Source organism: Actinomadura xylanilytica, assembly GCF_030283145.1.
Taxonomy (GTDB): domain Bacteria; phylum Actinomycetota; class Actinomycetes; order Streptosporangiales; family Streptosporangiaceae; genus Spirillospora; species Spirillospora xylanilytica.
Window position 1 is genome coordinate 678,977 of sequence record NZ_JASNWE010000004.1, and the last position, 112,622, is coordinate 791,598.

Sequence of the window (112,622 nt, forward strand, 5' to 3'; positions counted from 1 at the left end):
CAGCAGCGCCGCCAGCGCGGCGGCCACCGTCGCGGCGGAGAACGCGACCGTCCGGCCCGCGGTGTGCACGGTGTGCCGGACGGCGTCGTTCACCTCCGCCCGGCCGCGAGCTGCTCCCGGAACCGGTTGATCATCAGCAGCGCGTAGTCGATGCCGAGGCCGAGGCCGAGGGCCGTGGTCAGGTTGGTCGCGAAGACCGAGACGTCGGTGAACCCGCCGAGCAGGGCGAGTTCGGCGAACGTCCCGACGATCGCGATGGTGCCGATGATCAGCGGCAGCACGGCCGCGACCACGCTGCCGAAGACGACCAGGAGCAGCACCAGCGTCAGCGGGACGGCGATGCTCTCGGCCAGGACGAGGTCGCTCACCACCTGCGTCGACAGTTCGCCGGCCACCGCGGTGGCCCCTCCGGCCTGGACGGAGAGCCCGCCCTTGTCGGGTCCGGTGTAGGCGTCGAGGATGCCCTGGAGGTTCTCCTCCTGCTCCTTGTCCTCCCCCTTCATCGTGGCGAGCACCATGGCCTGGCGGCCGTCCTTGGAACGGAGATCAGGGCTGCCCGTGTCCCAATAGGAGATCACGTTCTCAAGGTCGTGTTCCTTCTTGAGGTCGGCCGCCAAGGCCTGGCCGCTCTGCTTGGCGGCAGCGGCGTCGACGCCCCCTTCGGGCGCGCGGACCAGCAGGACCAGGTTCGTCTCCCCGCCGAACTTCTCGTCGATGACCCGCCCGGCACGGGTGGACTCGGAGGCCGGGTCGTCGAAGCCTCCCCCCACCAGCTTGGCGAACGCCCCGGCGCCCACGACGCCCATCAGGGCCACGGCCAGGGTGGCGACCACCAGGACCAGCCGGGACCGGCGAATCGCCAGCTCGGCTATGCGGTCAAACATGCACGATCTCCTTGCGTCCTACGGTGAAAACGACGTGCGGCAGCCACGGTCGGCCTGAAGGAATGGGAACCACGCGCCCGTGGCGACGGTTCCCCTGCCCGACGAGGAGCCGGCGCCGCGCCGCGGCTGCCCTTCGCCCGTCAGGGGCGTGCGGGCTCGGACTCGGGACGGGACGCGAAAACGCACTCCTCGTCGCCGTTGACGACGTTAGTGACGCAGAAGAAGATTTGGCAGTGTTAGATTTTTCTGACAGCCCGCGTATACGCCGGTGGAAGGCGGGCAGGCGCCCCAGAGCCTGCGGTCCGGGACCCCGTCGCAGGACCCTCCCGACCAGGCGCCACCCGCACATCTCGGCGGCGCGCTGAGGCGTCAGGGCGACCGGTGGGGCGGCCACGGAGGGCCGCCCCGGTTCACGGCGCTCAGCCGATCAGGAACTTGCCTCCCCTGCTGATGGACGACCAGGACTTCGACAACGACGCCTTGTGGCGCGAGTTGTCGATCGGGTCCCACCAGTAGATGTACTTACCGCCGGTCGTCGAGTAGCCGTAGGCGACGATGTAGTGGCCGGCCTTGTCGCTGTTCGTGGGGCCGTAGGGACGGTGGCCGAACTCGACCCGGCCCGTCATCGTCCAGCCCTTGTTGGTGGCGTTGGTGACGTACGTCCACAGCTTCCCGGAATTGGCCGGCTGGGTGTTGATGAACTCGTGCTTATTGCGGATGCCCGTGTTGTTCAGGCCCTTGATGAGGTTGCTGTTGCTGGTGCCGGACTTCTTCGTCGACATCTTGCCCGCGAGATACTTCTGCGAGGGAAGCTTCGACTTGCTGAAGAACCGGGACAACATCACCCGGCCGCTGGCGGGCCCGCAGTAGTAGTTGTTCGGCTGCGTCTGCGTGACGATCGAGAGCGTCTTGGTGGCCTGGATCGAGATGCCGCCGGACGCGGGCGCGACCGGGGCGGTGACGGGCGCGCGCACGGGCGCCGCGGGTGCCGCGGCGTGCGCGGCCGTCGGGCTTGAGACGAGCAGGACGGCAGGGGTGAGGGCAAGCGCGCCGACAAATGCGCGCATGCCCGGAGGCTTGGCCATGGCGGGAATTCTGCTCGAATCGATCACCTGAGAAATAGGGCCCCTGGGCCCTAAGGTCTACGCCTGGAAAAGGACCCCGTTTACGCACGGTCGCAGAATGTGAGCGCCGCCAAGGGCTCGTCGGCCGTTGAGAACGAGGCCGGCGAAGGCGCTCTCCTCCTCGGGCGGGCGCGGGGCCTGTCTCAAAGTGCCCAGCCGTTGCGCGAGCGCGCTACCTGGCCGGTGGGGCGAAGCCGGAGGCGAGCCTCACCGGCCAGATCGCGAAGCGATGTCGCGCTCGCCCGAGCACGGTCGGCGTCCGAGCCGCCAGGCGAGGACGCCGGGCCGGGCGAGCAAGAAACTACGCATCGCCGAACACGCGGGTGTAGAGGTCGCGGGCGTGGGCGGTGGGCGAGGGCTCGCCGGGGACGATCCGGAAGGTGGGCTCGCCTCCGGCGTCCCGCTCGGTGGTGAGGAACAGCCGGCCGGGGTCCGCGTCGGCGTGCATGCGGCGAGCCAGGTCGTACAGGTGCGTCACGAACACCACGCGCACGCCGAGGCCGGTCAGCGCACGGATGATCTCGGCCGCGATGTCGGAGCCCTCGCGCTCGTTGGTGGAGGCGAACGACTCGTTGCACAGCAGCAGCGCGCCGGGGCTCAGCCGGTCGACGACCGCGCTCATCCTGGCCAGCTCCTCGTCCAGCTTGCCGCTGGACATCGAGCGGTCCTCCTCGCGCCTGAAGTGGGTGAAGATCCCGTGGGCGACGGGGGCCGCGAAGCGCCGCGCGGGGACGAACATCCCGCACTGCATCATGAGCTGCGCCGTCCCGACGCTGCGCAGGAAGGTCGACTTCCCGCCCCGGTTCGTGCCGGTGACCATGATCAGCGCGGCCCCGGCCGCGTCGAGGTCGTTGCCGACCGCCCCGCCGCGCAGCAGCGCCAGGCACGGCTCGTAGAGGTTCCGCGCGGACGGGGCCGGGTCCCCCACCTGCGGCATGCAGATCGGGAGGCCCAGGCCGGTGAGGGACTCGGCGAGGTTGAGGCAGCCGACGTAGAAGCCCAGCTCGTCGCGCAGGGCGAGGAAGAAGTCGCGGACGTGCGCGGCCGAGTCGGCCGCCGCCCGCGAGACGTCGGCCAGGACGTGGTTGCGGAAGGCGGGCAGCGCGCGCCAGCTCTCCTCGTTGTCGGCCGGGGCGGTGAAGGTCAGCCCGGACTTGCGGAACCGCCGGACGGACGGGTCGCGCCCCTTGCCTGGCGGCTCGTGCAGGCGGAAGCCGGTACTGCTGTTGCCCGGTCCGAGGCGCGCCTCGGCGAGGATGCCGTGCTCGAACTGGAGCTGGTCGAGCAGTGCCTCCGCGCCGCGGAGGTAGTCCTCGTCCAGCTCGGTCCGCAGGGAGGCGAACAGCCGGGTGAAGCCGGGCGAGCGGAAGGCGCGCGCGTGTCCGGACGCGAGGTCGCGGAGCCGCCGGAGCTGCCCGCAGGACTGCTCCAGCATCCGCAGCGACCGGCTGAAGGTCGCGCCGTGGAAGATCCGCTGCTGCTCGGTGACCGCCTCGGTGGCCAGCGCGTGCAGGGACCGGACGGCGGACGGGTTCTCCAGGCAGTCGCCGAGCACCCGCTGCCGGTGGGCGATGGCCGCCGGGTCGGTGAGCGGGGCGAGGGTCACCGTCCGGGACGCGGCGTACAGGCCCTCGTCCCCGCGCGCCATGGCCGCCCACAGGCCGTCGAGCTGAAGGTCGTCGGCGTCGGCGTCGGCGGGCGGCGCAGCGCCGTCGCCCGCGAACAGCAGTCCGGGCCTCATCGGCGCACCCTTCCGATGATCTGCGCGTGGGTGAGGCCGTGCCGCTCGGCGATGGCGAGCGCGTGGGCGCGGCCGTCGGCGGGCCGCCGGACCACCTTGTAGGTGCGGGTCGTGCTGTCTCCGGCCACGGTGCCGACCATGCTCACCGCCGTGGGGCTCATCAGGGACAGCTCGTCGACGAAGCTCACCCACAGGCAGGGCGCGTCCAGTCGGACGATCGAGGCGAGCAGGGCTTCGCTGAGCAGGCGCGCGTCGTCCGGGGTCGTCGAGCTGAGGATCTCGTTGAGGACGATGACGCTCCGCGGGGTCGCGTGCTCAAGGATCGTGCGCATCCGCAGCAGCTCCTCCTCCAGCTTGCTGGCCAGCCCGCCGAAGGTCTCCCTGCGCTCGAAGTGGGTGAAGACGCGGTCCGGCAGGAAGATCCGCACCTCTTGTCCCGGGACGGGGCAGCCCAGCGCGGCGAGGTGGTGCAACTGGCCGAACGCGCGCGCCAGGGTGGTCTTGCCGCCCTGGTTCGGCCCGGAGACGACCAGGACGCGCTCGGCACCGTCCAGGCGCAGGTCGTTGGTCACCGCGCGTCCGCCGTCGGCGGCCAGCTTGGCGGCCAGCGCCAGATCGTAGACGTCGCGGGCGAGCAGCTCCCCGCCGGTGGCCGAGACCGCCGGGTAGCAGGTCGGCATGCCCGCCTCGCGCACGGGCGCGAGGAAGGCCAGGTAGCCGAGGTAGAACCGCAGTTCGCGGTCGGCGCGGACGATCTCCGCGGACACGAAGTCCCGGTGCGCACCGTGGAACGCGGCCAGGTCGCCGAACAAGGCGGGGAACAGCTCGGCGACCAGGTCCAGGATGCCCGCCTCGACGACGTCCAGGCCGAGCGCGGGCGCCGTGTCCTCGTGCTCCTCGGGCGGCGGCTCCTGCCGGAACCGCTCGAACGTCGCCAGGACGCGTTCGGTGTAGTCGAACCGTCCGTCCTCGTCGTGCGGGGCGACGCCGGCCTGGTCGCCGCGCAGGAGGATGTCGTAGCGGACCTCGCCGAGCCGGTCGCGCAACCGCCGCGCCCCCTCGCGCAGAGCGCCGAAGGGCGCGGCCCGGACGTGCTCGGCCACGTCGTCGCGGAGCGCCCGCAGGCCGGGCGAGGTCGCGGCGGACGTGTCGAGTCCTTCGGCGAGCCCGCTCACCGCCGCGGTGTAGTCGAGCACGATCTCCAGGAACCAGCGGTGCGCCTGCGGCGGGTGCTTCCTGCGCGCCAGCGCCTCCAGCCGGGTGCGCGTCCGGGCGACCGACGCGGTGAAGCGCTCGGCGACGCGGCGCACCGCCGGGTCCTCCAGGTCGCGGAAGATGTGCTGGCGGAAGGCGACCAGACCGGGGTCGCGCAGCGGGCGGCGGAAGTACGGGGCGACCGCCTCCGCGCCGGCCGCCTCCGTGGCCGCGCGCACGATCTGGTCGAGGTTCAGGTCGCGGAAGTGCCCGGGTTCCGCGACGCCCGGTTCCCCGGCGTGCTCGAGCGTTTCGAACAGGATGCTGCGAACGCCCATCCGGCCCCCGGTCTCTCGCCTGTACCGAAGATTCCAGCGAACGCCCAAAGTACAACGGAACGTCGACAGCGTGGGTGGGAATGTGGGCGCGTGATCCTCTGCCGGGTCCCGGGAGCGTCGGTGAGTGGGGCAGCCACAGGGGCTGCCCCGGTTCACGGCGCTCAGCCGATCAGGAACTTGCCTCCCCTGCTGATGGACGACCAGGACTTCGACAACGACGCCTTGTGGCGCGAGTTGTCGATCGGGTCCCACCAGTAGATGTACTTACCGCCGGTCGTCGAGTAGCCGTAGGCGACGATGATGTGACCGGTCTTGTCGCTGGTCGTGCGGCCGTAGGGACGGTGGCCGTACTGGACACCCCCCGCCATCACCCAGCCCTTCTTGGTGGAGTTGATGACGAACGTCCACAGGTTCCCGGCGTTGCTCGGGTGGGTGTTGATGAACTCGTGCTTGTTGCGGATGCCCGTGTTGTTCAGGCCCTTGATGTTATTGCTTCTGGTGGTACCTGACGTCTTCGTCGACATCTTGCCCGCGATGTACTTCTGCGAGGGCAGCTTCGACTTGCTGAGGAACCGGGACAGCAGCACCCGTCCAGCGGCGGGCGCGCAGTAGTAGCCGGTCGACTGCGTCTGCGTGACGATCGAGAGCGTCTTGGTGGTCTGGATCGAGATGCCGCCGGACGCGGGCGCGACCGGGGCGGTGACGGGCGCGCGCATGGGCGCGGTGGGCGCGGCGGGCGCCGCGGCGTGCGCGGCCGTCGGAATCGAGACGAGCAGAACGGTGGGGGCGAGGGCGAGCGCGCCGACGAATGCGCGCATGCCCGGAGGCTTGGCCATGGCGGGAATTCTGCTCGAATCGATCACCTGGGAAATAGAGTCCTCGGGCCCTAGATCACGCGCGCGGCGGCCGGTCCGGGATCCCGGAATCGCGTCCAAGCGTGCCGGACTGAGGCTTGTCGCCCGGACGCGCCCTGATCATCACCTCCCGGCCCCGGAGGGAGATTCGATCTACATGTAGATCATGATCAGAACATCCGCCCGGCGGATCGCCGCCGGTCTCGCCGCGTCCCTGTCCGTGACCGCGTGGACGGCCACCGCCGCGTCCGCGCGCGAGCTGCCCGAGCCCTCGTCCGCCGCCAAGGCGCGCACCGAGCTGAGCGGACTCACCGTGGCCGCGCCGCATTCGATGACCGGCTACAGCCGTGCCAAGTTCCCGCACTGGGCCCAGCAGGGCGCCGACTGCGACACCCGCGAGGTCGTGCTGAAGCGCGACGGCAGGAACGTCGCCCAGGACGCCAAGTGCCGCGCGGTGTCGGGCACCTGGCTCAGCGTCTACGACGGGAAGACCTTCACCTCCGCGTCCCAGCTCGACATCGACCATGTCGTCCCGCTCGCCAACGCCTGGAGGTCGGGCGCCGACACCTGGACCACCCCGCACCGCAAGGAGTTCGCCAACGACCTCGTCCACCCGCAGCTCGTCGCGGTCTCCGCCGCGTCCAACCGCTCGAAGGGCGATCAGAGCCCCGACCAGTGGAAGCCGCCGCTACGGTCCTTCTGGTGCACATACAGCCGAGCGTGGATCGACATCAAACACCTCTATCGCCTGAACGTCACCGCGGCGGAGCGGAGCAGCCTGACCGAGATGCTCGACACCTGCCGATGACCCATGAGGATCAGGTGACCGCGGGGCCCGGCGGGGTCATGACCGTCGAAGTCGGAGTGGTCACCGGGGACCTGACCGTCGTGACCACCGTCCGGGACGACAAGGCGCACATCGCCGTCCAGTACACCGGCGCGGACGAGTGGTACACGCTGCAAGGCAGCCCCGTTCCGCTCAGAGGACGCACTGGTGCGGACGTGCACCGGGAGGTCCTGGAGCGCGTCCGGGCCGGTGGCGAGGCCACGGCGCCGGACTGAAGGGCCGGGGTGGAGGGGCCGGGAATTGCTCGGCCCCTCCATCCGAAGCGTTCACGTTCGCGGCGGGTCCCGCTGCCCGCGGACGCTAGGCGAGCCGGAGGACCTCCGGGTTCGCGCAGTGCACCGGGGCGGCGCCGTCCAGGTAGCGGCGGACGTCGGCGGCGATGATGTCGGCGGCGTTCGCCGCGGTCTGCTTGCTCGCCCCGGCCAGGTGCGGCGTCATCACGATGCCGGGAGTGGTGAGCAGGCGCGATCCGGCCGGGATGGGCTCCTCGGGGAACACGTCGAACGCCGCCGCGAACAGGTGGCCGGAGTCGAGCGCGTCGCAGACGGCGGAGTAGTCGAGCAGCGCGCCGCGGGCGCAGTTGACGATGACCGACCCCTCGGGCATCGCGGCGAGCTGCGCGGCGCCGATCAGGCCGGTCGTCTCGGGCGTGACGCGGGCGTGCAGGGTGACGATGCGCGAGCGGCCCAGCGTCTCGTCGAGCGAGGCGAGGCGGGCGGAGCCGGCGAGCGCGTCCTGGGTGACATAGGGGTCGTACACCAGGACCTCGGCGCCGAGGGCCTCCAGCATCCGGGTGACGCGGCGTCCGATCGCGCCGTGGCCGACGAGGCCGACGGTGCTGCCCTCGATCTCGGGGCCGACCTCCTTGTACTGGTAGTAGTCGCTGCGCCAGCGCCCGGCGGCGAGCTCGGCGTGGGTGGCGGGGATCCGCCGCACCGCGGCGAGGATCATCGCCAGGGTGTGCTCGGCGGTGGCGGTCGCGTTGCGGCCCGGCGCGAACGACACCAGGACGCCGTGCTCGGTCGCGGCCTCGACGTTGGCGTTGACCGGCCCGCCGCGGCCGATGCCGAACAGCTTCAGGTCGGGGGACGCCGCCAGGATGCCGCGGGTGAGCGGCGCCATCTGGGTGAGGCAGATCTCGGCGCCCTGGAGGGCCTCGATCAGCTGGGCCTCGGTGCCGGACGCCTCGTCCACCTCGCCGACCCGGCCGAACGGCTCCAGCGGCCACGGCAGGGTCAGCTCGGCGATCTCCAGCCCGCCGTCCGGGACCTCGCGGCGCAGGGCCTCGATGAGCAGGCGGTTCTGGACGAAGTGGTCGCCTGCGGTCAGCACGCGGACGGTCATGAGGTCTCCAGGGCGGAAGCGGCGTGGTCGAGGGGGGTGTTGAACTCCAGCACCGACACCTGGCCGGGCCGGAGCGCGATCTCGCTGATGGCGCAGTTGCCGAGGCTGGGGAACAGCCGGCGGTACTCGCTCAGCGGCACCCCCATCAGGTGGCACAGCGACAGGCGGATCACGGTGGTGTGCGCGACGACCAGCACGCGGCCGTCGCGGTGCGCGGCGGCGATGTCGTCCAGGCAGGCGGTGAAGCGCTTGACGGCGGCGGCCGGGTCCTCGCCGCCCGGGAAGTGGTCGCGGACCGGGTCGCGGCGGAACGCCTCCAGCACCCCGGGGTCCATCTCGCCCACGGTCAGCCCCTCGCCCACGCCGAAGTCGAGCTCGCGCAGCCGCTCGTCGGACCGCAGCTCCAGGCCGGTGGCGTCCGCGCAGGCCCGGCCGGTCACCCGGGCGCGGCCGAGGGTGGAGGACCAGACGGCGTCCAGCCCGGCGGCGGCGGCCCAGACGGCGAGCCGCCCGGCCTGCGCCACGCCGCGCGCCGTGAGGCCGACGTCGCTGACTCCGGCATAGCGGTTCTCCCGGTGCCACTCGGATTCACCGTGGCGGACCAGTACGAGGCGGGTCATTCAGGGTTCCTTTTCCGGACGTGTGCGGCGGACGCGGGCGGGAGCCATCCACGGCGCTCCAGCTCGCCGACCAGCCGCAGGTACGAGTGTGCGTGGCGGGCCGCGGCGCCCGGCCGGGGGTCGATCGTCTCCTTCACCCGGACCATCCGGGCGGCGACCTCGGCCGGGTCCCGCCCCGCAGACGCCGCGAGGACGGCCATGCCGAGGGCGGGCTCCGCGTTCTGCGGGATGGTCAGGGAACGGCCGAGGACGTCGGCCCGGAGCCGGCACCAGTAGGCGCTCTTGGTCGCGCCGCCGGTGAGGACGATCCGGCCGTCCAGGGGCGCGCCGAGGGAGTCCAGGTGGTCGTAGGCGAGCCGCTCGACGTACGCGACGCCCCTCAGGACGGCCGCGTAGCGTTCGCCGTCGTCCGCGGGGGCGCCGAGGACGAACGGGCGGGCGTCGGGGGCGACGAACGGGAACCGCTCACCGTCGGCGCCGAGCGGGTAGGCGACCACATCGGTGTCCTCGTACGCGCGCGCGTCGGCTTCGAGCCGGTCCAGGTCGCGTCCGGCGAAGTCGCGCGCGATGACGCCGGCGCCCGTGCTGGACGCGCCGCCGGGCAGCCAGGTGCCGTTGGGCGCCTTGTGCGAGTAGACGGCGCCCGCCGGGTCGTGCAGCAGGTCGCGGGTCACGCCCTTCAGGACCAGGGTGGTGCCGAGGACGGAGTTCCAGCTCCCCGGCTCGACCACCCCGGCGCCGAGCTGCGCGGCGCAGCCGTCGGTCGCGCCGCCGAACACCGGAGTCCCGGCGGGGATGCCGGTGGCGTCCGCCGCGTCCGCGCCGACGGTGCCGAGCCGCGCGCCGGACCGGACCAGGGGCGGCAGCAGGCCGTCCGGCACGCCGAGGGCGGCCATCACCTCGTGCGGCCAGTCCTCCTCGATGAGGTCGGCGCCGGTCTTGAGGGAGCTGCTGAGGTCGGCCGCGACATCGCGGCCCACCAGGCACCGGTTGACGAAGTCGGTCTGCGACGCCAGCCGCGCGCCCGGGACCAGGGACGGCTCGTTCCGCAGCAGCCACATCAGCTTGGGCAGGCCCCACACGTCCTGCATGCGGCCGTAGCCGAGCCTGGCCCAGACGGCGCGTCCGGCCTCGTTGACGCGGGCGGTCTCGGCGGAGGCGCGCCGGTCGTCGTACATGAGGGCGGGCGTCAGCGGATTTCCGGAACGGTCCATCAGCAGCACCGTGCCGGACGTGCCGTCCACGGCGACGCCGCGCACGGCGCCCGCCGGGACGGTGCTCAGCGCCTGCCGGCAGGCCGTCCGGACCGCCGCCCACCAGGATGCGGGGTCCTGCTCGTGGCGGGGGCCGTCGCGCACACTGGTCAGCGGCTCGGCGCCGCTGCCCGCGATGCGGCCGTCACCGGTCACCGCGAGCGCGCGCACGCTCTGGGTGCCGAGGTCGATCCCCAGCCACACCTCGTCGTCTCCGGGAGTGGTCACGCCACCCCCTTGGCGCGGTCCCGCAGCCCCGCGAGACGGGAGCCGTGGGCGCGGACGTCGTCGCGCAGCACCAGCACGTCGCGGTACAGCTCGCGGTAGAAGCCGGTGTGCGCGGGGTCGGGCTCGAACGCGTCCCGCAGGGTCACGTACCGGTCGACGGCGTCCTCGATCCGGGAGACCCGGCCGGTGGCGGCCAGGCCCATCAGGAACGCGCCGCGGGCGCCCGGCTCGGCGTCCGCCGAGCGCAGCACCCGCAGGCCCGTCACGTCGGCGATGAGCTGCGCCCAGACCGCGCTGGACGCGCCGCCGCCGCAGATCCGCAGTTCGGTCGGCTGGGCGAGCGTCGCTGCCAGGCAGTCCTGGACGACCAGGCTCAGCCCCTCCAGGACGGCCAGCGCGATGTCCTCGCGCCGGTGCTCGAACGACAGGCCGAGGAACCCGCCCCGCACCAGCGGGTCGAGGAACGGCGAGCGCTCCCCGGCGGGCGACAGGTGCGGCAGGAAGACCAGGCCGCCCGCGCCCGGCCGCGCGCGGCTGGCGAGCTCGCCGAGCTCCGCCGGATGCGACAGCCCGAGCAGGTCGCAGGCCCACTGGACGACGTCGCCGCCCGAGAGCGTCGGGAACGCGCGCAGGTAGCGGCCGGGCAGGCCGAGCGCGATGGTGAACCCGGCCGGCTCGGCGTCCGGCGCCACCCCGCCCGCGACCGCCTGCGTGCACAGCGTCGTGCCGAGCACGCTGCACGCCTGCCCCGCCGAGACGGTGCCGCAGCCGATCGAGGTGGCGGCGATGTCGTAGGGCGCCATCACGACCGGCGTCCCGGCGGGCACCCCGAGCCGGTCCGCGGCGGCGCCGGTCAGCTCGCCGGTCCGGCCGTCGTCGGCCGCGATCGGGGGGAGCAGCCGCCGCGCCCACGGCATGCCGTAGAGGGCGAGCAGCTCGTCGGAGTAGGCGCCCCGGCGGATGTCGGTGAAGGGGGCGGAGGCGTCGGAGGTGTCGACGGCGACCCGTCCGGTCATCCGCGCGAAGAGCCAGCCGCCGCAGGTCAGCGCCGCCGCCGACCGCTCCAGCCGGGCCGGCTCGTGTTCGGCGAGCCAGGCCAGGATCGCGCTGGTGACGCCGGGGAACGGCAGCGAGCCGTTCAGCCGGAACGCCTCGCCCGGGACGCCCGCCTCATGCCAGGCGCGCACCACGTCGGCGGCGCGCCCGTCGTTCCACAGGATCGCGGGGCCGGTCGGCTCGGCGGCGCCGTCGACCAGCCAGACGCCGTCGCCCTGCGCGGTCACCGAGATCACCTCGACCGGCGCGTCCAGCCCGCCGGCCACCTGCCGGACGGCGGACGCGACGGTCTCCCAGACCAGGCCCATGTCCTGCTCGGCCCAGCCGGGCCGCGGCCGGTCCAGGTGCAGCGGCCGGCGGGCGACGACCGCCTCCCGGCCGGCGTCGTCGTACCCGACCGCCTTGATCACGGTGGTGCCCGCGTCCACGCACACCATGGCCATGGTTCCCCCTCTGTGCTGCTCGGACGGTGCTGCTCGGACGGTGCTGCTCGGACGGTGCTGCTGGAACGGTGCCGGCCGGTCAGGCGCGGCCGTGCGAGGCCCGCGACTTCCTGGCCACCGAGTCGAGCATGACCGCGAGCAGGAGCACCACGCCGGTCACCGTGAACCGGTAGGCCGAGTCGAGGTTCAGCAGCGTCAGGCCGCTGGAGATCGACTGGATGACCAGGATGCCGAGCAGCGCCGAGAACGCGCTGCCGCGCCCGCCGAACAGGCTCGTCCCGCCGATGACGACCGCGGCGATCGCGTTGAGGTTGACGTCGCCGCCGCCGCTGCTCTGGTTGGCCGCGGCGAGCCGCGCCGCAGCCAGCACGCCGCCGGCCGCCGCGAGCGAGGTGCCGAGCACGAACACCGAGGTGTAGATGGCGTTGACATTGATGCCGGCGCGGCGCGCGGCCTCGACGTTGCCGCCGACCGCGTACACCGACTTGCCCCACCCGGTCCGGGTGAGCGCGTAGTTCAGCAGCAGCGCCAGCACCACGAACAGCACGAACATCCAGCCGATGCCGCGCCCGCGGTCCAGGTACCAGACGACCGCGCCGAACCCGATCAGCACCGCGACGCTGCGCGCCGCGAGCACCGCCGTGGACGTGGCCGACAGCTTGGCCAGCCGCCGCTCGCGGGCGCCGAGCCAGCCGGTGCCGAACAGCCCCGCGGCGATGGCCACCACGAACACATACGACAGCCAGCCGGGCACGAAGTCGAGCTGCGCGAACCTCACCAGCCCCGAGTCGAACGGCAGGTTGATCGAGCCGTCCTTGCCGAGCACCTTGAGCTGGACGCCCATGAACGCCAGCAGCCCGGCGAGGGTGATGACGAAGCTCGGCACCCCGAAGCGGATGAACACCTGGGAGTAGACCAGCCCGATGATCGCGCCGCCCGCGACCGCGGCGGCCACCGCCAGCCACGGCGACATGCCCTGGTTGACGAAGAGCACCGCGGTGATCGCCGAGGACAGCCCGCTGACCGATCCGACCGACAGGTCGATCTGCCCGGTGAGCAGCACGCACACCAGGCCGAGGGAGATCATCCCGACCGGGACGCTCTCCATCAGCAGGTTGCCCAGGTTGGCGCTGGACAGGAAGTTCTGGTTGAGCGACTGGAACACGATCGCGATGACGACCAGGCCCAGGATCACCGGGACGAGCCCGAGGTCGCCGCCGCGGATCCGGTCGAGGCCGCCCGCGAGCGCGCCCTTCACGCCGGTCCTCCGGCGCAGCCGCTCGTCCTGGAGGTCGGTGGCCACCGCGGCGGCGGTGGTGCCGGTGTCGGTATCGGTGTCGGTCATGACGGGTCGTCCTCTCCCGGCGGGGTGTCCCCGCCCGGCACGGTGTCGCTCTTCGTCCCGGGCGCGGCGCCGCCCGAACGCTCCGCGCGGCGCGTCACCACGTTGTCGGTGGCGCCGGTGATGGCGGCGATGATGTCCTCGTTGGACACGTCCCGGACGGGGAAGACCCCGTTGTTGCGGCCGAGCCGCAGCACCGCGACGGTGTCGGCCACGGCGCGCACGTCCGGCATGCTGTGGCTGATCATGATGACGGCGTGCCCGTTGTCGCGGAGCCGCTCGACCAGGTTGAGCACCTCGGCGGTCTGCGCGACGCCGAGCGCGGCGGTCGGCTCGTCCAGCACGACGACCTTGGGGTCGCCCAGCAGCGACCGCGCGATCGCGACCGTCTGCCGCTGCCCGCCCGACAGCGAGGCGATCGGGATCCGCAGGGTCGGCAGCTTGGCCGAGAGCTGCCGCAGCAGCTCCCAGGAGCGGACCTCCATCGCCACCGAGTTCAGCCGGGTCGGGCGGATCTCCTGGCCGAGGAACAGGTTCTCGATGACGTTGAGGTTCTCGCAGAGCGCGAGGTCCTGGTAGACGGTCGCGATGCCGAGGCGCTGCGCCACCGCGGGGCTGGAGATGGTGACCTGCTCGTCCTGGAAGGTGATCGTCCCGGCGGTCGGGGCGTGCACCCCGGACAGGACCTTCACCAGCGTCGACTTGCCGGCGCCGTTGTCGCCGACCAGGGCCAGGACCTCGCCGGCCGAGACGTCCAGGTCGATGTCGGCGAGCGCCGCGACCGCGCCGAACGTCTTGGAGATCCCCCGGAGGCTGAGGACGCCGCGCGTCCCGGCCTCCGGGGCCTCTGCTGCTGGTTGCCGCACGCGCGGTACCTCCTCGGTCAGGGGGGGGACGGGGCGGCGGCGCCGGACCGGCGCCGCCGTCTCGGATGGATCGTCCGGCTACTTGAGGCCGAGCTCGTCGCAGCCGGCCTTGTAGTCGCCGGTGCAGATGTCGGCGACCTTCAGCGCGAAGCCCGGCTCGGTGACGACCTTGGTGAGGTTCTCGCGGCTGACCACCGTCGGGACGAACAGCTGCGACGGGGTGTCGAACAGCGTCGCCTTGGCCTCGGGCTTCTTGCCCTGGGCGAAGGTGGTGGCGACCTCGGCCGCCGCCTCCGCGACGATCTTGATCGGCTTGGAGATGGTGTTGTACTGGTCGCCCTTGACGATCCGCTGGATCGCGGCCAGCTCGGCGTCGTTGCCGGTCACCGGGGGCACCTTGGCCCCGGCGGCCTTGAACGCGGCGATGGTGGCGCCGCCGGTGCCGTCGTTGGCGGCGACCACGCCGGCGATCTGCCCCTTGAACTGGGTGACCTGGCCGGCGACCCAGTTCTGCGCCTTGGCCGGCTCCCAGCCGGGGGTGTCGAACTCGGCCAGCAGCTTGAAGCCGCTGCTGTCCACCGAGGTGTGGATGCCCTTCTTGATCAGCCCGGCGGCGGCGTCGGTCGGCGAGCCGTTGACCTCCAGGATCCCGCCCTCGGCCTTGGTCGACTTGAGCTGGTCGACCAGCGACTGGCCGATCATGGCGCCGATCTTCTCGTTGTCGAAGGAGACGTAGTAGTCGGCCTTGGCCTTGGGGATCGGCCGGTCGTAGGCGATGATCGGCACGTTCTTGGTCCGGGCCGAGTTGACGATGGTCGCCGCCGCGGCGGAGTCGACCGGGTCGATCACGATCGCCTTGACGCCCTGCGCGAGCATCGAGTCGGCCTGCTGCTGCTGCTTGGCCGCGTCGGCGCCGGCGTTCTGGTAGAGCACCTCGCACTTGGCGCAGAGCTGCTTGACCTTCGCCTTGAACAGCGGCGCGTCGAACAGCTCGTAGCGGGTGGAGGCGATGTCGGGCATCAGGAACGCGATCTTCGTGGCGCCATCGTCCGACGATCCGCATGCGCTGACCGTGGTGAGGGCGACGACCGAGGCGGCCAGCACGGCCGACAGGCGACGAGCCTTCATGGGAACACTCCTAGGGGGCACGGGGGAACCTCCCGGTTTCACATGCGGATCACTCATCCGCCCGAACCCGGACGCTTCCAAAGTGTTAAGGAGTTAACATTTGGGACCGTGACAACGTCAAGTTTGCAACATAGATCAACTCATGGATGTGACGAAAACGTGATGAAAACCGGCCATCTTGGCGCTGAGCTGGAGCTTTGATCTCACATCCCAGGTGTTAACTTCTGGTGGGCGCGTGACGCTCCGGCCGGCCGCCGGCGCGATGAGCGGAACCCACCTCAGAGGAACCCGCCTCCGAAGGGAGCACGTTGTCGACCAAGGACGATCCCGGGACCCCGCCGCCCTCCTCCCCCGACGGCCTGGCACTGCGGGTGCGGAGCCGGCGCCAGCGGATCCGGCAGCGGGTCAACCAGGAGGGCTTCGTCAGGATCGACTCCCTCGCCGAGTCGCTCGACGTCAGCATCATGACCATCCACCGCGACCTGGACGCGCTGGAGAGCGAGGGCTGGCTCCGCAAGGTGCGGGGCGGCGCCACCGCCCAGCCCTCCGCGTTCCACCACGGCGACGTCGCCTACCGCGCCGACGTGATGACCGACGCCAAGGGCCGGCTCGCGCAGGCCGCCCTCGAGCTGGTCCGGCCCGGCTCCTCGATCATGATCGACGAGAGCACGACCTGCCTCGCCCTCGCCGCGCGGCTGCCCGAGCGCGAGCCGCTCACCGTCATCACCAACTTCATGGCGATCATGAAGCTGCTGGCCCCCGAGCCGGGCATCGACCTCATCGGCCTCGGCGGCGCCTACTACCCGGCCTACGACGCCTTCCTCGGCATGCGCACCTGCGAGGCCGTCCAGTCGCTGCGCGCCGACGTGCTGTTCATGTCGACCACGGCGGTCACCGAGGGGTTCTGCTACCACCAGTCGCAGGAGACCGTGGCGGTCAAACGGGCCCTGATGCAGGCCGCGACCCTGCGGGTACTGCTCATCGACCACACCAAGTTCGGCAAGCACGGGCTGCACCAGCTCGCGCCGCTGTCGGACTTCGAGGCGGTGATCGTCGACGCGGGCGCGGCCGAGCGCGACCTCGCCCCGCTGCGCGCCCAGGGCGTCCGCCTGCACGTCCTCGGCCGGGACGAGGGTGCGGATCAGTCGCCGGACGTGCCCGCCTCGAGGATCGAGACGATCGAGTAGAGGGTGAAGCAGACCGCGCCGAGCCCGGCCGTCACCCGCGCCGGCACGAAGAAGGCGGGGTCGCCGGACGCCGCCTCGGACAGGAACGCCGAGAAGAACAGGCAGGCGAGCGCGGTCACCACCGGGATGATCGGGATCTGGCCGGCCAGCGCGGACGAGCGCCGCCACACCAGCCCGAGCAGCAGCACCTTGGACAGGATGCTGAAGCAGATCAGCCCGAGCGCGATCAGCACGCAGCCCGGCGCGATCCGGGCCGGGGAGTCCGAGCCCCACAGCACCAGCAGCCCGACCACGACCGCGATCGTCCCCATCGCGACGACGACCCAGCTCCACCGGTAGCGCTCGGCCTCGCCGTACTCGTTGCGGATCTGCCGGACGATGCTCGCCACCAGCGCGATCAGGCTGGTGCACACCAGCGCCAGCCCGAACACCACGTGCGCGGCGACGACGCGGAAGGTGCCGCCGGCGATGTAGAGCCCGATCGCCATCAGGAAGCCGACGACCGCGCAGGCCGCCGGGATGATGATCAGCACGGTGCCGGTCATGGCCGGGTAGGCGCCCTCGGGCGCGCCGGCCCCCGGCCGGGACGCGGCGCTCACCTTGATCAGATCGAACGCCGACGACGCCGTCGCCACCGTGCTCACGCAGGCGGCGACCAGCCCGACGCCGATGACCACGAAGCCCGCCACCTCGTGCGCGGGCGCGTCCCCCCACACCACCATCGTGATGCCCCAGATCACGGTGGCGAGCACCATCAGGTAGCCCGACACCGGCAGCGCCACCCGCCAGCGCGGCCCGTACCGGCCGATGATCTGCCGGATGATCGTCGCGGCGGTGGTGAAGAGCGCGTAGCAGATCGCGGTCAGCGCCACGCAGACCTGCCCGGCGGTGTAATGCGCGGACGTGTCGCCGCCGGTCCTGATGTAAATGCCGAAGGCCAGGCAGATCGCCGCCATCACCAAGGGAACGGCGCGATAGAAGATACTCATCCCGATGTTCACAATTCCTCCTCACGGTCGGGTGGCACGGTCATTCCTCGACGAATTTCGCGTCCGCCCCGACCCTTTGCTCCTCCTCGGTCTCGCGCATCCGAAAAACCTTGTCGATGACCTTTCCGATGATGAAGGTGACGACGAAGGTGTAGAGCGCGACGACCACGATCGCGACCGCCTGCTTGCCGAGCAGCGCCGCCGAGCCGCCGTGGAAGAGGCCCGCCGTCCCGGTCAGCTCGCCGGTGGACAGGAATCCGATCAGCAGGATCCCGACCATTCCGCCGGCGCCGTGGATCCCGGTCACGTCCAGGGTGTCGTCGTAGCCGAGCACCAGTTTGAGCTCCACCGCGAAGGTGCACACGATGGCGGCGACGATCCCGATGATGAAGGCGCCCTCGACGTTCACGTAGGCGCAGGACGGGGTGATCGCGACCAGCCCGGCGAGCGCGCCGCTGGTCGAGCCGAGCTTGGTCAGGTGCCGGGAGCGGATCCACTCCAGCAGCCGCCAGGTCAGCATCCCCGCACAGCCGGCGATCATGGTGCTGACGAAGGCGCGGGCGGCCACCGCCCCGTCGGTCAGCGCCGAGCCGGCGTTGAACCCGAACCAGCCGAACCACAGCAGCCCGAGGCCGAGCAGGACGAACGGGATGTTGCCCGGCCGCGGCCCCTCCTTGCGCCGGAAGCTGATCCCCGGGCCGAGCGCCAGGGCCAGCGCCAGCCCGGCGATGCCCGAGTTGATCTCGACTACCAGCCCGCCGGCGAAGTCCTGCACGCCCCACTTGTTGAGCCAGCCGGAGTCGTCGAAGACCCAGTGCGCGACCGGGGCGTAGACCAGCGTGAACCAGACGACGCCGAACAGGATCCACGGCCCGTACCGGGCCCGCCCGGCGATCGACCCGCTGATCAGCGCGACGGTGATGATGGCGAAGGTGAGCTGGAAGCACGCGAAGATGTAGGTGGGGATCTGCTGGTGGAGGTCCTGCGGCGAGATGTGCGCGAAGCGGAAGTCGCTCCAGCCGATGAGCCCGGCCCCGCCCAGGTCCTTCCCGAACGTCAGCCCGTACCCGTAGATGAACCAGACGACGGTGATCAGAGAAATGCAGGTGAAGCTCATATAGAGCGTCGTCAGCAAATTCTTCCCGCGCACCATTCCGCCATAGAAGAAGGCGAGCCCGGGTGTCATCAGCAACACCATCGCGGTACTCACCAGCATCCAGGCCGAATCGCCGGTGTTGATGCCACTGCCCATTCTCAGCCCCCTTTCCTCAATGGTCGATTCATGGTCTGCCACCCACGTCAGGTGATGCCGCGGCCGATGGCGTAGAAGAGCTCGGCGCACAGCAGGCCGATGACCAGGCTGCCGACGGCGTTCACCCCCGCCTTGGCGTACGAGCCGTCCTCCATCAGCGTCACGGTGTCCTTCTCGAAGGTGCTGAAGGTCGTGAGCGCGCCGCACAGGCCGGTGCCGAACAGGTGGTCCACCGAGTCGGGCGCGGCGGTGCCGACGATGAGGCCGAGAATGGACGTGCCGATCAGGTTGGCGGCCAGGGTGCCCCACGGGAACCCGTCCCCCGCCGCCTTCTTGAAGAACTCGGTGAGCAGGTAGCGGGCGGGCGCGCCGACCGCGCCGCCGATGACCACCAGAACGGCCGCGCCCATCAGCGCACCCCCCGCGCGACCGCGTGTCCGGCCCGCTGGCCGAGCCAGACCGCGAACCAGCCGAGCAGGACGCACAGCACCGTGTAGCCGATGCCGAGCGGCCAGTGCCCGTCCCCGAGCATCGTCCGGACCTGCGTCATGAAGTGCGAGAACGTCGTGAATCCGCCAAGGAACCCGGTGACCAGCAGCGCGTTGGCGTACTTCCCGGACGGCCACAGCTCGCTCAGCGACATCGACAGGAACCCGATGAACAGGCATCCGGAGATGTTGACCAGGAAGGTGCCGAGCAGCGCGGTGTGGTCGGGCTCGGAACCGACCGCCTCCGACACCAGGTAGCGGCACAGGCTGCCGGCCGCGCCGCCGACGGCGACGGCCGCGATCGCGGTGAGCTCCTTGGCGGGGATCATGACCGGCGCCGGTCCGGTGCGGGGACGCCGATGAGCAGCCGCCGCACCGCGTCCCACGCGGCGCGCATGGCGGCGGCGACCTCGGGCGACTCGGCGCCGAGGACGCGCGCCCAGGCGCCGCTGTCCTCCGGCAGGACGCTGGCGCCCGCGGGCAGGCCGGTGTCCGCGAGCGCTGTGTGCAGAGCGGCCGCCACCACGTCGGCCGGGGCCTTCCGGGTGACCACGAACAGCGAGGCCATCACGCCGTGCCCGCCGAGCACGGCGGGCCCCGTCACCCCGTCGCGCCCGCCCACCCCGTCGCGCCCGCTCACGGCGTCGCCGTCCGGCAGCAGGCGGAGCGGGTCGGCGAACAGGGTCCGGCCGTCCGGGGCGCGCACCTCCAGATCGGTGCAGAACGCCGCGTAGTCGTTGCGCTCGCCCCGGGCGAGCCGTCCCAGGATGACCGTCTCGCCCAGCACGACGGTGGCGGACGGGTCGGCGGTCAGGACGGTCCGCTGGTAGAAGCGGGAGTCCTTGAACGGGATCGTGGGATCGGGCAGGTACTCCAGGTAGGCACCGGGGCCGGCGGTGAGGTTGACGAGCTGGGAGGCGTAGTCGGCCTCCATCCGGTAGATCTTGCCGGCCGCCTGCGTGGTCAGGTGGACCGCGGTGTCCGGGCCGCACTCGACGTCGATCCGGTACCGGTCGCCCTGGAGGACGCCGCCACCGGACTGCATGATCAGCAGGAACGGCATGTCCGGGCGCTCGGGGTCGTAGTACAGCGGCTGCATGATCTGCAACGGCGTCTTCTGGTAGTGCCCGGTCAGCTCGGTCCGCGTCGCGCGCCGGGAGAACGCCAGCTCCAGCAGCCCGACCTTCCCGGGGCTGCCGACGGGCAGGGTGTCCGGGACCGACGCGTAGCGGGTCACCGGCTCGGGCGTCCGCTCGATCGTGTAGTGGTCGGGGTGGAGCCTCATGCCGGCGCCATCCGGCGGCTGTCCACGAAGTCGGCGACCTCGGCGACGCCGGCGCCGGTCAGGCAGTCGGTGAGGATCACCGGGCCGTCGCCGCGGACCGCGTGCGCGTCCCGCTCCATCACCGCCACGTCGGTCCGCACGTACCGGGCGATGTCGATCTTGTTGATCACCAGCAGGTCGGAGTCGGTGATGCCGGGCCCGCGCTTGCGCGGCATCTTCTCGCCCTCGGCGGTGTCGAGCACGAACACGTACACATCGGCGAGGGCCGGGCTGAAGGTGAGCGTCAGGTTGTCGCCGCCGCTCTCGAACAGCAGGGTGTCCATGTCGCCGAACCGGTCCCGCATCTCCGCGGCGGCGGCCAGGTTCATCGTCGGGTCGTCCCGGACGGCGGTGTGCGGGCACGCGCCCGTCTCCACGCCGACGACCCGCTCGGGGTCCAGCACCCCGGCCAGCTCGCGCCGGACGTGCTGGGCGTCCTCCTGGGTGTAGATGTCGTTGGTGATCACCCCGACGCTGTGCCCGCGCTCGATCAGCAGCGGCACCAGCGCCTCGATCAGCGCGGTCTTGCCGGAGCCGACCGGGCCGCCGATGCCGATCTTGAACACGTCGTCCATGAAGTCCTCCTAGGTGGTGAACAGGCGCGCGGGCGCGCGCTCGTGCACGGCCGACAGGACGTCGGCCAGCGGCACCGTCCCGCCGATGTCGCCGGGCGACTCGCGCGCCAGCGCGGCGCGGGCGGCCTCCTCGATCACCGGCGCCAGCCCTCGCAGCACGGCCTGCGCCTGCCGGAAGTCGATCCGGCCGAGGCGGACCGCGGCGGTGGTGCAGCTCAGCGCGAAGGCGAACAGGTCGCCGACCACCGCGTCGTCCGCGGGCACCTCCTGGCCCGCGTACACGACGCCGACGACGACCGCGTGGTTGCCGAGCGCCGCGCCCTGCCGGACGAGGGCGGCCAGCGTCTCCAGCTCCGGCCCCCCGAACACCACGGCCGCCGTCTCCAGCACCTGCCGCCCGGTCCGGACGGAGGCGCGGCGCAGCTCGCGGTTCAGCTTGACCGCGTGCAGCCGCCGGTCGACCGCGGCGACGGCCGCCCAGTCGTCCCGCCGGACGGCCCGGTGCGCCTGCGCCAGCGCGGTCGCGTCGCCGGGCCCGGCGGAGTGCCGCAGCAGGTCGGCGACGACCGCCGCGATCTCCTCCGGCCCCGACGCCGCGGACGCCTCCAGGCCGTGCGACAGCGTGTAGAGCCCGCTCGGGAAGGCCGAGTCGGTGAGCTGGAGCTGGGCCAGCAGCGGGCCGTGCCCGTCGGCGCGGCCCGGCCCGCTCACCGGCTCGGCTCCGCCCGTGCGGCCTGGCCCGCTCACGCGATGAAGTAGCGCTGGGTCAGCGGCAGCTCCTGGGCCGGCGCGATGGTGGCCCGCTGGCCGTCGACCGTGACCGCGTAGGTCTCCGGATCGACCTCGATCCTCGGTACGGCGCTGTTGCGGATCATGTGCCGCTTGTCGACGGTGCGGCAGTGCGACACGCCCTCGATCTGGCGGCGCAGCCCGAGGGCCTCGGGCACCCCGGCATCGATCCCGGCCTGCGACATGAACGTGACGCAGGTCGACTGGAGCGCGCCGCCGAACGCGCCGAACATCGGCCGGTAGTAGATCGGCTGCGGGGTGGGCAGCGAGGCGTTCGGGTCGCCCATCGGCGCCCAGTTGATCACGCCGCCCTTGATCACCATGGCCGGCTTGGCAGCGAAGGCGTTGATCGGCCACAGCACGACGTCGGCGAGCCTGCCGTCCTCCAGCGAGCCGACCGTGTCGGCGATGCCGGTGGTGCGCGCCGGGTTGATGGTGCACTTGGCCAGGTAGCGCAGCACCCGCTCGTTGTCGTTGCGCGCCGAGTCCTCGGGCAGCTTGCCGTGCTGGTCCTTGTTGTGGTGCGCGACCTGGAAGGCCCGGGTGAACGACTCGCCCACCCGGCCCATCGCCTGCGAGTCGGACGAGACCATGCTGATCACGCCGAGGTCGTGCAGGACGGTCTCGGCCGCGATCGTCTCGGCCCGCACCCGGCTGTCGGCGAACGCGACGTCCTCGGGGACGTTGTAGTTCAGGTGGTGGCAGACCATCGTCATGTCGAGCAGCTCGTCGACCGAGTTGACCGTGTACGGCAGCGTCGGGTTGGTCGAGGACGGCAGCACGTTCGGCTCGCCCGCGATCCGCATGATGTCGGGGGCGTGCCCGCCGCCCGCGCCCTCGGAGTGGTAGGTGTGGATCGCGCGGCCGTCGATCGCGCTGATGGTGTCCTCGAGGAACCCGCCCTCGTTGAGGGTGTCGGTGTGGATCGCGACCTGGACGTCGTACTCGTCGGCGACGGTCAGCACGCAGTCGATGACGGCCGGGGTCGCGCCCCAGTCCTCGTGCACCTTGAGCGCGCAGGCGCCGGCCTCGAGCTGCTCGTGCAGCGGTCCGGGCAGGCTGCTGTTGCCCTTGCCCATGAGGCCGATGTTGATCGGCAGGCCCTCGCACGCCTGGAGCATGCGGGCGAGGTTCCACGGTCCGGGCGTGCAGGTCGTGCCGCGGGTGCCGTCGGACGGGCCGGTGCCACCGGCGATCAGCGTGGTGATCCCGTTGGTCAGCGCGGCCTGCACCTGCTGCGGCGAAAGGAAGTGCATGTGCGGGTCGATCGCGCCGGCCGTGGCGATCAGGTGCTCACCGGAGACCACCTCGGTGCCCGGCCCGACGATGAGCCGCCGGTCGACCCCGTTCTGCACGTGCGGGTTGCCGGACTTGCCGATCCCGGCGATCCGGCCGTTCTTGATCCCGATGTCGCCCTTGACCACCCCGATCATCGCGTCGATCACCACCACGTTGGTGATCACCATGTCCAGCGCCAGGGTGTGGTTGCGCGACCCGGGGTCGGCGCCCATGCCGTCGCGGGCGGTCTTGCCGCCGCCGTAGAGGATCTCGTCGCCGTACAGCCCCTCGCTGTGGTCCTTCTCCACCTCGACGACCAGGTTGGTGTCGGCGAGCTGGAACCGGTCCCCCACGGTGGGGCCGTACATGTCGGTGTACTGCTTGCGGGTCAGGGTGGCCATCAGGATTTGCCCTTCTTGGTGGTACGGGTGCGTGACGACCGGCTCGGCGCCTTGGCCGTCACGGCCCCCTTGCTCGTTCTGGCGGCGGCCGTCCGCTTCGGCGCGGCCCTGCCCGCGGTCTTGGCCGCGGCCTTCGGCGCCGCCTTGCCCGCCGCCTTCGGCGCCGCCTTGCCCGCCGGCTTCGGTGCGGCCTTGCCCGCCGGCTTCGGTGCGGCCTTGCCCGCCGGCTTCGGTGCGGCCTTGCCCGCCGGCTTCTTGGCGGCCGGCCGCTTCGCCGCCGCCCGCGCCGCCTTCGGCACTTCAAGCTCGGTCTTCGCGGACTTGGGCTTGCGCACCTTGACCGTGGCGTCCCTGACGTTCTGGAAGCCCTGCTCGGCCATCCGGGCCACCGCGTTGCGGTGCGTCTGCTCCGAGCGGAGGCCGCCGTTGACCAGGCCCGCGAAGCCGACCACCCGCATGCCGCCGCCGTACTCCACCAGGTCCACCCGGTGCGAGTCGCCCGCCTCGATCCGGACCGCGGTGCCCGCCGGGATGTCCAGCCGCCGCCCGTAGGCGCGCTCGCGGTCGAAGCTGAGCGCCCGGTTGGCCTCGAAGAAGTGGTAGTGCGAGCCGATCTGGACGGCCCGGTCGCCGGTGTTGCGGACCGTCATCGTGACGACGGACCGGCCGGCGTTGATCTCGATCGAGCCCTCGCCGTAGATGTAGTCGGGCATGACGTCTCCCTTCGGAGTGGTCAGTGGACGTGGTCGTGGTCGTGGTGGTGTGCGGTCCCGGCCGCGGCGAGCCCGTCGCCGCCGCCAAGGTCCCAGTGGCGCTCGGCGACCGCGACCCGCTCGGCGACCAGGCGCCGCAGCGCGGCCGGGGCGAGCAGCGGGCCGCCGTAGCGGACCGCGGGCGCCCGTCCGCGCGCGCTCGTGTCCAGGCCGAGGGCGCGCCGTCCGACGAACGAGGCCGGCACCACGGTGACGCCGTGCGCGCCGAGCCTGCGGCACCGGTCCACGGCCTCGGGGACGTCCGGGTCGCCGCCGCTCAGCGCCACCTCGGCCCACCGCAGGGCGCTGTACTGGCGGACGAGCCGGGCGATCCGGAACAGCTCGGCGTCCTGCTCGGGCGACGACGCCGGGGCGGTGATCAGCGCCGCGTGGCCCTCGGGCGTGCGTCCGGCCGCGGCGCGCAGCCAGCCGACCAGGTGGGTCGGCGTGCCGAGCGGACGGGTCAGCAGCAGTTCGCCCGGCGCCCGGTGGCCGGCGAGCCGGCCCAGGGTCTGCGCGGCGTGGGCCGCCAGGCCCGGGTCGCGGCCGAGCGTCATCGGCACCACGGCGAGCGGCCCCGGCAGCGCGGCGGCGGCGTACAGCTCGCGGCCGGTGCCGATCACGTCCGGTATCGGCCCGTCGGCGGTGCCGTCCGGGCCGCCCGCACCGCCCTCGCCGCCGGCGGCGAGGGTCTCGTGCCCGCCGACCAGCACGACGCGGCGCGCGGTCACGGTCAGCCGCCGACCGGGTCGTGGCAGGAGACCAGCTTGGAGCCGTCCTTGAAGGTCGCCTCGATCTGGATCAGCGGCGCCATCCCCCGCACCCCGGGCATGACGTCCTTCTCGCCGACGACGTGCTTGCCGAGCTCCATGCAGTCGGCGACCGACTTGCCGTCGCGGGCGCCCTCCAGGATGGCGACGCTGATCAGCGCCACCGCCTCGCTGAAGTTGAGCTTCAGGCCGCGGGCCCGGCGTTTCTCCGCCACGTCCGCGACGACGTAGATCAGCAGCTTGTCCAGCTCTCGCGGTGCGAGATTCATCGTTCACCCTCCTCAGAAGCGAGTCCGCCGGGCGCGCGCCCGGCGGCGGGACGGTCCTGGTCATCCGGTTCGGCGCAGCGCGTGGGCGGTGCCCACCGAGGCGAGGAAGATCCAGGTCACCAGCACGAACGGCCACGTCAGGGTGTGGCCGCCGACCGGCGTGAAGAAGTTGGTCAGGGCGGCGGTGAGCCCGGCCGCCGCGGCGGCGCCGACCAGCGCGAACACCCCCGCCGCCGGGGTCAGCACAACGAAGATCCCGGCCAGCGCCATCGCGGTCAGCACGGCGTTGTAGCCGTACAGCCCCTTGCCGATCGACTCGGTCGGGGCGCCGAGACCCCAGCCGACCAGGATCCCGACGATGCTGGCGAGCACCGCGGCGACGGCCGCGATCCGGCTGGCGACCGCGATGCCGACCAGGAAGATCAGCCCGACGTACCACTTGTCCTGGAAGAAGATCTGGCCGATCCCGTTGAACAGGCCGTGCCAGGCGTCGCTCCAGGTCAGCGTCGTGCTCGTGGAGACCGGCGCGGGCAGGGCGGCCGAGGTGTGGCCCCTCCACACCCGCTCGAAGGTCGGGGCGGCGACCACGATCACGGTGGTGATCACGCAGAACGGCGCGGTGAACGTCGGCAGGTTGTACTGCGTGAGGACGGTGACCATGGCGGCGGTGAGGACGCTGCCGGCGATGCAGCCCGCGATGGTCAGCACGACGGTCATCCAGTTGGTGCCCAGGTAGAGCACCAGCGAGACGCCGATCAGCGCCCCGCAGAACCCCTCGAGCCCGATCAGGACCCGCTTGCGGTCGATCCCGAGCGCGACCGCGGTGAGCGTCGCGACGACCGTGCCGAGCAACCCGAACACGCCGAACTGCCAGCCCCCGACGAACAGGGCGATGATGAACAGCACTCCGGTCCACGGGTTGCTGATGAACTCGACCTGCGCGACCCCCCGCAATATGGCGAGTGGATACTCTCTGGCCGCCACCGGGCCCTGCGCCGAAGCCTCTGAAGTATCCGAGGTCATAGCCCGACTTGTTTCCTGCAGATCAAGACCGAACCTCGCACCGCAGGACATCCCGAATGCGTTGCCCTCGCAATAATGGGACTCATAGAAGATTCCTTTGCCGGGGCGGTGAAAATATGCGCGGTCCGGTGACTTGATCTTGGGATGACGAGGTCACAGGGTGGGCAGCATGGTTCGCATATCTTTGCCAAGATGGCAGTCGACGCACACGTCGAAGGCGCTCACCGGCCGAGAGGGACACCAAGTGCGGGGGGTCAGATTTTACTCTGGACAAGCTTTATCAGAATGGATGGAGGGGATCGTAGAGATGCAAAGCGACGGCAAGGCCCGGGCCGGGCCGCCGCAGGTACGGCCGGTTTTGGCCGCGGCCGGGCCGACCGGACCGGACGCCGGCCGCCGGAAATGCGGGACGCGCTCATGCGCCTGAACGGGAGGGCCGGCACGATGCGGGAACGGAATCCGGACGGCACGTCCGTCACCTCGGTCATCGCGCGGCTGGCGGCCGGGGGCGGGCTGCTGATGGTCGGCATCTCCGGCATCGTCACGGGCATCGACGACCTCGCGGGCCATCAGGTCAGGACGTACCTGGAGGTCGGAGAGGGGGGCGATCCGGCGCAGCTCGTGCTGTACCCGGTGCTGCTCGGGCTCGACACGCTGGCCAGCCTGGCGCTGGTGTGGGCGGGCATCCACGGCGTCTGCGCGCTGCCGGTCAACGAGGGCTGGCGGCGGTGCCGCAAGGGCGTGGTCGTCGGCGCGCTGGTCAAGGTGGCGGCGCTGGTCACGGGCCTGCTGGTCCTGCGCGGGAGCTGGCGCGGCCTCTACCTGGACCCGGGCTGGCCCGCCGCCGACCGGATCGTCCTCGCCGGCGCGGCCGTGCTGCTGGTGCTCGGCGTGCTCAGCCTGCCCCGCCCCTGGCCCCGGACGCCCGGCCCGCTCCAGCCGCCGGCGGCGCCGGACGACGACGACCCGCGGCACCGTCCGGGAGGCCGGATGGACGACGACCCGTTCCCCTACACCGGGCCCTACTCCGGCCCGTACACGCTCAGCGAGGGGGACGACGGCCCGCGCACGACCGCACCCACGCGCACGCTGAGCGGCTAGCGAGCGGACGCTAGGCGGACGGCCGAGCGGCGCCGGGCGGACGGCCCGCCGTCGCCGCCTCGACGACCCAGCCGGACGGCACGAGCAGGAACACCTTGCGGTCGACCCGCTCCATCGTCCCGCAGCGCCCGATCACCAGCCCCGCGGCGAAGTCGACGAGGGGCTTGGCCTCGGCGTCGGTCAGGGCCGAGAGGACCATGACGACCGGCACGTCCTCACGGAAGAGGCGACCGACCACGGCGACCTCGCCGTAGTCCTTGGGACGCACCGTCTTGACCACCGCCTCAGTGTGCCGCACGCCGCCCCCGGTGAGAAGCGCGGATCCGGCCGGCGGGCGGCCGGATCCGCGCCGCTCACCGGCGCACGGCCAGCGCGATCCGGGCGGGCAGGTAGGTCGCCGCGAGGGTGAGGGCCCCGGCCGCGCCGAGCACGGCCAGGAAGGTGAGCGGCGGGATGTGCGGGAGCCCGCCGGTCATGCCCGCGGCGAACGCGGTGAGGGTGGCCAGTGCGATCGCGGCACCGAGCACGGCGGAGATCAGCAGCACCGCCAGGGTCTCCCAGCCGAGCATCCCGAGCACCTGCCGCCGGGTGGTGCCGATCAGGCGCAGCACGGCGAACTCGCGGGCCCGGTCCGAGGTGGCCATGGCGAGGGTGTTGACGGCCGCGATGACGGTGAACGCGATGATCAGGCCCATCGCGACGTAGTTGACCTCGGCGTTGGCGGCGGCCTGGTCCGCGGCGAGCGCGGTGCCGTCCAGCAGGGCGGTGCCGGGGTGGGCCAGCGCGGCGGCGGGGGCCGTCCCGGCGATGAGCAGGGAGCCGCGCGGATCGTCCACATGGGCGGCCAGGACCGCGTGCGCGACGGTGAGGTCGCCGAACCCGAGGCCGCGTGCGTAGACGGCGATGACCTGCGGGGCGAACGGGGTGCCGTCGCCGAGCGTGAGGCGGAGCCGGTCGCCGGGCGCGACGCCGAGCCGGTCCGCGGCGGTCGTGCTGACCGCGACGGTGCGGCCGTCCAGGCGGTCGAGGGAGCCCGACCGGACGTCCAGGTCCATCGTGGCGGAGAGCCCGGCGGGGGTGACGCCTTGGATCCCGTAGTTCTCCAGCCCGACGCGGACGGTGCTGCGCACGACCTCGGTGGCGGTGGTGACGCCGGGAGTGCTCCGGACCTTGGCGGCGACCTGGGCCGGGACCTTCGGGCCGAGCACGTGGGCGGCGCGGATGCCGGCGCCGGCCTGTGCGGTGGCGGCATGGCCCATCGTGGTCTGCACGAACAGGATCGTGGCGGTCAGCCCCATCATCAGGCACAGCGGGGTGATCACCGAGGCGAGCCGGCGGGCGCCCGCGCGCAGGTTCGCCGCGGCGAGGTAGCCGCCGGCCGGCGACAGCCGCAGCGGGACGCTGAGCAGTCCGACGGCGGCGCGGGCGATGAGCGGGCCGAGCAGCGCGACGGCGACCGTCCAGACGAGCGCGGTCAGCATCGTGACCGGGCTGGACGCGGCCTCGGTGTGCAGCATCGACAGCAGCACGGTGAGCGCGACCGCGACCGCCGTGACGGCGAGGCCGGCCACGGTCCGGGCCGTGCCGAGCCCGGCGGGACGGAGCGCGGCGTCGCCGAGCGCCTCCACCGGGCGGATCCGCGCGGTCCGGCGGGCCGAGACGCGGGCGGCGGCCCAGGCGGCGACGGCGGCGGCGAGCAGCGCCGCGGCGAACGGGAACGGGCTGAGCACCAGGTCCAGATTGGGCGGCAGCGCGCCGAGTCCGCGGAACCGGTCGCGCAGCCAGAACGCCAGCGGCAGCCCGGCGGCGGCGCCGGGCACGCCCGCGGCGAGCGCGACCAGCAGCGCCTCGCCGCCGATCATCCGGCGGATCTGCCGGGGCGTGGCGGCGACAGCGCGCAGCAGGGCGATCTCCCGTTCGCGCTGCTGGACCGAGAGCGCGAAGGTGCCGGCGACGACCATGATCGCGACCAGCAGCGCGGTGCCGCCGAGCGCGCCGCCCATGCTGATCAGCTTGATCCGGGAGTTCTCCGCGCCGGGGAACTCGGCGGTGCCCCGGGCGTCGCCGGTGTGCACGGTCGCGGTGGTGCCGCGCACCGCCGCCGCGATGGCCGGTCCGGCGGACGCGGGGGACGCGCCGATCGCGGTCACCATGCCGGGACGTCCGGACAGGGCGGCGGCGCGGGCGGTGGTGAAGAAGATCGCGGCCTGGTACTCGGGCGACTCCCGGGTCACTCCGGCGACCCGGTACGTGCCGGGTACGGCGGAGGCGACCGCGACGCGCGCCCCGACAGCGAGCCGCGCCGACCGGGCCGTCCCGGCGTCGATCACGATCTCGTCGTCGGCGGTGGGCGCGCGCCCGGCCGCGAGGGTGAACGGGGTGAGCGCGGCAGACTCCCAGCCGTGCCCCCACGAGGCGCGGTCTCCGCCGCCCGGGATCTCCGCCGGGAAGCTCACCTCGGTCAGCACCGACCTGACGCCCGGCGCCGACCGGACCCGGCCCGCCACCGAGGCGGGCAGCCACGCCCGCTCGGCGATCACCTTGGCCTTGTGCTTGACCTTGCTCTTCCCCTTCTTCTTCTTGATCGTCGTCTGGTGCACGTACTGGTCACCGGACACCACGACCGGGGCGCCCGCGTAGCGTTCCGGCGCGACCGAGCCGCGCAGTCCGGTGTCGAGCAGGACGCCGCAGGCGCAGACGAGCGCCGCGGCGCACAGGAGCGCGGCGAACGCTCCGGCGAAGGCGGCCTTGCGGTGCCGCAGGGTGCTGAGCACGATCCCGGGCATCAGTTCCACGCTCCCAGCCGCGTCATCCGGGCCGCGACCCGCTCGCTGGACGGCGCGTCCATCGTGTCGACCACGCGGCCGTCCGCGAGGAACAGGACCGTGTCGGCGTAGGACGCGGCGACCGGGTCGTGAGTGACCATCACGACGGTCTGCCCGGTCGCGTCGACCGTCTCGCGCAGCAGGGTGAGCACCTCGCGGGCCGTCATGGTGTCGAGCGCGCCGGTCGGCTCGTCCCCGAACACCACGTCGGGACGGGTGACCAGCGCCCGCGCGATCGCCACCCGCTGCTGCTGCCCGCCGGACAGCTCCGCCGGGCGGTGCCCGGTGCGGCCGGTGAGCCCGACCCGGGCGACCACCTCGTCCACCCAGGCCTGGTCGGCGCGGGTCCGGGCCAGGCGCAGCGGGAGCGTGATGTTCTGCATCACGGTCAGCGAGGACACCAGGTTGAACGCCTGGAACACGAACCCGACGCGGTCGCGGCGCAGCTCGGTCAGCTCGGTCTCGCTCATCGCCGACAGCTCGGTGCCGCCGAGCCGCACCGAGCCGGACGTGGGGGTGTCCAGCCCGGCCGCGCAGTGCAGGAACGTGCTCTTGCCCGAGCCGGACGGCCCCATCACCGCGGTGAACCGCCCGCGCGGAATACCCGTCGTCACCTCACGGAGCGCGGCGACCGCGCCGCTGCCCTTCCCGTACACCTTGCTGACCGTGTCCATCCGTACCGCTTCGTCCATGCCTCAATCCTGCTGACCTGCGGCTTCATCGGCCAGAGACGGCATCACCGGCGACCCGTGATCTCGTCATGCCCGGGCGGTGAACGGTCCATGGCGGACATATCACCTGATAGACATAGGGCGTGATCAAAGTGCTGCTGGCGGACGACCACGTCGTGGTGCGCAGCGCGCTGGCCTCGCTGCTGGGGCTGGAGCCCGACCTGACCGTGGTCGCCGAGGTGTCGCGGGGCGACCAGGTGCTGCCCACCGCCCGGACGCACCACCCCGACGTCGCGGTCCTCGACGTCGACATGCCCGGGCTGGACGGGCTGGAGGCGGCGGCGCTGCTCAACGCCGAGTTGCCCGACACCCGGGCGCTGATCCTCACCGGGCACGGCAAGCCCGGCCACCTGCGCCGCGCGCTCGCCGCGAACGTGCGCGGGTTCCTGCTGAAGACCGCGCCGCCGGACGAGCTGGCCGCCGGGATCCGCGCCGTCGCCGCCGGCGGGCGGGTGCTCGACCCCTCGCTCGCCGTGACCGCGTGGGACCTGGCCGACAACCCGCTCACCCCGCGCGAGACCGACGTGCTGCGGCTCGCCGCCGAGGGCGCCGAGGCCCCCGAGATCGCCGAGCGACTGTTCCTGTCGGCCGGAACGGTGCGCAACTACCTGACCGCCGCCGTCGCCAAGCTGAACGCCCGCAACCGCACCGACGCCGCCCGCATCGCCCGCGAGGCCGGCTGGCTGTAACACTAAGTCCCGGCCTGCGGCACTCGCCTGGCGGCTCGCGCCTAACCGGGCCCTGGCGAGCGCGGCATCGCTTCGCGATCCGCCCGGTGAGACTCGCCTTCGGCCTCGCCTCGCCGGGCAGGTCACGCGCTCAGGCGGGCGCTGAGGTCCTCGGAGCAGGAGCCCCGAAAGCCCCGGCCCACGACACTCGCCTGGCGGCTCGCGCCTAACCGGGCCCTGGCGAGCGCGGCATCGCTTCGCGATCCGCCCGGTGAGACTCGCCTTCGGCTTCGCCTCGCCGGGCAGGTCACGCGCTCAGGCGGACACTGAGATCCTCGGGGCAGGAGCCCCGAAAGCCCCGGCCCACGACATTCGCTTTCGGCCTCGCCTCGCCGGGCAGGTCACGCGCTCAGGCGGACACTGAGATCCTCGCGGCAGGGGCCTCTGGAGAGGCGCCGGCGTCCAGCGTCACGGTGGCCTCCAAGCGGAAGCGGCCGTGCCCGTCGGCGCGGGCGGTGAGCGTGCCGCCGAACGACGCGAGCCGGGTGGTGAGGTTGCCGATCCCCGCCCCGGGCGGAGTGCGCGGCGCGCGCGGGTCGAGGCCGTCGTTCTCCACCGTCAGCAGCACCGTGCCGTCCTCGCGGCGCACGGTGGCGATCGCGCAGTGCCGGGCGGCGCTGTGCCGCAGGATGTTGGTCACCGCCTCGCGCAGCACCGTGCCGAGCACCGCCGACGCCGGGGCGGGCAGGTCGCCGTGCCCGAGGTCGAGGACGACCTCCGCGCCCGCCGCCGCCAGCACCGAGCGGGCCGAACGGGCCTCCTCGTCCAGCGACGTCTCCGGGTCGTCGCCGCCGGTGGCGGTGCGCAGGTCGGCGCGGGCGCGTCCGGCCATCTCCACCACCTCGGCGAGCTCGGCCCGCGCCCGGTCCGGGTCCGGCACCGCGAGCCGCCGGGCCAGCTCGCACTTGAGCAGGATCGCGGCGAGGCTGTGGCCGAGCAGGTCGTGCAGGTCGCGGGCGGCGCGGAGCCGTTCCTCGACGGTGGCCGCGCGGGCCAGCCCGGCGCCGGCGTCCTGGAGGTCGCTCACCAGCCGGGCCAGGCGCACCAGCCCGTACACCACCAGCGCGGTCACCAGCGTGCTGATCACGTAGTTGACCAGCCGCGCCGGGTCGGGCGACAGCGCGCCCCCGGCCACCGCCACGCCCGCCAGGACCGCCGCGACCAGCGGTGTCCCGGCCCGGCCCGGCAGCACCACCAGCAGGGTGCCGGCGAAGAAGCCCGGCACGCCGAGCCATCCGGCGCCGAACCACAGGAGCGGCACGAAGGTCAGCAGCGCCTGGACGGTAAGGATCAGCGTCCAGACGCGGGGCCGGAAGGCGCCGCCCGTCCGGTGCAGCCGGAGCGCGGCGACCAGCGGCAGCACCGCCGTCGCCGCCGCCAGCGCCCCAGGGCCCGGCTCGAGCTGGAGCAGGCCCTTGGCGCAGAACCCGGCGAGCACCGCCGCGAGCACTGTGACCGACAGCCAGTACGCGGCCCGGTCGGGCACGTTCACCGGACGGTCGCCGGCCGCGGCGGCGGCCTCCACCGCGAACCACCCGTCCGGCCCGAGCCCGGTGGCGAAGGCGCCGCCGGCCGCCTCGACCCGCGCGGCGGCCTCGGCCAGCCCGTCCGCGCCGCGCGCCGCGGTCGGCTCGCCGTCGTTGGCCACGCGCAGCCGGACGGTCCCGTCCGCCTCGGCGGTCTCGATCACGCAGCGGGCCGCGGTGCCCTGCCGGACGACGTCGGTCACCGCCTCGCGCAGCACCGTCGCCAGCAGCGCCCCGCCCGGCCCGAGCGGCTCGGCGTGCCCGGTGCGGATCTCGGCCTCGATCCCGGCCGCCGCGAGCAGCGCCCGCGCCGCCGCCGCCTCGGGCGCCAGCGACAGGCCGCGGAAGGCAGCGGCGGCCGTCCGCGCGTCGGCGAGGGAGCGCCGCGCCACCTCCAGCACCGCGCCGATCTCGGCGGGCCGGTCCAGCGCGCGCCGGCTCCCCTCGATGATCGTCTCCAGCCCGCGGCCGAGTCCCTCGTTCAGCTCGGCGGCGATCCGCAGCCGCTCCCGCTCGACGGCCGCCACGGTGAGCGGCAGCCGCGCCGCGGCGGTGTCGGCGGCGCGGTCGGCCAGCCGCACCAGCCCGTACACCAGCAGGCCGGTGAGCACCATGGTGATCGTGGCGTCCACGGTGCCGGCCGCCCCGGCCGAGCGGCCCGCCTCGATCACCGCCGCGGTGCCCGCCACCGCGATCGCCGCCGGCCAGGCCGACACCAGCAGCAGGCTGCCCGCGACGAAGCCGAGCAGCCCGACCGACGTCCCGGACGCCAGCACCGACGCGTACGCGAGACCGCCCTGGAGGGCCACAGCCCACGGGCCGCGGAACCGGGCGAGGCCGGGCACGATCCAGACGAGCTGGACGGCGCACGCCGCCACGATGACCACGACCGCGGCGCCGAGCCGGACGCCCCCCTCGGTGCGGGACGGCGCGGCCAGGAGATAGACGGCGGCGCACGACGCCAGCACGGTCACGACGGTCAGCCGCGCCGTCCTCGTCATGGGATCGGTCCTGTGGAACAACCGGTCTACCTCCGCCTTCCCCCGTCCGGCCCGCCCTCGGCGGACGGGCCGGTCACAGCCTAGGCCGCGCCGTCCGTCCCCCGGGCGGGCGGGCCCGCGACGCCGTCGGCCATGCCTCCTCCTCGCCCAGAGAAATGGGATCTCGATACGAGCGATATAGGTAATTAATTTCGCCCTGATATGATAAAGAAAATGGCGAGTAGCCTCCAGTTCTCCCGGGAGACCGATCCCGGGGGAACGGAGGGTCGAGCGATGATCGATGGACGGCCCAGCCGGACCGCGCTGTTCACGGCGGCGGCACGGGCGGCGCACCCAGAGGTCGACGGCGAGCCACTGCTGTTCCGCGACACCCTCGCCGCGCCGCTGCTCGGGGACCTGGCGGCCGAGATGGTCGGCTACCACCGCGCGCAGGGCGACCACCCCATCCTGTCCGGCACTCGGACGCTGACGGTGACACGGTCGCACTACACCGAGCGCCGGCTCGGCGAGCTGGCCGGGCGGGGCCTCGGCCAGTACGTGATCCTCGGCGCCGGGCTGGACACCTACGCCTACCGGGCGGGCGACGGCGCGGGCGACGGCGCGCGGGGCGGCGGCCCGCGGGTCTTCGAGGCCGACCATCCCGCGACGCAGGAATGGAAGCGCGGCCTGCTGGCGGCGGCCGGGATCCCCGTCCCGGACGGGCTCACGTTCGTCCCGGTCGACTTCGAGTCGGACGAGCCCGTGCGGCGCCTGGCGGACGAGGGCTTCGACCCCGGGCGGCCCGCGCTGGTGAGCTGGCTCGGCGTCAGCGTCTACCTCACGCCGGACGCCCTGCACGCGGCGCTCGCCGAGTTCGGCCGGCTCGCCCCCGGCAGCGAGCTGATCATGGAGTACCTCCTGCCGCCGGCCCTGCGCGACGAGGCCGGCGCCGCCTACGCGGACTTCTCCGGCCGGGCGGTGTCCGATCTCGACGAGCCGCACCGGACCTTCCTCGCCCCGGCGGAGGTCGCCGACGCCATGGCGGCCCACGGCCTGAAGGTGGTCGAGGACGTCGGGACGCGGGAGGCCGTCCCCGCCCCGTCCTGGCGGAGATCTGACGCGCTGTGCCCGTTCGACTTCGCTCGATTGGTCAGGGCGACTATCTAGATAGGACCGTTCAGCGGACGGCCGAAATCTTCACATGAAAGGCCCTCCGACCAGACCAGTCCAGCGTGGCAACCGGACCAGAACAGCCCCGCAAAACCCGTCGGTAACGGTTAAGACTCGTGCGGAATGCAGCCCTTGAACTGGTACGGACCAGTTGCCTATCTTCAGGGCCACGCGCGTTCGTGCTCACTGAGCAATCGCACCGCGCACGTTCTTTCATGTGCGATCGCGGGAGCCCGGACGCGCGGACCGAACACGGCACGGACGCCCGGACGCGCCCGTGCGTGCGAGCCGGAGAAGGCGGGGAACGATGAAACGGCACCTCATGGGCGCCATCGCCGCGGGCCTGACAGTGGCCCTCAGCGTGAGCGGCTGCGGCAAGGGGAGCTCGTCGAAGGGCGACGGCTCCGACGGCAAGACGATCAAGTTCGTCGCGGCGATCTACAGCGACAACACCGAGCCGTACTGGCAGGCTCTGATCAAGGACTTCGAGGCCAAGAACGCCGGCTACAAGGTGCAGCTGGAGATGGTCGACTGGGCCCAGATGGACGCCAAGGTCAAGACCTACGTCCAGACCAAGCAGGTCCCCGACCTGCTCAACTACAACGCCTTCTCCGACTTCGCCCGGGACGGCCTGATCTACAAGGCGTCCGAGGTGGTCTCGCCGCAGGTGCTGAGCGACTTCAGCCCGACCTTCGTCGACCAGGCCAAGTACAGCGGCGAGCAGTACGCGCTGCCGTTCATCTCCAGCGCCCGGCTGCTGTTCTACAACAAGGCCCTGTTCAAGAAGGCCGGCATCGCCGACCCGCCCAAGACCTGGGCGGACGTCAAGACCGACGCCGAGAAGGTCAAGAAGTCCGGCCAGATCGGCTACGGCCTGCCGCTCGGACCCGAGGAGGCCCAGGCCGAGTTCTACTCCTGGGCGATGAACAACGGCGGCGACTGGGTGGACGGCTCCGGCAAGTGGGCCATCAACCAGCCGGCCAACATCGAGACGCTGGCCTTCCTCAAGGACCTCAACAAGTCCGGGCTGACCCAGCCCAACCCGGAGACCACCGACCGCAAGACGGTCTTCAACCAGTTCGCCCAGGGCAAGATCGGGATGTCCATCGGCGGCCCCTTCACCAAGGCCAGCTTCATCGACCCGGCCAAGAAGAACATCGACTTCGGCGTCGCGCCGCTGCCGACCAAGGCCGGCGGCGACCCGAGCACGCTCGGCGTGATGGACGTGCTCGCCTCGTTCAAGAAGGACGGCGGCAAGAACAAGGAGGCCGTCACCAAGTTCCTCGACTTCTTCTACCAGAAGGACAACACCGCCAAGTTCCTCACCAAGGAGGGCTTCCTCCCGGTGACCAAGTCGGCGAACGACCTCCTCAGCGCCGACCCGTACATGAAGCAGTTCGTGGACGCGCTGCCGACCTCCAAGTTCGCCCCGACCGGCAACCCGGCGTGGACCGCCGTGGCGGGCGCGGTCAAGCAGAGCCTCGGCACCTCGGTGGCGGACGGCGACCCGAAGAAGGTTCTGGACGAGATCCAGAAGACGGCCGAGAAGAGCGGCTGAGTGCACGACGTCAAGCCCGGGGTGCGGGATCTCGGGGCCCCGGCCCCGAGGTCCCGCCCCTCCGCCGCGCGGCGGGCCGGCCGCGCGCTGGCCCCCTTGCTGTGGCTCGGCCCGGCCCTCGTCCTCATCGCCGTGGTGGTGCTGTGGCCGGTCGTGGAGATGGTCCGCACCTCGCTGCTGAAGATCAGCTCGTCCGGCGTCACCCTCGGCTCCACCGGCTCGCGCAACTACCTCGACCTCTTTGACGAGACCGACCTGATCCCGGTGGTGCTGCGCACCCTGCTGTGGGTGGCCGGCGTCGTGGCGATCACGATGGTGCTCTCGCTGGCGCTCGGCCAGCTCCTGAACGCCCGCTTCCCCGGCCGCCGGCTGGTGCGCTGGACGGTCATCGTGCCGTGGGCGGCGTCGGTGCTGATGACCGCGCTGGTCTGGAAGTGGATGCTCGACAACTACTCCGGGCTGGTCAACCGGCTGCTGCTGGACCTGCACGTGATCGACCACCCGGTGAACTGGCTGGCCCACCCGGACCAGGCGATGCTGTGGATGATGTGGGTGGCGGTGTTCGTCTCGCTGCCGTTCACCTCGTTCGTCATCCTGGCCGGGCTCCAGACGATCCCCGGCGAGGTGTACGAGGCGGCGCGGGTCGACGGCGCCGGGACGCTGCGCACCTACTTCGGCATCACGCTGCCGCTGCTGCGCCCGTCGGTGCTGATCGCCTCCATCGTCAACGTGATCAACGTGTTCAACTCGTTCCCGATCATCTGGACGATGACCCAGGGCGGTCCCGGGCACGCCACCGACACCACCACCACCTTCATGTACAAGATCGCCTTCTTCGACCAGAACGTCGGCGAGTCCGCCGCCATGGCCGTGGTCAACTTCGTGCTGATCCTGGTGATGGTGCTGCTCTACCTGCGCGCCTCGCGCTGGCGGGAGGAGATCCGATGACCCGGACGCCCGCGGGCCGCCGCCCGCCGCGGCTGCGCACCGTCCTGCTGACCGGCGCCGGCTGGCTGGTCGGCCTGGTGTTCCTGCTGCCGTACCTCCAGATGGGCCTGACCGCCCTCAAGTCCGGGGACGAGCTGAACGAGTCGCCGGGCAGCTACCTTCCGCACAGCTGGCAGTGGTCCAACTTCGTCGACGTGTGGTCGGACGCGCCGATCTGGAAGAACATCCAGGTCTCGCTCCTGGTGGCCGCCGTCGCGACACTGGTGACCCTGCTGTGCGCGCTGCCCGCCGCCTACTACACCGCCCGCAACCGGTTCCGCGGCCGGAACGCGTTCCTGCTGCTGGTGCTGGTCACCCAGATGTTCGCGCCGACCGCGCTGGTGATCGGCATCTACCGGGAGATGGTCGCGCTCAACCTGACCGACACGCTGATGGCGCTGATCCTGGTGAACGCGGCGTTCAACCTGCCGTTCTGCGTCTGGATCCTGCACGGCTACTTCTCCAGCATCCCCAAGGAACTGGAGGAGGCCGCGTTCCTCGACGGCGCGGGCCGGATCGGCGCGCTCACCCGGGTGACGCTCCCCATCTCGATGCCGGGCGTGGTGACGGCGGTCGTCTACACCTTCATCTCGGCATGGAACGAGTACATCGTCGCGCTCACCGTGACGGCCTCGCCCGACCGGCGCCCCCTCACGGTGGCGATCCCGTCCTTCGTGACGCAGTACCAGGAGCACTGGCAGTACCTGTTCGCCACCTCGCTGATCGGGATCGTCCCCGTGGTGATCCTGTTCATCTTCATCGAGCGCTTCCTGATCGGCGGCCTCACCGCCGGCTCCATCAAGTGATCCCGTCGCCGTCCCCCACCGGGGGGCGGCGGCACCCACGACCGCCCGACCCCGACCGTCGGTCACACCACGCGAACGGTCGGCGTCCTAGGCATAGAACTCGGGCGGGTCGGCGGCGGCTCTCGGCTCGACCATCGTGACCGTCCTGTGCGACTTGGAGTCTCTGTTCGGTCACGTCCAGTGAAGTCATGACGGATGCCACAACGACAGGGGAGGATCGGAGGAGGAACAGGGGAGGGTATCTCCTCCCCCCTGCGAGGAGGTGCATCGCAGTGTTCACCGCCGACCGCAAGGCCATAGCCGCGACGTCACCCGCCCGGCTCCCCGCGGCGCCCGCGGGCACGACCGACTAGTCCGCCACAACGCCGACGAGCACGACCTCCAGTCCGCCGTCGGGGAGTCCGGAGAGATCGCCGCGTGGTGCCTCAATAACAGTGACCGGCTGGCCGGGTCCCGTGCCATCACACGAGGCGATGCTGATCTCCCGCCTCGCGCGCTGGCGCAGGGCGAGGAGCGCGAGCGCACGGCCCACAACGACCTGGTGCATCTACTGCTGGACCACCAGGGCGACCCGTAGACCCCTTCGGGCGGGCGGCGTTCCCGAGCGAGTCACAACACCCCGCGCCCTGTCCGCCCGGAGGTTCCAAGCGTGGCATCCGGCCGCGCCGGCATCGTGGAGGAGTACGGCAATGGGCAAGCATGGCGACAAGGACAATCCGAAGGACGACCCCAAGGGCGGCGACGGCAGCAGTCCCCAGGGCGGCAAGCGTGGCAGCGGTGGGGACGACGGCGGCAACAAGGGGGACGGGAAGAGTCCCAAGTGATCGAATCTGTTCCTCGGCATCTGTTCGTCCCTGATCGCGCGTTGGCGATGCCGGACAGCGACGAACCGAACCATCCGATCGATCGGGAGGCGCGGCCGGAGGAGTGGCGGGCAGCGGTGGACTCCAACACCGCGATCATCACCCAGTTCGATGACGGGGCTGAGGGCGGCGCCGGCCTGTTCAGCTCGTCGTGCTCTGCTCCGGCCACCGTGCGGGACTTCCTGTCCGCGCTGGACCTGCGAGATCGTGACCGGGTCCTGGAAATCGGGACCGGGACGGGCTGGACGGCCGCTCTGATCTCGCATCGAGTCGGGTCCGAGAACGTGACCAGCATCGAGATCGATCCGGAGGTACTGGCCCAGGCAGAGAAGAACCTGAAACAGGCCGGCTACCTTCCCCGCCTGGTCCAAGGGGACGGGACGGCCGGCCAACCTGACGGAGCCCCCTACGACCGTGTTCATGTGGCCTGCGGAGTCTCCGAAGTTCCCCATGCATGGGTGGAGCAGGCCCGGCCGGGCGGGGTGATCGTGCTTCCGTGGAATCCCCTGTACGGCAACGGTCACCTGGCACGCCTGACCGTGGCCGGAAACGGCACTGCGCTGGGCCGGTTCCCTGAGTTCGCCAACTACATGATGGCCAGAGGGCAGAGGATCACCGGACGGTCCGTCTCCTCCTACACGGAAGGTACCGAGCCGGCCCGCAGCACGACCGAGCTCGATCCCCGCACCGTCGCGTGGGACTCCTACGGAGCGGACATCGCCATCGGGACTCTTGTCCCCGGTGTGGAGAAGCGGATGTGCGCCGCAGATGACGACTCTGGGGAGTGGACGTTGTGGCTCCTGGAGCCCGGCTCCGGTTCCTGGGCATCAGTGGACTACGAACCGGGCCGCGCAGCGTTCACGGTGGAGCAATGGGGAGACCGCCACCTGTGGCACGAGGCAGCGGCGGCTTACCTTCAATGGGTCGACTGGGGAAGCCCGTCCCAGGACCGCTTCGGCATGACCGTGGCCTCAGAAGGCCAAACGATCTGGCTCGACTCCCCGGACAACCCCATCAACCCCTGAAAGGGTGGGACTCTGGCCCCTGTCGCTTCGTGCGGCAGGGGCTTCGTCACCTGGCCCCGACCAGACCGGACTCACCGTCTGTCCAGACGACGGAGCCGGACGCCCCGTCCCGCCGGGCGACTCCGACGACGCCGAGCGTGACGTAGTCGCCGCTCACCGCGCCGACCTGAACGCGGCGGACGAGCCCAGACGTGTCCGGGGGGGCGTCGGCGAGGACCTCGTTCACGTGGTTGACCGCCCGGCCCCGGTCATCGGTCACACCGCCCGCGCGGTCGGCGTCCCAGGCATAGAACTCGGGCGGGTCGGCGGAGGCTCTCGGCTTGAACATCGTGACCGTCCCGTGTGACGTGGAGTTCTGATCTGGTGACGTCCAGTGAACTTGTGGCGCGCGTCACGCCGCCAGGGGAGCATTGCGGGTGACCGGGACGGAGACTTTCGCGTCTCCGCCCCACGGGCGATCAGCGAATGGTGCACGCCGATGACCGACCATCGACCGCTGTGGGCGAAGAGATTGCAGGCCGAGCGCGAGGCGCGCGGGTCTCAGCCGAACGGATGGAGCAAGAGAGAGATGGCCCGGCAGTTGCTGCGTGCAGCCGGACACGAGCACGGATCTGTGGACAACCTCGCCCGGCAGATCCGAGACTGGGAGCGTGGCCTGCACTTCCCGCGCGACTGGGCCGATGCGTACGCCAGAGCGTTCGGCCTGGCCCGAGGTGACCTGTTCCCCGAAAGGGAGGACGATGAAGTGAAACGCCGTACCATGCTCGGCCTCATCGCAGCCGCTGCGGCGGGGCCGCTCGGCCGCGACGCCGAGCCACTGCGCACCACTCTGGACGACGCCGTCCACGCAGAGGCGACCGAACGGGACGCGGACGCTTGGGAACGCGTGGCGTTCGACTACGCCCACGAGGTCGACTCCGTGTCGAACGCGCTGCTCCTGCCGGAACTCCTCACCGACTTCACGGAGATCAGTGCCCTGATCGGCCGCGCGTCGGGGCTGACCCGACAACGCCTCGTGCACGCGGCCGCTCAGATGGCAGCTCTCACCGCGATCACGCTGATGGGCCTCGGTGAGCAGCGCAGCGCGCGCCGCTGGTGGCGAACCGCCGGTCGCGCAGCGGACGAATCCGGCGACCAAGCCGTCGCGTCCCAGGTCCGTGGACGGCAGGCGGTCTTCTCCCTGTACGGAGACGCCCCTACCCTGTCGACCTTGGACATCGCGGACGAGGCGATTCGTCTCAGCCGGGGAATGGCCTGTGCCGGGGCCGCGAGCGGGCACGCGGCCAGAGCCCAGGCCCTCGCCCAACTCGGCCGTCACCAAGAGGCATCGGGAGCCCTCACCGACCTGGAGGACGTGTTCGTGTGCCTGCCCGACCGGACCCGCGACGACCGCGCGTCGCAATGGGGATGGTCTGAACAGCGGCTCCACCATGTCGCCAGCTACGTCCACACCTTCGCCGGCGACGCCGAGAAGGCGGGCCGCGCACAAGACCTCGCCATCGCGCTCTACCCCGAACGCAGCCACCTGGGCCGCGCCCAGGTCGAGCTACATCGGGCGGGCTGCCTGCTCCGCGCCGGAGACGCCGAAGAGGGCGCGCGGCACGTGGTTCGGGTCTTCCAAGAAATCCCGGCCGAACTCAGCGGGAACGTAGTGGTACGCCGTACCGCGTTCACCTCGCTCGGCCTGGCGCCTCCGGCCGACAGCGGACGCACGGCGGTCCGCGACGCACACGAACTTCTCGCGGCGACGACCTCGGGAGACCTATGACTCCGCGCATCACCTTCACCCGGCACGACTCGGGCTCGGCGGAGCAGAGCCTCATGAGCGTGATCGTGCCGCTGTACGAGGCCAGCCACGCCGACGTCATCGCCGATCCCTTCTACTCCAGCGACCGGTTCGCCGAGCGCGTCCGCGGCTACATGAAGGCACCCGGGTTCGAGATCATCGTCGCGTACGTGGACGACGTTCCCGTGGGGCAGGCGTTCGGGTACGCGCTGCCCGTCGGCGCGCGGTGGTGGGAGGGCCTCACCACGGCCGTGCCGAGCGGCTTCACGGCGGAGACCGGGGACCGGACGTTCGCGTTCAACGAGCTCATGATCGTCCCGGCCTGGCAGCGCCGGGGCGTGGCGCACGCGCTCCACGACAAGCTGCTGAACGGCCGGGACGAGGAGCGTGCCACGCTCCTCGTACGCGAGGACAACGACTCCGCGCAGGCCGCGTACGCCCGGTGGGGGTGGAAGAAGATCGGGAAACTCAGGCCCTTCGCCGATGCCCCGGACTTCGACGCGATGATCTTCGACCTCGCGGCGGCGGCCGGGCCCGGGGCTTAGGGCCTGTCTCAGAGTGCCTCGGCCGTCGCGTGAGCGTGTTACCTGGCCGGTGGGGCGAAGCCGGAGGCGAGCCCCACCGGCCAGATCGCGAAGCGATGTCGCGCTCGCCCAAGCCAGGTCGGCGTCCGAGCCGCCAGGCGAGGATGCCGGGCCGGGCGTTTGGAAACACAGCCGGTCAGCCGACGGGCTCCAGCGGGGTCTCCGACGTGGGCCGCTGGTCGAACTGGGTGCGGTGGAGTTCGGCGTAGCGGCCGTTCAGGGCGAGCAGGTCGTCGTGGGTGCCGCGCTCGACGATCCGGCCCGCCTCGATGACCAGGATCAGGTCGGCGGCGCGGACGGTGGACAGCCGGTGCGCGATCACCACGGCGGTGCGGCCTTCGAGGGCCTCGCCGAGGGCCTCCTGGACGGCCGCCTCCGAGGTGGAGTCGAGGTGCGCGGTGGCCTCGTCGAGGATCACCACGCGGGGGCGGTTGAGCAGCAGGCGGGCGATGGTGAGGCGCTGCCGCTCGCCGCCGGACAGCCGGTAACCGCGCTCGCCGACGATGGTCTCCAGGCCGTCCGGCAGGCTCGCGATCAGGGTGTCGAGGCGGGCCCGGCGCAGCACGTCCCACAGGTCGTCCTCGGTGGCCTCGGGACGGGCGAGCAGCAGGTTCTCGCGGATCGACTCGTGGAACAGGTGACCGTCCTGGGTGACCATGCCGAGGGTCTCGCGGATCGACTCGAAGGTCAGGTCGCGCACGTCGACGCCGCCGAGCCGGACGGCGCCCTCGTCGGCGTCGTACAGGCGGGGCAGGAGCTGGGCGATGGTGGACTTGCCCGCGCCGGACGAGCCGACCAGCGCCACCATCTGGCCGGGCTCGGCGCGGAACGAGACCTCGTGCAGTACCTGGACGCCGCCGCGGGTGTCGAGGCTCGCGACCTCTTCGAGCGAGGCCAGCGACACCTTGTCGGCGGACGGGTAGGCGAACGAGACGGCGTCGAACTCGACCGCGGCCGGTCCGTCCGGCACGGTGCCGGCGGTCTCGCGCTCGGCGACCAGCGGCTCGAGGTCGAGCACCTCGAAGACCCGCTCGAAGCTGACCAGCGCGCTCATCACCTCGACGCGGGCGCTGGCGAGCGCGGTGAGCGGCGCGTACAGCCGGGTGAGCAGGAGCGCGAGGGAGACCACCGCGCCCGCGTCGAGCTGGCCGCGCAGGGAGAAGAAGCCGCCCAGGCCGTAGACGAGGGCGAGCGCGAGCGCCGACACGACGGTGAGGGCGGTGACGAAAACGTGCTGCACCATCGCGGCGCGGACGCCGATGTCGCGGACCCGGCCGGCCCGCGCGGCGAACTCGGCGGACTCGCGGGCGGGACGGCCGAACAGCTTGACCAGCGTCGCGCCAGGAGCGGAGAACCGCTCGGTCATCTGGGTGCTCATCGCGGCGTCGTGCGCGGCGGCCTCGCGCTGGAGCCGGGCCAGCTTGCGGCCCATCCGGCGGGCGGGCAGCACGAAGACCGGCAGCAGCACCAGGGCGAGCAGAGTGATCTGCCAGGAGATCCCGACCATCACCGCGAAGGTCAGCAGCAGCGTCACCAGGTTGCTGACCACGCCGGACAGCGTGTCGCTGAACGCGCGCTGCGCGCCGATGACGTCGTTGTTGAGCCGGCTGACCAGGGCCCCGGTGCGGGTGCGGGTGAAGAACGCCACCGGCATCCGCTGCACGTGGTCGAAGACGGTGGTGCGGAGCTGGAGGATCAGGCCCTCGCCGAGCCGGGACGACAGCCAGCGGTTGGCCAGCCCGAGCGCGCCCTCGGCGAGCGCGAGGACCGCGATGACCACGGCGAGCCACACCACCGTGCCGGTGCCGGACCCGTCGACGATCGCGTCGACCACCCGGCCGGCCAGTACCGGGGTCGCGACCGCGAGGACGGCCATCAGCACGCTGAACACCAGGAACGCGGCCAGCATCCGGCGGTGCGGGCGGGCGAACCGGCCGATGCGGCGCAGCGTCGCGCGGGACAAGGGCCTGCGGTCCTGCGCGTTCATCGCGTGGTGCAACGACATCCACGCGGTCACTTCCATGTCCATCGGACCTGCCGCCCCTCGGGTAGGTGTTCCTGCTCTCGTCCGAACATCATCGGACCTCAATGAAGGTTGAGGTCAATCCCCGGTCCAGCCCGAGTGTCCCCCGCGGGTCCGACACTTTTGCCTCCCGGCCGCCCGGCGGCTTGAATGACGGCAGGACCGGCCACCGTCGAAGGGCGTCACGATCACATGGACATCGAGAAGCTGCGCGCGGACACGCCGGGCTGCGCGGGCGTCGCGCACCTCAACAACGCCGGGGCGGCGCTGCCGCCCCAGCCGGTGATCGACGCGGTCGCCGGGCACTTCGCGCTGGAGTCGTCGATCGGCGGCTACGAGGCCGCCGACCGCGGCGCCGCCGCCATCGCGCACTTCTACGACGCGGTGGCCGGGCTGATCGGCGCGCACCGCGACGAGATCGCCTATGTGGAGAACGCGACCCGCGCCTGGGACATGGCCTTCCACTCGATCCCGTTCGCGGCGGGCGACCGCATCGTCACCACCACCAGCGAGTACGCCAGCAACGCCATCGCCTACCGGCAGGTCGCCGGGGCGCGCGGCGTCCGCGTCACCGTGCTCCCCGACGACGAGCACGGCACGCTGTCCCTGGAGGCGCTCGCCGCCGAGCTGGCGCGCGGCGACGTCCGGCTGGTCTCGATCAACCACATCCCGACCTACAACGGCCTGGTCAACCCGGCCGCCGAGGTCGGCCGGCTCTGCCGCGAGACCGGCACCCTCTACCTGCTGGACGCCTGCCAGTCGGTCGGGCAGCTCGGCGTGGACGTCCGCGAGATCGGCTGCGACATGCTGTCGTCCACCGGCCGCAAGTACCTGCGCGGGCCGCGCGGCACCGGGTTCCTCTACGTGCGGCGGCAGATCGTCCAGACACTGGAGCCGCCGTTCCTCGACCTGCACTCGGCCGAGTGGACGGGCCCCGACACCTACGAGATCGCCGCCGGGGCGCGGCGGTTCGAGACCTGGGAGTGGTACGTCGCCGGGCAGATCGGGCTGGGCGTGGCCGCCGAGTACGCGGCCGGCATCGGCGTCGCGGCGATCGAGGAGCGCGTCACCGCGCTCGCCGCGACGCTGCGGGACCGGCTCGCCGAACGCCCCGGCGTACGGCTGCTCGACCGGGGCGCCCGGCGCTCGGGCCTGGTCACGTTCACGGTGGACGGGCACGGGTCCGACGCCGTCAAGGCCGCGCTGCGCGCCGCGGGCGTCAACGTGAGCGTCACCACCGGCTCGCACTCGCGGTTCGACCCGAAGGCCGTCCCCGCCGCCGTGCGCGCGTCCGTGCACTACTACAACACCGGCGACGAACTGGGCCGCCTGCTGGACGCGCTCCCCCGCTGACCCGCCGGCGGCCCCGGCTCAGGAGCAGAGCGCCGGCGCCAGCGAGGACGCGGCGGTCTTGTAGACCTTCTCGCCCTCGTCGAAGGAGAGGTTGCCCGCGACGACGGCCGACTTCGCGCCGTCGCGGGTGCCCGCGACCAGGCTGGAGTAGCCGAACACGATGCCGTCGTGCCCCCAGGCGACGCCGCCGGGCGCGCACGGCGCCTTGATCGGCAGGATGCCGAGGCCGTATCCGAACGCTCCGGTGTCGAGCATCTGGCCCATCGCGCTCGGGGGCAGCAGCCGGCCGGCCATCAGCGCGCGCAGGAACGTCGCCTCGTCCTCGGCGGTCGAGATCACCGCGCCCGCCGTCCAGGCCCAGCTGAAGTTGTAGACCGTGGTGTCGAACCGCGTCGGGTCGGACGAGCCGTCGACCAGCGCGCGCGGCACGTAGCCCGACAGGTGGCGGCCGGCCACGTGCGTGGTGTCGCGCGGGAAGGTGGTGCCGCGCATCCCGAGCGGCCTGAAGATCCGCCGGGTCAGCTCCGCCTCGGCGCTGTGCCGGGTGACCCGCTCGATCAGCATCCCGGCCAGGACGTAGTTGGTGTTGGAGTACTCCCACTTGGTGCCGGGGACGGCGCGCGGCGCGGGGTTGGTGAGCGCCGTGCGCACCACCCGGGCGGGGGTGAACCGCTCGAAGCGGTGGTCCTTGAACGAGGACGTCTCGCGCCAGAGCATCTGGTCCTGGTGCAGTCCGCTGGTCTGCTGGAGCAGGTGCCGGACGGTGATCCGCCCGTCCAGCCCCAGGCCGGGCAGCCGGGCCGCGACCTTGTCGTCCAGGCCGAGCCGCCCCTCGGCGACCAGTTGCAGGACGACGGTCGCGACCATCGTCTTGGTGTTGCTGCCGATGCGGTACCGGTCGCCGGCGCGGGCGGGACGCTTGGTCCGCAGGTCGGCGACGCCCCGCGCGGCCTCCCTCGTCCCCGCGCGCGTCTGCACGGCCACGAGCGCGCCGGGCGCCCCGGCCTTCACGACCTGTTCGGCGAGCGTCCCCGGGGAGACCGGGGCGGGCGCGGGCGCACCGGCGGGCGCGGGGGCCGCGAGCGCGGAGGTGGTGCCGAGGGTGAGCGACGCGGCGGCGAGGGCCGTGGCGATCCACCGTTTCCGCGGGATTCCGGGCAGCACGAAGCACACCTTCCTTCCGAAGGCCGTCGACCTTTTCGCAGGTCGTTGAAAAGGGTTTCGTGAGGGGCGCGGTCAGCCGCGCCGCGACAGGACGATGAGCGCGCCGGCGAAGCTGGCCCCGCCCACGCCGCAGATGACCGCCCAGGGCATCCCGTCGCCGCCCCGGGCGAGGTCGACGACGAAGCCGCCGACGCAGAAGACCGCGAGCACGCTGAACCCGAAGTCGGAGGCGCGCAGCCGCAGCGTCCGCTGGCGCTCGTCGCCCTCGTCGCCGCCCAGCAGGGCGACCGATTCGGACCGCCGGAACAGCAGCAGCACCGCGGCGTACACGACCATGATCCCGAGCAGCAGCGAGCCGAGGACCCAGTCGCCGTTCAGCCCGACGGCCAGGAACATCGCCAGGCCCCCAACCACCGAGGTCACCGGCACCAGCCAGCGACCGCCCTTCCCGTCATTCTTGGTCGACATGGAATACCTCCTCCACCGCACGCTCGAAGAAACGCGCCAAAGTGATCGCCAACGGCAGGGACGGGCTGTACCTGCCCGTCTCGATGGCGTTGACCGTCTGGCGGGAGACGCCGAGCACCTTGCCGAGATCCCCCTGGGAGAGCCCTCTGGTGAGCCGGAGCTCCCTGACGTCGTTCCGCATGTGTCAAGGATGCTTTACATCGGCCGCCCTGTCAAGCGTCCTTTACATAGGCCCGGGCCGCCCGCGCGCTCCCCCGGTGCGCGCGGGCGGCCCCGGCCTGTCCCGCCTGCGGTCAGCCGCCCGCTTCGAACTCCGCGAACAGCCGCGAGGCGGCGGGCTGGTCCCAGGCGAGCAGGAGCGGATCGGCCCGGTCGGGGCGGCTGGGCACCACTCCGATGCGCACGTCGTCGGCGCCCGTACGGCCCAGGCTGTCCGCCAGGGAGCGGAACCCGGCCAGGTCCAGCTTCGGCGACACCTCGATTGCCCCCGCCGCGACCTTGAGGAAGGACGCGAACCGCACCGGGTTCCGGAGCTGCTCCCGCTTCGCCTGCCCGACCAGCGCGGCCATCAGCCGCTGCTGCCGCCCGACCCGGTCCAGGTCGGACCCGTCGCTCCCCGGCAGGTGGCGCGCGCGGGCGTAGGCGAGGGCCTGCGCCCCGCCCAGCAGGAGGTGCCCGGCGTGGACGCGCAGGCCCGAGTTCCGGTCGGCCAGCGCGCGCGGCATCGTGATCTCGACGCCGCCGAGCGCGTCCACCATCCGCCGGAACCCGTCGAACTCGATCACCATCGTCCGATCGACGCGCACCCCCGTCATCGCCTGCACGGTCTTGACCAGGCAAGACGTCCCGCCTGCCGCGTAGACCGCGCCGAGCCGGGCCGTCCCGGCCGCCCTGGGCCCGCCGCCTGCCGGATGGCCGCAGGCGGGGGCCCGCACCTTCGAGTCGCGGGGCAGGCTGACCACGCTCACCTTCGCGCGGTCGGCGGGCAGGTGCGCCAGCACCACGCTGTCCGCCCGCGCGGGCCCCGGACGCCGCGCGTCCGAGCCGACCAGCAGCAGGTTCATCGCCGTGCCCGCGCCCGCCGCGGGGTCCGCGTGCCGGGCCGGGTCCGCACCGCCCCCGGCGCTCAGCAGGACGGAGGGCACCAGGATGAGCGCGGCCGTGCCCGCCGCCACCGCCCCGAACAGGCCCCACCGTCCGGGACGCCGCGCGCCCCGGACGCGCACCGTCCCGGCCGCCGCGTCGGCGAGCCGCCGCCGCTGCCGGGCGAGCGAGGCGGGCGGCTCGTGCTCCAGTTCACCGCCGAGGTCGCGGAGCATTCCAAGGTCGTCCATCGCTACTCCTCCTCGTGCATCGGGTTGGTGTCCCCGAGCGCGGCGCGCACCTTGCGGCGCGCCCGGTTGAGCCGGGACCGGACGGTGCCGACAGGGACGCCGAGCGCCCGCGCGACCTCCTCGTAGGTCAGGTCACCCCACGCCACCAGCAGCAGGACGTCCAGGTCGCGCCGGGGCAGCCGGGCCAGCGCCGCGCTGAGCGCGGGCCGCGACGCCGTCGCGGTCACCCCGTTGGCGACCCGATCGGCCGGGCCCTCCACCGGGCCCTCGACGGGGCTGCGCCGCAGCGCCCGGTACCGCGCGCCCTCGGTGCGGTGGTGCCGGGACACCAGCTTGGTCGCGATCCCGAACAGCCAGGGCCTGGCGTCGCCCTGCGCGACGTCGTAGCGGTCCCTGCGGCTGAACGCGGCGAGGAACGTCTCGCCGACCAGGTCCTCGGCCGCCTCGGGCCCGAGCCTGCGCGAGACGTACCGGTAGAGCATTCCCGAATAGCGGTCGAACAGGGCGCCGAACGCCTCCGGGTCGTCCCGCGACCGTTCGATGAGCTCCGCGTCGCTCCCGGTGGCGGGGGCGTCGATGGAGAGCGCACCGGTGCCGGGCGCGGTCATCGCGGACACCATGGCATGAAGGCTGGCCTTCCCGTGGGGGCATTGTCAGCGGTGTATCTCCACTCGTCCCCGGGAGGGTTCACGCGGATGGGGTTCATGCGGATGGGGTTCACGGGGGTTCGCGGCGCCCGGCCCGTTCGCCGGCACCCCGAATGAGCATTCCCGACATAAACGCTAGATCAACGATTCAGAATGAAGGGACCTTCCCGATAGACTGCGCGTCCTTCAAGGTGCACGGGGGTCACCGGCGAGAGGCCGCACCGTCCACGCGTGGAGGCTGGAGCCGAGGAGGTCGCGCCGTTGAAGGACGCACAGCAGGAACCGGAGACGGCCGACCCGACCGAGCCCGCCGAGGAGCCGGCCGAGAAGTCGGAGAAGGCCGAGGTCCGGGAACCCGCCGAAGCCGGAACCGAGGACGAGGCTGAGGCCGAGGACGGAGCCGAAGCCGAGGACGGAGCTGGAACCGAGGTCGAGGACGAAGCCGAGGACGGAGCCGGAGCTGAGGCCGAGGCCGAGGAGCCGGAGAAGGCCGAGGAGCCGGAGAGGACTCCGGTGCGGACGGCCGCCGGGAAGGGGACGCCCCGCGCGGCCACCGCGGAGTTCCGCGCCGTCACACTCCCGGTCGAGCCTCCTGAAGAGGAGCCGCCTCCCCCCGCGGAAGAGCCGGACCCGTACCTGACACGGCCAGACATCTCCCTCCCCCGCCTTGAGACCCTCCCGCCCGAGCCGGAGGCCGAGCCGGAGCCGGAGGCCGAGCCGGAGCCGGAACCCGAGCCGGAACCTGTACCCGAGCCGGAACCCGCGCCCCAGGTCGACGAGACGGTGACCGAGTTTCCCGCCGAGGCGCTTCCGGAACCGGCGAAGAAGGCCGCCGGGCCGTCGGCGAACTCGTCCGGGCAGTGGACCGTCTCGTGGCAGAACGCCCCCGTACCGAGTGCCAGCCCGACGGTGCAGGAGCCGATCCCGGCCCTGCCCCAGCCCGAGCCGCTCCCCCAGCCTGAGCCGCCCGTCCAACCCGAGCCGCTCCCCCGGCCCCAACCGCTGCCCCAGCCGCAGTCGTACGCTCAGCCCCAGCCGTATGCCCAACCGCAACCGCAACCGCAACCACAGCCGCAGGAGCGGCGGCTTCCTCCGCCGCCGCTGCCGGAGGCTCCACCGGCACCGCCCGTGGTGCCGCCGCAGTATCAGCACCCCATCGCGCCCAAGGCCGCGCCGAAGGGCAGGCGGGGACGGCGGGCGCTGATCACGGTGATCGCCGCGCTCGTGCTCATCGCGGGCCTGGTGACGGGTCAGCTCGTGCGGACGGTGCCCGATCCTGCGCTCGACCTCACGCTGTCCTCGTCCGCCCACACCTTCACGGGGAGCCCTCCGCGGCTGCCGCTGCCGGTGCAGGGCCAGTCCGCGATCTCCGTGGACGGGCTCGGCACGATGGGCTCGTCCGGCGGTTCGTCGCCGACCCCGACGGCCAGCGTCGCCAAGGTGATGACCGCGTACGTGTTCCTGCGCGACCATCCGCTGAAGTCCGGCGAGCCCGGTCCGGTCTTCACCGTTTCGCCCGCGGCGGCGGCCGAGATCCCGGCGCGCAGGCAGCGCGACGAGTCGCTGCTGGGGGTGACCGCGAACCAGCGGCTCACCCAGCGCAAGGCGCTCGAGGCGCTGATGCTCATCTCGGCGAACGACGTCGCGCACGAACTGGCCCGCTGGGACTCGGGCGGCGACCAGGCGTTTGTGCAGAAGATGAACGACGCCGCGCGGTCGCTCGGCATGACCGGCACGACCTACACCGATCCGAGCGGGTACGACTCGGGCACCGTGAGCACCGCGGCCGACCAGGTCAAGCTGCTGAGCGCGGCGATCAAGACCGCCTCGTTCGGCGAGATCGTGAACAACCGCGCCTACGTTCCGAGCGACGGCGGCCCGGCGCGTCCCGGCGGCAACGCCCTGCTCGGCCAGTACGGCGTGATCGGCGGGAAGACCGGCTACACCGACGCGGCGGGCGGCAACTACGTCTTCGCCGCCCGCAAGCGGGTCGCGGGCGTCACGACGCTGGTCGTGGGCGCGGTGATGGGGCAGCGCTCGACCAGCGCCATGGCGGCCATCACGGTGGGGGCGCGTCTGGTCGCCGCCGCCGAGAACGCGCTGACCGCCGCCGAGCTGGCGCCCGCGGGCGCGCGCGTGGCGGTGGTCGACGACGGGCTCGGCGGCCGGACGCCGCTGCGCGCCGCGTCCCCGGTCACCGTGGTCGGCTGGGCGGGGCTCACCGTCCCGGTCGGCGTCACGGACGACCCGCCGCACGAGGCCGGCAAGGGCGAGAAGGTCGGCGCGGTGACCGCCGGAGCGGCCCGTATCCCCCTCACCCTGGACGCCGATCTCGGCGCGCCGTCCCTGCTGCACCGCCTCATCCGCCTCGGCTGAGCCGCCCGCGCCTCCGCCGGGCCGCCCGCGGGCGGCCCGGGGCGGCTACAGGTGGCCGGAGTACAGGACGGACAAGAAGCGGATCAGCAGGGCCTCGCGGAGGTCGGGGGGCAGGGCGTTCAGGACGGCGTTCACCATCGCCATCTCCGGCCCGCCGGCACCGTTCAGGTCGACCCCGACGGTGCCGAGGAGCCCGGCGAACCCGGCGTCGTCGAGGCTGTCGAGATCGAGGCCCGCGAGGGCGTCCACCAGGCCGTCCGGGACACCCGCCGGGCCGGCGGCGCGGGCGGCGGCGGCCGAGTCGGCGAGCGCGGCCAGCAGCGCGTCGACCCCGGCGAGGCTCACCCCGGTCAGGGTGAAGTGCAGGTTGGCCGGGCTGCCCTGGAACGAGAGCTGGGGCTGAAAGAACCAGCCGCGCGATCGGGCCTCGCCCGCGACGACGAAGACGTCCAGCTCGGGATCGGCCGAGGCCACCGCGACCAGCGGGGCGCCCGGCTCGCCGAGGACGCGCAGGCCGGGGATCCGCGCGACGCCGGCGATGAGCCGCTCGGCCGCGCGCATCGCCTCGGCGGCCAGGTCGCGGTAGCCGTTCGCGCCGACGGCGTTCAGCGTCGCCCAGGCGGCGCCGAGCGGGCCCGCGCTCCGGCTGCTCTGCACGGTCGCGTTGATGACGGTGTAGCCGGGCCAGGCGGCCGAGGCGAAGTAGGCGTGCCGGCGGAGCGCCTCGTCGGCGAACAGCACCACCGACGCGCCCTTCGGCGCGTACCCGTACTTGTGCAGGTCGCAGGAGAGCGAGGTCACCCCGGGCACCGACAGGTCGAACGGCGGGACGGGCCGTCCGCCCTCGCGCAGCCAGGGCAGCACCCAGCCGCCGACGCAGGCGTCCACGTGGCACAGGACGCCCGCCTCGGCGGCGAGCGCCGCGATCTCCGCGACCGGGTCGAGGACCCCCTGCGGGTAGGACGGCGCGGACGCCACGACCAGCACCGTCCGGGGGGTCAGCGCCGTGCGGGTCGCGGCGGGGTCGGCGCGGAACGTCGCCGGGTCGACCGGCACCGCGACGACCTCCATCCCCAGGTAGTGCGCGGCCTTGTGGAACGCGGGGTGCGCGGTGGCGGGCAGCACCAGCTGCGGGCGTCCCTCGACGGGACGGGCGTCGCGGGCGGCCTTCACCGCGAGCATGATCGACTCGGTGCCGCCGCTGGTGAAGATCCCGGGCGTGTCCGCGCCGCCGCCGAGCCGCCCGGCGACCGCGCCGACCACCTGCCGCTCCAGCGCGACGATGCTCGGGAACGCGGTCGGGTCCAGGCAGTTGACCTCCAGCATCTCCAGGTAGGCGCGGGCGGCGACGTCGTGCACCTCGGCGCGTCCGGTGTCGTAGACGTAGGCGGTGACCTGCCCGCCGCGCACGGGCAGGTCGGCGGTGCGGTACCGGGCGAGTTCGGCGAGCAGCTCCCCGGCCGGGCGGGAGGTTTCGGGGAGGGACGGTTCAGACGGCATGGCGGTGGGTGTCTCCGGTACGTCGGTGGGCGGCGGCCAGCCGGCGGTAGGCCAGCAGCATCGGGACGCTGAGCGCGAGCAGCAGCGCCGGCAGGAGGGTGAACCCGGCGGTGAGCCCGGTCAGCGCGGACCCGGACTGGTCGGCGGGGGCGTCGAAGCCCGCGGACTTGAACGAGGTCACGGCGAGGATCAGCGCGAACGCGCCGGGGCCGAGGGCGAGCGCACCGGTCTCGGCCGCCGTCCACAGCCCGGTGAACGCGCCCGACTGGGCGTGCCCGGTGCGGCTGGTGTCGGCGTGCACGGTCTCGGGGAGCAGCGTCAGCGGGAACAGTTGCGCCGCGGCGTAGCAGCCGCCCACGAGCACGGTCAGCCCGAGCACGGCGCCGGTGGATCCGGCGGAGACGGCCGGGTAGAGGGCGGCGGCCGTCAGGGCGAACGCGATGAGCGCCGCCGTGTAGCAGGGCACCGGCCCGTACCTGCGGGCCAGCAGCCGCCACAGCGGGACGGCGACGGCGCTCGGCCCGACCATGCAGACGAACATCAGCGAGGTCAGCCCGTAGTCGCCGAGCCGGTAGGTCGCCGCGTACGGGGCGCCCGCCAGCATCACCGCCACCGCGAGCGTCTGCGCGACGTACGCGCCGAGCAGGGCGAAGAACGGCCGGTTGCCACGCGCGGTGCGCAGCGCGTCGACCAGGCGGAGCGGGCGCGGCCCCGGGCTGGACGGGACCCAGCGGGTGGACAGGGCGCTGGCCAGCATCGCGGCGCCCATGAGCAGCCCGATCACCGCGCCCATCAGCGCGTACCCGCCGCGGCCTCCGCCGGCGCCGTCCGCCACCGCGGGCGCGAGGCCGCCGGCGAGCAGGATGCCCGCGGTCAGGCACACCACCCGCCAGGCCATCGCGCGGCCCCGCTGCGCGGGCAGCGGCGAGATCTCGGCGGGCAGCGCCACGTAGGGCACCTGGAAGCAGGCGAACGCGCTGGCCGCCAGCAGGAACGCCAGGCCGACCCAGACGGCGGCGAATCCCGGGGAGTCGACCGGCACGGCGAACATCGCGGCGAACAGCACCGGCAGCGCGACCGCGCCGGTCAGCAGCAGCCGGGTGCGCCGCCCCGTCCGCACGGCCTCGCGGTCGCTCGCGGCGCCGACGACCGGGTTGAGCACCACGTCCCACGCCTTCGGCACCACCAGCACGAACCCGGCGATCACGGCGGACACACCGAGCACGTCGGTCAGGTAGTAGAGCAGCAGCAGTCCGGGGACGGCATTGAACACGCCGGTGCCGACCGACCCGACCCCGTACCCGAGCAGCCGCCCCCGCCCCAGCACACCCCCGTCCACCACGCCGCCTTCCACCGCGCCGCCCGTCCGCACGCCGCCCTCCGCCGCGCCACCCGCCCGCACGCCGTTCCCCCGCGCGTCTTCCTCCGAGGCGGTCATCCCTCGACTCCCGGCAGCCGCAGCGATCCGGCGACCAGCCGGTGCAGATGCGCGCGGAACCGGGCGAGCTCGCGCGGATCGCGCAGCCCGCGGCGCCGTCCGTCGTCGTCGAGGACGCCTCCGCGGCAGAACCCGTGCGTGCACCAGACGACGGTGTAGGCCGTGTACTCCACGTCCACCCCGGGGCCGACGACCGTGCGGACGGCGCCCGCGACCATCTCCATCAGCGGCTTGGCGTAGAGGCCCTCCAAGTGCGCGACGTCGGCGGCGTCCGAGAGCCAGCGGTGCATCCACAGCGCGGGGACCTCGGGGTGCTCGACGCAGAAGTCGAGGTAGCGGTCGAGGATGAGCAGCACCCCGGCCGCGTCCGGGGTGCTCTCGGCGACCGCCGATTCGAGCGCGTCCCGCTCCAGCCGGTGCGCCTGCTCCATCACCGCGAGGTAGAGGTCGCGCTTGCCCCCGACGTGGTAGGCGACGGTGGCGATGTTGAGCCCGGCCGCCTCGGCGATCAGGCGGGTGGACGTGCCGTCGTAGCCGAGCGCGGCGAACAGCCTGGTGGCGGCGCCGAGGATGCGCTCACGGCCGGATTCGCTGGTCATCCGCCCACGGTAGGCACCGACCCGGGCGCCGGTCAATCACTTGATGGAGACTCCTGCGACGTGCCCGGCCAGACCGTCAGCACCATCTCCATCTCCAGCCGGGACTCCGGCCGGCATGTGCTCGGCGCAGCGGATCAGCCGCTCGGACGGGAGGATCCCGCGGCGGGCCAGCGGCAGCGCCTCGCGGGCCCAGCGCAGCGACCGCGCCGTGTCCTCGGTCCGGACCGTCGGGCCCATCGCCGCCCCCCAGTCGCGCAGGGCCGGGTCGAGCAGCCGGCGGCGCCGGTGCTCCAGCTCGCCCGCCTCCTGCGCGCGCCTTGGTGTAGCCCTCGGGGGCCGCGCGGGCGATCTCGTCGAGGAAGGCGAAGATGGCCTCGGCGATGCTGGCCAGGGTACGGCGCGAGACGTTGGTCTGCTCGGACTCGGCGGCCAGCCGGCGCCAGGCGACCCGGGCGCCGAGCCGCAGCAAGGTCTGGAGCACGTCGAGGCTGCGGCCCTCCCAGGCCTCGGCCCGGCCGATCTCCCGGTAGACCCCGGCGACCGCCTCCCAGGACGACTCGGGGGTGCCGATGAGGTCGACGAACTGCTGGAGCGCGCCCTCCACGGCCAGCCGCACCAGCCGCGCGTACTCCCCGTCGTGCGGACGCGAGTACTCGGGGATGCCGGCCAGGATCTCGTCGATCATCTCCTCGGCCAGCGTGTCCAGGTGGGGCCGGAACAGCTCGGACAGTTCGCACGGAACGCCGACCCAGGGCTTCAATGAGAGCCCGCCCTTGTCACCGCATTGACAAAGGGACTCCCCTGACCGCCCGGCCGACCGGGCCCTCCGGAGGACCGCCTCTCGGGTCTCCTCCACGCGTCGCCGGGCGTCCGTCAGACTCCGGCTTGGAGGCGGAGGCCTGCCAGGGTCAGGTCCAGCGCGGCGAGGAACTGCTCCTTGTCGTCGTGCCCGTCGAACTCCTCGACGATCTCGTGCACGAAAGGGAACTCCCCGGCGTCGAGCGCACGCCAGGTCTGGGCGTAGCGGCTGAAGAACTCATCGCGGTCCACGGTGCCGTTGAGCACTTCCGGGGGAGGCTCTTGCCCCATGTCGATGGCGTTGCCGACCACGACGCCGACGATCGCCGACACGGCGTGGAACTGCTGCAGCGGCGTGAGGTCGAGGCGGAGCGTCTGCTGCCCCAACGCCTCGTAGAGCCGCAACGAGTTGCCCTGGACCTCGATGTTGCTCATGAAGTTCCCCCCCAGCCAGGGCCGGTCGACGATCGCGTCGAACAGCGTCACGGCCATCACGCGCAGGTCGTCGATCGCGTCGCTGCTCCCCCTCTGCCTCTCGATGTCGGTCAGCACCCCGCCGAGCACATGATCGATGGCGCGGTCTACAAGATCGTCTTTGCCCGAGACATACCAGTAGATGCTGCCGACGCCGGTGCCGAGCCGGGCCGCGAGGGCCCGGAGCGTCAGCGCCGACTCACCCGCCTCGTCGAGCAGGGCCACGGCCCCGGCCAGCACGGCCTCCATGGAGTGCGAGGCGCGTCGACGTCCCCGTGAAGGACGGTCGGCGGGTCGTGGTCGCGTGCCTGTCATGGCACTCATTCAATCACGATTTGCATCATCATCGAACCGCGTTCTATCATGGAACGTCGTTCGATAGTCGGCGACGTTCTGAGAGGAGGTCGACCGTGACCACCACCGACGATCCAGCTACAGCCTCTGCAACCCGCACCTACCGGTCCCTGCACGCGGCGTGGATTCCCCTGACCGCGCTCTGCCTGGCCTTCTTCGTCGAGATGGTCGACAACACGCTGCTCTCGATCGCGCTGCCCACGATCGGCCGCGACCTGGGCAGCGGCACGACCGCCCTGCAGTGGGTCACCGGCGCGTACTCGCTGACGTTCGGCGGCCTACTGCTGACGGCGGGTTCGATGGCCGACCGTCTTGGGCGCCGGCGTGTGCTCCTGATCGGCCTCGCCGTGTTCGGCCTGCTGAGCCTGTGCGTTGTCGCCGTCACCACCGCAGGGCAGCTCATCGCCTTGCGGGCCGGTCTCGGCATCGCTGCTGCGGCGATGGCGCCCATCACCAACTCGCTGGTCTTCCGGCTGTTCGACGACCAGGCGCTTCGCATGCGCGCGATGACTTTGATGATCGTCGTCGGCATGTCCGGGTTCGTCCTCGGCCCGCTGCTGGGCGGCACCGCCCTGGCCCACGTGCGGTGGGAGTGGCTCCTGGTGGTCAATGCCCCGATCGCCCTGATCGCGGCCATCGGCGTCCGGCTCGGCGTCGCGGCCGACCGGTCCGAGGACCTGACCGACGACAAGCTCGATCTGCCGGGCGCCATCCTGAGCGTCATCGCCATCGGCCTCGCCTGCTACTCGCTGACCAGCGGTGTCGAGCAGGGATGGCTCTCCACGATCACGCTCGGGTCGATCCTCGGCGCCGTGGCCGCGGCCGTCGCGTTCGTGCGACACGAGCGCCGCAGCGCATCGCCCATGCTGGACCTCGGCCTCTTCTCCAACGGCACCGTCCGCGGCGCCGCCATCGCGCAGATCGGGACGTCCATCGCGATGGCCGGCGTGATGTTCGGGCTGATCCTCCACTTCCAGTACGCCTACGGTTGGAGCCCCGTGCGGGCCGGCCTGGCGAACCTGCCGATCATCGTGACCATGATCGCCGCGACCCCGCTGTCCGAATGGCTCGCGAAAAGGTTCGGCCACCGCATCGCCTGCCTGGTCGGCGCGGCCTGCCTGGCCGGATCGCTGGCCGGCCTGGCCTGGGGCGTCGACCATGGGTACACCGCCATCGCGATCTCCATGGTCGTGATGACCATCGGACTGCGCACCGTCATGACGATCTGCGCCATCGCACTCGTCTACGCGATGCCGGACAACCGCACCTCGATCGGCACCGCGCTCAACGACACCGCACAGGAGGTCGGAAGCAGCGTCGGCACCGCCGTGATCGGCACCATGATCGCCGCACTGGTCACCACACAACTGCCCGCAGGCACCTGGAGCAGTGGCCTCGTGGCATCGTTCTTCCGCGGCGAGCGGATCACCTACGCCGTACTGGCGGTGATCGTCGGCCTGATCGCGGCAGGCGGTGCGCTCACCCTCACCGACTCGCACTCCACCGAGGAGCACGGCTGAGCGCGCCGGTCCCGCGTTCGTTCTGATGTGGTCGTCGAGTTGTCGGCTGTTTCTAAGTAGGGTGATCGTCTGAGTCAAATGCTATTTGACTTGCCTCATATCACTACTTTTGCCGGACCTTAATGGGTGATTTCAACTCCCGATGGGAAACGTTCGGCCTAGACTGTTAGCTGTTCAATGATCGGACGACCATTGAACAGCCCGCCGACTGTTGACCTTGGAGGACACGGATGGCCCGAGGGTGGGAGGCCGACCCGACCGCGTCGTTGTCACGACGGCTTGGCCTGTCGGCGAAGGACCTGGACAGTACAGGTGGGCGAGATGGCTGCCCTGACATCTGGGAGCTGGACAACGGCGACATCGCGGTGATCGGGCGCGATCTCACCACCTCCTATCGTGGACGGCTCCCAGCGGATGTGAGTGTTGCCGCTGATGAGCGGCTCGTGGTGATCCCGCGCCGTATGCTGCTGGCCGCCAAGCCGGACATCCCGGATGCCTGATCCCTACGTTCTGGACGACGCCGCGGGGACCCGGCTCCAGCTCCAGGACTACAAGGAGGACTTCAAGGTCAGCCAGTGGGACGTCAAGGGCCAGGCGTCATGGAAGCTCGAACGCGGTCAGCATTTCCGCGAGCCGGGCTTTCCAAGCTGGGAGGCATTCGCCCGCGGCGATTGGGATAAATCCCTCCAACTCATGGACGAGGAAAGAGAGTTCCTTGCCGAGTTCACCGGGAAGGCGAAGGACAAAGGGATAGACCTGTACCGCGTACGCGTGGTGCAGCAGCCCATTGATCCCTACCTGCAATGGGAGCTCCACCTGCTGAGGCTCCGGGCGGAATGCGGCGAGCTGATCCGTGTCGCCAGCATGGAACATGTCACCGAATACGAATCTCAAGGACCACTCCCAGAGCTCGTGACGTTCGGCTCGAAGATCCTCTACCGGGTCGTCTACAACGACCGAGGCGAGCTTGCCGGCGCCGTGAAGTTCTCCTCGCCCGAGACCATCGCCCAGGCCGCGAGTTTGACTCGCGAGCTCTACGAGCACGGCGAGGACCTGGAGTCCTTCTTCCACCGCGAGGTCGCCCCGCTTCCACCACCGCACGGCGAATCGGCCGGAGGTTGATGGACCAGCCCTCGGATGGGAAGACCTCCTCGACATTCTCCGGGAACGCGGGAGAGGTCGTGCAGGCCCGTGACATCAGCGGAGGGGTCCACCTCCACCAGCGGGGGAGCGTACCTCGCACACCGCGGCAACTCCCGGGGAGCGCAGCGGGGTTCGTCAACCGCCGCCAGGAACTCAAGGCGCTCAACACCGCGCTGGCCTCAGGCGGGCATCCACTGACAGTGGTCGTCGGCACGGCCGGAGTCGGCAAGACCTCCCTGGTTCTCCGTTGGGCGCACGACATCCGCGACCGCTTTCCCGACGGGCAGCTGTATGTAAACCTTCGCGGCCACGACCCCGGCCTCCCCATCACACCGAGCAGAGCCCTTGAAAGCTTCCTTTCAGCGCTCGGCATCCCGCGTACCGAGATCCCCAGCGGCACCGACGAACGATCGGCCCTGTACCGCTCGCTTCTGGCCGGACGGCGCATGCTCGTGGTCCTGGACAACGCAGCGACGGTTCCACAGATACGACCGCTGCTCCCCGGCACGCCGGAAAGCCTCGTGCTGGCGACGAGCCGGAACCGGTTGTCAGGCTTGGTCGCCCGGGACGGCGCCCACCGGATCACCCTGGGGCTGCTGAACGAGCCCGACGCGATCGAACTCCTCGGCAAGGTGGCCGGCGGCCACCGCCCGAAGCAGGACGTCACACGGTTCCCCGAACTGGCCCGCCTCTGCGCGCGGCTGCCCCTGGCACTGAGCATCGCCGCCGAGCGCGTCGCAAGCCACCCGTGGATGACACTCGACGATCTCATCAGCGAACTGCACAGCGAGACCGCACGATGGACCGCGCTGACCGCCGAAGAGGGTGAGGAGACCGACGCCGTCCACACCGTGTTCTCGTGGTCCTACCGCGCGCTGCCGACGGCGGCGGCCCGGCTGTTTCGAACCTTGGCGTTGCATCCCGGCCCGGACTTCGGAAGCCGCGCGGCCACCGCGCTGGCCCCGGCCGAGCCGGGAGAGGTCCAGCACTGGCTGGATATCTTGACCGGAGCGCACCTTCTCGAACAACACGCGCGTGACCGATATCAGTTTCACGACCTGCTGTGGAGTTTCGCGATGGACCAGGCCCGGCGGGAGGAGGCTCCAGAGAGCCGGCGGGTGCTCTCTCAGAGGGTCCTCCTCTGGTACCTCCGCACGGCCGATCAGGCACAGAAATGGATCAACCCGAACGAGCCGCGCGTAACTCTCGACCCGCCCGACGACGCCCCTGAGCCGATTGCGTTCGACTCCTACGCCGAGGCTGTCGGCTGGTACGACCTCGAACGCGGAAACCTGGTCACCGCCACCAGATCGGCAGCCGCAGCAGGACTGCTCGACATCGCCTGGAGACTTGCCATCGTGCTACGCGCGATGCACATGCGGTTCAATCAGTTCGACGACTGGATCACCACCGCCGACCTCGGTCTGAAAGCAGCCAGGCGATCCGGGAACCGTCCCGCCGAAGCCGAGCTGCTGGAGAGCCTCGGCATGGCCTACGCGCAAAGCCACGACCTCCCCCGAGGCGCCGAACACCACCAGGCCGCCCTGGAGATCCGCCGCGAGCTCGGCGACCGGACCGGCGAAGCGCTCTCATTGAACGATCTCGGCCTGCTCCACCTGCGCAGCCACCAGCTCAACGAAGCCAAACACATGCTCGAACAGGCCCGCGCCCTCTTCGGCGACCTACAGGACGCCTCCTGGACACCGGTCGTCACAGCCAACCTCGCCGAAGTGCTCGCCGAACTCCAGCAGTACACCACGGCCGAGGACCTGATCCACAGCGCCCTGGCCTCCTTCCGGGCCGCCGCGGACGCCGGCGGAGAAGGCAACGCGCTCCGTCTACTCAGCCTGTCCCGGCGCGGACACGGCGACGCGGCAGGCGCCCTGAACGCCGCCGAGTCAGCGGTGGCGATCTCCCTCCAGCACCGCAACCAGATGTGGGAGGGCTACTGGCTACTCGAACTCGGCCACGCCCAACACCTCGCCGGAAGCCCCGACGATGCGTTGGCCACATACGACCGGGCCGCCCTACTCCAACGACGCATCGGCGACCGAGTCCGCGAAGCACTCGCATGGAAGCACGCCGCCGACGTCCACCACGGCCAAGGCCGGCACGACAGGGCGACCGAGCTCCATACCCGCGCCGCCGAGGTATTCCAGAACCTCGGAACCCACTGGCCGCACGCGACCACACTCGCCTGCCTCGCCGAGGCCCAATACGCCGGCGGCCGTCACGCCTCCGCCCAGGACACCTCAACGGAGGCCCTCCGGCTACTCGCCCCGTTCACCGACCCCACCGCACAAGCCGTGAAAGCGCGCATCCGCGCCCTGGGTTAGCACCCAGGTACGGCATCGCCTCAACCAGCGGTACGACCAGAGTGTGACCCAACTCGGTGAGCGTGTACTCGACCCGTGGCGGCAACTCCGGGTACATCGTCTGGACCCACCACTACCATCGGCCCCACACCGCCTGCGGCGATCAGCCGTCGGCCTCATGACCGACTACCGCTAGCGGCCAGCACTGCCGCGAGGCCTTCTTGTAGATCCTTGACGAAATACTCGGGAATCTCCAGCGACGGGAAATGTCCCCCAGTTTCGGGCGACTTCCATCGGACGATCTGTCGGTACCGCTCCTGTGCCCAGGGGCGCGGACACTTCTCGACGTCGCGCGGATACATACTGATTGCCGACGGGACGTCGACCCGAAGTTCTGGGTCGAGTGAGTTGTGGCTTTCGTAGTAGATGCGGGCCGCCGATGCACCGGTCCTGGTCAGCCAATACAGGGTGACGTTGTCAAGGATGCTGTCCATGGAGATCGTCTCGAACGGGCTGTCTTCGGTGTCTGTCCACTCAGCGAACTTGTCGAGGATCCAGGCGAGAAGACCGACTGGTGAGTCGACGAGCGAGTAGCCGATGGTCTGCGGTCGGGTCGCCTGCTGCTTCGCGTACGCCGCGCGGTGGCGCCAGAAATCGCGGGTTTCCTCGGTCCACTCGCGCTCGACCGCCGTCAGCCCGTCCGTTGTCAACCCGGGTGGCGCCTCCGCGAACGTTGTGTGGATGCCGAGAACGTGCGCCGGGAACCTGCCGCCGAGAACCGTGGTGATATTACCTCCCCAGTCGCCGCCGTGGGCTGCGAACTCGCTGTAGCCGAGCCTTCCCATCAGTTCCACCCATGCGGCCGCGATCTTTTCGGTTCCCCACCCGGTGGTGGCCGGCTTGTCGCTGTAACCAAAGCCTGGTAGCGACGGCAGCACGACGTGGAACGCCGGCGCGTCTGCATCTTTCGGATCTGCCAGCTCGTCTACTACATGGACGAACCGTCCAATGCTGTCTGGCCAGCCGTGTGTCAAGAGCAGAGGAGTGGCATCTGCGCGCGCGGATCGGCGGTGCAGGAAGTGGATTCCCAGATCGTCAATGGTCGTGCGGAACTGGCCGATCCGGTTGAGGCGCTCTTCGAACGACCGCCAGTTGTACCCGGTGCGCCAGTAGTTCACGACGTCCACGAGGTCGGCGAGAGGAACTCCCTGTTCCCATCGGCGCGGGTCGGGTGCGGCGCGGTAGACCGTCTCAGCTTCCGGCAGCCGTGCTGCGGCCAGTCGCGCGCGCAAGTCGTTGAGGTCAGTGTCGGTCGCGTGGGCTTCGAACGCTTGCACGTCGCTGGTTTGACGGTTCACGAGATGCCCCCACCGGGGTGAGCTGACGTGGCGACAACGCCACGACCGATGACGTCCGCGGCGTCGGTGACGCACCGGTGTGTGGACATGAGACCTCCTGGTCATCAGTGGAACCGACTTGGGGCCTACCGGAACCGGCTAAGACGGTTCTAACAGGTCTCGGCGTCGGCGTGCAACCGGCTAAGGTGGTTCCATGAGCGCTCGATTCCCTGACTTCCGTCTCGGTAAGGTGCTGGCGACCAGCTTCACCGGGACCCTGTCGGAGCGTCATGGCGACGCTGTGGAGCGCATCCCCGCGCCGAACCGACTCGTCGACTGGCTGGCGGTGAGCGGCCTGGCCGTGGAGTCCTGCACCACCGTCCAGCTCGAACGCGCCTGGGAGCTGAGGGAGTCAGTTCACGCCGCTGCGACAGCGGCCGCGCGCCGAGACCCTCTCCCCGTAGCTGCCGTCCATGTCATCAATGGCTGCAGCACTCAGGGTCGAGCCGCGGCCATCTTGACGCCCGAGGGCGATCGGCAATGGCGACTTGGCTCGGCTTCCTCCGTGGAGGATGCCCTAGGCGTTATCGCCGCCGACGCGATCAGCATCATCGCAGGCGAACGAGACGGAAAATTGGCCTTGTGCGCATCGCCAACCTGCCAGGCCGCCTTCTTCGACACCAGCCAAAGCCGCACCCGCAAATGGTGCGAGATGAATACGTGCGGGAATCGTCAGAAGAAGGCGCGCTTCAATGCCTACAAGCACGAGAACTCCGAATCAGCAAAGTAGTCGTTGCTCTCGGTGCATCCAGGTGGGCCGCGCCCCGCACCCGACCCACGGAGGATCACCATGCCCCCCGCACTCCCGCTTGTGACGCTCACCGGCGCGCAGGCCAACACCATCGCCCAGCACATGCATTCCGGGATCGCCATCGAACCCCAGCGGGGCGACCCGCGTGGCATCGCGGCCGACTGTCTAGCCATCCAGGAATCCATCGGCTGGCACGATGAGGCCCTGCCACAGGTCCACATAGCACTGACCGCGCGGCAATGGGACATCGCCGTCGCCGAAATCGACCGGGCCACGCTCGCCTGCTTGAGCGCCGGTGAATCCGAAGAAGCCGACGCATGCCTGCACGCCCGCGACACCATCCTTGACCATTTACGGCTACCGGCGCACGACCCGGGACCACCACAGCACGCGGAGCTGCGGTTCGGCCTTGGCGGCGCCGCCGGCTACGTGCTGCGCCAACCCGCATGGCGGGGGAAACACATCGCCATCGACACCATGCCTGCCCACGACGACCCCCGCGCGACACGGATCGGCGGCACCTTTGGCGGAGCGGCCCTCCTCGTCACGACGCGGGTGCGAGAAATTGATCTCGACCTTCACGTCCTGCCGACGGCGCCCGAGCCACCCACCGGGGGAACGGTCGCCGAAACCAGCCAGCAATGGACCAGCTATCCCCACCCGGAACTCGTGTGCGTGGTCCCCGGAGGGCAGCACGAACATGTGGCGACGCTTTCCACCCACATCTGGCCGCATGTCATCTACCGGGTACGACTCACCGTCACCACGACCGCCACCATGGAGAAGCACCTCGTACAGATCTGGCCCGGACACGTCACGACGGGCTGGTAGCGCCGCTGTCCGAGACCCCACCACCTCTCCGGCCATGCCGGCCAGTAGAGCCGAGTAGCCCATCGGGCCGAGCGTGGTCGCTTGCGCAACTCCCTCATGGCTTCGAGCTCCGACGCGAGCCGCCCGAGCATCAGCCGGGCCGTCATGGGGTCGTCCCCACCGTCCGGAGCGCGCTCTTCACCTGAAGCACGGCCACGGTCGGGTTGTCGGCCTCGCACAACCAGACGGGACTGTCGCCCCAGGTGAACCAGCAGCGGTCGCCGTCGCTCGCGCGGCGGCGGCACCCGACCTCCACCCCGCGAGAGCCCGCCCCCGCCGTCACACGCACGAGCCGCTCACCGAGCCTCTCGACCGTGAGCTTGTGCCCTTGCAGCATGACCGCCAACACGGTCGCCAACGCCGCCTCTTCCGATGGGGCCAGCTTGGGGGCATCGTTCTGAGGAGCGTCGGCCGCCGTGTCCTTCGTCATTTTGCGCCGCCCGATCCCTTGCGGCGCTGCACGTAGCGGCGGACGGCGGGTAGGTTCAGCGGCCCGTCCGTCGCCAGCTCGGCGACCGCCTCCATCTCCGGCCTCAGATACTGCCGCGGAGCGTTCTCGACGTTCTGGAAGACCGAGATCACGCACGTCTCCTCCCAGCGCCCCACTGCCTTGGTCGTGATGCCGGTGAGGGCGGACGCCTCACGCCCAGCGATCCATGGGCCCTCAGCGGAGGTCATGCCGTTGGCCTCGGCGACTTGGCCGAGTTGCCTGCGCGGATACTTCGAAATCGTCAAGGTCATGACGCTGCTTCCCCTCCATCTGGGTCCTGATCTGGTGTGCTGCCGCGCTCACGCCGTTCGCCGGCCGGATGGCCTTGCCACTGCGCAGGTAGACGAACCACCACACGCCACGGAAATAGACGAGCCCGATAGTCACCGCCCATTCCGGCGCTTTCACCGGGACCACGTCCAAGGCCACGTAGCTGTTGATCACGGTGAACGCCGTGATCAACCCGGGAGCCCGATCGAGCTCCCGCGCGAGGCCACCGAGGAGCGCGACCCGCTCGCTCTGCGGGATGACCGTCTCGGGCGCGCGCATCCGCACCACTGCGGGCGAAGGCTGCGAGGCGCGGTGTTCTGCCGAACCACGTGTGTGGGTTCCCACGACTCACACTCCCGGCGCGCTGTTGTTGTCTGCGGGCTTGGTGATCGCCGCTATCTCTTCGCCGTGGTCGACGGTGTCGCTGCGGGGCATGTCGGAGTTCATGAAGCGTCCTCTGTTTCGGTGAGGGCACCAAGTGGATCCGGGCGCTCGGGGATGACGGCGTCGTACGGCACCAGTAACAGGCTGTTTGTGAACTTCTAGCGGGCCTGCCGTCGATATGGTTCACTGCTTAAACATTTACTGTGTTGCTCAGCGTCGCCGTCTCTGGACGAACGGTCAACGATCTATACAGAAGGGGTATGAGCTTCAATCAGTTCCTCCACTGAGTGAATGTTTGACCTAACTGATCGGGGAAGCTGCCGTAGTGGAGAAGGGACGCGCATGGCGGGACTGAGCGCCAACGACATCGCGGCGGTTCTGCGAGATCGAATCCTCAGAGCAGACTCGCCGTACCCGCGGGGATCGGACTTCCCGAGCCAGCGGACACTCGCAGCCGAGTTCGGCGTGAGTGACAGCACCATCAACCGCGCGCTACAAGGGCTGCGCAGGCAGGGCTTGATCAGCCTCGGACAAGGACGAAAGACAAGGGTGACGTACATGCCACAGATCACCAGGGACGCACGCGACCGGTACACCGAGCCGAAGCGCGCCGAGGATCGCGGCGGCTTCGCCGCCGAAGCACGCCGTCAGGGGATGACGCCGCGCTCGGAGACCACTGTGCGCCGAGAGGTGCCCCCGCCCAGGGTCGCCGAACTCCTGGGCATCCAGCCGGACAACGAGGTACTCGTCCGCGATCGCGACATGTACGCGGACGACATTCTCGTTCAGAAGGCCCCGTCCTACATCCCGGGCGACATCGCCTTCGGCACGCAACTGGAGGACCTCACCCAGCCCACGGGCGGGATGCTCACCAGGATGAAGGAGCTCGGCTTCGAGGAGATCTACGCGGACGAGTACCTCACGCTGTCCCGGCCCCCCACGGGGAAGGAGCTGGACTACTTCGGCCTCCAGGACGACCAGCCGGTCTTCGAGCTTTACCACGTCGCCTACGACGCCACCGGTCGCGCGGTCGAGGTGTCCTGGCATCGTGGCCCGGTGCACCTCTGGGGCGAGTTCGTCTACCGCGTCCAGATGAAGAAGCCGTAGACCACGCCCACGGCGGGGGACCTGGACCTCTGACCGGCTTGCGGCGGCCCCGGCGGGTACTCCTGCCGGGGCCGCCGTGTGTCCAGGTCGGTCCGCGGGCCGTGAGGACCGGGGCCTGTCCGTGGTGCGGGCCAAGGGCTGCCTGTCACCATCGGGTGACTCACTCTCGCCGGGGCGGGAGCGGGTGGTACAACCGTTGCATGAAACGCAGTGACGCGGCCGATATGCGACAAATGCCGGTCCTGTCGAAACGGCCGAAGAAAATGGCGAAGCACAAGAAAGAAGCGGAATGTTCGCCGTGCAACGGCAAGGGCGGGAAGTGGGAGTCTGACGACGGCAACAAGATCTGGAGGCCGTGTGCTCTGTGCAACGGGACGGGGAAGCAGTGAACGCCCTTGACGTCATCGCAGCCGTTCCCAGGGAACCGTTCATCCCAGATTTGATCTTCGTACGCGACGAGGTGGGCCGGCTGGTGCCGCTGCACCGCTCCGATGATCCGGAGCAGTGGCGGGAGCAGGTAGAGGCGGACGGCCCTATCGTGACTCGGGTCGAGCCTGATCCTTTCCTGCCCGCCGGGGTGTGCGACCCGGCGACCGGGAAGGGGATGATCTCCACCGGTTCCAGCAGCGCCCCGTTCATCATGGCCCGCCTCATCGAGGCCATGGAACTGGAGGCCGGTATGCGGATTTTGGAGATCGGCACTGGCACCGGCTACAACGCCGCCGTCCTCGCCCGGCTCGTCGGGACGGGGAACGTCATCAGCGTCGAGATAGACCCGGTGGCCGCGGCACTGGCCCGGGAGGCTCTGAAGTCTGTGGGCCTCCCGGTGAAGGTGGTCGCCGGGGACGGGGAGGCGGGTTACCCGCCGGGGGCGCCCTATGAACGGATCATCGCCACGGCGTCCGCTCACACCGTGCCTTACGCATGGGTTCGGCAGGTCCGGCCGGGCGGGCTGATCGTTGTTCCGCTGGCGCCGACAGTTCATCCCGACTGGCCCCTTGCGGCACTGCGGGTCCGAGACGACGGCACGGCGCAGGGACGGTGTGTCGGCCCCTCGCCGTTCATGCCGCTCCGTGCCCAGCGCGCGAGCGCGCGGAGCGTCCAGGACGCGGAGGAACGCTGGGAGGCGGCCGGCAGGCCGGAGCCGACCCGGTACGGCATCACCGTGACCCCAGGGGGACAGCACATCTGGCTCGACTCGCCCGGTAACCCGGTCGGCTGAGCCGCTAGGAAGGGGTGGCTGCGGCCAGTGCGCCTGCTAGGACGAGCCGGCCGCCGGTGCGGACCATCGCGGTGACCTCGTCGACCGGGCGGTGCAGCGAGGCCAGGCTGACCAGCGCGGCCAGCAGGATGTGGCCGAGCACGATCTCGACGTCGTCGCGGTCGGGCACCGGGTCGCCGATCGCCGCCGACAGCCGGTCGCGGACGAACAGGAACAGCACCGTGCGGGCGGCGTCGACGCTGGAGTCGTCCGAGGTCACCGCCTGGATGATCGCCGAGGTGAGGGTGCGCTCGGACGCCGCGACCTCGACGATGCGCTCCAGGAGCGCGGTGAGCCGCTCGACCGGGGTCTCGCCGACCGCGAGGGCGTCGATGTCGTGGGTGATGCGGTGCGCCCAGGTCGCGGCGACCTCGGTCAGCAGGTGGTCCTTGGTGGCGAAGTAGCGGTAGACGGTGGCCCGCGCCACACCCGCGCGGTCGGCCACGTCGTGCATGGTGACGGCGGGGTACCCGCCCTCCAGGGCCAGGTCCCTGGCCGCGTCGAGCAGCCGCTCCCTGCGGGCCTGCTGATCCTTGCTCAGCGTCCGCGTGACGGTGATCCGCACATCGCCGCTCAAGGCGTCCTCCTCGTGGTGGCGCTCCCATCCTCTCGCACATTCGATTCTCGCGAGCGAACCTCCATGTTACGGACACACGGCCTATCGCTTGCTTGGGTGCGACGTTAATCTAGACCGGAGTCTCAGACTAGGAGGCCCCCATGACACCCTCCCCTCCCCCCTCTCCCGGCACGGCCCTGCGCGGCACGGGCGCGCTCGTCACCGGCGGCGGCAGCGGCATCGGCCTGGCCTGCGCGCGGCGGCTGGCGGCCGACGGCGCCGACGTCACGCTCTGCGGCCGTACCGAGTCGCGGCTCAAGGAGGCCGCCGCGGAGATCTCCGCCACCACCGGCGCGGCCGGCGTCCGGTACGTCGTCGCCGACGTCACCGACGAGGAGCAGGTCGAGGCGGCGGTACGGGCCGCCGCCGCGCCCGCCCCGCTGCGCGCCGTCGTGCACAGCGCCGGCGGCTCCACCTCGATCGGGCCGCTCCCCCGGCTCGACACCGACGCGTGGCGGGCCACGCTGGAGCTGAACGCGACTGGCACGATGCTGGTGCTCAAGCACGCGTCCCGGCCGATGGCCCGCGCGGGCGGCGGCGCATTCGTCGCGATCTCCTCCATCGCCGCGTCCAACACGCACCGGTGGTTCGGCGCGTACGGGGTGTCGAAGGCGGCGGTCGACCACCTGGTGCGGCTCGGCGCCGACGAGCTCGGCCCCGCCGGGATCCGGGTGAACGGGATCCGCCCCGGCCTGGTCCGCACCGAGCTGGTCGGCGACCTCGCCGAGGCGGGCCCGATCCTGGACGACTACCTGGCCTGCATGCCGCTCGGCCGGATCGGCGAGCCCGACGACGTCGCCGCGGCGGCCCGGTTCCTGGCCGGGCCCGAGTCGTCCTGGATCACCGGGCAGGTGGTGAACGTCGACGGGGGCCACCACCTGCGCCGCGGCCCCGACTACCGGTCGATGTTCGAGCCCATGTTCGGCGCGGACGCGCTGGGCGGGGCCGCCCCCGAGGAGGGATCCACGTGACCGGCCCGGACCTGCCGTCGATCGACCTGCTCGACGGTGAGATGTACGCGACCGACCCGTGGACCGTCTACGCCCGGCTGCGCGCCGACGCCCCCGTCCATCACGACGCGGCGAACGGCCTGTGGGGGATCGCGCGGCACGCCGACGTCTTCGCGATCGAGCGCGACCCGAGGACCTGGACCAACTCGGGCGGCTACCGGCCGCAGCTCCCGTCCGACCCGTCCATGATCGGCCTGGACGATCCCGAGCACATGCGCCGCCGCCGCATGGTCTACCAGCGGTTCACCCCGCGCGGCGTGGCCGGCTACGCCGACCGGATCCGGTCCACCGCGGTCGAGTGCATCGAGACCGCGCTGGAGGCCGGGACGGTCGACGCCGTCCCCGCGCTCGCCGCGCCGCTGCCGGCCCGCGTGATCGGCTGGCTGCTCGGCTTCCCCGAGGAGGCGTGGCCGCAGCTCGTGCACTGGTCGGAGACCGCGGTGTACGCGGGCGGCGGGCGCCGCTACGTCACCGACGAGGCGACCCTGGCGGTCGGCGAGTTCGCGCTCGCGGCGCTGGAGATGGCCAAGGAGCGCCGCGGCTGCCCGGCCGACGACCTGCTGTCGGTGTGGTCGAACGCGGGCGCCGACCCGGCCGGGCCCGGCTACGACAACGAGCAGCTCGCGCACGAGGCGCTACTCCTGCTCGTCGGCGGCGCCGAGACCACCCGCACGGTCATCGCCACCGCGATCGACGCGCTGATCCGGCACCCGGACCAGTGGCGGCTGCTGCGCGAGGACCCCGGCCGCATCCCGGACGCGGTCGAGGAGTTCGTCCGGTGGACGACCCCGATCCTCAACATGTGCCGGGTCGCCGCCCGGGACGCCGAGGTCGCCGGGGTGACGATCCCGGCGGGCGGGCAGGTCCTGCTGATGTACGGCTCGGCCAACCGGGACGGGGCGGTGTTCGACCGGCCGGACGTCTTCGACGTCACCCGCCCGCCCGGCGACCACATCGCGTTCGGGCTCGGCCCGCACTTCTGCCTGGGCGCCTCGCTGGCCCGGCTGGAGCTGCGGATCTTCTTCGAGGAGTTCGTCGCGCGGGTCGGGTCGGCCGAGCGCGCCGACGACGAGGGCCCGCGCATCCTGCGCAACGCGTTCGTGCGCGGGGTCACCGCGTTCCCCGTCGCCCTCACCCCCCGGGGCTGACCCCCGGGCCCCTCCCCCCTTCGCATCGAGGAGGCCGATCGTGCGGTCGTTCAACCTGGCGGACCTGTTCGAGGTGGTCGCCGACGCCTGCCCCGGCCGGACCGCGCTGGTCGCGGCGGGGCCGCCGGGCGCCCCCGCCGCCCGGCTCACCTACGCCGGGCTGGACGCCCGCGCCAACCGGGTGGCGCACCACCTGCGCGGGCAGGGCGTGGGCCCCGGCGACCACGTCGGGATCCTGGCCCGCAACCGGGCCGAGTGGCTGGAGGCGATGATCGGCTGCTTCAAGCTGCGCGCGGCCCCGGTCAACGTCAACCACCGGTACGTGGCCGGGGAGCTCACCCACCTGCTCGGCGACGCGCGGTGCGTCGCGCTGGTCGCCGAGCGGTCCTTCCTGGACGCGGTCGAACGCGACCGGCTGCCGGGGCTGCGGCACGTCCTGGCCATCGACGGCGACTACGAGGACGCGCTCGCGGCGGCGTCGCCGGAACGCGACTTCGGGCCGCGGTCCTCGGACGACCCGTACATCCTCTACACCGGCGGGACGACCGGGCTGCCGAAGGGCGTGCTGTGGCGCTGCGAGGACATCTTCGTGGCGGCGATGGGCGGCGGGAACTTCGGCGGGACGCCGGTCGCCGATCCCGCCGAGCTGGCCGCGTGCGCCGGCCGCGATCCGCTGTGCGCCCAGGTGCACGCGCCGCTGATGCACGGCGGCGGCCAGTGGATCACCTGGATCACGCTCACCACCGGCGGCACCGTGGTGCTGTGGACCGGCCAGCACTTCGACGCGCGCGGCGCGCTGGAACTGGCGGCGCGCGAGCGGTCGCAGATCCTGATGCTGGTCGGCAACGGGATGGCGGCGCCGGTCGCGGCGGAGCTGGCCACCGGCGCGCACCGCGACCTGGCGGTCTTCGCGTTCGGGTCGGGCGGAGCGCCGCTCTCGGCGGCGGTCCGCGACCGGCTCACCGCCGCCGTCCCGGGCGCGTACGTGTCCGACAACCTCGGCGGCTCGGAGACCGGCGCGATGGGCACCGCCGAGGGCGACGGCCGGTTCCGGCTCGGCCCCGAGTTCGCGGTGCTGGACGGCGACCTCGGCCCGGTCGGCCCCGGCGAGGAGGGCGTCGTGGCCAGAACCGGCCACATCCCGTCCGCCTACTGGGGCGATCCGGAGAAGACGGCGGCCACCTTCGTCACCGGCCCGGACGGGCGGCGCTGGGCCCTGCAAGGCGACCACGCCCGCGTCGTCGGCGACGGGACGGTCGTGCTGCTCGGCCGCGGTTCACTGGTCGTCAACACCGGCGGCGAGAAGGTCTTCGCCGAGGAGGTCGAGACCGTGCTCCGCGCCCATCCGGCGGTCGCCGACGCGATCGTGGTGGGCACGCCGGACGACCGGCTCGGCCACCGCGTCACCGCCGTCGTCCAGCGGGACGACGGGCCGGACGCCCCGGCGGCGGACGCCGAGAGGCTCGCCGCGCACTGCCGGGAGACGCTGGCGGGATACAAGGTGCCGCGGACATTCCACTTCGTCGGCGCCGTGCAGCGCACGCCGGTCGGCAAGCCCGACTACGCCTGGGCCCGATCGGTCGCCGAACCGGCCGCCCGGTCCTGACGCCGGCCCCGCGCCCCCGGCCCCGCCCTCGCCGTCGCACCCGTCCGCGTGCCCGCCCTCGCCCTCGGACCGACGGCCCGGCCGCCCGCCCCTGACACGGGCGGCCCGGTCGTCCGGCCCTGGGCGCGGGCCCGCCCGTTCGGTCCTCCCGGACTGGCTGTGCCGGGAGGACCGGACGGGCCCGTGCGGGCGGGTCCTGGGGTGCTCGCCCGCGTCGTCCCGGTCAGACGACGTCGAGCTCGCGGCGGCGGGCCGACCACTGGAGGGAGTGCCGGATCGCGTCCTCGATCGTGTACTCGGGCTTCCACCCGAGCAGCTCGTGCGCCTTGGCCGGGTCGACGTAGGCGCCGACGACGTCGCCCGGCCGGGCGGGCGCCTCCTCCGCCTGGAACCGGTCGCCGACCACGCCGCGGAAGGCGTCGGCCAGCTCGCGGACGGTGGTCCCGTCGCCGGTGCCGAGGTTGATGACCTGGTAGCCGCCGGGCCCCCCGGGCCGCGCCGGCGGCGGGACGATCGCGTCGAAGCGGGCCGCGGCCTCGGCGAAGGCGCGGGCGATGTCCCACACGTGGATGTAGTCGCGGATCGCGGTGCCGTCCCGGGTCGGCCAGTCCACCCCGGTGATCTTGAACGGCACGCCCAGCTCGTACGACTCGATCATCTTGCCGAGCGCGTGCGTGGGCTTGCTGCTCTGGAGCCCGGTGCGCATCCGCGGGTCGGCGCCGATCGGGTTGAGGTAGCGCAGCGACACCACCCGCAGCCCGTAGGCCGCGCACAGGTCGGCCAGCAGCAGCTCGGCCATCATCTTCGAGCGGGTGTAGGGGTTCTGCGGTTCGAGCCCGGACTCCTCGGTGACCGACAGGTCCGGGCCGGGGCGGTACATCCCGGCGGTGGACGCGAAGATCATCCGATCCGCGCCGTTGCGCACCAGGTGCCCGGCCAGCTCCAGCGTCTTGGCCAGGTTGACCTGGTAGTACCGGTGCGGGTCGGTCATCGAGTCGGGCACCACGATGAGCGCGGCGCAGTGCACCGTCACCCCGATGTCGGGATGGTCGCGGAAGATCTGGTCGAGCAGCGCGCCGTCGCCGATGTCCCCCGTGTAGAAGATCTTCCCGGCGGCGAACGCCGCCCTGCCGGTGACCAGGCTGTCGAGCACCACGGGGGTCACCCCCCGCTCGGCGAACGCCGAGGCGATCGTGCTGCCGATGAACCCGGCTCCCCCAGTGATCAGGACTTTCATGTGGCATCCCCTGAGCCGTCGCGTCCCCTGTAGTCGTCCCGCACAGCTTCGGCAGGCCCCGTCGGGCGGTCAACGGCGCGTCCGGCCGCTGACCGGGACCGGACGCGCGACAACCGGGACGGCCCCCCGGGCGTCCGCGCCCGGCTCTTCCGCCGGCCCCGCCCGCGCGGCCATCGGCGCGCCCTGGGGCCGCGACGGGCGGGTCCGGAACCGAAGTACAGCGTTTGCGGGATCCGCCGGGGCCGTCCGGCGGTCATCGTCGGGGGCATGCGGCACATCCGGGTCCTCATCGTGGACGATCACGCACTCTTCGCCGAGGCACTGTCCGCCCGGCTCGCCAGGGAGCCCGACCTCGTGCTCCTGCCGGTGGCCGCCGACGTCCGGCGCGCGCTCGCGCTCACCGCCACCGAGCGGCCGGACGTGCTGGTCCTGGACCTGACGCTCGGCGCCGAGAACGGGCTGGACGTGCTGGACCGGGTCCGCGAGCGGCATCCCGAGGTGCGGGTGGTCGTGCTGACCGCGACGGACGGCGTGGACGCGATGGTGCGGGCGGTGCGGCGCGGCGCGGTCGGCTGGCTGCCCAAGACCGAGAGCGCCGAGCTGGTCGCGCGGGTGATCCGCTCGTCCGCCCGGCGCGGCGGCTGGATCCCCCCGGACCTGCTCGGCGAGGTGCTGCGCCGGCTGCTGGCCGCGGGCCCGGAGCCGAGCGGCGGCGCCCGGCTGCTCGCCGAGCTCACCCCGCGCGAACGCGAGGTGCTCCAGTGCATGGTGGACGGGCTGAACCGCGCGGAGATCGCCGACCGGCTCGGGCTGTCGGCCAACACCGTCCGCACCCACACCCAGAACCTGCTGGCCAAGCTCGACCTGCACTCGGCGCTGGAGGCGATCACCCTGGCGATGCGCGCCGGGATGCGGCCCGGCCGCCAGGACTGATCCCCTCCCGGCCGGGGCGCCGCGCGGGCCGTCCTGATGCAAACGACGTAGCGGGCCATCGTCTCGTTGGGCGATTCGCAGGTGAGTCGCACGTTCTTACGCTCGGCCTGACGAAGCCGGAGGGAAGATCGTGGAGATCGACGAAGTGGCCGCCCGCGTGGTCCGCACCTACTGGGCGCTCCTGCTGATCATGACGGTCCTGCCGCTGCTGGTCGTGGGGTTCGCGCTGAACGGGCAGGATCCGCCCGCGGCGGCCGGGACCCGGATCCAGGCGAGCAGCAAGGCCACCGACGCCGCCCCCGGCGACGCGGGCGTCAGCATCGTGGTGAGCCAGGTGAAGGCGTTCGCCACCAGCCGCAACCTGATGGACCGGGTGCTGTCGGAGCAGCGGCTGACCCGGTCGCCGGCGAAGCTGGCCAAGGCGATCTCGGTCACCGGCCTCGGCACCTCCACGGTGGTGGAGCTGACGGTCAAGGACACCGACCCGGACGCGGCGCGGCGGCTCGCCGACGCGCTCGCCGCCGCGGTGGTCAAGGAGATCAACGACTCCAACCAGGGCTCGATCACCAAGCAGATCGACGCCATCGACAAGCGCGTCCGCGACCTGGAGGGCCGGCTCGGCCCGCTGTCGCGCCGGGCGGGCGCGGTGCCGAACCCCGACATCGCCGCGGGCAACGAGCGGGAGCGGGTGCAGGCCGAGCTGACCGACCTGCGCAGCAGCCGCAGCGAGCTGCGCACCGAGCTGTCGGCGACGGGCACGGCGACGGTCGTGCAGCCCGCGGTGCTGGCGCCCAAGGACGACCCGGTCGTGATGATGGCGGCGATCGCCGGGCTGGTCGGGCTGGTCGCGGGCATCCTCATCGCGGTGGTGCGGGAGGTGTTCCGGCCGACGATCCCCGGGCAGCAGCGGGTCGCCCGGCGGCTCGGCGTGCCGCTGCTCGGCTGGGCCGACCGCGGGCCCGTCGAGATGGCCGCGCTCGGCCGCCGGGTGCGGCTGGCCGCCAAGCGGGAGGGCGTCGCGCAGGTCACGCTGGTTGGCGCGGGCGGCGGCCCGCTGCCCGCCGAGCTGGTCTCGGCGGTCGCGGCGGCCGTGTACGGGGACGAGACCAAGGTCGTCCCGTCCCGTCCCGCCCGGCGCGCGGACCCGTCCGGCGGCGGCGTCCCCGGCGGGAAGTCCGGGACGGGACGGGGCGGTGGCGGCGCGACCGGCGACGGCGCCGCCCCCCGGACCGCCAGGGTCAAGGACGAGGACACGGACGCGGACGCGGGCACGGACGCCGGCGCGGGGGCCGCGTCGGTCAACAGCGACGGGCCGAGCACCGGGAGGAGCACCTCGGTGGTGCGGTCCGGCGCCCGCACCGCGGTGATCCCGAACAAGCCCGGCGGGGTCACCGCTCCCGCCGGGACGGCGCGGGCGGTCCCGTTCCGCACCGCGTGCCACGTGCACGCCTTCGAGGACATCGACCCGGGTGCCGACGACGAGGTCGGCGTGGTCGCGGTGGTCGGGCCGGTGACCACCGTCGCGGGCCTGGAGTCGGTCCGCGACCTGGTCGCCGCGTCCGGCTGGCCGCTGCTCGGGGTCATCGCCACATCGCGACGGATCAAGGGGTAGCCGCATGAGCCAGAACACCGTTCCGTTCACCGTCCCGTCGTTCGCGGGCGAGGTCTCGGACGCCGTGGTCAAGGTGCTGGACTCCGGGTGGGTCACCACCGGGCCGCAGACCGCCGCGTTCGAGCAGGACTTCGCCGACCACCTCGGCGCCGCGCACGTGGTCGCGGTCGCCTCCTGCACCACCGCGCTCGAGCTGTGCCTGCGCGGCATGGCGCTCCCGCCGGGGTCGGCGGTGCTGACGCCGAGCCTGACGTTCTGCGGGGCGATCAACGCGATCCTGCATGCGGGGCACCGGCCGGTGCTGGTCGACATCGACGCCGGCACCCTGGTCCCGAGCCCCGGGACCGTCGCCGCCGCGGCGGCGCGGGTCGCGCCCGCCGCGATGATCGTGCAGAACCAGGGCGGCTACCCGGTGGACGTGCCGGCGCTCGCCGCCGCCGCCGGGCTGCCCGCCGACCGGGTGGTGGAGGACGCGGCGCACGGCCCCGGCGCGGGCCGCGGCGGCGCGCCGGTCGGGTCGGCGTCGTACGCGGCCTGCTTCAGCTTCTACGCCACCAAGAACATGCCGATCGGCGAGGGCGGCGCGGTCGCGACCTGCGACCAGGAGCTGGCCGACCGGATCCGCGCGATGCGGCTGCACGGGATGAGCAAGGACTCCTGGCGCCGCTACCTGCCGGGCGGGAGCTGGCGGTACGACGTCAAGGACATCGGGCTCAAGGCCAACATGACCGACATCCAGGCGTCCATCGGCCGGGCGCAGCTCGCCGCGCTGCCCGGCTGGCAGGTGCGGCGGGCCGAGCTGGTCGCCCGCTACGACGAGGCGCTGCGCGACCTGCCCGGCCTCGTCCTCCCGCAGCGGGAGCTGGACGGGATCCAGCACGCCTGGCACCTCTACCAGGTGCGGGTCCCGGACCGGGACGCGATCATCGGGGAGCTGGACGCGGCGGGGGTGGCGACCTCGGTGCACTTCATCCCGGCCAACCAGATGACCTCCTACCGGGAGATCCTGGGCGCGGCCGAGTGCGCGTCCGTCCCGGTCACCGACCGCGTCGGCGAGGAGCTGCTGTCACTCCCGCTGTACCCCGGGCTGTCGGCGAGCGGGCAGGACCGGGTCGTGGCCGCGCTCACCGAGGCCCTGCGGACCCGGGGCTGACCGTGCGATGGCTCCCGCGGCGCCGCGCCACCCGCGTCCCCGCTCCCACCCCCGCCCAGGCCCCGGCACCGGCCAGCCCGCTGGCCCTGCTGATGGGCCGCGACGAGGTCGCCCTCTCCGGGCAGCGCGGGCGGCGGCTGGTCCGGGGCCGGCGGGTGCTGGTCACCGGCGCCTGCGGGACGATCGGCTCGGCGCTGTGCCACCAGGTCCAGCGGCTCGACCCGGCCGCGCTGTGCCTGGTCGACAAGGACGGCGTCGGGCTGGCCCGGCTCGGGCACGAGCTGGCCGCCCGGATGGACGGCGACCTGGTGAGCTCCGCCGAGGCGGACGTGCGCGACCCCGCCCGGGTCGACCGGGTCGTCCGGGAGGCCCGGCCCGACCTGGTGTTCCACACCGCGGGGCAGAACGAGCTGGCCAAGGTGGAGCAGGACCCGTGCCGGGGCGTGGCCGACAACGTGTTCGGCACCCGGCACGTGGTCGACAGCGCGGTGCGGCACGACGTGCAGCGGCTGGTGCTGGTCTCGTCCGACAAGGCGGCCGACCCGACGTCGGTGCTCGGCGCGACGATGCGGCTCGGCGAGCTGCTGCTCCAGACCGCGACCGGCGGCCCGACCTGCTTCGCGGCGGTCCGGGTCGGCAACGTCATCGGCGGGCCGGGGTCGCTGCTGAGCGTGCTGGCGCACCGGATCTCCTCCGGCGAGGTCGTCGTGATCACCCATCCGGAGGTGACCCGGCACTTCATGACGATGGAGGAGGCGGCCGGGCTGCTGCTGGAGGCGGCCTCGCTCACCGAGGAGGCCGAGACGTTCGTGCTCGACATGGGCAGCCCGGTGCCGGTGATCGAGCTGGTGCACCGGTACGCCGAGCAGCTCCGGCTGCCCGAGGTGACGATCCGGTTCTGCGGCCTCGGGCCCGGCGAGAAGCTGGCCGAGAAGCCGTTCTCCGACTCCGAGCGGCGGATCCGCACCGCCCATCCGAAGATCTGGGCGACCCGCCCGGCGCCGCCGCCCGCGGGGCTGCCGCAGCTCCTGGACGCGCTGTCGGCCGCGGCCGGCTCGGGCGACGCGGGCCGGGTGCGACTGCTGCTGCGCCGGCTGCTGCCCGAGTACCACCCCGTCCGCCGCCCGCCCCCGCAGGGCGACCCGCCCGCCGGGTCGTCCCCGCTGTGCGAGGCGGGCTGCTCCCCCGATCCGCCCGGCCTGTGAGGTGCTCATGACGACAAGCCGCAAGCTGAGAGTGGCCACGGTGATCACCCGCTTCAACGGCGGCGCCGGACAGGTCGCGCTGAACGGCGCCCTGGCCCTGCCGCCGGACGGCTACGAGCGCGCCGTCGTCACCGGCGGCGTCGGCATCGACAGCAAGGCCGCCGCGTCCGGCGCGGACGTGCTGCGCGGCGAGGAGGCGGTCGCCAACGCCGCCGCCGGCGACCTGACGCCCGCCGCGCACGCCGCCGGGATGGAGATCGTCCAGGTGCGGTCGCTGGTCCCGCAGATCTCCCCGCGCGATGACCGCGCCGCGCTGCGCGTCCTCACCCAGGTCCTCGCCGAGGGCCGCTACGACGTCGTGCACACGCACAGCGCCAAGGGCGGCGTGATCGGGCGGATCGCCGCGGCCCGCGCGGGCGTGCCGCGGATCGTGCACACCTGGCACGGCTTCCCGTTCAACGAGTTCCAGTCGTGGGCGCGGCGCCGCGTCTACATCAGGCTGGAACGGGCCGCCGCCAAGCACACCGACGCGTTCCTGGCGATCGGGTCGGAGACGGTCACCACCGCGCTGCGGCTCGGCCTCGCCACGCCCGAGCGGGTCCGACTGTCGTGGCCCGCGGTGGACGTGGCCGCCTACGCCACCGCGCCCGGCTCGCGCGCGCAGGCGCGGCGCCGCCTCGACCTGCCGCTCGGGGTGAAGGTCGTCGGCTCGGTCGGGCGGCTCACCCACCAGAAGGGCCCGGAGGTCTTCGCGCGGGCGCTGGCCCGGCTCCCGGGCGACGTGTTCGGGCTGTGGGTCGGCGGCGGGCCGATGGCGGCCGAGCTGGAGGCGCTGACCGCACGGCTCGGCATCGGCGAGCGGATGCGGTGGCTCGGGCACCGCGACGACGTCGCGAGCGTGCTGCCCGCCTTCGACCTGATGGCGATGGCCAGCCGCTGGGAGGGCCTGCCGTGCGTGCTGGTCGAGGCGATCGGCGCCGGGATTCCGCTGGTGGCGACCGCCGTCCCGTCCAACCAGGACCTGGTGCTGGCGGGCGAGACCGGGCTGCTCGTCCGGCCGGAGGACCCCGAGCAGCTCGCCGGCGCGATCGGCCACCTCCTGGACGACCCGGCCGCCGCCGCCCGGATGGCCCGCCGCGCCCGGGACCGGGTCGGCGACTGGTTCACCCCGGCCCATCTCGGCGAGCAGCTCGACGACGTCTACCGCGGCGACACCGAACGGCCGTACCAGCGATGACCGCCACCAGGGCCGCCCCGCCGAAGCCCGCCACCGGGGCGGCGGACCGGGCCGCCGCCGGACGGGCGTCCGCGCCGCCCGGCCCCGCCGCGCCGCCGCCGCTGCGGCGCCGGCTGCCGGTGACGGTGGTGGCGCTGGTCGCGGGCATCGCCTCGCTGCCGATGCTGATGCCGTTCGGGCTGGCCCCCGGCCCCGGCAACACGGGGCTGCCCGATCTCGCGCTCGTCGGCGTCACCGCGGTCACCCTGCTGTGGGCGGCGACCCACCGGCTGCCGGTGCGGTGGCCGTTCCTGATCCCCACGCTGCTGACCATCATCGCCGGCGGGATCGCCGCGCTGGTCAACGACGCGGGCGCGCTCACCCTGGTCAAGGACCTGTTCGTGCTGCTGTGGGCGGTGAGCGTCGCCAATCTCGGCCGCGACCCGCGGCTGCTGCGCGTCGCGCTGCGCTCCTGGGTGGTCATCGGCACCTGCTACGCGCTGGTGATGATCTTCGGGTTCGTGATCGGGAACGACCTGCTGTCGGGCAAGCAGGTCGACGGCGAGCGCGCGATGTTCACCTTCGGCGACGCCAACTACGCCTCCAACTGGTTCATCTGCGTGTTCTTCATCGCCCGCGCCGCCCGCTTCCCCGCCACGCCCGCCCGGCGGTACGCGGTGTGCGGCGTGCTGCTCGCCGCCGAGGTGCTGACCGGTTCCAACGGCGGCTCGCTCGCGCTCGGCGCCGCGATCCTGCTCGGCTACCTCTTCCGGCTGTTCCGCGAGGGCAAGGCGCACCACGCGATCGCGGTCGGGGCGCTCGCGGCGGTGCTCGGCGGCGGGGGCGTCGCGGCGCTCGGCCAGATCGACGTCCAGCCCTGGCTCGACCGGGCCGGCCAGGCGTCCCCCATCCTGCGCGACTCGATCGGCCGGACCACCGGCGAGAGCACCAACTCGCGCAGCACCGTGCTGGCCACCACGATCAAGATGATCGACCGGCAGACCCATCCGTGGGGCATCGGGCCCGGCCAGACCGAGACCGCGATGCGGGTCGGCCAGGAGACCTACGTCCGCGAGGCGCACAACGACTACATCGCCGCCGTCCTGGAGCGCGGCTTCCTCGGCGGCGTCGCGCTGATCGCACTGCTGTCCACGCTGCTGCTCAGGTGCCTGCGGATCGCCCGCCGGGACGCGCTGACCGGCGAGTACGCGCGGCTGGTGCCCCGGCCCGAGCTGTTCGCCGCGCTGGTCGCGGTGTTCCTGATCTCCGGGCTGTTCTACGAGACCCTGCACTACCGGCACGGCTGGGCGTTCTTCGGCCTGATCGCCGCACTGGACCTCTTCGGACGGCGCGACACCGCCCCCGCGGCGGGCACCGGGGAGGCCGCATGACCGACACGCAGCGTCCCGCCGGACCCATCTCGGGCGGCGTGGGGGACGGCGGGGACACCGCCGAGGCCGGACGGCTCAAGAGGCGGCTGCTCGCGCTCGTCGCGGGCAACATGGCCGGACGGATCGGCGCGCTCGCCTCGCTCGGCGTCGCCACCATCCTGGTGGCGCGGATCGGCGGGCCCGAACTGGTCGGCGCGTTCACCCTGGTGCGGATCCTCCCCGGGCTGCTCTGCCAGCTCTCCAACGCCGGGCTGCCCGCCGCCGCGCCCTACTTCCTCATCCGCGGCGACCACGACCAGGCGCGGGTGCGGCCCACCCTGGCCTGGCTGACCGTCGCCGGCGCCGTCCTCGGCGGCACCGGCTGGCTGGCCCTCAGCCCGCTGCTCCACCCGGTGTTCTTCGAGTCGTTCGGGATCTGGTTCACGCTCGCCGCCGCCGTCCCGTCCTTCACCCAGGGCTTCGTCTCGGTCGGCAAGGGCCTGCTCCAGGGCACCGACGACCAGAACGGCGCCAGCCTCGCGATCGCCGTCGAGGAGTTCGTCTTCCTGCCCATCTACCTGGTCATCCTGATCGGCTGGTACGGGCCGGGCGCGCTGATCACCGGGCTGGTGCTGGCCGACGTCGCCGCCGCCGCGTGGATCGCGCGGCGGCTGGCGCGGCGCGGGTTCTTCGCCGGCTGGGGCCGCCCGGACCGGCTGCTCGGCCGCACCATCGCCGGGTACGGCCTGCGCGGCTACCTCGGCCAGCTCATCGACCTGCTCCAGCTCCGCTTCGACATGGCGCTGCTCGGCGCGCTCGCCGGGCCGAAGGTCCTCGGCGTCTACACCGTCGCGAGCAAGTTCGCCGAGCTGGTGCAGCTCCCGGGCCTGGCCGTCAACTACGTGCTGTACCCCGACTTCGCCAAGGAGGACCGCGGCACCGCGACCCGGCGGACCGCGCGGCTGATCCTGCCCGCGCTGGCGGTGTCGGCCGCCGCCGCGCTGCCGCTCGCGCTGATCGCCGGGACCGCGCTGCCCTGGGTGTTCGGCGACGTCTTCGACGACGCGGTGGTCCCCACCTACATCCGGCTGGCCGGGGTGGTCACCTTCGGCGTCACCGGCCTGGTCATGGCCTACCTGTACGGCGTCGGCCGGCCCGGCGCCGCGTCCGCCGGCCAGGGCATCGGCCTGGTCGTCGTCGTGGTGTGCGGCGTCTTCCTGATCCCCCGGTACGGGGCCGAGGGCGCCGCGATCGCCACCTCCGTCTCCTTCGTCGCCACCACCGCGGCGCTGCTGGTGTGGTTCCGGCACGTCCAGAAGAAGGGGTGACCATGTCCGAGGAGCACACCCGGCTGGAGAGCCGTCCGGTCGACCCGTCCGACGGGGTCCCGCCGTCCGGCGCGCGGCGCGTGCTGGACGTGGCGGGGGCCCTCGCCGGGCTGGTCCTGCTGAGCGTGCCGCTGCTGCTGGTGTACGCGCTGGTGCGGTTGTCGAGCCCGGGGCCGGGGGTGTTCCGGCAGACCCGGGTGGGGCAGGGCGGCCGGCCGTTCACCATGTACAAGTTCCGCACCATGCGGCAGGGCGTCGGCGGCCTCACCGTCACCGCCAACTGCGACCCCCGGCTGACCAGGGTGGGCAAGCTGCTGCGCCAGTGGTCGCTGGACGAGCTGCCGCAGCTCGTGAACGTGCTGCGCGGGCAGATGACCCTGGTCGGGCCGCGTCCGGAGACCTACGATCTGGCCGTGCACTACGACGCGCGGTCCCGCTGGGTCTTCGACCACCGGCCGGGCCTGACCGGCGTCTCCGAGGTCCGCTTCCGCGACTTCGACGTGCTCGGCCCCGGCGAGGAGGTCGACCTGGCCGCCTACATCGAGCGGATCGTCCCGGCCCGGGTCGCGATCGACGCGGTGTACCTGCGCGACCCGTCGATGCGCGCCACGTTCGGCGCGCTCTGGGACACCGTCCGGCACATCCTCGGCTTCACCGTCCCGCCGCTCCGGGACGCGCCGCCCGGCGCCGCCGGCGCGCCGGTCCGCGAGGCCGGGCGGGAGGCCGGTCCCGCCGCCTGACCGACCGCGACCACCCGGGGAGACAGCGATGGGCGTCCGCTTCAAGATCTCGGTGGTGGCCGCCGCGGCCGTGCTGGTGGCCGGCTTCCTGCTCTACCTGGCGCGCGGACCGTCCGGCGACGGCGACACCCCCTACCGCGGCCCGCTCGCGAGCCCGGGGACCCCGGCGGCCGGCTCTGGCGGGACGCGGCACATCGCGCTGAACACCCGGCCCGCCGACTACCCGAGGCTGAAGGCGCTCGGCTACGACCTCGTCGACGTCAAGCCCGACGAGGCGCTGGTGCGCGGCGTCCCGGACGGGATGCGGGCGCTGCTGTGGGTCGGCAACTTCACCTGCGGCGCCTTCGAGCTGCCGTTCGACGCGTTCGCCCGGGCGGTCCAGCGCTACGCGCACGACCCCAAGGTGTTCGGCTGGTACCTGTCGGACGAGCCCAACACCCGCGAGTGCCCGGAGGTCGCCGGCGAGATCCGCCGCCGCGCCGACCACGTCAGGCGGCACGCGCCCGGTCAGGTCACCTTCATCTCGCTCACCGACTGGCCGATGGGGCCGCTCACGCCCGCCCGGACCGGCGTCGACCTGGTCGGGCTCGACCCCTACCCGTGCAAGGGCTCGGCCCGGACCCGCGCGAAGTGCAACATCGACGCGATCGACCGGATGGTGCGGATGGCCGACGAGGCGGGCATCGCACGCCGCGCGGTCGTGCCGGTCTTCCAGACGTTCGGGCAGGACTGCTCAACGGGCGACAAGCAGTACTGGCTGCCCACCCAGGCGCAGCTCCGCGCGATCCTGGCGCGCTGGGACCGGCTGGTGCCGCGCCCGCCGATGGACATCTCCTACTCGTGGGGACACCAGGACCGATGGGCCTGCCCGGCGCTCTCAGACGCGTCCGGCGGTGCGCGTCCCGACCTTCAGAGCATCATGAAGGGGCACAACACCGCCGGACGATCCTGACGAGCTTCTTTCCAGACTTTCGATGGCCGGGCCTGGTGCCTCAGCCGACGCCCTGGTTCTCGGCGACGACCGGCTTCTGCGGCTGATCCGGCAACGGGAAGTCCATCGAGCCGATCTGTAGTGCGAAGATCTCCATCGCCCCTACGACCAGCACGAAGGCGACGACGAACAGGCCGAACTTCTTGCGGTCCACGTACGAACCCCTTCAAACCCCCGGTGATCACAAAAAATTAGCACAGAACGCTAAAGGCCGAGAGGCCGATCGGTGGTCCGGCGCACCCTCCTGCTGCCGAGGTTCGCCGAGCGCGCGTTGACGCACGCCCCTGTGGCCAGATCGAACGCGAAGTTGTGCGCGAGGCAGTGCACCTGCCCGTCCCGGACGATCGCGCCGATCGACAGGTCCTCCCCGGCGTGCGGGCAGTAGCGCGGGATGTCGTAGGAGCACCCGCCCGACTCGACCACGATGCGCTCGGACTCGTCCCGTCCCGTCTCGTACGCCTCGACCGCCCGCAGCGCGGGGGCGTTGGCGTGCTTGAGCAGGCCGACCAGGTGGTCGTTGTAGACGTCGGGGTCGCGGTAGAGGCTGAGCCGGAACGAGATGAGCAGGTCCTCCCAGGCCAGCCGCCCGCCCAGCACGCCGTCGAGCCAGCGGCCCGCGGTGGTGATCCGGTAGTGCGGGCGGGCGCCGGGGGCGGCCTCCCCGGCCTTGAGCCCGTCCGGGGAGAAGTCCACGTCCCACGTCCCGCCGTTCGGCCCGGTGACCTCGAAGCGGACCAGCATGTCGATCTGGGAGAGGAAGTAGTCGCTGAGCCCGCCCAGGTGCTCGAAGTGCGCGACGAAGCGGTGGAACAGCTCGGCGTCCGGCTCGGGGTGGTCCGCCAGCACGCACTCGATCGACGCGGCCCGGTCGGCGGCGTACCGCTCCAGGTAGCCGGGACGGTCGGCGTCGGCGAACGAGAAGCGCGCCGAGACCGGGTCGCGGACGACCTCACCGGTGTCCAGGTCGACGGTGTCACCGGGCCTGAAGTGGTCCCAGCGCTGCCCGGGCAAGTGCTCGCGCAGCCACTCGGTGGCGGCCTCGGGGTCGCAGAACGCGCCCGTGTCCTGGTCGAGCACCCAGTTGAGGTGCGCGACCTCGCCGTCCAGGAAGCAGGGCGGCCCGGCGAACGGGACGGCGAGCTCCGGCGCGGTCTGCCGCACCAGCCGCTGCGCGCCGCGCAGCTTGGCGACCCGCTTGTCCATCGAGACCTTGGCGAGCTCCTCGGGCGGGTACTCGTAGCAGATCGGGTGCCAGGAGGCGCCCGAGGTCTGGAGCGCCATCAGGTCGAGCCGGCCGCCGGCCAGGTGCTTGGCGCGGCGCGCCTGCGCCGCGGTGAGCCGCGCGTCGTTGCAGTGCAGGATCGCGCGACCGTCGGCGACCACGAGAAATGCGGAGTCGTGGCACATCGGCGACAGCTCCGGAATCACCGTGATCCAGGAGCCCCGATTGTCCAGTGGGAATTTCTCCCAGGCCGGTATCTCAATTACCTGCCGGGCACCGGCCACCGCCGCCATGCGTGCACGGAAGGCGGGACCCGGATAGGACGGAATGAGGATTCTGGTCCGTTCGGGAAGTCGCTCGACGACCCAGGGGTCGAAATGATCTAGATGCTCGTGCGAGATCGCGACCCAGTCGGTTTCGAGCAACGCGGGCACATCGAGATGATCGTTTCTCGGGTACTGGTGCCAGGCGCCCAGGAAGGCGCCCGTCGGGGCGAGCCAGGGATCCGCGAGCAGGCGGAACGCGGCGCCACGGACCGCCACTCCGGCGTGTCCGAGAAAGGTGACCGTCGGCATACCGAGACTGTCCCTCCGGCCCTGGGGGGCTACACCCGCCGGAATGCGCAAGGCGGCTACGCCGTAGGTATGAAAGAAATGCCGCGGAGATCGCCCGGCAATCCCGATCGAGACGCATCGACAATGGGGCTGGTTTACCAGAATTTTGCCATGTCCACTATCGGCCAGCGGCCGGACGGTAGCGGCCAATTGTCTGGACACCGATGCCCATCCGGGCGACGGTCGGGACGGTGCTGGTATTTATGGACGGGGGTCCTTCATGAACAACGGGCAGTCACGGTCGTCACCGATGGACACGCCCGCGCACGTCGCGACGCTCACCACCGTGGGCACGCGGGAAACCGGGCCGGAGGACCCGGTGGGAAGGGTCGAGGACGGCCTGTGGCGGCGGCGGCTGCGGCACGACATCAGGCACGAGCTCGGCACGATCATCATGCTGGCCTCGGCGGTCGTCGTCGCCGACGACGTCGGCGACACGAGCCGGGCCCGCGTCGAGCAGCTCCTCGGCGAGACCCGGTGGCTCGACCACCTGCTGCGCCGCCTCGACGGGGACGGCGACGACAACGAGCCGCTGCCCTGCCCGGAACGGATCCGGGTGGACGAGCTGACCGCCGAGGTGGTCACCGGCATGCGGCTGGCCACCTCGCACGAGGTCTGCTTCAGCGGCGGCGAGGCGTGGGCGCACATGGACCCGGTCGCGCTCTGGCGGGCGCTGCGCAACGTGCTCGACAACGCCTGCCGGGTGGCGGCCCGCCGGGTGGACGTCCGGGTCGTGGCCGACCGGGGCTGGGTCGCCGTCCAGGTCGACGACGACGGCCCCGGGTTCGGCGTCCCCCGCGGCGCGTACGGTGCGCCCGAAGCGCCGGGCGACACGGTCCCGGGCGGGGCGGCGCCGCGCGGGCTGGCCTCGCTGGGGCTGGGCATCGTGCACGACCTCATCTCCGGCTACGGCGGCAGCCTGGAGATCCGCACCTGCGAGATGGGAGGCGCCCGGGTCCGCATGCTGCTGCCGTCGGCGCCGCCCATCAGCGCCGACGACTGGCGGCCGCATCCATGAAGGTGATCATCTGCGACGACCACGCGGTGTTCGCCGACTCGTTGTCGCTGGTGCTGGCCGACGCCGGCCACGCGGTGGCGGGGGTGGCCTATTCGCCCGAGGAGGCGCTCCCGGCGCTGCGCGCCGGGAGCGCCGACGTCTGCCTGATCGACCTGCACTTCCCGGGGGCCACCGCGCTCGAATGGATGCCGCGGCTGCGGGCCGCCGCGCCGGGCACCCGGTTCGTGGTGCTGACCGGATTCCTCGAGCAGCCGGTGCTGGAGGCCGGTCTCGCGGCGGGCGTGCGGGGCTTCGCGCACAAGGGCCAGCAGGCCGGCGACATCCTCACCGTGTTGCGCCGGGTCGCGGCCGGCGAGGTCGTCGTCGACCAGGCCACCCGGCGCGGCGCGGGCGTCCGGCCGCGCAGCCAGGCGCAGAAGGTGGCGCAGTTCCTCACCCCGCGCGAGCGCGAGGTGCTCACCCGGCTGGCCCGCGGCGAGTCCACCCAGGCACTGGCCAAGGCGATGGGGGTGACGCGCAGCACGGCGCGCAGCCACGTGCAGAGCGTGCTGAGCAAGCTGGGCGTGCACTCGCAGCGCGAGGCCGTGATCGAGGCCGCCCGCCACGGTCTGGTGAGCGTCGAAACGGGAGAGTGGCTCGCGGGCTGAACCCCGCCTGAACGCGCCGTGCCGGTTGCGGAACGCCGGGAAGGTGACATTGGACGGCCGAAACCGGACATAGAGCGTTCGGCTCGGACACGTTAGCGTCCGCCCTGAAGGAGGTTCCCCCATGCCTCAGCGGCGAGGCGCCCTACCCATCTCCGACACCGAGGTCCTCGGCTGCCCCGACAGCTACGCGCGGGGAGTCCCCTACGAACGGCTGGAGCGGCTCCGCGCCAAGACCCCGGTGGTGTGGCTGGACGGGCGGATGTCCGAGCGGCCCGGCGCCTGGGCGGTGCTGAGCTACGCCGACGTGCGGCACGCCCTCGTCCACCCGGAGCTGTTCGCGTCCGAGCAGGACGGTGCCCTGCACGGCCCCGCCGTGGGGCGTGAGCAGGACGCGGACGAGGCGGCGGGCGGGAGCGGCGGCGGTGACGAGCCGGACCCGTCCCTCATCGACATGGACCCTCCCGCGCGGGCGATGCTGGAGCGGGTGCCCGCGCGGGAGTCGGTCGACTTCGTCCGCGACGTCGCCGGGGACGTGCCCGCAACGTTGCGCAACACTCTGGCCGGCGGCCTGTACGCCCTTCTGCGCCACCCCGGGCAGTACGAGCGCTTACAGGCGGGACGAACCGACGAGGGGCTTCTCGACAGCGCCGTGGAGGAAATGCTGCGCTGGTGGACGCCCGTAATGCAGATCGACCGCGTCGTGCAGCGCGCGACCGAAATGGGCGGCGTGCCGCTGCGGGCGGGGGAACGGATCGTGCTCTGGCTCGCGTCCGCCAACCACGACGAGGACACATTTCCCGAACCCGACCGCTACATCCCCGAACGCTACGTCCCTGCCCCGCGCCCGCAGGAGGACGACCCTGACGCCGGGCACCGCCTCCAGAGCGATCCGGACGCCGAACCCTCTCTCCGGCACGACCGACCCGCGCGCCCGCACCTCTGCTTCGGGTACGGGACGCGCGCGTGCCTGGGCGCGCGGCTGACCCGGGTGCACCTGCGCGCGCTCCTCGTCGCGATCTTGGAACGGCCAGGGCGTGCGCGCCTGGCGGGCGAACCGGTAATGTTGCGGTCAAGCGCCCGTCACGGCTTCGACCGGCTGCCGATCCGCTGGATCGGCTGAGAACGGGCACCGAGCGCAACGCGCCGACACGTATGACTGCGGACGGCATCCCGACGCCGCCCAGGGCACGCCCCGTCAGGCAGCCCGACCGATCCGGTCGGGCGCACGCGGCTGTCAGGTCATCGACCCTTCTGAACGTTCACCGACCCGGCCGTACGCCCGCCGAGTCATTCGTCGTGCCATGCCCAGCGCGTGGCACGTCCTGCCCGGAGGGGGCCGGTATGGAACTGACGAGCTGGGAGCTGCTCACCCTGCTCAGCCTGGCGACGCTCGGGTGCCTGGCGGCGACGGTGCGGCTATGGCCGCGCGTCGCCGCCGCCCGTCCTGGCGCCGTCGCCGCACGCGCCGGACTGCTGATCGGCTGCCAGGTCGTGCTCATCCTGACGCTGATCGTCGGGCTGAACGGCTACTACCTGTTCTACGGGACGTGGCACGACCTGCTCGGCGCCGCCGGCGGGAAGGTCCGGACGGAGCAGGGACGGCGCCCGCCGGCACCACCGAACGCCGCCGTCGCGAGCCAGGTCGTCCGGAAGGTCGCCGCGGAGCTCGACCCGGGCGCCGCCGGGCGCACCGGGCACGCCGACCCCGCCCGCGACGGGCAGGTCGAGCACCTGGCGATCCACGGCGTCCGCACCGGGATCGACGCCGAGTCCTACGTCTACCTCCCGCCGCAGTACTTCCAGCCGGGCTTCGCCGCGCGCCGGTTCCCGGTCGCGCTCTTCATCGCCGGCTACCCCGCCTCCGACCGGCTCACCTGGATCGACAAGGGCCACCTGCCCGAGGAGGCGGCGCGGGCGCAGGCGGCCGGCCGGGCCCAGCCGATGATCTACGTGATGATGCGGCCGACCGTGAAGGACGGCTGGGACACCGAGTGCGCGGACGTGCCCGGCGGTCCCAAGGTCGAGACGTTCTTCGCGCAGGACGTCCCCGAGGCGATCGCGGGGACCTACCGCACGCCCCGCTCCGCCAAGGGCTGGGGCGTGGCGGGCTACTCCACCGGCGGCTACTGCGCGGCCAAGCTGGCGATGCTGCACTCCGACCGGTTCAGCGCCGCGGCCAACATGGCCGGCCACTTCCACGCGCTGCTCGACACCACGACCCGCGACCTCTACAACGGCAGCCCCGCCCTGCGGCGGAGCAGCAACCTGATCTGGCGGCTCCAGAACCTGCCGCAGCCGCCGCTGTCGATCCTGGTGGCGTCCGCCGACGTCGGCGAGAACACCTTCCCGTCGGCCCAGCGGTTCATGCGGGCCGCCCGGCCGCCGCTGGTGGTCGACACGGTGCTGCTGCCGACCGGCGGCCACAACTTCAAGACGTTCCGCAAGTACATCCCGCCGACCGTCCAATGGCTGAGCGCCCAGCTCCGGGGAGAGTGACATGGAGCCCACGAGCGCGATCCTGCTCATCCTGACCGGCCTGCTGGCCACCGCCGCCTTCGCCGCGGCCATGCTGCTGTGGCCGCGGTTCGCAGGGTCCGGCAGAAGGCCGGTGCTGAGGCGCGCCGGACTGCTGCTGGCGAGCCAGGCGACTCTGACGGCACTGATCGTCCTGACCGCCAACAAGTACTTCGTCTTCTACGCGACCTGGAACGACCTGCTCGGCGACGGCACCGCGAAGGTCCAGGTGAAGCAGGTGCAGTCGAGCCATGGCGCGAAGGCCGACCCGTCCGGTCAGGTGCGCCGCTTCAGCACCGGCCTCGGCCCGTCCCGCGCGGGGCACCCGCAGGATCCGGCCAAGGACGGGCGGGTCGACCGGCTGGAGGTGCACGGCCCGCGCAGCGGGCTCGACTCGGTGGTCTACGTCTACCTCCCGCCGCAGTACTTCCAGCCCGAGTACGCGCGCAAGCGGCTCCCCGTCGCGATGCTGCTGTCGGGCGGGCCGTCCGACGGCCCGACCGCGTGGATCAAACAGGCGCACGTCCCGGCCGAGGCCGCCCGCGAGGTCGCGGCGGGCCGCTCCCAGCCGATGGTCTACGCGATGGTCCGCTCAGCGCACGGGCTGTCGCCGGCCCCGCCGGCACCGGCGCCGTCAGGACCGTCCGCGCCGCCCGGCCCCGGTGCGCACCGCAGGGTCGTCAAGGGCATGGCGGCCGGTCTGGGGAAGACAGTGAAGGCTGGTGAGGGGAAGACCCGTGACGGGAAGACCCGTGATGGGAAGACCGGCGTGCGCCCGTCGGTGTGCGTCGATCTGCCCGGACGCGCCGGCGGGCAGGCCGAGACGTTCTACACCCAGGATCTGCCCGTCGCGCTGCTGAGCACCTACCGCCTGCCGCGCGTGCGCCAGGGGTGGGGCGTGGCCGGGTTCGGCACCAGCGGCCAGTGCGGCACGCGGTTCGCGATGCTGCACTCCGACCGCTTCGCCGCGGGTGCGAGCATCGACGGCGCCCTCGGCGCGCCGCCCACCGCGCCCGGGACCGCCCAGCCCGACCCCTACGGCGGCAGCTCCGTGTACCGGCAGGACAACGACCTGCTGTGGCGGCTCGAACACCTCCCGCCCCCGCCGGTGTCGCTCCTGATCGCGACCGGACGGGACGGCGGGGAGGCGGCGACCGCGGCGCGGTTCGCGTCGCTCGCCAAGCCGCCGGCGCGCGCCGAGGTGTCGCTGGTCGACGGCGAGCCCGGCACGCTCGGGCAGTGGCGCGGCCACCTCCCCTCCGTCCTCGGGTGGCTGAGCGCCCGTCTCCGCGGCGAATGACCCGGTACCTCCCGGGGAGTACGGGCGGACGCTCCCGGCGGCCGACGCCGGGCCGGCCGCCGGTGTCCTAACGTGCTGGAATGAGCACTCCGCCGCCGTCCGCACACGTCGGGGCACCGCGCTGGGCCCGTCCCACCGCGTGGCCCGTCTGGGTGCTTCCGGCGCTCATCGCGGTCATCCAGGTGATGGGTTCGATCGGCGCGGAAAGCGGCGGCGGGCCCGGCCGGGGCGGGTGGCGCGATCCGGCCGGCCGGCCGCACCCGTCGCACGACTACGGCTTCACCCCGCTCGACCCGCCGGCCTTTGCGGTGCTGCTCGTCGGCCCGGCGCTGCTCCTGCTGCGCCGCCGGCATCCGAGGTTCACGCTGGTGGCGGTGGGCGCGCTCACCGCGCTGTACTTCCTGCGCGCCTACCCGTACGGGCCGGCTCCGTTCGCCGCGCTCCTGGCGCTGATGTCGGCGGTCAACGCCGGGCACCGGCTGTTCGCCTGGGCCTGCACGAGCGGCGCCCTCGCCGCCTACTTCGCCCTCACCGCGGTGATCGGGGTGCCGTGGGACGAGCGCGGCCGGGGCGGCGGCCCCTTCCCGGTGGACGAGCCGACGGTCGGCGGCACCTCGATCGTGATCGGCTGGGCGCTGGTCGGGCTGGTCACCGCCGAGCTGGTCCGGATGCGCCGGCAGAAGGCCGAGGCGTCGGCCCGGTCCCGGGCCGAGGAGGACCGGCGGCAGGCCAGCGAGGAGCGGCTGCGGATGGCCCGCGAACTGCACGACGTGCTGGCGCACAACATCTCGATGATCAACGTGCAGGCCGGGGTGGCGCTGCACCTCATCGACGACGACCCCGGGCAGGCGCGGACCGCGCTGGCCGCCATCAAGGAGGCCAGCAAGGAGGCGCTCAGCGAGATGCGGTCGGTGATCGGGGCGCTGCGCGCGCAGGGCGAGAGCGCCCCGCGCTCCCCCACCGCCGGGCTGGACCGGCTGGAGGACCTGCTCGCCCGCGCCCGCTCGGCGGGCCTGCGGGTGGACGCCGAGGTCACCGGCGACCGGCGGCCCCTGCACGCCGCGACCGACCTGGCCGCGTTCCGCATCGTCCAGGAGTCGCTCACCAACGTCACCAGGCACTCCGGCGCGGGCCCGGTGACGGCGCGGGTCGTGGTCGCCTACGGCGCCGACGAGATCACCGTGCTGGTCGAGGACGACGGCCGGGGCGTCGCGCTGCTGGACGACCGTCCCGGCGGCAGCGGGATCCGCGGCATGCGCGAGCGCGCCGCGGCGCTCGGCGGCACGTTCGAGGCCGGGCCGCGGCGGGGCGGCGGGTTCCGCGTCACCGCGACGCTGCCCGTGGACGGCGCGCCCGGACCCGGTAGCCTCGCTCCGACCGCGGACCCGTCCGCGCCGCGCCCGGGAGGTGCCGAGTGATCAAGGTGCTGCTCGCCGACGACCAGATCCTGGTCCGCGCCGGGTTCCGCGCGCTGCTGGACGCCCAGGCCGACATCGAGGTGGCCGGCGAGGCGGGCGACGGCGAGGAGGCGGTCGCGCAGGCCCGGCGGCTCCGCCCGGACGTGATCCTGATGGACATCCGGATGCCGGGCACCGACGGCCTGGAGGCCACCCGCCGGATCGCCTCCGACGAGCGCCTGGACGGGGTCCGGATCGTCATCCTGACCACCTTCGAGCTCGACGAGTACGTGTTCGAGGCGCTGCGCGGCGGGGCGAGCGGGTTCCTGGTCAAGGACACCGAGCCGGTGGAGCTGATCCACGCGGTCCGGTCGGTCGCGGCGGGCGACGCGCTGCTGTCGCCGAGCGTGACCCGGCGGCTGATCGCCGAGTTCGCCGCGCGGGCCAAGGCCCCGGCCCCCTCGACCCGGCTGAACGCCCTCACCGATCGCGAGCGCGAGGTGATGGCGCTGGTCGGCGAGGGGCTGAGCAACGAGGAGATCGCCGCCCGGCTGGTGGTCAGCCCGGCGACCGCCAAGACCCACGTCAGCCGCACCATGGTCAAGCTCTCCGCGCGCGACCGCGCCCAACTGGTGGTGTTCGCCTACGAGTCGGGCCTGGTGAAGCCGGGTTGGCTGCCCTAGAAAGCGGCACTCTGCACCGATCGGCTGTCGTCGTCCGCGCGAACGTGACAGGCTGGTGCGAGCACGCCGTCACCGACGGGCGGAGGAGTCCGGTGCCCACCACCACGAGGATCCTGGCCGTCGACGACCGTTCGGAGAACCTGGTCGCGCTCACCGCGGTGCTCGACGCGCTGCCGGTGCAGGTCGTGCCGGTCTCCTCGGGCCGGGACGCGCTGCGCGAGCTGCTGAGCGACGACTTCGCGCTGATCCTGCTCGACGTCGTGATGCCCGAGATGGACGGCTTCGAGACCGCGGAGCACATCAAGAGCCGGCCGCGCACCCGGGACATCCCGATCATCTTCCTCACCGCGGCGGGCGAGGCCGGGCAGGACGCCTACCGCGGGTACGCGGCGGGCGCGGTCGACTACCTGACCAAGCCGTTCGACCCGTGGCTGCTGCGCGCCAAGGTCGCGGTGTTCGTCGAGCTGCACCGGCGCACCGCGCGGCTGAGCCGGCAGGCCGAGCTGCTGCGCCGGACGCTCGGCGAGGAGGGCGACGGGCCCGGCCTCGCCCGGCTGCTGAAGTCGCTCGACGAGCGGGTCGCCCGGGTCGAGCACGACGTCACGCTGCTGGGGTCCGGGTCCGACCCCGAGGATCTCCGCGAGCACGTCGCCGAGCTGCGGCTCGCGCTGAACGCCCTCTCCGCGGGGAGCTGACCCCGGGCGCCCGGGCCGCGTCCCCACCGCGTTCCGTTCGCGCCCCGACAGTGTTCCGCCCGCCTCTTCGCGCCGGGCTCGACGACTCCCTATAGTGACTCTCTGTATCCAATTTTCAACCATCCCAAAATCCGGCCTTCACATGGATTCGCAGGTCAGTGACACAAGATCCGATCCATGGGCCTTTCTATGGGGTTGTTAGAAGTAAGTACTTGGGGGTAACTTGCACTCATCGTCACGTAAGTGAGCGGCGTCACGAGTGTCCGTTTTCGCGCGGACGCGTCCCCCACACCGTCCCCCCAGGGAGTGCACATGACCGACTCCGCCGGCTCCGCCGAGAGCACCGAGGCCGCCGTCGGCCGGGTCCGCTGGAGGCGTTTCGCCGCCATCGCCGCACCCGCCGCGCTCGGTGCCGGCGCGCTGCTGTTCATGACCGCGCAGGGCTCGCTCGCCTCGTCCTTCGCCGTCTCCGGCAGCAGCTTCAAGGTGAGCGCCGACTCGCTCAACGGGCAGGGTTTCGTGCAGTACGGCGGCGTCGACACCGGCAAGGACGGCGCCAAGCACCCGGTGCAGATCTCCGGCATCAAGTCGGCGCAGATCCGCAACATGTGCCAGTCGATGAAGGTGGGCCCGCTCACCCTGCGGCTCACCGCGGGCACCGGCGCCAAGCCCGTCGAGGCGTCCGACCTGGTGCTGGACGTCGAGCAGCTCGACGCCGACGCCACGTTCACCGGCATCGAGATCGGCCGCGACGCCAGCACGCTGAACCGCGGCCCGGACGGCGCGCGCGGACCGGCCGGGATGTTCGGCCAGCAGGCGACCCGGATCGAGCTGACCAAGGTCAGGCAGGTCGCCTGGGCCACCACCGCCGGCACCTTCAAGCTGAACGACCTCAGTATGAAGCTCGGCGCCGAGTGCTTCTGACCATCCCGACCCGGTGAGGCCGATGAACACCCCCGAGACGAACCGATTCCGTCGCTGGCGGCGGACCCGCCCCTTCTGGGGAGGCGTGTTCGCCGTCCTCGGCGGGGTCGAGCTGATCGCGATCCCGCTGGCGCCGATGCCGCTGGTGATCCACCAGGGCATGGCCGGCGTGGCGAGCTGGCTGATCGGCGCGCTGCTCGTCGCGGCCGGCGCGCTGATGTGGTTCCAGCCCGCGCAGCGCGGGTTCTACGGGATCCTCGCCGTGCTGCTGTCGCTGGCGTCCTTCCTCACGTCCAACTTCGGCGGGTTCCTCGCGGGGATGCTGCTCGGCATCCTCGGCGGCGCGCTCGGCTTCGCGTGGTCCCCGGCCACGGTCCGCCGTCCGCGCCCGGGAGCGCCCGGCGGCACCGCTCCGCTGCCCGCAGCGAGCGGGACGGCGCGCGGCGGCACGATGCTCGCCGCCGCGCTTCCGGCGGCCCTGCCCGCCGTCCTCGGCGTGCACCTGTTCACCCCGGCCGCGACCCCGGCTCCGACCCCGGCGCCGTCGGCATCGGCATCGGCGTCGGCGTCGGCGTCGGCGTCGGCGTCGGCGTCGGCGTCGGCGTCGGCGCCCGCCGGCGGGACGCGGATCTTCACCGACGCGGCCACGCTGCGCGCGAGCTCGCTGACGATGTCGGGGCTCAGCTACGACGGCGTCGCCGAGCTGCCCACCGCGCGGGGCACGGTCCGCGCGCTGAAGTTCAGCATGTCCAGGGCCGTGCTGAAGGACGTCGACCAGACGACCCGGCGCGGCGCCGCCACGACCCGGCTCAGGACCGGCAACCTGACGCTGGACGGCGACGTCGTCATGTTCACCACGAAGATGTCGTCGCGGCTGCTCGGCATCCCGCTGACCTTCACGCCCGAGCAGCCACCGCCGCTGACGCTGCCGACCATGGTGATGACCGACGTGGTGTCGGAGCAGCCGTCGGTGCGCGCCGACGGGGCGAGCATCTCGGGCCTGGACATCACCAACAGCTGAGCGTGCCCGCGGCCCCTCCGGCGTCCCCCCGGGCGCAGGCCGGGGCCGGCGGGCCCGCGCCCATCGCGCCGGTGCCGAGCCGGCTGCGCAGGATGAACGCGCCCGCCAGCACCGCGGCCACCACCAGCACCACCGCGACCGTGACGATCACGATCGTCTTGCGGCGCTCGCGGTCGCCGGGACGCGCCGCGCCCTGGTCGGGCCGAACGGGCTGCTGCCACTGGCTGAACTGCTGCGGCTGCTCCCACGGCTGCGGCGTCTGCGGCGGCTGAGGCGGCTGCGGGGGCGGCTGGACGCGCTGAGGTGGCACACGCGGGGGCGGACTGTACGGCGGCGGCTGCGTCTGCGAGGGCCGCTGCTGCGGGGGCGGCTGCGTCTTGGCCAGGGCCGGGGGCGGCTGCGTCTGGGACGGCGCGGGCGGCGGCGGGGACCACTCGGTCTCCACCATGGTCCGTACCTCGGGCTCGCCCGAGGGGCGTCCGGCACCACCGGCGAAACCGCCGGGACCGGGGTCGCGCCGCGTCACCGGATCGAGGTCGGCCGCGTCCATCACGGTCTCGGCCGCCTCGTCCGTCCCCGGGAACTCGTCCATCACCGTGTCCTCGGCGACCGGCGGAGGCACCGGCTGCGGGGGCGCCGGCGGCGGGGGCGGCGGCATCGCGGCGACCCGGGCGAGCAGCGGGCGGGCCTGCGCGCCGGTGATGCGGTACACGGGCTCACGGGCCAGCAGTCCCACCAGCACACGGTTCAGCGGGCCCGCGTTGCGCGGCACCGGGACCGGCTCGGTCAACGCCGCCTGGAGCGAGGACATCGCGTCGGACCGCTCGTATGGCGAGTGGCCCTCCAGCGCCGCGTACAGCGTCGCGCCGAGCGCCCACAGGTCGGAGGCGGGCACGGCGCGCTCGCCCTGCGCCCGCTCCGGCGGGATGTAGGCGGGCGACCCCATGACCAGGCCGGTCTGGGTGAGGGTCGAGTCGCCCTCCACCTGCGCGATGCCGAAGTCGGTCAGCACCACCCGCCCGGCGTCGGTGATCAGCACGTTGCTCGGCTTGACGTCGCGGTGCAGGATGCCCTTCTCGTGCGCGTGCCCGAGCGCGGCGAGCATCTGCATGCCGATCTCGGCGACCTGGCGGTGGCCGAGCGGGCCCTCCTCCAGCAGGTCCTGGAGCGAGCGGGCCAGGACCAGCTCCATCACGATCCAGGGCCGGTCGGACTCCTCCACGACGTCGTGCACCACCACCACGCCTGGATGGCTGAGCCGCGCCGACGCCCGCGCCTCGCGGAAGGTCCGCTCGTAGAGCACGTCGCGTTCGGACACGGTGAGGCCCGGCGGCAGCACGACCTCCTTGACCGCCACCTCGCGGTCGAGCATGACGTCGTAGGCCCGCCACACCGTGCCCATGCCGCCGCGGCCGACCACCTCGTCGAGCCGGTAGCGGTTGGCGAGAAGACGTGCCTCTCCCATGACTAAATGGTCCCCCGTCACACGCGGCGCTGCCTAGAGGCACTCCCCGAGCACACCTCTGCGGCACCTGTCGTCATAGGGACGTCCCAGCGCGTCCCATGGTTCATCGCACGCTCGTGGGCCGGAACGTGTCGAGGACATTCTTCACGGTAGTGGTGTATTGGCTCCACTCGGTCGCCGGGACGGCCACCAGGACCGCGTACGCCCGGCCCTGGTCGATGTAAACGCCCCGGTCGCGGGCGCGGGTGCCGCCGTTGCGGTCCCAGACGAATTCGATGTCGGCGGCCCTGAACCGGCCCGCGGTGCTCCTGGTCACCGACAGCCGCCGGAACCCCTGCATGTTGCCGTCGGCGACCGCGTTCTTCTCCCAGTTGATCCAGTGCTGGAGCGGGTCACTCGGCTCGCCCGTCCAGGGCGTGCGGTCGACCTGCACGTACGCCTTGGTCCTGGGGTCGATCCAGACCGTGCTGCGCGCCTGCTCCGTCCGGGTCCAGCCGTCCGGGACCGCGATGGTGTAGCCCGACGCCTTCACCCGGTGGGATCCCGGCGGCACCGGCGGCAGGACGTCGGCCGAGGGCGCGGTGGTCTTCCGGTCGGCCGGCGCGGCGCTGGAGGTCTTCGTCACAGTGGACCGCACGGGCGGCGACGTCGCTCCCCCCGCACCGTCGCCGGACGCGCCGTCCGGCCACAGGGCGACGGCGATGCCCGCGACGAGGGCGGCGGTCACGAGGACCCCGGCCAGAACCGGCACGAGCGGAAGCCGCTTGGCCGGGCGGACCCCGCCGTCCGGCATCGCCGGGTACGGCGACCCCGGATGCGTGTACGGCATCGGTGACTGCGGTGACTGCGTGTGAGGGGACGACTCGTTGTGGTGCGTCCCGGTCGGCGCGTTCGCTGTGAGATCCGGCACAACGGCCGTGACCGGCTCCGCGGGCGGTGCCGTCCAGGCCGACGACGTGCCCGCCCCCGCGTACGGGTCGGCGGTCGTGGCCCCGGTCGCCAGGCCCGCGGCGTGCCCCGCGGCCAGGCCCGCGAGCGCCTCCTCGGCCCGCGCGGCGCCCATGCGCTGGACGGGGTCCCGGTCCAGCAGCCCCATCAGCACCGGCGCCAGCGGCCCGGCGTTGCGCGGCGGGGGCGGCTCCTGGGTCATCGCCGCGGCGAGCACGGCCATCGGATCGGAGCGGTGGTGCGGCGCCTTGCCCTCGCACGCCGCGTACAGCGTCGCGCCGAGGGCCCACAGGTCGGACGAGGGCGTCGCCTTGTCGCCCCGGACCCGCTCGGGCGACATGTAGGCGGGCGAGCCCACCAGCAGCCCGGCGTGCGTCAGGGTCGCGTCGCCCGCCATCTGCGCGATGCCGAAATCGGTGAGCACCGCGCGGTCGTCGGCGGCGATGAGCACGTTGGCGGGCTTGACGTCGCGGTGCAGGATGCCGATCGCGTGCGCGGCCCGCAGCGCCGCCACGACCTGCCGCCCGATCGTCGCGACCCGTCCGGGCCGCTGCGGCCCGTCCTCGTCGAGGATCTCCTGGAGGGAGCGGGCCTGGACCAGCTCCATCACGATCCACGGCCGATCGTCCTCGTCGACGACGTCGTGCACGGTCACCACGCCCGGATGGTTCAGCCGCGCCGACGCCCGCGCCTCGCGCAGCGTGCGCAGGTGCCGCGTCTCGCGCTCGTCGTCGCTCAGCGCGCGGTGCAGGACGACCTCCTTGACCGCGACCTCGCGATCGAGCATCTCGTCCCGCGCGCGCCACACCGTGCCCATGCCGCCGCTTCCGACCACGGTCAGCAGTCGGTAGCGCCCCGCGAGAAGCCGGCCGTCCCCCTGCCCCGTCTGTTCCCCGTCCGCCATGAGTGGCGACCCTACCGACCGCGTCCAGCGGTTCGCCATACGTCCCCCTCCGCGGTCGTCGTGGGGACGGAGGCCGGCTCGGGCGCGCTCAGGCGCCCGCGGGCTTGAAGAAGCGGTAGACGGGCTGGAGATCGGTGAACGTCTTGTCCCAGCCGCCGTTGGGGGCCGACAGGAGGATGGCGTACCCGTGGCCGTTCGCCACGAAGCCCCGGTTGAGGATGCGCATGCGGCCCCGGGACGTGGTGTGGGTGAACTCCCAGTCGGCCGACTTCGCACCGTCCTTGGTGTCGGGGACGGGCGGCTGGTCGCCGGTCTTGGCCATCTTGACCAGCTTGTAGCCGCGGAAGGCCCGGCCGCCGTTCTCCTGCTGCTCCCAGTCGCGGAGCGCGCTCGCACCGGGCGTGGAGGTCTGCCCGATCTGGATGTAGGAGCTCTCGTCGGGCGAGTAGAAGAAGTCGCCGCCGTCCTTGCGCTTGGGCGCGCTCCACCCGTCCGGGATCGGCACCCAGTAGCCGGTGCGGTCCTTGTGCATGTGGAAGCCGGCGGGCAGCCCGGGGCTCGACGAGACGGTCTGCGTCGGCGTCGCGGGCGGCGACGACGAGGGCGGCGGCGCACTGGACGCCTTCTGTCCGACGGGCGGGTCCTTCTTCTCGGCCCCGCCGCCGCCGGAGTTGGCCCAGGCGACCGCCGCGACGACCACGAGGAGGATCACCACCGCGACGGCGACGAGCAGCGCGTTGCGGTTGCGGGCCAGCGCGGGATGGCCCGCCGGGCCGGTGGCGGGCGGATCCTGGTGGCCCGTGGGCCCGGTGGCCGGGCCGGGACTCCACGACGGCGCGCGGGCGGGGCCGGGTGCGACCGACGCCGTGTCGCCGAGCGTGGGGACGGACCGGGTGCGGCCGTCGGTGGGATCGGGTGCGGGCGCCGGGGCCGCCGGGGGCGGAGGCTCCGGCCGCGACCGTGGCTGCGGCTGCGGCTGCGGCTGCGGCTGCGGCTCGGGCTGCGGCCGTGGCTTGGGCTGCGGCTTGGGCCGCGGCTGCGCGGACGGCGGCGGGTTCTCCTTGGCGTACGCCGCCTCCGCCTCTTCGGCCTCCTCGTCGACCGCGCTGTGCGGTTCGGTCGACTGGGTCGGCTCCTTGGCCGCGGGCGGCGGCCCCTGGGCCCGGGGCTGGTCCTTCGGCCGCTCCCTGCGGGCGGGGCGGAGCCGCTTGGCCGGACGCTCCTGCTCGGCGGGCGGCGCCGCCGCGCCAGGGGACGCCTGGCCCATGAGCTGCTCCAGCGAGACCTCGACCGCCAGCGTGCGCTGGGTGTCGACGCTCTCGTGCCGGACGATCTCGTCGAGCAGCGCCCCGGCCTGGATGGCCTCCATCCGGTGGTCGGGGTTCTTGGCCAGCAGCCCCTCGATGACCGGGGCGAGCCGGCCGGCCTTCTCCGGCGGATCGGGATCCTCGGAGATCACCGCGACCAGCGCGGCCATCGGCTCGGCCCGCTCGAACGGCGACCTGCCGTGCACCATCGCGAACAGCGTGACGCCGAGCGACCACAGGTCGGAGGCGGGCCCGGCGGTGCGCCCGCGGGCCCGCTCGGGGGCGATGTAGGCGGGCGAGCCCATCACCAGTCCGGTCTGGGTCAGCGTCGCGTCGCCGGAGGCGGTGGCGATGCCGAAGTCGGTGAGCACGGCGCGGTCGCCCCGGGTGACCAGCACGTTGCTCGGCTTGACGTCGCGGTGCAGCACGCCGGCGTCGTGCGCGGCGTGCAGCGCGGCGAGCATCTGCCGGCCGATGTCGGCGGCCCGCCGGATCTCCAGCGGGCCCTCCTGCTTGATCACCTGGTCCAGCGACCGGGCCCGGATGAGCTCCATGATGATCCAGGGCCGGCCGTCCTCCTCCACGACGTCGTACACGGTGACGACGCCGGGGTGGCCGAGCCGCGCGGCGGTGCGCGCCTCCCGGAACGTCCGCTTGTACTGGACGGCCCGTTCCTCATCGGTGAGACCATGCGGCAGGATGACCTCTTTCACCGCCACGTCGCGTCCGAGGACCTCATCGTGAGCCTGCCAGACCGTGCCCATGCCACCACGGCCGACCTGGGTCACCAGTCGGTAGCGGCGAGCGAGCAAGCGCTCGCCGGAGGTCTCATTCGGCATATCCGCGACCATATCCATTTTTGCTGACAATCTTGGACCCAGCCTGCAAGCCACATCCCTCTACCCGTACGACGTCCGGTGACGCGCCCTCGTCGGCCACCGGACCGGCAGGGCCGTGACGGAAGCGACATGGACGTGACACCCGGTACAACTAAGAGAGCACCACAGCGCGGCGACGGGGGAACCATGGCGGAGAACGCCCTGTTGGTCGAGTGGCGCCGCCTGATCCAGGCAGCCCCGACCATCTTCTTCTGGTACACCCGCCTCGCCGGCATTCTCTCACTGCTGTCCTGGCTCGCCTATGGTCTCATCGTTGAGATCGCCGACTTCTGGGCGCTCCGCTGGTTCGGCTACCTCGACTGGGTGCCGAGCGTGCCGATCGGGCTGGTGTGGATCCTGCTGTCGATGGGCGTGCGGCGGCGCAAGAAGGCCGCCTGGCGGATGATGGTGCTCATCTTCACGCTGCGCGCCGCGGCGTCCTCGGTGAAGGCACTGGCCTCGCTGCTGGACCCGAGCGAGCCCACCCCGATCGGCTACCTGGTCACCGCGGCCGTCTTCATCGCCGGGCTGGGCCTGCTGACCGCCGCCCGGGGGGAGTTCACCACGCTGCCCGACCGGGCCAACCGGCGGCTGGCCGCGCTGGTGTTCACCGGCACGCTGATCGTGACCAGCGTGATCGGCACGTTCACCATCGCCGCCACCGACCGCGACCCGCGCGGCGGCTTCTGGACCCATCCCGCCTACGCCGCCGCGCAGACCATCCTCGGGCCGCGCGTCACCGGCAAACCGATCGACGTCAGCGTCCCGCTCTGGGTCGACGGCATCCTGTGGGTGCTCGGCACCGGCCTGCTCGTCGCCACGTTCTGGGCGCTGTTCAAGCCCGGCCGCCGCGACCCGGTGCTCAGCCCGGAGGAGGAGCTGGCGGCGCGCGCGCTGCTGGCCGAGTACGGCGACCAGGACTCGCTCGGCTACTTCGCGCTGCGCCGCGACAAGGACGTCATCGTCGCACCGAACGGTAAGGCCGCCATCGCCTACCGGGTCGAGGGTTCTGTCTCGCTCGCCAGCGGCGACCCGCTCGGCGACCCCGAGTCGTGGGACCAGGCGATCGAGGCGTGGCTCGGCGAGTGCCAGGCGCACGCGTGGATCCCCGGCGCGGTCAGCGTCGGCGAGCGCGCCGCGCACATCTACCGGCGGCACGGGTTCGATGCGCTGGAACTCGGCGACGAAGCGATCATCGACCTCACCGACTTCAGCCTGGACGGCCGCGAGATGCGGCAGGTCAGGCAGGCGGTGCGGCGGGTCGAACGGGCCGGCTACACGGTCCGGATCCGGCGGCACTCGCAGATCCCGTCCTGGGAGATGGCCAAGCTGATCCGCAGCGCCGACGCCTGGCGCGGCGAGCAGACCGAGCGCGGCTTCTCGATGGCGCTCGGCCGGCTCGGCGACCCGACCGACGGGCGCTGCGTGATGGTCGAGGCGTTCGACGCCGAGGGCGAGCTGCGCGGGCTGCTGAGCTTCGTCCCGTGGGGGCGCAACGGGCTGTCGCTCGACCTGATGCGGCGCGACCGCGCGGCCGAGAACGGGCTGAACGAGTTCATGGTCGCCAAGCTCGCCGAGAAGGCCGCCGCCGTCGGCGCCCAGCAGCTCTCGCTCAACTTCGCGATGCTGCGCTCGGCGTTCGAGCGCGGCTCGCAGATCGGCGCCGGGCCGGTCGCCCGGCTCTACTACCGGCTGCTGTCGTTCGCGTCGAGGTTCTGGCAGCTCGAATCGCTGTACCTGTCCAACGCCAAGTACCTCCCCGAGTGGCGGCCCCGGTTCATCTGCTACACGCAGAGCCGCGACCTGGTGCGCCTCGGGCTCGCCTACGCCCGCGCCGAGGGGTTCGTGCCGAGCCTCAACCGGCCCAAGCTCGACCGGGCCGCCAACATGGCGCCGTCCATGCAGCTCACCGAGCGGATCAAGGAGATCGAGGAGGCCGCCGACGCGGCCCGCACCCCGCACCGGCGGCTGTCGGAGCAGGAGCGGGTCCGGCACGACAAGCTGGAGCGGATCCGCGCCGCCGGCATGGATCCCTACCCCCTCGGCTTCGCGCGCGAGGACTACGCCGCCGACATCCGCGCGCGCTTCCCGGACCTCGCGCCAGGCTCCGGCACCGGCGTCACCGTCGCCATCGCGGGCCGGGTGGTGCTGGCCCGCCAGCACGGCCGGCTCGTCTTCGTGACGCTGCGCGACGAGACCGCCGACCTCCAGGTGATGCTGACCGCGGACGCGCTCGGCGACGCCTCGCTGGACGCCTGGAAGTCGCTGATCGACCTCGGCGACCAGGTCGGGGTGACCGGCGAGGTGGTCACCTCCAGGCGCGGCGAGCTGTCGGTGCTGGCCGCGACCTGGAAGCTCACCGCCAAGTGCCTGCGCCCGCTGCCCGACAAGCGGTCCGGGCTGGCCGATCCCGAGGCCAGGGTCCGCCAGCGCTACGTCGACTTCATCGTCAACGACGACTCCCGGCGGATGCTGCGGATGCGCGGCGACGCGGTCGCCGCCGTCCGCGACGGGCTGCGCGAGCGCGGCTACCTGGAGGTCGAGACGCCGATGCTCCAGCCGATCCACGGCGGCGCCACGGCGCGCCCGTTCACCACCCGGATCAACGCCTACAACATGCAGCTCTACCTGCGGATCGCACCTGAGCTGTACCTCAAGCGGCTGCTGGTCGGCGGGGTCGGCAAGGTCTTCGAGCTGAACCGCAACTTCCGCAACGAGGGCGTCTCGCAGAAGCACAACCCCGAGTTCACCATGCTGGAGGCCTACGAACCGTACGGCGACTACGACACCATGGCCGTGCTCACCCGCGACCTGGTGATCGACGCGGCGCGGGCCGCGCTCGGCACCACGGTCCTGGTCCGCGACGGCGTGGAGTACGACCTGGCCGAGCCCTGGCGGGAGATCACCGTCTACGGGTCGGTGTCGGAGGCCCTCGGCACCGAAGTCACCCCCGACAGCCCGCTCAAGACCGTCCGGACGCTCTGCGAGCGGGCCGGGCTGAACGTCGCGCCCGAGTGGGGCCAGGGCCGCCTCGTCCAGGAGCTGTTCGAGGCGCTGGTCGAGTCCGGGCTCAAGGCCCCCACCTTCGTCCGCGACTACCCGGCCGAGACCTCCCCGCTCACCCGCCCGCACCGCGCGGACGACCGGCTCGCCGAGAAGTGGGACCTGATCGTCTTCGGAATGGAACTCGGCACCGCCTACTCCGAGCTGATCGACCCCATCCTCCAGCGGAGGCGGCTCACCGAGCAGTCGCTCCAGGCCGCCGGCGGCGACCCCGAGGCGATGGAGCTCGACGAGGACTTCCTCCGCGCGCTGGAGTACGCCATGCCCCCGGCGGGCGGCATGGGCATGGGCGTCGACCGGCTGCTGATCACCCTCACCGGCCGCTCGATCAGGGAGACCATCCCGTTCCCGCTCGTCCGCCCGGGGTCCTGAACGCCGCGCCGGTGCGCCGGTGCGAGCGGGTCAGAGCGTGCGGGGCACCGGACGGCCGCCGTGCTCGGCGAGCCAGCGCCGGGCCCGGCCGCGCCGCCGCTCCTCCCGGGCGAACGTCCCGTCCGCCTCGCCGGGAAACCCGGCGCCGGTGGTCGGGCGCGGCGGGACCACCAGCCAGCGGCCCGGGTCGTACGCGGCGTCCCCGGCGTCGAACGCGGGCTCGCCGTCGAGTTCGCCTGCTTCGAGGACGTCGCCGCGCAGCAGGTCGAGCACGTGGGCGCCGCCGCCCGCGGGCGCGTCCTCCAGCGCCGCCGCCAGCGCGCCCGGATCGACGGGGACATCGGCGAGGTCCGGGCGCGGACGCGGGTCGTACAGCGCCGCCGCGAGCTCGGCGGCCAGCTCGGCGTCACCGGGGAGGCCGCGGCCGTCGAGCTCGGCGAGGCACGCGCTCGCGTGCGGCCCGGCGCCGGGCGCCCCCTGCGCGAGCGCCGCGACCAGCACGTCGCCCGCGTGCTGGAGCACCGGGACGAGCGAACGGCCGCGCAGCACCTCGAGCCCCGCGCGGCCGTCACCGGCGGACGCGGCGGCGCGGAGCACCGCCAGCGCCTCCTCGTCCCAACCGGTCACATGCTCCTTTGTACAGAACGCCCGCGAGGCGGGCCCGGGGTACAGGGAATCGTCCCGTCGAGGACGCCCCTCAGGCGGGACGCTTGTCCTCGACGTGCACGACCTTGAGCTCGTCGCCGTCCTGGCCGCGCTTGCTTCGGCCGAACAGCCCGATGCGCAGGTCGTCGACGCCGGCCTCGCCGTCGACGTCGACCTCGTCCGGCGCCACGTAGGTGAGCACGTCCGGGTGGTGGCCCCACACCGCCCAGCCCGGGGCGGCGTCGAGGTCGATGGTGCCGAAGTCACCGGACGGCGTGCCGCCCGCCACCGGCCCGAACTCGCGCATGATCCCGATCGCCTGCGCGGTCAGGTCGGCCTCCGGCTCCATCAGGATCACGCAGGTGCCGTTCTCGAACAGCACCCAGGACTTGCCCGCACCCTTGATGATCGTCCGCCATACCTCGACCAGCTCGTCAATCGCCATGCCGGGATTGTGCCGTCCGGGTACGACACACACCACCGAATTCTCCGATCACGGCCGCGGCCCGCCGCGACCTACTCGGAGTGGCCCTCCCGGAAGGCGTCCACCGCGTAGCGGAGCCGCGCGCCCACCAGCAGTTCCTCGCTCTCCGGGCAGCCCAGCATCCGCCGCGCGAGCCCGATGATCTGCTCGTCGGTGAGGTCCGGCTCCTTCGCGGCGATCCGCCCCACCAGCTCCACCAGCTCGGGACGCTTGTAGGCGACGATCGACCGTCCCCGGCTCACCGCGAAGACGTGCGGGGCGGACGGCCGCGCGGGCGGCGCGGGGGGTGCGGCGGGCGGCGGGGCCTGCGGTTGCGGGGGTGCTTGCGCTGGGGCGCGCAGGGGCTCCGGGACGACGGGCGGCATGGGCTCAGACACGACGGGCTCCGGCTCTGGCTCTCGGACGGGTGGCCCCACCGGCGGCGGGGCCACGAAACGGGTCAGGAGGGTCTCGAAGAGGGTCGACGTGGCGGTCGCCACATCGCGCAGGGGTCCGGGAAGGGGGGCGGGGGCCGTCCCGCCGGGCGCCGGCAGCTCCGGGCCCGGGGCTCCGGCGAGGATGACGCGGGGCGCCAGCCAGAGCACGAAGAGGGCCTCGGCTCCGGCGCCGTGCTCGCCGTCGACGATGACGACGTCGAACGATCCGGGACGCGGCGGCAGCACGTCGGGGATCCGCCACAGCGGGACGATCCAGGCGGGGACGGCGTCGTGCGGGGACGCGCCGCCGGGGGTCAGGCGGGCCAGGCAGGCGCCCCAGGCGCGAGCCGCCGACAGCTCGGTGCCGATGTCGCGGAGCCGGGTCTCGGCCTCGGCCAGCCCCGCGCGCAGAAGGGCCGCGGCGGGCGCCGCCCCGGCCCCGGCCCCGGCTCCGGCTCCGGAGCGGTGGTCCGGGGTGCGGCGGTCCGCGGCCCGGCGGCCTTCGGCGCGGGCCCAGGCCCACGCCTCGTCCCAGCGTTCCATGCGGCCCGGCCACACCTCGTCGCCGTCGGTGGCGACCAGCAGGTAGGCCAGGTCGGGGTGGACGGCGCGGATCCGGTCGAGGAGCGCCTCGCAGCGGTACTGGTCATCCCGCTCGCGCCGGGCGTCCGCCAGGGCGTCGAGGCACCGGCCGTACCCGGCGGGATCGCGGGCGTCGATCGCGGCGATGGCGGCGGGCAGCTCGGGCGGGTCGTCCCCCTGCGCGACGATCGAGTCGCGCAGGGCGTTCAGGTCGGCGGCGGCCCGGGCGACGCCGAGCGCGAGGAGCACGCTCTCCAGGCCGACGACGTACCCGTGCCACTGCAACGGGTGGGTCAGCGGGACGCCGAGGCCCGACCGGTCGAGCAGCTCGATCGTCTCGTCCAGCGCGGGGAGCGCCTCGCGGATGCGGGCGAGGCGCGCGTGGGCGCGGGCGAAGCGGGCGACCCGGTCGGCGAGCGGCACGTCGGCGGGGAACGACACCCCCGCCGCCTCCCACACGTGCTGGAGCTCCTGGCAGACCATCCGCACCATCAGGTCGGCGAAGACGACGTCGAGCAGCTCGGGGGTGGTGGGCGACTCGCCGTCGACGGTGACGGCGGACAGGAGCGGCTCGGCCTGGCGCTGCGCGGTGGAGCGCAGCGGGCCGCGCTTGAGGCTGCCGCCGTCGCTCAGGTAGTCGCGCAGGTCCTGCGCGGCTCCGGCCAGCTTGCGGAAGTGCAGGTCGCCGGGCGGGAGTCCGACGTGGCGTCCGCTGATGCCCTCCAGCGCGCGGCCCGCCCACTCGGCCTGGGAGGTCATCTCGGCGACCCGCGCCCAGACCAGCGGGCGGCGCCGGGCCAGCGCGTCGGCGAAGGCGCGGGCGGCGAGGTCGGAGAGCTTCCAGCCGCCCGGATGGCCGTCCAGCCCGAGGTCGCGGAGGGCGGCGTTCACGGTGGACGCGCAGCCGTCGAGCCGGGCGAGCAGGGTCAGGTCGCAGTCGCGCAGCCGCCTGGACAGCTCGGTCTCGGCGCGTTCGGCGCGCTCGGCGGCGGCGGTCTCGGCCTCGATCAGGGTGCGGACGTATCCGCCGCTCGGCAGGGAGCCGGGGTCGACGTCGCGCTGGGTCGTGCGGAGCTTGCGTTCGGGCGTCTCCTCGGCCAGGAGCCGGACGAGGTCGGCGGCCTCCGGCGCGGAGACGGGCGGGTCGTCGGGCAGCCCCGGCCTGGGCGGCAACCATCGGACGGAGGCCGCGTCGGAGCCGGGCGGCCCGTCCCCGGGCGGCTCGGCGCTGGGCGGCTCGGCGCTGGGCGGCTCGCGCTCCTCGACCTCCGCCACGTCCTCGGCCGGCTCCTGCGTCCCGGCCCGGTCGAGGCGTTCGCGCAGGCCCGCGACCTCCCGCCGGGCGGCCTCCTCGCGTTCGGCGAGGCCCGCGACCTGGCGGCCGTGGCTCTCGGCGTCGTGCGCGGCGGCGCGGGACAGCAGCGCGGCGGCCACCTCGGCCCCCGAGCCGGGCCGGCCGGAGGCCGGGGCCGGGGCCGCCGAGCCGGTCGCGGTCGCGGTCGCGGTCAGCGCCGCGATCTCGGCGGGCAGCGCCGCGCGCAGTTCGGCGGCGGCCTCGGTGTCGGACGTGGCGACCAGCACCCGCTGACCGCGGACGAGCAGGCCGGTGAGGAGGCCGGGCACGGTGCGCGGGGTGCACTCCTGGACGTGCAGCAGCGGCGTGCGCGTCCCCGGCGAGAGGAACCGGGCGAAGCCGCCGGGCACCGTCGCGCCGGGCGCGGCCAGCCGGTCGATGAGCCCGGCGCAGTAGTCGGCGACGTTGGCGCGGCCCGGCCGGCGGACGACCAGCGCGGGCGCCGGCCCGAGCCGCGGAAGGGGCGCCGCGCCGAGCTCGGACTCAGGCGACGCGTCGACGACGGACGTCCCGGCGGGGTCGGGGGCCCAGTCCTCGTGGAAGGCGACGCCGCCGGGGAAGGCGATGGCGGCCCACTCGTGGAGGACGTCGCCGACGGAGGCGTGCAGCCCGAACCCCTGACCGGACCGCACCGCGTCGCGCATCCACGCGGTGCGGCCGGGCCGGAACCCGGGGACGCCGCCGAGCAGCTCGCGGTCGCGCAGCGAGGTGTCCCCGGCGAGGACAACGTCGATCCGCTCGGTGCGCTCGTCCACCGCGATCCGCACGGGCGTGGCGAGCAGGTGGTCGCGGACGGCGGGCCCGGCGGCGGGCTGCCAGGTGAGCAGGCCGGTGGCCAGCAGGACCTCGTCGCCCTGCGCGGCGGACCGGCCGGCGACGTCGCGGAGCGTCCGGTACCAGTGCCGCAGTCCGAGCCAGCCGTCGAACTCCTCCAGCACGGCGGGCGGCGCCAGCGGGATGACCGGGACGCTGAACAGCACGTCGCCGGGTCCCGCGTCGGTCTCGACGTAGACGTCGCCGGGCAGCTCGGCGAGCCAGTGCACCTGCTCGTAGGCGGCGAGGTCGCCCACCGGCCGCCGCCGGGCGGCGGCGAGGTCGCGCAGGAACCCGAGCAGCTCCGACGCGGCGGCGACGTCGGTGGCGGGCTCGCCGGCGACGTCGGTGACCTCGGTGCCGGCACGGCCGGGCGCCGGGCCCTTCTCAGGCACAGCGGCTCCTTCCCTGCCCTCTGGGAAACGCTGTGCCCCGATCTAACACCCTGGGCGGGCCCGGACCAAGGGCAACCAATGATCTTGCGGGGTCAGTGCGCCCGCGCCCGCTGGTCGCCCTCGTTCGGCAGCATCACCCAGAGCACCAGGTAGACCACGAACTGCGGTCCGGGCAGCAGGCAGGAGAGCAGCGCGAGCAGGCGGACGGTCCAGGGGGTGAGGCCGAACCGGAGCGCGAGCCCGGCGCAGACCCCTCCGATGATCCGACCGTGACGCGGGCGGTAGAGGCCGTTCATGTCGTTTCTCCCCGATTCGTGTGGAGCGGAGTGCGACCGCGAAGCCGTGGCCGCACCACCCACGCTACGAACCGCGCGCCGCCCGCCACATCGGCCGGACGACCTGTTCGGACGCCATACCAGCGGGCTAGGGGATGCCCCCTAAGGGCCGGGGATCCCCGGAGCCCGCGAGCCGTCCCTAGGGGACGGGGGCGTTGAGGCCGGCGACGAGACCGGGGAGGCCGGCCAGGTCGTCGAGCACGAAGAGGGCCTCGCTCAGGGTCCCGTCGTCGCGCTGGATGTGCCCCCAAGGGCCGCGCCGCAGGAACGCCGCCCGCATCCCGTGGTCGAGCGCGGGGCGGACGTCGTTGTCGATGCGGTCGCCCACGTACAGGACGCGGCCCGGCGGCGCGCCGGCGAGCCGCGCGCACCGCTCGAAGAACTCGCGGGACGGCTTCTCGATCCCCCACACGTCGGAGATGCCGACCACGTCGGCCTCCAGCCCGAGCGCGGCGAACTGCGCGGCGGCCTCGACCGGCTGGTTGCCGGCCACCCCCACGAACAGCCCCTGGGCCCGCAGCGCGGCCAGGCAGGCGCGGGCGTCGGGGTAGAGGTCGCCGGGACCGAAGCCGTTCGGCACCCCGGCCTCCGCCCGGCGGCGCTGCTCGGCCTCCAGGTCGAATCCCGGCCGGAAGTACTCGAACAGGTCCATGTGGGTGCCGCCGGTGGCGAGGACCGCGCCCAGCTTGGCGAGGAAGGTGTGCCTCGGCACGCCGAGCCAGTCGGCCCAGCGGCCGTAGATCTCGCCCTCGTTGACGAGGGTCTCGCCGATGTCGAAGAAGACGGCCTGGATCGGGGCCGGTGCGGGGAGCGAGGACACGGTCACAGATCGACCGACTCGCCGGGCTTGATGCGGCGGAACTCCTTGCCGAGCTCCTTGCCCGCGGCGCCGACGGCGTTCTCCATGACGGTGAGCCCGATGTCGTTGAGCAGGCCGTCGTGGATGACGAACGCGCGCTCCGGCCGCACGGCCCGCGTGTAGCTGAACATCTCGGGCACCTTCAGCCACGGCGCGTTGCCGGGCAGGCACAGCGTCGGGACGGGCTCGTCCGGAACGGTCAGCGCGTCGCCGGGGTGGAAGACCTCGCCGTCGACCAGGAACCCGGTGTTGGGGATCGGCGGCACGTCGGGGTGCAGGATCTCGTGGTCCTCGCCGTACACGTGCACGTCGAAGCCGGCGACGGTGACGGCGTCGCCGTGCCCGACTTGGTGGACGCGCCCGCCGAGGTCGGCGAGGTTCGCCGCGACGACGCGGGAGGTCCACACCTCCAGCCGCGGATCGGCGGCCATGGCGGCGCGGAGCCCGTCGGCGTCGAAGTGGTCGAAGTGCTCGTGGGTGATCAGGACGGCGTCGGCGCCGTCGAGCGCGGCGCCGGCCTCGCTGAACGAACCCGGG

General features: G+C 72.6%; 105 protein-coding genes and 2 pseudogenes (2 of these 107 running past the window's edge). 47 read left to right on the top strand and 60 right to left on the bottom strand.

Annotated elements, in window-relative coordinates:
• From QP090_RS27035 to QP090_RS27060, 6 genes are all read right to left on the bottom strand, one after another.
• A protein-coding gene (locus QP090_RS27035) for an MMPL family transporter (protein WP_285942220.1) crosses the window boundary here: on the bottom strand, positions 1 to 93 show its 5' end (the start). 1,350 nt of this gene lie to the left of the window's left edge; only the first 93 of its 1,443 coding nucleotides appear in the window; the start codon lies at positions 91 to 93; the stop codon falls past the left edge of the window.
• Positions 90 to 884, bottom strand: coding sequence for an MMPL family transporter (locus tag QP090_RS27040; protein WP_285942222.1), 795 nt, complete (start codon positions 882 to 884; stop codon positions 90 to 92). The genes QP090_RS27035 and QP090_RS27040 overlap by 4 nt, the downstream gene beginning before the upstream one ends.
• A gap of 419 nt (positions 885 to 1,303) precedes the next feature.
• Positions 1,304 to 1,969 (bottom strand): C39 family peptidase, encoded by a 666-nt coding sequence (locus QP090_RS27045; protein ID WP_285942223.1) that lies wholly within the window; start codon positions 1,967 to 1,969, stop codon positions 1,304 to 1,306.
• Positions 1,970 to 2,309: 340 nt separating this feature from the next.
• A complete protein-coding gene (locus QP090_RS27050; protein WP_285942224.1) occupies positions 2,310 to 3,749 on the bottom strand; it encodes a MutS-related protein in 1,440 nt (479 codons plus the stop codon).
• Complete coding sequence (locus QP090_RS27055; RefSeq protein WP_285942225.1) at positions 3,746 to 5,281, bottom strand: MutS-related protein; 1,536 nt, start codon at positions 5,279 to 5,281, stop codon at positions 3,746 to 3,748. Before QP090_RS27055 ends, QP090_RS27050 begins: the two co-directional genes overlap by 4 nt.
• Positions 5,282 to 5,442: 161 nt before the next feature.
• Complete coding sequence (locus QP090_RS27060; RefSeq protein ID WP_285942226.1) at positions 5,443 to 6,117, bottom strand: C39 family peptidase; 675 nt, start codon at positions 6,115 to 6,117, stop codon at positions 5,443 to 5,445.
• A 184-nt stretch (positions 6,118 to 6,301) separates the two neighbouring features.
• On the opposite strand from QP090_RS27060, the gene QP090_RS27065 reads away from it, so the two are divergent.
• Positions 6,302 to 6,943, top strand: coding sequence for an HNH endonuclease family protein (locus QP090_RS27065; RefSeq protein WP_285942227.1), 642 nt, complete (start codon positions 6,302 to 6,304; stop codon positions 6,941 to 6,943).
• Positions 6,940 to 7,197: a hypothetical protein gene (locus tag QP090_RS27070; protein ID WP_285942228.1), complete on the top strand. Its 258-nt coding sequence runs from the start codon at positions 6,940 to 6,942 to the stop codon at positions 7,195 to 7,197. The genes QP090_RS27065 and QP090_RS27070 overlap by 4 nt, the downstream gene beginning before the upstream one ends.
• 85 nt (positions 7,198 to 7,282) lie before the next feature.
• Here the strand turns inward: QP090_RS27070 and QP090_RS27075 are convergent, their stop codons facing one another.
• The 7 genes from QP090_RS27075 to QP090_RS27105 all read right to left on the bottom strand — a co-directional run bounded on the left by QP090_RS27075 (position 7,283) and on the right by QP090_RS27105 (position 15,262).
• Positions 7,283 to 8,326: a 2-hydroxyacid dehydrogenase gene (locus tag QP090_RS27075; RefSeq protein WP_285942229.1), complete on the bottom strand. Its 1,044-nt coding sequence runs from the start codon at positions 8,324 to 8,326 to the stop codon at positions 7,283 to 7,285.
• Positions 8,323 to 8,946: a histidine phosphatase family protein gene (locus QP090_RS27080; RefSeq protein WP_285942230.1), complete on the bottom strand. Its 624-nt coding sequence runs from the start codon at positions 8,944 to 8,946 to the stop codon at positions 8,323 to 8,325. Before QP090_RS27080 ends, QP090_RS27075 begins: the two co-directional genes overlap by 4 nt.
• A complete protein-coding gene (locus tag QP090_RS27085; RefSeq protein WP_285942231.1) occupies positions 8,943 to 10,427 on the bottom strand; it encodes an FGGY-family carbohydrate kinase in 1,485 nt (494 codons plus the stop codon). The genes QP090_RS27080 and QP090_RS27085 overlap by 4 nt, the downstream gene beginning before the upstream one ends.
• Positions 10,424 to 11,926, bottom strand: a complete 1,503-nt coding sequence (locus tag QP090_RS27090) for an FGGY-family carbohydrate kinase (protein WP_285942232.1) — start codon at positions 11,924 to 11,926, stop codon at positions 10,424 to 10,426. The genes QP090_RS27085 and QP090_RS27090 overlap by 4 nt, the downstream gene beginning before the upstream one ends.
• A gap of 79 nt (positions 11,927 to 12,005) precedes the next feature.
• Complete coding sequence (locus QP090_RS27095) at positions 12,006 to 13,271, bottom strand: sugar ABC transporter permease (protein ID WP_285942233.1); 1,266 nt, start codon at positions 13,269 to 13,271, stop codon at positions 12,006 to 12,008.
• Entirely contained in the window at positions 13,268 to 14,134 is an 867-nt protein-coding gene (locus QP090_RS27100; RefSeq protein ID WP_285942234.1) for an ATP-binding cassette domain-containing protein, read from the bottom strand. Before QP090_RS27100 ends, QP090_RS27095 begins: the two co-directional genes overlap by 4 nt.
• A gap of 78 nt (positions 14,135 to 14,212) precedes the next feature.
• Positions 14,213 to 15,262, bottom strand: coding sequence for a substrate-binding domain-containing protein (locus tag QP090_RS27105; RefSeq protein WP_285942235.1), 1,050 nt, complete (start codon positions 15,260 to 15,262; stop codon positions 14,213 to 14,215).
• Positions 15,263 to 15,570: 308 nt separating this feature from the next.
• Here QP090_RS27105 and QP090_RS27110 point away from each other — a divergent pair, with 308 nt between their 5' ends.
• On the top strand, positions 15,571 to 16,449 hold the full coding sequence (locus QP090_RS27110) for a DeoR/GlpR family DNA-binding transcription regulator (RefSeq protein WP_285942236.1): 879 nt from the start codon (positions 15,571 to 15,573) through the stop codon (positions 16,447 to 16,449).
• Here QP090_RS27110 and QP090_RS27115 read toward each other — a convergent pair.
• The 12 genes from QP090_RS27115 to QP090_RS27170 are packed head-to-tail and all read right to left on the bottom strand — an operon-like array spanning position 16,404 to position 26,290.
• Entirely contained in the window at positions 16,404 to 17,438 is a 1,035-nt protein-coding gene (locus QP090_RS27115; protein ID WP_285942237.1) for a DUF2776 family protein, read from the bottom strand. The genes QP090_RS27110 and QP090_RS27115 overlap by 46 nt on opposite strands.
• 40 nt (positions 17,439 to 17,478) lie before the next feature.
• The gene (locus tag QP090_RS27120; protein ID WP_285942238.1) at positions 17,479 to 18,690 is read right to left on the bottom strand and encodes an ammonium transporter; all 1,212 of its coding nucleotides are present in this window, start codon (positions 18,688 to 18,690) and stop codon (positions 17,479 to 17,481) included.
• A gap of 47 nt (positions 18,691 to 18,737) precedes the next feature.
• Positions 18,738 to 19,100 (bottom strand): fluoride efflux transporter CrcB, encoded by a 363-nt coding sequence (gene crcB, locus QP090_RS27125; protein ID WP_285942239.1) that lies wholly within the window; start codon positions 19,098 to 19,100, stop codon positions 18,738 to 18,740.
• A complete protein-coding gene (locus QP090_RS27130; RefSeq protein WP_285942240.1) occupies positions 19,100 to 19,507 on the bottom strand; it encodes a fluoride efflux transporter FluC in 408 nt (135 codons plus the stop codon). The genes crcB and QP090_RS27130 overlap by 1 nt, the downstream gene beginning before the upstream one ends.
• Complete coding sequence (locus QP090_RS27135; RefSeq protein WP_285942241.1) at positions 19,504 to 20,463, bottom strand: urease accessory protein UreD; 960 nt, start codon at positions 20,461 to 20,463, stop codon at positions 19,504 to 19,506. The genes QP090_RS27130 and QP090_RS27135 overlap by 4 nt, the downstream gene beginning before the upstream one ends.
• Positions 20,460 to 21,077 (bottom strand): urease accessory protein UreG, encoded by a 618-nt coding sequence (gene ureG, locus QP090_RS27140; protein WP_285942242.1) that lies wholly within the window; start codon positions 21,075 to 21,077, stop codon positions 20,460 to 20,462. The genes QP090_RS27135 and ureG overlap by 4 nt, the downstream gene beginning before the upstream one ends.
• 9 nt (positions 21,078 to 21,086) lie before the next feature.
• Positions 21,087 to 21,824: an urease accessory protein UreF gene (locus QP090_RS27145; protein ID WP_285942243.1), complete on the bottom strand. Its 738-nt coding sequence runs from the start codon at positions 21,822 to 21,824 to the stop codon at positions 21,087 to 21,089.
• The gene (ureC, locus tag QP090_RS27150; RefSeq protein ID WP_285942244.1) at positions 21,821 to 23,545 is read right to left on the bottom strand and encodes an urease subunit alpha; all 1,725 of its coding nucleotides are present in this window, start codon (positions 23,543 to 23,545) and stop codon (positions 21,821 to 21,823) included. Before ureC ends, QP090_RS27145 begins: the two co-directional genes overlap by 4 nt.
• Entirely contained in the window at positions 23,545 to 24,258 is a 714-nt protein-coding gene (locus QP090_RS37740; RefSeq protein WP_285942245.1) for an urease subunit beta, read from the bottom strand. The genes ureC and QP090_RS37740 overlap by 1 nt, the downstream gene beginning before the upstream one ends.
• 20 nt (positions 24,259 to 24,278) lie before the next feature.
• Positions 24,279 to 25,028: a sirohydrochlorin chelatase gene (locus tag QP090_RS27160; RefSeq protein ID WP_285942246.1), complete on the bottom strand. Its 750-nt coding sequence runs from the start codon at positions 25,026 to 25,028 to the stop codon at positions 24,279 to 24,281.
• Between the two features lie 2 nt (positions 25,029 to 25,030).
• Positions 25,031 to 25,336, bottom strand: a complete 306-nt coding sequence (locus QP090_RS27165) for an urease subunit gamma (RefSeq protein ID WP_285942247.1) — start codon at positions 25,334 to 25,336, stop codon at positions 25,031 to 25,033.
• A 60-nt stretch (positions 25,337 to 25,396) separates the two neighbouring features.
• Entirely contained in the window at positions 25,397 to 26,290 is an 894-nt protein-coding gene (locus QP090_RS27170; RefSeq protein WP_285942248.1) for an urea transporter, read from the bottom strand.
• A 513-nt stretch (positions 26,291 to 26,803) separates the two neighbouring features.
• Between QP090_RS27170 and QP090_RS27175 the strand changes: the two genes are divergently transcribed.
• Positions 26,804 to 27,460: a hypothetical protein gene (locus QP090_RS27175; protein ID WP_285942249.1), complete on the top strand. Its 657-nt coding sequence runs from the start codon at positions 26,804 to 26,806 to the stop codon at positions 27,458 to 27,460.
• A gap of 10 nt (positions 27,461 to 27,470) precedes the next feature.
• On the opposite strand, the gene sepF is transcribed toward QP090_RS27175, so the two are convergent.
• The 3 genes from sepF to QP090_RS27190 form a co-directional block, all read right to left on the bottom strand.
• Positions 27,471 to 27,740: a cell division protein SepF gene (sepF, locus tag QP090_RS27180; protein ID WP_285942250.1), complete on the bottom strand. Its 270-nt coding sequence runs from the start codon at positions 27,738 to 27,740 to the stop codon at positions 27,471 to 27,473.
• A gap of 73 nt (positions 27,741 to 27,813) precedes the next feature.
• Positions 27,814 to 30,246 carry an ABC transporter permease gene (locus tag QP090_RS27185; RefSeq protein ID WP_285942251.1) on the bottom strand — a complete coding sequence of 811 codons (2,433 nt, stop codon included), beginning with the start codon at positions 30,244 to 30,246 and terminating at the stop codon, positions 27,814 to 27,816.
• Positions 30,246 to 30,977, bottom strand: coding sequence for an ABC transporter ATP-binding protein (locus QP090_RS27190; RefSeq protein WP_285942252.1), 732 nt, complete (start codon positions 30,975 to 30,977; stop codon positions 30,246 to 30,248). Before QP090_RS27190 ends, QP090_RS27185 begins: the two co-directional genes overlap by 1 nt.
• Before the next feature lie 122 nt (positions 30,978 to 31,099).
• On the opposite strand from QP090_RS27190, the gene QP090_RS27195 reads away from it, so the two are divergent.
• Positions 31,100 to 31,705, top strand: a complete 606-nt coding sequence (locus tag QP090_RS27195) for a response regulator transcription factor (RefSeq protein WP_285942254.1) — start codon at positions 31,100 to 31,102, stop codon at positions 31,703 to 31,705.
• A gap of 388 nt (positions 31,706 to 32,093) precedes the next feature.
• Here the strand turns inward: QP090_RS27195 and QP090_RS27200 are convergent, their stop codons facing one another.
• A complete protein-coding gene (locus QP090_RS27200; protein ID WP_285942255.1) occupies positions 32,094 to 34,271 on the bottom strand; it encodes a sensor histidine kinase in 2,178 nt (725 codons plus the stop codon).
• A gap of 273 nt (positions 34,272 to 34,544) precedes the next feature.
• On the opposite strand from QP090_RS27200, the gene QP090_RS27205 reads away from it, so the two are divergent.
• From QP090_RS27205 to QP090_RS27230, 6 genes are all read left to right on the top strand, one after another.
• Positions 34,545 to 35,417, top strand: coding sequence for a class I SAM-dependent methyltransferase (locus tag QP090_RS27205; protein ID WP_285942256.1), 873 nt, complete (start codon positions 34,545 to 34,547; stop codon positions 35,415 to 35,417).
• Positions 35,418 to 35,727: 310 nt separating this feature from the next.
• Positions 35,728 to 36,978, top strand: a complete 1,251-nt coding sequence (locus QP090_RS27210) for an extracellular solute-binding protein (protein ID WP_285942257.1) — start codon at positions 35,728 to 35,730, stop codon at positions 36,976 to 36,978.
• Entirely contained in the window at positions 36,979 to 37,926 is a 948-nt protein-coding gene (locus QP090_RS27215) for a carbohydrate ABC transporter permease (RefSeq protein WP_285942258.1), read from the top strand.
• Positions 37,923 to 38,771: a carbohydrate ABC transporter permease gene (locus tag QP090_RS27220; protein WP_285942259.1), complete on the top strand. Its 849-nt coding sequence runs from the start codon at positions 37,923 to 37,925 to the stop codon at positions 38,769 to 38,771. Before QP090_RS27215 ends, QP090_RS27220 begins: the two co-directional genes overlap by 4 nt.
• A 689-nt stretch (positions 38,772 to 39,460) precedes the next feature.
• Positions 39,461 to 39,595 (top strand): hypothetical protein, encoded by a 135-nt coding sequence (locus QP090_RS27225; RefSeq protein ID WP_285942260.1) that lies wholly within the window; start codon positions 39,461 to 39,463, stop codon positions 39,593 to 39,595.
• On the top strand, positions 39,592 to 40,659 hold the full coding sequence (locus QP090_RS27230; RefSeq protein ID WP_285942261.1) for a methyltransferase domain-containing protein: 1,068 nt from the start codon (positions 39,592 to 39,594) through the stop codon (positions 40,657 to 40,659). Before QP090_RS27225 ends, QP090_RS27230 begins: the two co-directional genes overlap by 4 nt.
• A 46-nt stretch (positions 40,660 to 40,705) precedes the next feature.
• Here QP090_RS27230 and QP090_RS27235 read toward each other — a convergent pair whose 3' ends face one another.
• A complete protein-coding gene (locus tag QP090_RS27235; protein ID WP_285942262.1) occupies positions 40,706 to 40,987 on the bottom strand; it encodes a hypothetical protein in 282 nt (93 codons plus the stop codon).
• 150 nt (positions 40,988 to 41,137) lie between these two features.
• Here QP090_RS27235 and QP090_RS27240 point away from each other — a divergent pair, with 150 nt between their 5' ends.
• Entirely contained in the window at positions 41,138 to 42,427 is a 1,290-nt protein-coding gene (locus QP090_RS27240) for an NsdA family TPR-like regulatory protein (RefSeq protein WP_285942263.1), read from the top strand.
• Positions 42,424 to 42,990 (top strand): GNAT family N-acetyltransferase, encoded by a 567-nt coding sequence (locus QP090_RS27245; RefSeq protein ID WP_285942264.1) that lies wholly within the window; start codon positions 42,424 to 42,426, stop codon positions 42,988 to 42,990. Before QP090_RS27240 ends, QP090_RS27245 begins: the two co-directional genes overlap by 4 nt.
• Before the next feature lie 175 nt (positions 42,991 to 43,165).
• On the opposite strand, the gene QP090_RS27250 is transcribed toward QP090_RS27245, so the two are convergent.
• Entirely contained in the window at positions 43,166 to 45,058 is a 1,893-nt protein-coding gene (locus QP090_RS27250) for an ABC transporter ATP-binding protein (RefSeq protein ID WP_285942265.1), read from the bottom strand.
• A 186-nt stretch (positions 45,059 to 45,244) separates the two neighbouring features.
• Between QP090_RS27250 and QP090_RS27255 the strand changes: the two genes are divergently transcribed.
• Complete coding sequence (locus tag QP090_RS27255) at positions 45,245 to 46,405, top strand: aminotransferase class V-fold PLP-dependent enzyme (protein ID WP_285942266.1); 1,161 nt, start codon at positions 45,245 to 45,247, stop codon at positions 46,403 to 46,405.
• A gap of 18 nt (positions 46,406 to 46,423) precedes the next feature.
• Here QP090_RS27255 and QP090_RS27260 read toward each other — a convergent pair whose 3' ends face one another.
• The 5 genes from QP090_RS27260 to QP090_RS27280 all read right to left on the bottom strand — a co-directional run bounded on the left by QP090_RS27260 (position 46,424) and on the right by QP090_RS27280 (position 49,991).
• Complete coding sequence (locus QP090_RS27260; protein WP_285942267.1) at positions 46,424 to 47,569, bottom strand: serine hydrolase domain-containing protein; 1,146 nt, start codon at positions 47,567 to 47,569, stop codon at positions 46,424 to 46,426.
• A gap of 72 nt (positions 47,570 to 47,641) precedes the next feature.
• Positions 47,642 to 48,037 (bottom strand): hypothetical protein, encoded by a 396-nt coding sequence (locus QP090_RS27265; protein WP_285942268.1) that lies wholly within the window; start codon positions 48,035 to 48,037, stop codon positions 47,642 to 47,644.
• Entirely contained in the window at positions 48,021 to 48,218 is a 198-nt protein-coding gene (locus QP090_RS27270) for a helix-turn-helix transcriptional regulator (protein ID WP_285942269.1), read from the bottom strand. Before QP090_RS27270 ends, QP090_RS27265 begins: the two co-directional genes overlap by 17 nt.
• Positions 48,219 to 48,330: 112 nt before the next feature.
• Positions 48,331 to 49,371 carry an LCP family protein gene (locus QP090_RS27275; RefSeq protein ID WP_285942270.1) on the bottom strand — a complete coding sequence of 347 codons (1,041 nt, stop codon included), beginning with the start codon at positions 49,369 to 49,371 and terminating at the stop codon, positions 48,331 to 48,333.
• Positions 49,372 to 49,373: 2 nt separating this feature from the next.
• A complete protein-coding gene (locus tag QP090_RS27280; RefSeq protein ID WP_285942271.1) occupies positions 49,374 to 49,991 on the bottom strand; it encodes an RNA polymerase sigma factor in 618 nt (205 codons plus the stop codon).
• A 258-nt stretch (positions 49,992 to 50,249) separates the two neighbouring features.
• Here QP090_RS27280 and QP090_RS27285 point away from each other — a divergent pair, with 258 nt between their 5' ends.
• On the top strand, positions 50,250 to 52,394 hold the full coding sequence (locus tag QP090_RS27285) for a D-alanyl-D-alanine carboxypeptidase family protein (protein ID WP_285942272.1): 2,145 nt from the start codon (positions 50,250 to 50,252) through the stop codon (positions 52,392 to 52,394).
• A gap of 45 nt (positions 52,395 to 52,439) precedes the next feature.
• Here QP090_RS27285 and QP090_RS27290 read toward each other — a convergent pair whose 3' ends face one another.
• The 5 genes from QP090_RS27290 to QP090_RS27310 all read right to left on the bottom strand — a co-directional run bounded on the left by QP090_RS27290 (position 52,440) and on the right by QP090_RS27310 (position 57,452).
• Entirely contained in the window at positions 52,440 to 53,894 is a 1,455-nt protein-coding gene (locus QP090_RS27290) for a pyridoxal phosphate-dependent decarboxylase family protein (RefSeq protein ID WP_285942273.1), read from the bottom strand.
• The gene (locus QP090_RS27295) at positions 53,884 to 55,332 is read right to left on the bottom strand and encodes an MFS transporter (protein WP_285942274.1); all 1,449 of its coding nucleotides are present in this window, start codon (positions 55,330 to 55,332) and stop codon (positions 53,884 to 53,886) included. The genes QP090_RS27290 and QP090_RS27295 overlap by 11 nt, the downstream gene beginning before the upstream one ends.
• Entirely contained in the window at positions 55,329 to 55,931 is a 603-nt protein-coding gene (locus QP090_RS27300) for a TetR/AcrR family transcriptional regulator (protein WP_285942275.1), read from the bottom strand. The genes QP090_RS27295 and QP090_RS27300 overlap by 4 nt, the downstream gene beginning before the upstream one ends.
• 76 nt (positions 55,932 to 56,007) lie before the next feature.
• Positions 56,008 to 56,691, bottom strand: coding sequence for a PucR-like N-terminal domain-containing protein (locus QP090_RS27305; protein WP_285942276.1), 684 nt, complete (start codon positions 56,689 to 56,691; stop codon positions 56,008 to 56,010).
• 113 nt (positions 56,692 to 56,804) lie between these two features.
• Complete coding sequence (locus tag QP090_RS27310) at positions 56,805 to 57,452, bottom strand: TetR/AcrR family transcriptional regulator (protein WP_285942277.1); 648 nt, start codon at positions 57,450 to 57,452, stop codon at positions 56,805 to 56,807.
• Between the two features lie 161 nt (positions 57,453 to 57,613).
• Between QP090_RS27310 and QP090_RS27315 the strand changes: the two genes are divergently transcribed.
• The 4 genes from QP090_RS27315 (at position 57,614) to QP090_RS27330 (ending at position 62,556) form a co-directional block, all read left to right on the top strand.
• Complete coding sequence (locus QP090_RS27315) at positions 57,614 to 59,077, top strand: MFS transporter (protein ID WP_285942278.1); 1,464 nt, start codon at positions 57,614 to 57,616, stop codon at positions 59,075 to 59,077.
• A gap of 230 nt (positions 59,078 to 59,307) precedes the next feature.
• Complete coding sequence (locus QP090_RS27320; protein ID WP_285942279.1) at positions 59,308 to 59,577, top strand: hypothetical protein; 270 nt, start codon at positions 59,308 to 59,310, stop codon at positions 59,575 to 59,577.
• Positions 59,570 to 60,199, top strand: coding sequence for a DUF6879 family protein (locus QP090_RS27325; protein WP_285942280.1), 630 nt, complete (start codon positions 59,570 to 59,572; stop codon positions 60,197 to 60,199). The genes QP090_RS27320 and QP090_RS27325 overlap by 8 nt, the downstream gene beginning before the upstream one ends.
• A gap of 221 nt (positions 60,200 to 60,420) precedes the next feature.
• Positions 60,421 to 62,556 carry an ATP-binding protein gene (locus QP090_RS27330; RefSeq protein ID WP_285942281.1) on the top strand — a complete coding sequence of 712 codons (2,136 nt, stop codon included), beginning with the start codon at positions 60,421 to 60,423 and terminating at the stop codon, positions 62,554 to 62,556.
• Here the strand turns inward: QP090_RS27330 and QP090_RS37745 are convergent.
• The gene (locus QP090_RS37745; protein ID WP_432763081.1) at positions 62,504 to 62,653 is read right to left on the bottom strand and encodes a winged helix-turn-helix transcriptional regulator; all 150 of its coding nucleotides are present in this window, start codon (positions 62,651 to 62,653) and stop codon (positions 62,504 to 62,506) included. The two genes, QP090_RS27330 and QP090_RS37745, sit on opposite strands and share 53 nt — an antisense overlap.
• A 58-nt stretch (positions 62,654 to 62,711) precedes the next feature.
• On the bottom strand, positions 62,712 to 63,893 hold the full coding sequence (locus QP090_RS27335) for an epoxide hydrolase family protein (protein WP_285942282.1): 1,182 nt from the start codon (positions 63,891 to 63,893) through the stop codon (positions 62,712 to 62,714).
• Positions 63,894 to 64,086: 193 nt separating this feature from the next.
• Between QP090_RS27335 and QP090_RS27340 the strand changes: the two genes are divergently transcribed.
• Together QP090_RS27340 and QP090_RS27345 are read left to right on the top strand one after the other, a co-directional pair.
• Complete coding sequence (locus QP090_RS27340; RefSeq protein WP_285942283.1) at positions 64,087 to 64,662, top strand: CGNR zinc finger domain-containing protein; 576 nt, start codon at positions 64,087 to 64,089, stop codon at positions 64,660 to 64,662.
• A gap of 81 nt (positions 64,663 to 64,743) precedes the next feature.
• Complete coding sequence (locus tag QP090_RS27345; RefSeq protein ID WP_285942284.1) at positions 64,744 to 65,514, top strand: hypothetical protein; 771 nt, start codon at positions 64,744 to 64,746, stop codon at positions 65,512 to 65,514.
• Positions 65,515 to 65,656: 142 nt separating this feature from the next.
• Here QP090_RS27345 and QP090_RS27350 read toward each other — a convergent pair whose 3' ends face one another.
• The 3 genes from QP090_RS27350 to QP090_RS27360 are packed head-to-tail and all read right to left on the bottom strand — an operon-like array spanning position 65,657 to position 66,592.
• Complete coding sequence (locus QP090_RS27350) at positions 65,657 to 65,983, bottom strand: hypothetical protein (RefSeq protein WP_285942285.1); 327 nt, start codon at positions 65,981 to 65,983, stop codon at positions 65,657 to 65,659.
• Complete coding sequence (locus tag QP090_RS27355) at positions 65,980 to 66,231, bottom strand: hypothetical protein (protein ID WP_285942286.1); 252 nt, start codon at positions 66,229 to 66,231, stop codon at positions 65,980 to 65,982. Before QP090_RS27355 ends, QP090_RS27350 begins: the two co-directional genes overlap by 4 nt.
• Positions 66,218 to 66,592, bottom strand: a complete 375-nt coding sequence (locus QP090_RS27360; RefSeq protein ID WP_285942287.1) for a hypothetical protein — start codon at positions 66,590 to 66,592, stop codon at positions 66,218 to 66,220. The genes QP090_RS27355 and QP090_RS27360 overlap by 14 nt, the downstream gene beginning before the upstream one ends.
• A gap of 447 nt (positions 66,593 to 67,039) precedes the next feature.
• Here QP090_RS27360 and QP090_RS37750 point away from each other — a divergent pair.
• The 3 genes and pseudogenes from QP090_RS37750 to QP090_RS27370 all read left to right on the top strand — a co-directional run.
• Positions 67,040 to 67,240, top strand: a pseudogene (locus tag QP090_RS37750) (GntR family transcriptional regulator); the annotation flags it as partial.
• Between the two features lie 15 nt (positions 67,241 to 67,255).
• Positions 67,256 to 67,804, top strand: coding sequence for a UTRA domain-containing protein (locus QP090_RS27365; protein WP_285942288.1), 549 nt, complete (start codon positions 67,256 to 67,258; stop codon positions 67,802 to 67,804).
• Positions 67,805 to 68,243: 439 nt separating this feature from the next.
• Entirely contained in the window at positions 68,244 to 69,026 is a 783-nt protein-coding gene (locus tag QP090_RS27370) for a methyltransferase domain-containing protein (protein WP_285942289.1), read from the top strand.
• A 4-nt stretch (positions 69,027 to 69,030) separates the two neighbouring features.
• Here the strand turns inward: QP090_RS27370 and QP090_RS27375 are convergent, their stop codons facing one another.
• On the bottom strand, positions 69,031 to 69,642 hold the full coding sequence (locus QP090_RS27375; protein ID WP_285942290.1) for a TetR/AcrR family transcriptional regulator: 612 nt from the start codon (positions 69,640 to 69,642) through the stop codon (positions 69,031 to 69,033).
• A 140-nt stretch (positions 69,643 to 69,782) separates the two neighbouring features.
• Between QP090_RS27375 and QP090_RS27380 the strand changes: the two genes are divergently transcribed.
• From QP090_RS27380 to QP090_RS27390, 3 genes are read left to right on the top strand one after another with little or no spacing between them, the layout of a single operon-like run.
• Entirely contained in the window at positions 69,783 to 70,652 is an 870-nt protein-coding gene (locus QP090_RS27380) for an SDR family oxidoreductase (protein ID WP_285942291.1), read from the top strand.
• Positions 70,649 to 71,839: a cytochrome P450 gene (locus QP090_RS27385; RefSeq protein WP_285942292.1), complete on the top strand. Its 1,191-nt coding sequence runs from the start codon at positions 70,649 to 70,651 to the stop codon at positions 71,837 to 71,839. The genes QP090_RS27380 and QP090_RS27385 overlap by 4 nt, the downstream gene beginning before the upstream one ends.
• A 40-nt stretch (positions 71,840 to 71,879) precedes the next feature.
• Complete coding sequence (locus QP090_RS27390) at positions 71,880 to 73,445, top strand: AMP-binding protein (protein ID WP_329522247.1); 1,566 nt, start codon at positions 71,880 to 71,882, stop codon at positions 73,443 to 73,445.
• Between the two features lie 223 nt (positions 73,446 to 73,668).
• On the opposite strand, the gene galE is transcribed toward QP090_RS27390, so the two are convergent.
• A complete protein-coding gene (galE, locus tag QP090_RS27395; RefSeq protein ID WP_285942293.1) occupies positions 73,669 to 74,682 on the bottom strand; it encodes a UDP-glucose 4-epimerase GalE in 1,014 nt (337 codons plus the stop codon).
• Positions 74,683 to 74,949: 267 nt separating this feature from the next.
• On the opposite strand from galE, the gene QP090_RS27400 reads away from it, so the two are divergent.
• From QP090_RS27400 to QP090_RS27440, 9 genes are all read left to right on the top strand, one after another.
• Entirely contained in the window at positions 74,950 to 75,615 is a 666-nt protein-coding gene (locus QP090_RS27400; RefSeq protein ID WP_285942294.1) for a response regulator, read from the top strand.
• A gap of 130 nt (positions 75,616 to 75,745) precedes the next feature.
• Complete coding sequence (locus QP090_RS27405; protein WP_285942295.1) at positions 75,746 to 77,227, top strand: YveK family protein; 1,482 nt, start codon at positions 75,746 to 75,748, stop codon at positions 77,225 to 77,227.
• 4 nt (positions 77,228 to 77,231) lie between these two features.
• On the top strand, positions 77,232 to 78,380 hold the full coding sequence (locus QP090_RS27410) for a DegT/DnrJ/EryC1/StrS family aminotransferase (RefSeq protein ID WP_285942296.1): 1,149 nt from the start codon (positions 77,232 to 77,234) through the stop codon (positions 78,378 to 78,380).
• A gap of 2 nt (positions 78,381 to 78,382) precedes the next feature.
• Positions 78,383 to 79,585 carry an SDR family NAD(P)-dependent oxidoreductase gene (locus QP090_RS27415; RefSeq protein ID WP_285942297.1) on the top strand — a complete coding sequence of 401 codons (1,203 nt, stop codon included), beginning with the start codon at positions 78,383 to 78,385 and terminating at the stop codon, positions 79,583 to 79,585.
• A gap of 7 nt (positions 79,586 to 79,592) precedes the next feature.
• Positions 79,593 to 80,822 carry a glycosyltransferase gene (locus tag QP090_RS27420; protein WP_285942298.1) on the top strand — a complete coding sequence of 410 codons (1,230 nt, stop codon included), beginning with the start codon at positions 79,593 to 79,595 and terminating at the stop codon, positions 80,820 to 80,822.
• Complete coding sequence (locus QP090_RS27425) at positions 80,819 to 82,192, top strand: O-antigen ligase family protein (RefSeq protein ID WP_285942299.1); 1,374 nt, start codon at positions 80,819 to 80,821, stop codon at positions 82,190 to 82,192. The genes QP090_RS27420 and QP090_RS27425 overlap by 4 nt, the downstream gene beginning before the upstream one ends.
• Positions 82,189 to 83,499, top strand: a complete 1,311-nt coding sequence (locus tag QP090_RS27430) for a lipopolysaccharide biosynthesis protein (protein WP_285942300.1) — start codon at positions 82,189 to 82,191, stop codon at positions 83,497 to 83,499. Before QP090_RS27425 ends, QP090_RS27430 begins: the two co-directional genes overlap by 4 nt.
• Positions 83,500 to 83,501: 2 nt before the next feature.
• Positions 83,502 to 84,239, top strand: coding sequence for a sugar transferase (locus QP090_RS27435; RefSeq protein ID WP_285942301.1), 738 nt, complete (start codon positions 83,502 to 83,504; stop codon positions 84,237 to 84,239).
• A 28-nt stretch (positions 84,240 to 84,267) separates the two neighbouring features.
• A complete protein-coding gene (locus QP090_RS27440; RefSeq protein ID WP_285942302.1) occupies positions 84,268 to 85,191 on the top strand; it encodes a glycoside hydrolase 5 family protein in 924 nt (307 codons plus the stop codon).
• A 40-nt stretch (positions 85,192 to 85,231) separates the two neighbouring features.
• Here the strand turns inward: QP090_RS27440 and QP090_RS27445 are convergent, their stop codons facing one another.
• The 3 genes and pseudogenes from QP090_RS27445 to QP090_RS37755 all read right to left on the bottom strand — a co-directional run.
• On the bottom strand, positions 85,232 to 85,384 hold the full coding sequence (locus QP090_RS27445; protein ID WP_285942303.1) for a hypothetical protein: 153 nt from the start codon (positions 85,382 to 85,384) through the stop codon (positions 85,232 to 85,234).
• 50 nt (positions 85,385 to 85,434) lie between these two features.
• The gene (locus QP090_RS27450) at positions 85,435 to 86,658 is read right to left on the bottom strand and encodes a Rieske (2Fe-2S) protein (RefSeq protein ID WP_285942304.1); all 1,224 of its coding nucleotides are present in this window, start codon (positions 86,656 to 86,658) and stop codon (positions 85,435 to 85,437) included.
• Between the two features lie 45 nt (positions 86,659 to 86,703).
• A pseudogene (locus tag QP090_RS37755) lies at positions 86,704 to 87,027 on the bottom strand (MBL fold metallo-hydrolase); the annotation flags it as partial.
• A gap of 289 nt (positions 87,028 to 87,316) precedes the next feature.
• On the opposite strand from QP090_RS37755, the gene QP090_RS27455 reads away from it, so the two are divergent.
• The 10 genes from QP090_RS27455 to QP090_RS27500 all read left to right on the top strand — a co-directional run bounded on the left by QP090_RS27455 (position 87,317) and on the right by QP090_RS27500 (position 97,265).
• The gene (locus QP090_RS27455) at positions 87,317 to 88,084 is read left to right on the top strand and encodes a sensor histidine kinase (protein ID WP_285942305.1); all 768 of its coding nucleotides are present in this window, start codon (positions 87,317 to 87,319) and stop codon (positions 88,082 to 88,084) included.
• On the top strand, positions 88,081 to 88,731 hold the full coding sequence (locus tag QP090_RS27460; protein WP_285942306.1) for a response regulator: 651 nt from the start codon (positions 88,081 to 88,083) through the stop codon (positions 88,729 to 88,731). Before QP090_RS27455 ends, QP090_RS27460 begins: the two co-directional genes overlap by 4 nt.
• Before the next feature lie 121 nt (positions 88,732 to 88,852).
• Positions 88,853 to 89,851: a cytochrome P450 gene (locus QP090_RS27465; RefSeq protein ID WP_285942307.1), complete on the top strand. Its 999-nt coding sequence runs from the start codon at positions 88,853 to 88,855 to the stop codon at positions 89,849 to 89,851.
• A gap of 221 nt (positions 89,852 to 90,072) precedes the next feature.
• Complete coding sequence (locus tag QP090_RS27470) at positions 90,073 to 91,227, top strand: alpha/beta hydrolase (RefSeq protein WP_285942308.1); 1,155 nt, start codon at positions 90,073 to 90,075, stop codon at positions 91,225 to 91,227.
• A gap of 1 nt (position 91,228) precedes the next feature.
• The gene (locus QP090_RS27475) at positions 91,229 to 92,545 is read left to right on the top strand and encodes an alpha/beta hydrolase (RefSeq protein WP_285942309.1); all 1,317 of its coding nucleotides are present in this window, start codon (positions 91,229 to 91,231) and stop codon (positions 92,543 to 92,545) included.
• An 80-nt stretch (positions 92,546 to 92,625) separates the two neighbouring features.
• A complete protein-coding gene (locus QP090_RS27480; protein ID WP_285942310.1) occupies positions 92,626 to 93,963 on the top strand; it encodes a sensor histidine kinase in 1,338 nt (445 codons plus the stop codon).
• Entirely contained in the window at positions 93,960 to 94,625 is a 666-nt protein-coding gene (locus QP090_RS27485) for a response regulator (RefSeq protein WP_285942311.1), read from the top strand. The genes QP090_RS27480 and QP090_RS27485 overlap by 4 nt, the downstream gene beginning before the upstream one ends.
• Before the next feature lie 92 nt (positions 94,626 to 94,717).
• A complete protein-coding gene (locus tag QP090_RS27490; RefSeq protein WP_285942312.1) occupies positions 94,718 to 95,320 on the top strand; it encodes a response regulator in 603 nt (200 codons plus the stop codon).
• A gap of 312 nt (positions 95,321 to 95,632) precedes the next feature.
• Positions 95,633 to 96,244, top strand: coding sequence for a DUF6230 family protein (locus QP090_RS27495; RefSeq protein ID WP_285942313.1), 612 nt, complete (start codon positions 95,633 to 95,635; stop codon positions 96,242 to 96,244).
• A gap of 22 nt (positions 96,245 to 96,266) precedes the next feature.
• The gene (locus QP090_RS27500; RefSeq protein WP_285942314.1) at positions 96,267 to 97,265 is read left to right on the top strand and encodes a DUF6114 domain-containing protein; all 999 of its coding nucleotides are present in this window, start codon (positions 96,267 to 96,269) and stop codon (positions 97,263 to 97,265) included.
• On the opposite strand, the gene QP090_RS27505 is transcribed toward QP090_RS27500, so the two are convergent.
• The 3 genes from QP090_RS27505 to QP090_RS27515 all read right to left on the bottom strand — a co-directional run bounded on the left by QP090_RS27505 (position 97,252) and on the right by QP090_RS27515 (position 102,728).
• Entirely contained in the window at positions 97,252 to 98,730 is a 1,479-nt protein-coding gene (locus tag QP090_RS27505; protein WP_285942315.1) for a serine/threonine-protein kinase, read from the bottom strand. The two genes, QP090_RS27500 and QP090_RS27505, sit on opposite strands and share 14 nt — an antisense overlap.
• Positions 98,731 to 98,833: 103 nt before the next feature.
• Complete coding sequence (locus QP090_RS27510) at positions 98,834 to 100,582, bottom strand: serine/threonine-protein kinase (RefSeq protein ID WP_285942316.1); 1,749 nt, start codon at positions 100,580 to 100,582, stop codon at positions 98,834 to 98,836.
• A gap of 88 nt (positions 100,583 to 100,670) precedes the next feature.
• The gene (locus QP090_RS27515) at positions 100,671 to 102,728 is read right to left on the bottom strand and encodes a serine/threonine-protein kinase (protein WP_285942317.1); all 2,058 of its coding nucleotides are present in this window, start codon (positions 102,726 to 102,728) and stop codon (positions 100,671 to 100,673) included.
• A 186-nt stretch (positions 102,729 to 102,914) separates the two neighbouring features.
• Here QP090_RS27515 and lysX point away from each other — a divergent pair, with 186 nt between their 5' ends.
• Positions 102,915 to 106,202, top strand: a complete 3,288-nt coding sequence (gene lysX / locus QP090_RS27520; RefSeq protein WP_285942318.1) for a bifunctional lysylphosphatidylglycerol synthetase/lysine--tRNA ligase LysX — start codon at positions 102,915 to 102,917, stop codon at positions 106,200 to 106,202.
• Positions 106,203 to 106,232: 30 nt separating this feature from the next.
• On the opposite strand, the gene QP090_RS27525 is transcribed toward lysX, so the two are convergent.
• The 6 genes from QP090_RS27525 to QP090_RS27550 all read right to left on the bottom strand — a co-directional run.
• A complete protein-coding gene (locus tag QP090_RS27525) occupies positions 106,233 to 106,829 on the bottom strand; it encodes a hypothetical protein (protein ID WP_285942319.1) in 597 nt (198 codons plus the stop codon).
• A 70-nt stretch (positions 106,830 to 106,899) separates the two neighbouring features.
• Positions 106,900 to 107,292: a hypothetical protein gene (locus QP090_RS27530; protein WP_285942320.1), complete on the bottom strand. Its 393-nt coding sequence runs from the start codon at positions 107,290 to 107,292 to the stop codon at positions 106,900 to 106,902.
• Between the two features lie 71 nt (positions 107,293 to 107,363).
• Positions 107,364 to 110,891 carry a DEAD/DEAH box helicase family protein gene (locus tag QP090_RS27535; protein ID WP_285942321.1) on the bottom strand — a complete coding sequence of 1,176 codons (3,528 nt, stop codon included), beginning with the start codon at positions 110,889 to 110,891 and terminating at the stop codon, positions 107,364 to 107,366.
• A 92-nt stretch (positions 110,892 to 110,983) separates the two neighbouring features.
• Positions 110,984 to 111,187: a PspC domain-containing protein gene (locus QP090_RS27540; protein ID WP_285942322.1), complete on the bottom strand. Its 204-nt coding sequence runs from the start codon at positions 111,185 to 111,187 to the stop codon at positions 110,984 to 110,986.
• A gap of 178 nt (positions 111,188 to 111,365) precedes the next feature.
• Entirely contained in the window at positions 111,366 to 112,052 is a 687-nt protein-coding gene (locus tag QP090_RS27545) for an HAD family hydrolase (protein ID WP_285942323.1), read from the bottom strand.
• On the bottom strand, positions 112,049 to 112,622 hold the 3' portion of the coding sequence (locus tag QP090_RS27550; RefSeq protein WP_285942324.1) for an MBL fold metallo-hydrolase. The gene runs 68 nt beyond the window's last position; the window shows 574 of its 642 coding nt (coding positions 69–642); its start codon lies beyond the right edge, outside the window; the stop codon is at positions 112,049 to 112,051. Before QP090_RS27550 ends, QP090_RS27545 begins: the two co-directional genes overlap by 4 nt.

What these genes read in the sequence shown, in the direction of transcription:
- QP090_RS27040 (WP_285942222.1), bottom strand. Translation starts at nt 884, where the DNA reads ATGTTTGACCGCATAGCCGAGCTGGCGATTCGCCGGTCCCGGCTGGTC.
- QP090_RS27045 (WP_285942223.1), bottom strand. Translation starts at nt 1,969, where the DNA reads ATGGCCAAGCCTCCGGGCATGCGCGCATTTGTCGGCGCGCTTGCCCTC.
- QP090_RS27050 (WP_285942224.1), bottom strand. Translation starts at nt 3,749, where the DNA reads ATGAGGCCCGGACTGCTGTTCGCGGGCGACGGCGCTGCGCCGCCCGCC.
- QP090_RS27055 (WP_285942225.1), bottom strand. Translation starts at nt 5,281, where the DNA reads ATGGGCGTTCGCAGCATCCTGTTCGAAACGCTCGAGCACGCCGGGGAA.
- QP090_RS27060 (WP_285942226.1), bottom strand. Translation starts at nt 6,117, where the DNA reads ATGGCCAAGCCTCCGGGCATGCGCGCATTCGTCGGCGCGCTCGCCCTC.
- QP090_RS27065 (WP_285942227.1), top strand. Translation starts at nt 6,302, where the DNA reads ATGATCAGAACATCCGCCCGGCGGATCGCCGCCGGTCTCGCCGCGTCC.
- QP090_RS27070 (WP_285942228.1), top strand. Translation starts at nt 6,940, where the DNA reads ATGACCCATGAGGATCAGGTGACCGCGGGGCCCGGCGGGGTCATGACC.
- QP090_RS27075 (WP_285942229.1), bottom strand. Translation starts at nt 8,326, where the DNA reads ATGACCGTCCGCGTGCTGACCGCAGGCGACCACTTCGTCCAGAACCGC.
- QP090_RS27080 (WP_285942230.1), bottom strand. Translation starts at nt 8,946, where the DNA reads ATGACCCGCCTCGTACTGGTCCGCCACGGTGAATCCGAGTGGCACCGG.
- QP090_RS27090 (WP_285942232.1), bottom strand. Translation starts at nt 11,926, where the DNA reads ATGGCCATGGTGTGCGTGGACGCGGGCACCACCGTGATCAAGGCGGTC.
- QP090_RS27095 (WP_285942233.1), bottom strand. Translation starts at nt 13,271, where the DNA reads ATGACCGACACCGATACCGACACCGGCACCACCGCCGCCGCGGTGGCC.
- QP090_RS27105 (WP_285942235.1), bottom strand. Translation starts at nt 15,262, where the DNA reads ATGAAGGCTCGTCGCCTGTCGGCCGTGCTGGCCGCCTCGGTCGTCGCC.
- QP090_RS27115 (WP_285942237.1), bottom strand. Translation starts at nt 17,438, where the DNA reads ATGAGTATCTTCTATCGCGCCGTTCCCTTGGTGATGGCGGCGATCTGC.
- QP090_RS27120 (WP_285942238.1), bottom strand. Translation starts at nt 18,690, where the DNA reads ATGGGCAGTGGCATCAACACCGGCGATTCGGCCTGGATGCTGGTGAGT.
- crcB (WP_285942239.1), bottom strand. Translation starts at nt 19,100, where the DNA reads ATGGGCGCGGCCGTTCTGGTGGTCATCGGCGGCGCGGTCGGCGCGCCC.
- QP090_RS27130 (WP_285942240.1), bottom strand. Translation starts at nt 19,507, where the DNA reads ATGATCCCCGCCAAGGAGCTCACCGCGATCGCGGCCGTCGCCGTCGGC.
- QP090_RS27135 (WP_285942241.1), bottom strand. Translation starts at nt 20,463, where the DNA reads ATGAGGCTCCACCCCGACCACTACACGATCGAGCGGACGCCCGAGCCG.
- ureG (WP_285942242.1), bottom strand. Translation starts at nt 21,077, where the DNA reads ATGGACGACGTGTTCAAGATCGGCATCGGCGGCCCGGTCGGCTCCGGC.
- ureC (WP_285942244.1), bottom strand. Translation starts at nt 23,545, where the DNA reads ATGGCCACCCTGACCCGCAAGCAGTACACCGACATGTACGGCCCCACC.
- QP090_RS37740 (WP_285942245.1), bottom strand. Translation starts at nt 24,258, where the DNA reads ATGCCCGACTACATCTACGGCGAGGGCTCGATCGAGATCAACGCCGGC.
- QP090_RS27165 (WP_285942247.1), bottom strand. Translation starts at nt 25,336, where the DNA reads ATGAATCTCGCACCGCGAGAGCTGGACAAGCTGCTGATCTACGTCGTC.
- QP090_RS27175 (WP_285942249.1), top strand. Translation starts at nt 26,804, where the DNA reads ATGCGGGAACGGAATCCGGACGGCACGTCCGTCACCTCGGTCATCGCG.
- QP090_RS27185 (WP_285942251.1), bottom strand. Translation starts at nt 30,246, where the DNA reads ATGCCCGGGATCGTGCTCAGCACCCTGCGGCACCGCAAGGCCGCCTTC.
- QP090_RS27190 (WP_285942252.1), bottom strand. Translation starts at nt 30,977, where the DNA reads ATGGACGAAGCGGTACGGATGGACACGGTCAGCAAGGTGTACGGGAAG.
- QP090_RS27200 (WP_285942255.1), bottom strand. Translation starts at nt 34,271, where the DNA reads ATGACGAGGACGGCGCGGCTGACCGTCGTGACCGTGCTGGCGTCGTGC.
- QP090_RS27205 (WP_285942256.1), top strand. Translation starts at nt 34,545, where the DNA reads ATGATCGATGGACGGCCCAGCCGGACCGCGCTGTTCACGGCGGCGGCA.
- QP090_RS27210 (WP_285942257.1), top strand. Translation starts at nt 35,728, where the DNA reads ATGAAACGGCACCTCATGGGCGCCATCGCCGCGGGCCTGACAGTGGCC.
- QP090_RS27220 (WP_285942259.1), top strand. Translation starts at nt 37,923, where the DNA reads ATGACCCGGACGCCCGCGGGCCGCCGCCCGCCGCGGCTGCGCACCGTC.
- QP090_RS27225 (WP_285942260.1), top strand. Translation starts at nt 39,461, where the DNA reads ATGGGCAAGCATGGCGACAAGGACAATCCGAAGGACGACCCCAAGGGC.
- QP090_RS27235 (WP_285942262.1), bottom strand. Translation starts at nt 40,987, where the DNA reads ATGTTCAAGCCGAGAGCCTCCGCCGACCCGCCCGAGTTCTATGCCTGG.
- QP090_RS27240 (WP_285942263.1), top strand. Translation starts at nt 41,138, where the DNA reads ATGACCGACCATCGACCGCTGTGGGCGAAGAGATTGCAGGCCGAGCGC.
- QP090_RS27245 (WP_285942264.1), top strand. Translation starts at nt 42,424, where the DNA reads ATGACTCCGCGCATCACCTTCACCCGGCACGACTCGGGCTCGGCGGAG.
- QP090_RS27250 (WP_285942265.1), bottom strand. Translation starts at nt 45,058, where the DNA reads ATGGACATGGAAGTGACCGCGTGGATGTCGTTGCACCACGCGATGAAC.
- QP090_RS27255 (WP_285942266.1), top strand. Translation starts at nt 45,245, where the DNA reads ATGGACATCGAGAAGCTGCGCGCGGACACGCCGGGCTGCGCGGGCGTC.
- QP090_RS27265 (WP_285942268.1), bottom strand. Translation starts at nt 48,037, where the DNA reads ATGTCGACCAAGAATGACGGGAAGGGCGGTCGCTGGCTGGTGCCGGTG.
- QP090_RS27270 (WP_285942269.1), bottom strand. Translation starts at nt 48,218, where the DNA reads ATGCGGAACGACGTCAGGGAGCTCCGGCTCACCAGAGGGCTCTCCCAG.
- QP090_RS27275 (WP_285942270.1), bottom strand. Translation starts at nt 49,371, where the DNA reads ATGGACGACCTTGGAATGCTCCGCGACCTCGGCGGTGAACTGGAGCAC.
- QP090_RS27280 (WP_285942271.1), bottom strand. Translation starts at nt 49,991, where the DNA reads ATGGTGTCCGCGATGACCGCGCCCGGCACCGGTGCGCTCTCCATCGAC.
- QP090_RS27290 (WP_285942273.1), bottom strand. Translation starts at nt 53,894, where the DNA reads ATGCCGTCTGAACCGTCCCTCCCCGAAACCTCCCGCCCGGCCGGGGAG.
- QP090_RS27295 (WP_285942274.1), bottom strand. Translation starts at nt 55,332, where the DNA reads ATGACCGCCTCGGAGGAAGACGCGCGGGGGAACGGCGTGCGGGCGGGT.
- QP090_RS27300 (WP_285942275.1), bottom strand. Translation starts at nt 55,931, where the DNA reads ATGACCAGCGAATCCGGCCGTGAGCGCATCCTCGGCGCCGCCACCAGG.
- QP090_RS27310 (WP_285942277.1), bottom strand. Translation starts at nt 57,452, where the DNA reads ATGGAGGCCGTGCTGGCCGGGGCCGTGGCCCTGCTCGACGAGGCGGGT.
- QP090_RS27320 (WP_285942279.1), top strand. Translation starts at nt 59,308, where the DNA reads ATGGCCCGAGGGTGGGAGGCCGACCCGACCGCGTCGTTGTCACGACGG.
- QP090_RS27325 (WP_285942280.1), top strand. Translation starts at nt 59,570, where the DNA reads ATGCCTGATCCCTACGTTCTGGACGACGCCGCGGGGACCCGGCTCCAG.
- QP090_RS37745 (WP_432763081.1), bottom strand. Translation starts at nt 62,653, where the DNA reads ATGTACCCGGAGTTGCCGCCACGGGTCGAGTACACGCTCACCGAGTTG.
- QP090_RS27340 (WP_285942283.1), top strand. Translation starts at nt 64,087, where the DNA reads ATGAGCGCTCGATTCCCTGACTTCCGTCTCGGTAAGGTGCTGGCGACC.
- QP090_RS27350 (WP_285942285.1), bottom strand. Translation starts at nt 65,983, where the DNA reads ATGACGAAGGACACGGCGGCCGACGCTCCTCAGAACGATGCCCCCAAG.
- QP090_RS27355 (WP_285942286.1), bottom strand. Translation starts at nt 66,231, where the DNA reads ATGACCTCCGCTGAGGGCCCATGGATCGCTGGGCGTGAGGCGTCCGCC.
- QP090_RS27360 (WP_285942287.1), bottom strand. Translation starts at nt 66,592, where the DNA reads ATGCGCGCGCCCGAGACGGTCATCCCGCAGAGCGAGCGGGTCGCGCTC.
- QP090_RS27365 (WP_285942288.1), top strand. Translation starts at nt 67,256, where the DNA reads ATGCCACAGATCACCAGGGACGCACGCGACCGGTACACCGAGCCGAAG.
- QP090_RS27380 (WP_285942291.1), top strand. Translation starts at nt 69,783, where the DNA reads ATGACACCCTCCCCTCCCCCCTCTCCCGGCACGGCCCTGCGCGGCACG.
- galE (WP_285942293.1), bottom strand. Translation starts at nt 74,682, where the DNA reads ATGAAAGTCCTGATCACTGGGGGAGCCGGGTTCATCGGCAGCACGATC.
- QP090_RS27400 (WP_285942294.1), top strand. Translation starts at nt 74,950, where the DNA reads ATGCGGCACATCCGGGTCCTCATCGTGGACGATCACGCACTCTTCGCC.
- QP090_RS27410 (WP_285942296.1), top strand. Translation starts at nt 77,232, where the DNA reads ATGAGCCAGAACACCGTTCCGTTCACCGTCCCGTCGTTCGCGGGCGAG.
- QP090_RS27420 (WP_285942298.1), top strand. Translation starts at nt 79,593, where the DNA reads ATGACGACAAGCCGCAAGCTGAGAGTGGCCACGGTGATCACCCGCTTC.
- QP090_RS27425 (WP_285942299.1), top strand. Translation starts at nt 80,819, where the DNA reads ATGACCGCCACCAGGGCCGCCCCGCCGAAGCCCGCCACCGGGGCGGCG.
- QP090_RS27430 (WP_285942300.1), top strand. Translation starts at nt 82,189, where the DNA reads ATGACCGACACGCAGCGTCCCGCCGGACCCATCTCGGGCGGCGTGGGG.
- QP090_RS27435 (WP_285942301.1), top strand. Translation starts at nt 83,502, where the DNA reads ATGTCCGAGGAGCACACCCGGCTGGAGAGCCGTCCGGTCGACCCGTCC.
- QP090_RS27440 (WP_285942302.1), top strand. Translation starts at nt 84,268, where the DNA reads ATGGGCGTCCGCTTCAAGATCTCGGTGGTGGCCGCCGCGGCCGTGCTG.
- QP090_RS27455 (WP_285942305.1), top strand. Translation starts at nt 87,317, where the DNA reads ATGGACACGCCCGCGCACGTCGCGACGCTCACCACCGTGGGCACGCGG.
- QP090_RS27460 (WP_285942306.1), top strand. Translation starts at nt 88,081, where the DNA reads ATGAAGGTGATCATCTGCGACGACCACGCGGTGTTCGCCGACTCGTTG.
- QP090_RS27465 (WP_285942307.1), top strand. Translation starts at nt 88,853, where the DNA reads ATGCCTCAGCGGCGAGGCGCCCTACCCATCTCCGACACCGAGGTCCTC.
- QP090_RS27470 (WP_285942308.1), top strand. Translation starts at nt 90,073, where the DNA reads ATGGAACTGACGAGCTGGGAGCTGCTCACCCTGCTCAGCCTGGCGACG.
- QP090_RS27475 (WP_285942309.1), top strand. Translation starts at nt 91,229, where the DNA reads ATGGAGCCCACGAGCGCGATCCTGCTCATCCTGACCGGCCTGCTGGCC.
- QP090_RS27480 (WP_285942310.1), top strand. Translation starts at nt 92,626, where the DNA reads ATGAGCACTCCGCCGCCGTCCGCACACGTCGGGGCACCGCGCTGGGCC.
- QP090_RS27495 (WP_285942313.1), top strand. Translation starts at nt 95,633, where the DNA reads ATGACCGACTCCGCCGGCTCCGCCGAGAGCACCGAGGCCGCCGTCGGC.
- QP090_RS27500 (WP_285942314.1), top strand. Translation starts at nt 96,267, where the DNA reads ATGAACACCCCCGAGACGAACCGATTCCGTCGCTGGCGGCGGACCCGC.
- QP090_RS27505 (WP_285942315.1), bottom strand. Translation starts at nt 98,730, where the DNA reads ATGGGAGAGGCACGTCTTCTCGCCAACCGCTACCGGCTCGACGAGGTG.
- QP090_RS27510 (WP_285942316.1), bottom strand. Translation starts at nt 100,582, where the DNA reads ATGGCGGACGGGGAACAGACGGGGCAGGGGGACGGCCGGCTTCTCGCG.
- QP090_RS27515 (WP_285942317.1), bottom strand. Translation starts at nt 102,728, where the DNA reads ATGCCGAATGAGACCTCCGGCGAGCGCTTGCTCGCTCGCCGCTACCGA.
- lysX (WP_285942318.1), top strand. Translation starts at nt 102,915, where the DNA reads ATGGCGGAGAACGCCCTGTTGGTCGAGTGGCGCCGCCTGATCCAGGCA.
- QP090_RS27530 (WP_285942320.1), bottom strand. Translation starts at nt 107,292, where the DNA reads ATGGCGATTGACGAGCTGGTCGAGGTATGGCGGACGATCATCAAGGGT.
- QP090_RS27540 (WP_285942322.1), bottom strand. Translation starts at nt 111,187, where the DNA reads ATGAACGGCCTCTACCGCCCGCGTCACGGTCGGATCATCGGAGGGGTC.